Here is a 111507-nt window from a genome sequence, read left to right on the forward strand (position 1 = left end):
TAGCCCACGAGCACTAACAGTCCAAGCCACATTCATACCGCATGGGATCAAATCCGTGTCCGATACACGGGTCCAGGTGCTAACTGGAATGCACGTACACAAGGTTCGATCAAGTCGAATCCGACATTGGTATCACTATGGTTCGATTCCATAGGTCGGCATTACGGCGGCCACAGCGGTGAGGTTCCACCCGTACCCATCCCGAACACGGAAGTTAAGCTCACCAGCGTGGTGGCAAGTACTGGAGTGCGAGAGCCTCTGGAAACACCACTTCGCCGCCTCCACTCATACTTACATTCATCAGCCTCGACGAGCAGCAGCGCTCGTCGGGGCTGTTCGCATTTCGGACGCAGAGCAGCAGCACTGTCAGAGACAGCGAGGAACAGTCGCCGTCGAAGACGTGCGCCCACCATCGCGCACAGCGCGAAGGTGGCCGAGCAACCACCTTCGTCAGAGGTAATCGCTCGAATCAGCCGACCTGAGACCGCTAGGCTTAAGCGCAACTCCACACTACTCAGAGACGCGCCAAGGTGGCAGAGTCCGGCCTAACGCAGCGGCCTGCAGAGCCGCCCATCGCCGGTTCAAATCCGGCCCTTGGCTTCTCACAGTTTCCCGCCCCACTAGCCGTTGCTAACGCGGCGTCGACCGAATAGTCGGGTCCCTCACACCGTCGACAAGCGAAAGGTTAACTCGTTCGTTCTCGTACGCAAGAAAGACCTCGAATACAGTAGGTCTGTCTCACCAATGCGTACTCCAGACACACTCGACTACGCGTTCATCGTCGTACTCACCGTCCTCGTCTATGTTCATCTTCCGTGGCGACCTGCGATTCGTCGTGGTCTGCGCAGCGGCGCTTCGGCCGCCGTCTCGATTGGGAACTCGCTCTTTCCGCCCAGTCCCGAGAGTATCGTCGTTGCCGTCGCGGCAATCGGAGTCGTGCTGTTGGTCGTACTGTTCGAAGTTCTGCCTCGACGAAACGGTCCCTAATGTGAGTGACGAACCGACCTCTCAGATAGGGGTTGGTGTCATCCGAAAAGTAACCGTTATACGCCGGGTAGCCTTTGCCCCACGTATGCAACGACGCGCTGCGGCCATCTACGTCGCACTCTTCCTGGTCATCGGCGCGGGCGCGTACTCGCTCATTGCGACCGCCCAAAGTCCGACGATCGGGTTCGAAAACCCCGACTACGAACTCAGCCAGGGTCAGACCTTCCAAGTAGAGGGACAAACGTACAACGTCACGACCATCTCCGCAGAGATGGAGGGTGGTGGTGGCGGTGGCCACGGCGGCGGTGGCGGTGAGGAACTCGTCCGCTCCGGTGAAGTGTCGTGGGTGAACGACTCCGCGCGCTACACGGCGAACTGGGAGAACAACACCACGGTGACGACGGGTGAGGAGAACACGACGTACCGCGTCCTCGTCCAGCAGTCGTCGGGGAACCCGACCGACTTCGTCCTCCGCGAGGAGATAAACGAGACGCAGATCCTCCAAAACGACAGCGCGGCCGACAACGAGACGGTCACGCGAAACGGTGAACGCTACGTCGTCATTCAAGACGGCAACGGGAGCGCGACGCTCGTCCCTGTCGGGGAGTACTTCCCGGAACCGTCCTCTCAGCAGTACAGCGAGAACCAGACGTTCGACTACAACGGAAACCAGACGACGGTCGAAGCCGTCGAAAACGAGTCTGTCACGCTCGCGTGGACCGCTCCGCAGACCAACACGGCAGAACTGAGCAACGAGGGCAACGTCACGCTCGGTGACCAGACGTACCTCGCACACTTCCCGAACAACGAGACGGTCACGCTCTCGCAGGACTTCGAGAGCTACCGTTCGCAGTCACAGAATATCGAAGAGTATCACGAACACGTCAACGGCCTCTGGGGAATCGTCATCCTCTGTGGCTCCGTCGCAGCACTCCTCGTCGCGATGGCGTACCTCCCGTCGCGGTACTGATGCGATAGACGCCGGCCGTCTTTTTGACAGGTCCGTCTCCTTTCGGAGCGTTTGCTCTCGTCGTGGGCAGTTTGTCAGATAGTGTAGCTATCTCCGCCGGACGCTCAGAGGCAGGTGTTCTCCCCGCCGGCGTCGACAGTGCGAAAGTCGTCATCTCGACGAACGAGGCGAATCCGGACGACGGTTATCACCTCGTTGAACACTCGATACGTACAGCGAAACGAACCGCCGACTCTCGGGAACGGCACGTCTCACGTGCTCGTCGGCCGTTTTCGACGAGTTATGTAGTTGCTTCTGATCGCTCTCGCGTCGTCCCGCAGTTCACTGTGCGATTAATGAGCCGTTTTGCATACACTCTCTACGAGTAGAACTGTCTGTCTGTCCAGTTTATCTTCCTGTTCCGCAATACTAACAAAGTGTACTCTCCGCAATTAGCGACCCGTCGTTCTTCTCGTGCGTCGAACTGCACGGAAGCACGAACGCTCCGGAAGGAGTACCGTCGACGAACCGTCGCACGCTCGACGGTGTCTGACATCCTTCTACGCGCGCCGTGACCGGCTTGACTTTCCCCGGCCACGGCATCGTTCTCTCCGTCGCTCACCTCGACAGAGTTCGCTCTCACGATGCGAACTCACAGGCACACGCATAAGTAGAGCCACGCCTGTAGATACGGCCGTGTCCGACGAGTTCTCCCAGAATCCCGAGGACGAGACCGACGAGAACGTACCGACCATCTCTTGTTCACGCTGCGGGCGAGAGTGGGACCTCTCGTACGAACTCGACGACCTCCAAGTCGGGAACCAGTCGGCCGAACAGTTCGCTCTGGACCATATGCGTCACACCGGCCACTTCCCCGACAGCGTAACTCCGTGGGTCGCACGCTGCCGACAGTGCCCCGACGGTGACGAGTTTCTCACAGAGCGACCTGCACAGCGGTGGGCCGAGATACACGCTCGCCACACGAGACACACGGTTGCGCTCACTCACAATGACGAGCAGACCACCGTCGACCCGGAGTGAGCGTCTCACTTCGGCGTTTCTCTCTTCTCGTCCGACGCCGACCGTTTCTTATTCCCCTCGGACGATACCACTGACATGTCTCTCCTCGCAACAGTTCTCGCTTCTCTACAGACACTGGCCGTACGGTGGCCGGTTGGTCTCCAGTTCTCTTCGACGCACGGCCTCGTGATGTGGCGGCGATGACGACATCAGGACCCACCTCACGGTCCGACGCTGACGGCGTGACAGTTCACGTCGACGACGTCGACGAGTTACTCGGTTACGCCGCTCGGTCGACCCACCGAACCGACCTGGTGGTGACACCCGAGCAGTTGCACGCGCGGAACCTCAAGCGACGACTGTCGGCGACGAGTCGACCACGGAGTTCGTTGCAGTTCTGTGACCTGTCGAGCGTCGCCAGCGACGTTCTGACGGAGGCGGGCGACAGCGCGACCGCCCTCGACCGCATCGACCGAATTCGAACACTCGAAACGCTGCTCGACGAGCGACCCGACGAGTTCCGTCACTTCGAACCACTGTTCGGGACTCGCCTGTCGGCACACGTCTCGACTATCGAGAGTGCACGGGCGACAGTCGACGCCGTCACCGGGTACGACCCCGGACGACTCGACGCTCTGGACGAACTCATCGAGACGACGCCACCCGTCTCTCGGCGCGACGCACGAAGCCTCGTCGAGGGTGCCGTCGCCACCGAGCGCTTGCTCGCGTCGACGACGGATGCTGCCGTCTCGGGCGACGCCGTCTTGCGAGCGGCCACGACGAGTATCCGAGAGACGAGCGGCGTCGTGTTCGAAGCGGCGTACCCGGAGGCCGAACGTCTCCACCTCGCGGGCGTGAGTTCGGTCGCTGCGACCCTTCGTGACTTTCTGTTGGCCGTCGCCGAGGAGACAGCCGTCGACGTTCGTCTCTTCGCTCGCGCTGGGACCGGTCCGGGAATCGCCGGACGGCTACAGGAGAGAGCGGTGACCCCGTGGCACGACCGTGCCCTCCCATCTGTTTCGCTCGACGTGCCCGTCACCGAGATGGTGGCCACGACGCGCGAGCAAGAAGCACGACTCGCCGTGGCGCTCGTCACCCGACTCGCCGACAGCGGCATCTCGCTGAGTGACATCCTCGTCGTCGCACGCGACGTCGATGGCTACGAACGTGCGCTCTGTCGGGCGGCGAGACAGTACCGCCAACCTCTCTCGCTTTGGACGCAGCTTTCCGTGACGGAGACACGCCCATACACACTGGTCGAGTCGGTCTGCCGTCTGCTCGATGCTCGCGACGGACCGTTCCCACTGGAGACGCTGTGCCGACCGCTGTTTGCCGAGTGGGTCGACCCCGATGGAGAAACGCCGTCGGCGCTGCCACGGCGTGCACTCGACGATGCCCGCGACCGGTTGGGCCGACAGACCCGTTCGCTCTCCGAGTGGCGTACACGCGTCGCCGAGACGACGCTCCCCGAGCAGGTCGAACGGTGGCTCCGGTCGTTGCTCTCGTGGGCGGCCGCACAGCCACTCGCCCCGGAACCGACGGACGTTCGCGAGACGTTCACACCACTCCTCGACGCGTATCGCGAACTCGTCTTGCTGACTCACCGCGAACGCGACGACGAGTCGCTGGCGGAGACGACGGAGTCTGCGCGCGCACTCGTCCGTCTCGAACGCCTCGTCGACGACGTCGCAGCGAAGTACGAGGCGTGGCTCGACCGGGGTCAGACCGACCGGACGTGGGAGGCCGTCCAGTACCTGTTCGAGACGATTGCGACGGTCAAACCGGGGCGGCGTGAACACGCGAACGCCGGCGTCGTCGACGTCGTCGATGCGACCGACGCGTGGGCACGTACGGAACCCTACGTCGTCGTACTCGGACTGGTCGACGGAGTGTGGCCGCTCCCGCCCGAAGGGCTGTTCCCCGTCGAGGTTCGCGACACGCTGCTCGGTGGGTCGACAACGGCCGCCCGGCGTCTCGCGCCCCGTGAGGGCTGGACGGTCGCACGCGAGTTCGACCACTTCGCCGACGCCGTCTCGACTGCTACCGACCACCTCGTCTGTACTCGCCACGAACGGGCCGCAGACGGTTCGGACGCCTCCCGTTCGCCGTTCTTCGACGCCATCGACGTGACACGGGGCGCACCGACGCGAATCGGGCAGGCGGCGACGACTCGACTGTTGAGCCACGAGCGCACGCTCCCGGACCCGCTGGCTGGCCTCGTCGGGAGGGAGAGCCGATGACCGAAGACCAAGCGAGAGCCGAAAACGGAGATAGAGACGGAGATCGGACGAGCGGCGACGGGAGTTCGTCCGAGGCGTCCACGCCGTTCGTCCGGTTGGACGGTGCGCAGCGAGCGATTCGTGACGCCTTCTTCGCTCACGAGTCGGGGCTGTTCGCGTTGGAGTCCGACCCCGGAACGGGCAAGTCGACGACGAGCGAGCACGTCGCTGCGGAGTTTCTCGCTCGCGCCCACGCCGAGGGCGTCGACGCGCCCGAGGAGACGCTGGCGTTCGTCTCGTTCACTCGCGACGACGCCGCCGCCATCGGTCCGGGTATCGCCGACGCGCTGGAGGCCATCGCACGTGACCCGACGCGAGACGTGACGCTCTCCGTCGAGACCGCTCGCGAACTCGGCCGCCGCGTGCAGCGAGCGACAAACGTCGGAACGGTCGACAGCGTCGTAGGGAGCGTCTTCGCGACGCTCGCCACCGAGGTCGGATTCGAGGAGCCACCGGTCGTGAGCGACGGGGCTGGCCTTCGGTCGATTCGGGCGACCTGCCTGCACCGACTCCGCACCGAGGACCAGTACGCAGACTCGCTCGACCGACTCGACGAGGCGTACCCGGGTGGGGAGCACCGAGACGACGTCGGTGACCTGCTGCGGAACGCACAACTCGCCTGTCGCGAGCGTCGGTTGTCGGTCACGGCGTTCCGAACTCGACTCGAAGCCGTCGTCGACGAGACGTACCTCGGCGGGGCTCCAGACTCGTTTGCAGACGTGCGAGACGCCGTCGAGCAGTTCGTGAACGCCGACGTCGCCGAGACGTTCGCCGAGGGGCTCTCCGCCGAGAGGACGAGCGCGGAGGCCGTCGTCTCCGCAGACCGCACGCTCTACGAAGCGTGGACGACGGCCGTCGACGACCTCTGTACTGTCCTCGAACGCTACGTGGAACTGTACGACGAGACGACTCGACGCGAGGGTGTCGTCTCTCATCTCGACGTCTCCCACTGGGTCGCGGAGTTCTTCACGCGAGACGAGTACGCGGGTGTGTTCCGCGAGCGTCTCCGCGCACGCCACACCGACCGACTCTCGGCCGTCGTCGTCGACGAGGCACAGGACGTCTCGGCGGTCCAGCACGCCGCCCTCTCCGGACTCGTCGACGACGAGATGCGCGTCCTCCTCGTCGGCGACTACAAGCAGTGTATCTTCTTGTGGCGGAACGCCCTCCCCGGTCTCTTTCGAGACGCTATCGAGTCGGGTCGTTACTTCGGCATCGGCTGGGACGTCCACGTCGTCGAACACGAGAAGCGGACACGTCGCTGTCGTCCCGGCGTCGCCGCCGCCGTCGACACCGTCTTCGCGGGCGTGTTCACCGACCCCGCCCGTGGTGGTGACGACGCTACTGGCCGCTCGTACACGCCGCTCGAACCAACTCGTGAGGCGACGGCCGACCCGAACGTCCACGTCGCTGCGGTCACCACACCCGCTGAACCGGGGAGACCGACGTACGTCACGCCGGACTCCGGCGTCGGGGAGGCGACGGCACTTGCAAGATGCCTCGCGGACGGACTCGCCGACGGGTCGTTTGCGGACCCCGACGACAGTGAGGACGACCCCTCCGTGACCGTGCTGTTCTCGCGACGACGGAACGTCGACGCGTTCGCGAGCGCCTTCGAGCGCGAGGGACTCGTCGTCGGTGACGCGACGGACCTGTTGTTCGAGTACCCGCTCGTCGAACTCGTCACTGCGGTCTGTACGTGGCTCGCTGACCCCACCGACGACGCGCTTCGCACACTCGCTTCCGACCCCGTCTTCGAGGAGATGTCGCTCACGGGCCTCTTCGAACTCTGTTCGTGGTCGGTTCCGGCCGTCGCCGACGTCGACGCCGATGGCCGACCGGTCGTCGAGTTCGTCCACGCGCTCGACAGACTCCTCGAACGTCGCCCTCGGTTCGTCACGCAGTCTCCGGTCACTGTCGTCGAAACCGTCGTCGACGAACTCGGCCTGTGGCGCGACCCACTCGATTCGACCGACGACTCGACACGACGCGTTACCGCCCTCGACGCGCTCTTGTCCCACGTCGAGCAGTCGTCTCGTCCGGACGCCGACGACTCTTCGACCTCTTCACTCGTCGAACTCGCGGCGGAACTCTCACAGCGCCGTGAGGACCCGAGGAGCGGCGGCGCGCTCCCCGTCGTCGACGAGGGCGACTGCGACGTCGTCTGTCGAACGATTCACTCGATGAAGGGTGCCGAAGCCGACGTCGTCGCACTCGGCGACATCGGCGGTCACATCGCGACGTACGGCCCCCACACCGACACGCTGGCGACACTCGGAACACATCTCGCACTCGCCCCGCCGACCCGTGATGGCGCCGACGTTCCGGCAGTTCCAGGATTCGAACACGGGCTGTTCGCCGTCGACCGTGACCCGTGGGACTACGACGCCGGTCTCCGGTGGGCGACACAGCGGTGGGCAGACGACGAACGACTCGCCGGGTCGCCGCCACTCCGAAGACTCTCACACGCGAACCGTGCGGAACGATGGCGACTGCTCTACGTCGCGCTGACGCGCGCACGGAACCATCTGGTCCTCCCACTTCCGACGCACCGTGAGGACCCTGACCCCCGTGACCGGTGGGTCGACACGCTCCGCGAGGCACTCCAGTTCGACGAGACGAGAACCGACAGCTATCGCTGTCCGACACCGACAGGCGAGTCGTTCGCGGTTCGAGTGCATCACCGGGGCGGCCGACCGGTGGAGTCAGACGAGACGACTGCCGTTCCGACCCCGTTCGTCGCGACAAGGGGTGTTGCAGGGGCGGGTGTCGAATCGACGAGGACGACGGCCGCTTCCGCTCCGTCGTCTGAGCGGCGCGATAGACGGACGTGGACGCCGCGGTTCGTCAACCCCAGTACGCTCTACCCGCTCTTGACCGACCCCGACGAGCATCTCCTCGACTATCTTCAGCGACGTCCACTCCACACCGAACACGATGGCGTCGACGACGGCCTACCGCTCACCTTCGAGACGATGGGTCCCGAAGACGTCGGCGACGTCGGCCACGCGGTGCTCGCGACGGCGATTCGAGAGCGGGTGACGACCGAGACGCTCGAACAGTGTTCGGGACCACTCGCTCGAACCCTCCGATACGCGCTGGCAGACCGTGCCGGTCGCATCAGTGCCGACGAACGGAGCCGACTCCAACGCTTCGTCGCCGACACCATCTGTCCGCAGTTCGCGGCGAGTCCGCTCTGGGAGCGACTCCAAGACGCACAGGCAGTGTACGTCGAGGAACCGGTGGACACGCTCGTTCGGGTCGACGGTCTCGACCGTGAACTACAGGGCGTCGCCGACGTACTCTCCGTCGACGCGACAGGGACGTGGCACGTCGACGAGGTCAAACTCGTCCTCCAGTCGAGTTCCTCCGAGACACAGAAACGGTACCGTCTCCAAGCACAGGTCTACGCGTGGGCCGTCTCGAAACAAGTGGCTTCAGAAACAGTCGTGCCAACCATCACGCAACTCGGGGTCGAGACGCGAACCGAGACCGTCGAGTGGGACGAGAAGGCCGTGCTCGACCGGTTTGGAGAGTTGCCGTAGCAGAGCGAGAATCGTGTTCGGGTTCGTGTCGAACCGAGAAAACGAGTCCGACGAGCTTTCGTTCGGTGTCTGAATGAAGTCAACATTTCTGGGCCGTAGAGGCTTCTAACCGGTGAGCATAAACTGCTCACGCGATGGCTCCTCTAGCCATTTCGTTCGTCAACGTTGACTACGATTCGTACATTTCCAACCTAATGGATATATGTTCTAGCAGTCCGTAGTCTCGAGTATGACCGAAGACGAGCGCGATACCTCCGCTGGCCCGCCGATGACGCGTGGTGAACGAATTCGTGCGGCCGCACGGACACTCCGGACGCCTCGGACTGCCTCGTGGGTTGCGAAGGAGACCGAGGTCTCAGTCAAGACAGCACAGAAGTACCTCGACCAACTCGTCGAGGACAACGTGCTTCGGACGGTCGAACAGGGAGAGCAGACGCTCTACTGCGTCGACCAGCTCATGGCGACCTACCGTGAGGTCGCAACGCTTCAGCGAGAACACAGTCGACAGGACCTGACGAGCGGCCTCGAATCGATGCGTGCGAAGGTCAGCGACTGGAAGCAGTCGTACGACGTCGAGAGTCCCGGCGAACTCCGAGCCAGCATCGCCGACGTCGACGACGCCGACGAGAGTGAGACACGGCAAGACATCGCCAGCGAGTGGGAGCACCTTCTCGACCGCATCACTATCGTCCGCGCCGCACTCAACGAATACGACTGGGCGACCGAGCGGGACTCGATCTCTGTATAGATGGGCCTGTCAGGGACTATCGACAGTTCGGTCTACGCGGGGCTGAAAGATGTCCTCCAGCGACATCCCGCGGTCACGTCGGTCGGCTACGAACCGGACAGCATCGTCAAGAAGTTCGTCCGAGCACGGGTCGACCCGAACCGCATCGTCCCCGTGACTGGACCAGCGCCGCCGATGCTGGACGTTGAGTGGCGCTTCGACGGCGACGACCAGCAGTTCCGCATTCACTACGCCGACCCGAACACCGGATTCAACTGCGGGTGGCACTGCGACGACGACCACCCCGAACTCGGTTCAGTCCACTTCCAGTCCTACCACCCAGAGTCGGGTGAGACCACGCACGAGCAGGCGACGTTCGAGAAGTCACTTCCAACGGAGATTCTGTGGACCGCGCTCGACCGACTGTTCCGAGAGCGACTGCTAAGCCTCGCTGTCGAATAGCTGTCTCTCATCAAGGAAAACGACCCGTCGAGCGCAGCGGCGACCGCCTCGTTACGTGTTGGACTCAACCGGCACTGAACGCTGCTGAGGCCGTCAAATCGCCTGCTGTCGGCTCTATTCGCCCCGAGAAGTGAAGAAGCGAGCCCGACGGGTTTGGAACCACGCCCGAGAACCTGCGCTCCGCGCAGAACCTCGGTCTGCTTCAAATCCCGCGTCTGCTCGCTTTGCTCGTCACGTTGTTCCTCACAAAAGCGAGCCCGACGGGATTTGAACCCGCGGCATCTTGGTCCGGAACCAAGTACTCTGTCCACTGAGCTACGGGCCCTCACAGAGTACATGCCTCCTTCGGCGTTTAACCGTTGTGGAGTTACAGCTCGGATTCGTCGACGCCCCCGTCGGAGTCTGTCGGTTTCGACCCTGCGATGACCGCCGACTTCCACGTCCCTCGGGTGAACCACGCCGCGGCGGCGACGGCCCCGATAATCTGTCCGGCGGCCATCCCAATCCAGATACCCGTCTCGCCCAGTCCGCGGACGAACGCGAAGTAGTAGACGATGGGGACGCGACCGAGCCAGAGCGCCAAGAGCGAGAAGACGAGTGCCGTCTTCGTGTTGCCAGCGCCGCGGTACGCTCCGAGGACGACCTGAAGCACGCCGATGAAGCCGAACTCGACGGCGCGGATGCGGATGTAGGCTGCACCGAGCGCGACGGTGTCGGCGGCGGCGTCCGTCCCCGTGCTGATGAACACGGCGACGATGGGTTCGGCGAAGAGGTACGCGACGACGGCGACGACGAGCATCACCGAGGCACCGACTTTCGCCGCGAGCCACACCGCCCGTTCGGCCCGGTCGGGTTTGCCGGCACCGAGATTCTGCCCGACGATGGTGTTCGTCGCTCTCCCGAGACCGAGTGCTGGAAGGAAGACGAGCGACGTGAGTCGGTTGCCGAGCCCGTAGGCGGCGACGACCTCTGGCCGAAACGTGACGACCATCGCGGTGAGCGTGATGAAGCCGAGCGCCGTCGCCGACTGCTCGATGGCGGAGGGGACGCCGATACGGACGATGTCGCGGATGAAGGGTAGCTGTGGACGGAAATCGGGTAGCGAGACGTCGGGTCCGGCGCTCGTCCCGAAGAGGATGTAGAGACCGAGAATGGTCGCGATTCCGCGGGAGAAGACCGTCGCCAGCGCCGCCCCCTGGACGCCCAGCGCCGGAATCGACCCATAACCGAAGATGAGAAGCGGGTCGATGACGACGTTGACGAGAACGCTGACGAACATCACGGCCATCGGCGCGCGGGTGTTGCCGTAGCCACGCATCAGCGCCGAGAAGACGAAGAACCCGAACAGGAAGGGAAGCCCGAGGAAGAACACCTCCATGTAGTCGGCGGCGAGCGGAATCACCTGTCCGGCCGTCGCGGGCGAACTCGGCAGTATCGAGAGCAGCGCATCGGTGGCGAAGAAGCCGACGATACCGACGATGACAGCGATGAGCGTGATGAACGAGAGCGTTTGTCCGGCGACGGTTCCGGCACTCTCCTCGCTCTTCGCGCCGGTGTACTGGGCGACGAGCGTGCTTCCGGCGACGGTGAACCCGCCACCGACAGAGATAAAGAGGAAGATGAGCGGAAACGCGAGGCTGATGGCGGCGACGGCGTCCGTCGAGAGACGGCCCAGCCAGAGGGTGTCTGTCAGGTTGTAGGCGACTTGGAGAAGTTCGGTGGCGATGATGGGCCACGCTAGCGCCACCATCGGTCGCGTGAGGTCACCTTCGGTGAGCGAACTGGAGGCGGGTCGGGACACAGAGACGAACAGATGTCGTCTCCCGATTTGAACGCGTCGAACTCGGGCAGCGACACCGCTCGAGGAGTGAGAAAGCAGAGAGTCGGGTTCGGTTCGTCGGCCGTCGCGACCGGTCGCTTCCGGCGTATGCGGTAGTTACCGCGCTTACGGCGTTTACGGTGCTTCGCTCGTCTCGATGGAGAACGACGCCTTCGGGTAGGCGACGCAGGTCAGTACGTACCCTTCTCCGATTTCGTCGTCGGAGAACGTCTCCTGTTTGAAGTGCGTGACGTACTCGTCACCGGGGCCGTCCTGAATGTGGGCCGCACAGGAGACACACTGTCCCTGTCGGCAGGCGTAGGGGAGGTCCATCCCCTCGTCTTCGGCCTGGTCGAGAATCGTCTCGTTGCTGGCGAGTTCGATGGTCGTGCCCTCTTTGACGAACTCGACTTCGAAGTATTCGACTTCGTCCTCGGGCATGTCGGCCGGACTCTGCTCTTCCTCTTCGGCTCCCTCTTCGAGTTCGGCTCCCTCTTCGCCGCCGACTGCGCCCGCAGCGACACCGCTACCTCCGCCGATGGCGCGGCTCATCGGCTCGGGGAAGTCGGTCTCGGCGACGGTCGACGCACGCCGTTCGAGGACGTCCTGTGAGATGTCCTGCGTCGGCGTCCACCCCGTCCCCTTCGAGAAGTGCATGGCGACGACGATGAGCGTCAGCGTCGCGCCGAGGCCGATTCCCAGTAGATTTATCTCTGCCATAGCGAGGGGTTCGAAGTGCGGGTTTAACAGGGTTATGATTAGTCCGCCCGCTGTCGGACGGTGAGACGGCGAAAAACGTTGGCACGTGACCGAACGCGACTACTCCTCGCGGGCGACTTCGTGCCGACCGAACCCGTATCGGAGGCGGTTGGCGAGTCGCCGCGAGAACCGCCCAGACTCCGGTGCACGACTACCGAACCGCTCGGAGAGCGCCTGGTAGATGAGCGGCACCGGCACTTCCTGTTCGAGCGCCTCCTGCACCGTCCACGTTCCCGTCGACCCGCCGGCGACGTGGTCGGCGACGTCGCCGAGGTCGGTCCCCTCCTCTCTGAACGCCTCTTCGCAGAGTTCGAGGAGCCACGAGCGGATGACCGCGCCGTTGTTCCACGTGCGGGCGACGGCTTCGAGGTCGAGGTCGTATCGGCCCTCCGCGAGCAGTTCGAACCCTTCGCCGTAGGTCTGCATGAGCGCGTACTCGACGCCGTTGTGGACCATCTTCACGTAATGGCCGGACCCGGCCGGACCCATCCGGTCGTGGCCGTTCGGTCCCGTTGCGACGGCGTCGAAGACGGGCGTCATCTCGTCGTAAGCCCACTGCGGGCCGCCCACCATGAGCGAGAAGCCGAGTTCCGCACCGGCGGGACCGCCGGAGGTTCCGCAGTCGAGGTAGGCCGCGTCGACGGACTCTGCGCGGCGGGTCGATTCCTCGAAGTGCGAGTTGCCACCGTCGACGACCACGTCTTTCTCGCCCACGAGCGGGTTCAGTTCGTCCAGCGTGGCGTCGACGGCGTCGCCCGCGGGGACCATGAGCCAGATGCGCTTCCCGTCTCCCAACCGTTCGACGAGGTCCTCGACCGACTCTGCTGGTTCTGCGCCGGCGTCGGCGGCCGTCGCGACGGCCTCTGCCGAGAGGTCGAAGGCGACCACGTCGTGGCCGGCGTCGAGCACGCGATTCACTACGATTTGACCCATCCGTCCGAGACCGATGACGCCCAGTTGCATGCTGTGGGCTGTCGCGTCCGGGGAGGTAGTGATTGCGGTTCCCCCAGCGCTGGTGGTCCTCCTCTCGCTGGCACTAATCACTAGGACCGACTGGACCACTAGAACCGACTGGACCACCAGGACCGTCGGGATTTTCACCACCCCCGCCAACCGCCCGGTATGGACCAGCGAATCCACGACCACGCCGAGGTGCTCGTCGACTGGAGCGCCCGTATCGAACGCGGAGACGACGTCGTCGTCGCCGTCGCCGAAGACGCCCACGACCTCGCTGTCGCCGTCGCCGAGAAACTCGGCGAACGCGGCGCGAACGTCGTCACGACCTACATGTCGAGTGAAGTCTCGCGTGCGTATCTGCAGGCACACGATGGTGACTTCGACGCGGACCCGGCGCACGAACTCGCGCTCTACGAGAACGCCGACTCGGTGCTCTTCCTCGGCGGCGGCCGCAACACGGCGGCGACGGCGGACGTTCCCGGGAAAAAACAGCAAGCTGCTTCGAAGGCCACGACGGGCATCCGTGAGGCCCGCATGGAGACCGACTGGGTGTCGACAGTCCACCCGACGCGCTCGCTCGCTCAACAGGCCGGGATGGCCTACGAGGAGTATCAGGAGTTCGTCTACAACGCCGTCCTGCGCGACTGGGAAGAGCTGGCCGAGCAGATGGCCGAGATGAAAGACATCCTCGACGCGGGTAGCGAAGTCCGCATCGTCAAGGAGGACACCGACCTGACGATGAAGATCGACGACCGCGTCGCCGTCAACTCTGCGGCCTCTGTCGCCTACGACTCCCACAACCTCCCCTCCGGCGAGGTGTTCACTGCACCCTACGCCACCGAGGGAACCGTCTTCTTCGACGTGCCGATGACGCTCTCGGGCAAGCGCGTCCGGAACGTGCATCTGACCTTCGAAGACGGCGAAGTCGTCGACTTCTCGGCCGAGTCGGGCGAGGATGCACTGGCGGACATCCTCGACACCGACGAGGGCGCGCGCCGTCTCGGCGAACTCGGCATCGGGATGAACCGCGGCATCGACCGCTTCACCGACAGCATCCTCTTCGACGAGAAGATGGGCGACACGGTCCACCTCGCAGTCGGGCGCGCCTACGGGTCGAACTTCCCCGAGGGCCACGAGGACGAGGCCAACGAGTCGGCCGTCCACGTCGACATGATTACCGACATGAGCGACGAGTCGCGCATGGAAGTCGACGGCGACGTCGTCCAGCGAAACGGCACGTTCCGCTGGGAAGACGGTTTCGAGGGGTAGCCGACCCCGTTTTTCGTCCGATACGCTCGTTCCCAGACTGTCTGACTCTCGTCGTCTGCACGCTACGTGAGTCGTCCTCTCACACGATTCGGCCGAAAACGGCGTTTGAGACAGGACTACTTTCGACGTACTTTTTATCGCCGACCGTTTCATCCCGCCTATGGCAGATTTCAAAGTCGTCGTCGCCGACCCCGACTCCGGCAACACGTATCAGGTCGACGTAGATGGACAGGACGCAAACCGGTTCCTCGGTCGCTCGATTGGTGAGGAAGTCGACGGCGCGGCCGTCGGTCTCGACGAGTTCACGCTCGAACTCACCGGTGGCTCGGACAAGGCAGGTCGTCCGATGCGAAAGGACGTCGCTGGCCCGAACCTCAAGGAAGTGCTCCTCGAGGGCGGCGTCGGCTACGAGCCATCCCGCGACGGCGAGCGCAAGCGCATCACCGTCCGCGGCCGCGAAGTCTCCGAAGAGACCGTCCAGATTAACGTGAAGGCACTCGGTGACGGCGACGTCGCCACCGCTCTCGGCGAAGGCGACGCCGAGGACGAGGGCGAAGACGCCGACGAGTAAGCGACTCTTCTCTCTTTCAATGGCAGAACGCGTCCCCAGTGACCACTCGTCGGTCTCGACTGTCCGCGCCAAAATCGTCCGTAGCGGCGGCACCACTCGGCCCTGTCTCCGCCTCCCGAGCGACCTCTCGCTCTCAGGCGGTGACATCGTCCGCCTCTCGCTCGACGGCGAGACGTACCACGCGCCCGTCGTCGAAGACGCCGAGGGCCTGCTCGTCCGCGGCGCGTACGACAACAAACGACTCGCGCGCAACCCCGGCGAGAGCGAGAACCGCCTCGTCGAGTGGGCCCAGTCCAGCGGCCGCGGCCCCGGGTCCAGCGTCGAAGTCGACGAACTCGAACCCGGGTTCTTCTACGGCGTCCGTGTCCCCGGCAAGCGCGTCGTCTACGACGTGCCGACCAAACCGAACGACTCGCTGGCGTCGATTGCCGAGAAACTGGAAGACAACTAGTCGGCGTGGCCGATTTTTCGGTATGCTCGCGACGTGCCCAGTGACCACTGTGGCGCGTGGCTTCGCGGCGTGTATCGCCGCGAACCACGCACGCGAGGGATGACTGAGCGACCGACGGGAGCGAAGGAATCGGTTGGGGAGGGTGTGGCTGTCGGGCGGATTGGAAGGGAGGACTCGCTGGCGAAGGACGGCGACGTAAGCACCGCAGGTGGAGCCGAGAAGCACAACGAGCCGCCCGAGTTCAGCGAGTCGGGGCTTTCGAGATGATTCTCTCTTGCGTCAATCGAACCCACCGAAACGCAGTCTGTATGTCTGAATTTTGCCATTTTGCCTCGTGCTGAATATAGAGGGTGAGTTCAGCAAAGACTAGACCACTTTTTTATCTTAGGTAGACTACACATTATCTGATAGTTGAGATGGGAATACTCATACAAATCGCGGCTCTGGGAACGATTCTATTCGGGATAGTATACGTGATGATCCCCAGAAGAGCACACGAATTCGGATTTGAGTATCTACGGGATACTTCGTCTCCATCAAGTGGGAAGATTTGGCTCTATCGAATACTTGGTGTTGGACTCATAATGACCGGGTACTCACACTTATTCTAAGATAGCCGTAAGGTAGCCCATTTCACCACACAACGTCTGACCGACTTGCGCCCTCTATTCAGCACGCTCACAGAAACCTATCAGCATAGAAGCATCCACGCACATCCCGAAACACAGGACAGGCTCTTTTTACCCCTCGACCAACGAACCCCATCTATGAGCAAACTCGACGAGTTCCTTGCAGGCGAGCGCATCGACGACGTCGCGCTCTTCCTCACCCACGAGTATCTCGACGAAGAGGGCAAGATTGCCAACTACGGCCAAGAAGTAGAGAACGGCGTCGTCCTCGTCGTCCCCGGCGACGACGGCCGCGGGATGTTCGCCGCCGGAACCGGGATGGATGCGATGGACTTCGCACAGGGTGCGATGGGCAACCGCGGCGAAATCGATGCGGACCTCGGCGGCGGCGAGTGCCCCGAGGCCGCATCCGACGAGAACCACAACGTGAAGTTCGTCTTCACCTTCGCCGAAGAGCAGAACGAGGAGGTCGGCGGCCTCTACGAGGAGGGCGACGTCATCCACGCCTACGCGCAGTGCGAGTGCGGAACGTCCTACTCGGACCGCTGGGTCGTCGGCGAGAAGTAACTTCGACTCCTGACGTTCTGCATTCTCGACGCAAAATAGCGGAGTTCGGCGGTCGTTCGACCCGAAACGAAGGGGTTCGGAAGGCTATCGTTCGGTGTCGATGCCTTCGTCGTCAGTTTCCCCGTCGTCGGCGTCGTCGCCGTCGGGTTCCTCGTCGTCGACGACGTCGCCTTCGGTCTCTTCGACTTCTTCGGCCGCTTCAACCTCTTCGGCCACTCGCTCGAACGCCGCGAGGATGACGCGCTTCGCTGCAGAGCCCTGTGTCGACCAGTGGTGGGCGTAGTCGAGCATGTCGTCGTAGATGTCGGGTTTACAGCCAGCGGCCTTCGGGTGGCCGCCGCCGTTCACCTGGCCGGCCACCTCGTGGCAGTGTTCGAAGCCGTCGGTGCCGCGGATGCTCGCGCTCCCGGCGGGTTTGACGATGACCGCCGCGTCGGTTCCCTGCTCGCGGAGCGCCTCGGCGACTTCGTTCTGCGAACACCGGCCGTAGGTGACGCCGACCGTCCACGGGCCGACCTGCTTGATCTCGGCGCGACTGACGGCGAGGTCGATGAGTTGCTCTTTCTCGACGCGGCGCTCGGCGATGTACTCCTCGACGATGTCGGGCAAATCCGCCCCGTACGCGCCGACGATGGTGACGTACTCCTCGGAACTCGTCCAGTAGGCGTAGTCGGCCAAGTCGTCGCTGCGAGGGTCCTCGCGAAGCCACAGGTCGTGGTCGCGGGTGACGACGGCGAGGTCGGTGAACTTAGCATCGAAGTCGTAGTCCAGCGAGCGTAGGGCGACGTCGGTGGTACACTCCTCGTCGGAATCGCCGACGACGAGGTCCACGCCGGCCGCTCGGACCGCCGCGGCCACCTCGTCGCGCCACTGGTGGTGGTCGAACCAGCGAACCGACGAAGCGCGAGCGAGGAGGTCGTTCAGTTCCTCCTCGACGTACTTGTAGCGGTCCGGACAGAGGTCGCAGATGTAGACGTCGACGCCCTCGTCGGCGAACTCGGCGACACGGGCCATCTCGTCTTCGAGGTTGTGCGGCGACGCACCCACGAGTGCGACGGGCGACTCTTGTTCGAGTTCGTCTTCTTCGTCCTCGTCGTCGAGTGGCTCCTCGTCGGGTGTCGGACGCCCCTCGCTCGCCAGTCGCTCGGCGATGTCCTCCTCGAACGGTTCGACGTCGAGCGCGGCGTCGTACATCTCGCGGAGGAGGGCGACACAGCCCAGTCCGTCGGCGTCGGAGTCGGCGATGACGACGACTTCCGCGCCGTCGACGGCCTCCTGGACGCGTTCGTCGTCTCGGTCGTCGTCGAGCGAGTCGGGATAGAAGAATCCGGTCCCCGGAAGGAGCGACTTCCGTGAGAGGGAGAGGCTGCTGCTGTCGATGAGGTCGTCGTCCATACTGGCGAGTAGGTGGGTAGGGTGAAAACTCCCGTGCTCCGCCGGCCGCTCTTCGCGCCGCTTAGCGCTCTTCGTCGGCGAGTTGTCGGACGGTCAACACGGGCACCGGACAGGTGCGGACGACGCGTTCGGCGACGCTCCCGATGAGAAAGCGGTTCTCACCGTGTCGGCCACGAGTGCCCGTCGCGACCATGTCGGCGTCGACGTCGCGGGCGTAACTCGTCACTTCGGCGGCGGGACGCCCTTCGCGGACGGCCGTGTGGACCTCGCGGTCGGTCATCTCTCGGACGCTCTCCAGTGCTTCGTCGGCCTGTTCGGTGAGCGCCTCGCGCATCTCGTCGCGGAGGCGTTCGGGCGACGACTCTACCTCACCGGTGTCGACGACGGACAGGACGTGTACCTCGGCGTCGAACCGGTCGGCCACGTCGAGGGCGACGTCGACTGCCCGGCGGACGCTCTCGGAGCCATCCGTCGCGATGACGATGCGGTCGAACATACGCGGGGTTCGTCTCCCCGTCCCATAAAACTGCACTGCGTCTCTGACTCTCGCCGTCTCTCGACGTTCCGAACAGGTGAGTGTTTTTACCATCTCGGTCCACAGAGGGGGTATGGATGCACTCGACATCGGACTCGTGCTCGTCCCAGTCGACGGGAGCGAGGAGTCAGTAACTGCCGTCGAGTACGCGGCCGCCATCGCCGCCGAGTACGACGCGACGGTCCACACCGTCCACGTCCTCGGCGAAGACGTCGTTCGCGCCATCGAGACGGACGCCGTCGACGAAGAAGAGGTGGCTGCCGAGAGCGAGGCGTTCACCGAAACGGCGAGAGAGATTACGGACGCCCACGGCGTCGACCTCGCGACGTCGATGGCGTACGGGTTCTCGACACGGGTGAAGATGCGCCATCCCGGCAGCGTCGTCCTCGACACGGCCGAGGACCTCGACGCCGACTTCGTCGTCGTCCCCCGTGAACCGTTCTCCAGCGACCCCGGGAAGGTGCTAGAGAAAGCGGCCGAGTACGTACTCCTCTATGCGACCCAACCCGTGCTGTCGGTGTGAACGCGAGACTGGACGCAGAACGGCAAAGAGTAGAGCAGCGAAGAAAGAGAGCGACCGAGTGAACGCAGGTCAGGTCAGTCGAAGCGTCATCTCCAACTCGAAGCTCTCGGCGTCGCTCGTCTCGAAGCCGATCTTCTTGTAGAGCGACACCGCCGCACGGTTCCAGCGTTCGACGGTCAGCCACACCTTCTTGACGTCGTTGGCTCGACCGTATCCTAACAGACCCTCGATGAGTCTCGTTCCGATTCCGGCCTGTTGGTACGCTTGGAGGACGAAGATGGCGAGTTCGTAGGCTCCTTCGTCGGCGGGAACTAACGTCGCGTGGCCTGCGGCTTGGTCGCCGTCCCACGCGATGACGTTCAGACAGTCTCCCTTGAGGATGTTCTCTAACCAACTCCGGATGCGGTTCTCTCGCCCCGGTGGAATCCCCTGTGCGCGGTCTGCGGGGTCGAACTCCAGATACATCTCGACGAGCGCCTCCATCTCGTCTTCGTCGCCGTCGTACGGCCGTATCTCGATGGGCCGACCCTCGCGGTCCTCGAACTCGACCGGCGGTTCGTCGAACTCGCTCGCCGGTTCGTCGGGGTAGATTCGGTCGTTCATCGCACTAGTTTCACCGTCACGTGAGAGTTCAGGAGGACGAACTCGGCGATGCCACCGATGTTTATCTTTCCCATCGGACTGGTTTCGCCGCCGCCGAGAGCAATCTGGTCGAAGCCTTCCTCCTCGGCGATGTCGACGATACGGCTCCCCGGATCACCGTCGACGTGGCGGATGTCGGCGCCGAGGTCGGCCTCGTCGAGGACGGCGCGAACCTGTGACTCGATGTCGTCGGGTGAGACGTCGGTGTTCGGATTCTCCACGATGGCGACGGTGAGGTCGTCGCCGGCGGCGAGTGCGCGCTCGACGGTCTGTTCCAGCGCGCGGATGGAGTCCTCACTCCCACCGATACCCAGCAGTATCTTCATGGCCGAGGGGTCGGCGTCGTGATAGAAAACAGTTTCTCGTGTTCGAACGGAATCGAGACCGATTCGGCGCACGACAACCCTTTTGCACCCCGCCGGGCAAGGGCGGTTGATGACCGACGACCCCGCGCCGACGGCCGACTTCGACGACGAGACGGCTGGCACGGAGAGAGAGACGGAGTCGACAGAGTCGAACGAGCGACCGGAGCAGGTGACTAAGTCGGCCGAGTCGAGTGAATCCACTGATTCGACCGATTCGACTGGGTCGACCGATTCGACCGATTCGACCGACTCACTCGACCAAGACGTCGCCGACGAGGTCCCCGAAGACGTGCGCAAGTACGAGCGTTTCAAGAAGATGGACGGCGCGCAGTACGACCGCGTCAACTCGTTCCTGCGCGAGCGCACCTACATCACCGCCCGCGAGTGGGCTATCGCGCGTCTCTGTGCGGACTTCCGGACCGAGACGGGCGTCGAGATGACGAAGATCGGCAAGAACCTCCCGCGTCTCATCCCCTTCATGACCGACACCTACACGCCGCAGGCGGTCAATCAGGCCCGCTCGTCGTTCGAGGGAAAGGTCAAGCAGTCCGGCGCGACGTTCCTCTACGGCGCGATGTGCGGCTTCTTCACCGCAGAGGAACTGGACGAGATGATGTACGAGGTGACCGAAGTCGCGAAGTTCCTCTTGGAAGTCGAGGGCGTCGATCTCTCGGTCGAGGACGAACTGGAGGCCGAAGACCGTATCTCGCGGGTGATGCGCGAGGTGCGAAAAGAGAGCGCGCAGTTACGGAGCGAGGAAGTCGAGTGTCCCGAGTGTGGACACGTCCACGAACCTTGAACTGACGTCTCCTCGTCGCTCGGGCTGACCGCGTACTTCACGAACTCACGTGCGCGCGGCGAGTTATCAGATACTCTCGACGAACTTGCAGTTGTGACAGCGTCTCGCGTCCTCGTTCAGTTTCGAGTACCCGACTCGTCGAACGCCACCGATTGCTCGCGTCTTCTTCACCCAGGTGTGGCCACACGCCGGACACTCTACTCGTCGTTTCGTCGCCATATCCGACACGTGGCTCGGTGGAGACAAAGTAAACCGTAGCTTACGCCGCGTGTGCGGGGCGGTATGCTCACGTTGCCGTCGCTTCAGCGCGTCTCGGACACGTTTCGACTACTCCGGAAACAACAACTCGGGGTCGGTCTGCGTGAACGTCACGTGTTCGTCGTCCGACAGCGGACGGACGTGCACCTGCATCTGTCCCTCCTCCGTCGCTCGCTCGACCATCATCTGTGCGTCCTCGACACCGTAGTACAGCGGCGTCAGGACGACGCGGTTCGTCGCCGTCGACTTCGTGGCGAGAACGAGGAAGACGACGCCGCCCTCCTGTGCGCGAAAGACCTCGTACTCGTCGAACTCGCTTCCGTCGACCCACGAGGAGACGGCTTCGTACTCGTCGCCGGGGACGAGGACGGTGAGACCGAACTGTCCGTCTCTGCGCTCTTGGACCGACGGGAGCGCGTTCACGTCGCCGGGATGCAGTTCGAGCGTCTCCCAGCCCTCGTCGCGATACTCCGCCGCTGTGGCTTCCATGTCCTCGACGACACCCTCCCAGACGTCGAGTACCCCCGTGAGCGGATGGTTGTCCATGCCACACCGTCGACGAGGCGAACGGGAAAAACGTTCGCTTCCCGCTCGTGGGGCGGTTTCCCACACGTGCTTCTGGCGAACGTTGACGCGAGCGATAGATGTGAAAAGCTATTTGCGGGCCGCCGGGGGAATCCTGTGGTAATGGATGACTTACTCACTCTCTCGAATCTCCGGACGCAGTTCTCGACCGACCGTGGGCAGGTCAAAGCGGTCGACGGTGTGGACCTGACCATTCGCGAAGGCGAGACCGTCGGACTCGTCGGTGAGTCCGGGTCGGGTAAGAGCGTCACGGCGCTCTCGGCGATGGGCCTCGTCGACGAACCGGGCGACATCGTCGGCGGCGAGGTGACCCTCCGGGCACCCGACCTCGCCGAGTCGTTCCGCGACCAGTATCGCAACCCGAAGTTCGTCGACGGCGACGTCGTCGACCTCACTGCCGCCCCTGAGGAGGCACTCCGCTCCATCCGTGGCGACGCGATGAGTATGATCTTCCAGGACCCCATGACCTCGCTCAACCCGGCGCTCACGGTCGGCGAGCAGGTCGAAGAGTCGCTCCGTCTCCACCAGTACGGCAACCGAAAGAAGGACACCTGGCTCAACGGCGTCCGCGAACTCCTGCCGAAGATAGGCGGGAAAGACATCGACGAGGAGGTGCTTGACCGCACCGTCGACGTCCTCTCCGAGGTCGGCATCCCGGAGCCAACCTCCCGCGTCGACGAGTACCCCCACGAGTTCTCCGGCGGGATGCGGCAACGCGTGCTCATCGCCATCGCCCTCGCCTGTCGCCCCCGTCTGCTCGTCGCCGACGAACCGACGACGGCACTCGACGTGACGATTCAAGCACAGATTCTCGAACTCATCAACGAGTTGCAAGAGGAGTTGGGGATGTCCGTCCTGATGATCACCCACGACCTCGGCGTCGTCGCCGAGACCTGTGACCGCGTCGCCGTCATGTACGCGGGCGAAATCGTCGAAGAGGGACCGGTCGAAGAGATATTCCAGAACCCCTCGCATCCCTACACCTACACGCTCTTGGAGTCGATTCCGACGGAGGACAAAGAGCGCCTCACGCCCATCACGGGCAACGTCCCGGACCTCATCGACATGCCCGATGGCTGTCACTTCGCGCCGCGGTGTCCGTGGGCGACCGAGGAGTGTACCCAAGGCGAGATTCCGTTTCTCCAACACGGCCCCGACGACGTGGACCACCGTTCGAAGTGTATCCTCGAAGAGTTCGACACCGACGAGTACGGCGGCGACGAGGCGCTCTCGACGAGCGACAACGACATCGGCGCGCCGCTCCTCGAAGCGCAGGGCGTGAAGAAACACTTCTCGCGGGCCGACGGCCTGCTCGACGAGTGGCTCGGCCTCGACGGTGCGAGCGTGAAAGCCGTCGACGGCGTCGACTTCACCGTCTACGAAGGCGAGACGCTCGGTCTCGTCGGCGAGTCCGGATGTGGAAAGTCGACCACAGGTCGGACGCTGCTCAAACTGCTCGAACCCACCGAGGGCCGCGTCGTCTTCGCGGGCGAGGACCTGACCGACCTCGACGGGTCGGCGATGCGAGAGAAGCGCCGCGACCTCCAGATGATCTTCCAGGATCCGATGTCGAGTCTGGACCCCCGGATGACTGTCGGGCAGATTATCACTGAGCCGCTGAAGATTCACGACTTACCCGAGGCGGAACCGTCGGACGGGCAATCTCGTCGCCAGCAGCGCAAGGACCGCGTCGCCGAGTTGATGGAGGCCGTCGGTCTCGAACCGGGACAGGTCGACCGCTACCCCCACGAGATGTCCGGCGGGCAGCGCCAGCGTGTCGGCATCGCCCGTGCGCTCGCCGTCGACCCGGATTTCATCGTCGCCGACGAACCCGTCTCCGCACTCGACGTGAGCGTGCAGGCGCAGATTCTCAACCTCATGGAAGATTTACAGGACGAGTTCGGCCTCACCTACCTGTTCATCGCCCACGACCTCTCTGTCGTCCGGCACATCTGCGACCGCATCGCCGTAATGTACCTCGGCGAAATCGTCGAGACGGCCGACACCGACGACCTGTTCGACGACCCGAAACATCCCTACACGCAGGCGCTGCTCTCGGCGATTCCCGACCCCGACCCGACCGTCTCGCGGGACCGAATCATCCTCGAAGGCGACGTCCCGTCGCCCATCAACCCGCCATCGGGGTGTCACTTCCGGACGCGGTGTCCGCAGGTCATCCCGCCCGAAGACGTCGACATCGACCAAGAGACGTACCGCGAGGTGATGGACCTCCGCCAGCGCGTCGAGAGTCGAAATATCGACCTCGATGCCGCCGAAGGCGAGACTACGCAGGCGAGTGGGCACCAGGCGGCCGCCGACGGTGGCCGTCCCGCCGCCGCAGCGTTGCGAGCGCGGTTCTTCGACACCGGCCTGACGGGCGAGAACCGCGCCGTCGTCGACGAAGCGCTCGCCGCCCTCGTCGACGAGGACTGGGAAGCGGCCGAATCCCGCCTGCGCGACCGCTTCGAGAGCGTCTGTGAACGGAAGAATCCGGCGCTCGGAGAGAACCCGCACCCGGCGGCCTGTCATCTCTACGAGCAGGACTGACGATACTCTTACCTAGTATCTCCTTTACTTCCGGGTGCGTTTCTCTATACTCCTCGGTATGACTATCGATAGTTTTAGGAATGAAGTGTATGATGTGCTCGTATGCCACGCGATAGCTCTGTCAATCGTCGCAGTTTCCTGAAAGCGGCTGGCGGTGCGGCGGCCGCTGCAACGCTCGCAGGCTGTGCAGCCGACCCCGACGAAACGACCTCCGGCTCCGACGGCGGAGCTGGTGACGGCGGGTCCAACGCTACCGACGGCGGCGACGGTAGCGACGGCGGCAGTGGTGGAGACGTCCTCACGTACGCCCGCGGGAACGACTCGGGAACGCTCGACCCGCAGAACACGACCAGCGGGGAGGACGTGAAGGTCACGAACCAGCTGTACGACCAGCTCATCATGTTCAAGCCCGGCGAGACGTCGCTTCGCAAGGGGCTCGCGACCGACTGGTCGCTCGACGGTACGACGACGACGCTCACGCTCCGAGAGGGCGTCACGTTCCACAACGGCGAGGAGTTCACCGCCGCGGACGTCGTCGCGACGTACAACCGCTTCGTCAACCCCGACTACGAGCACTACCCGGGCGACGACTACACGTCGGCCTACGGCCCGTTCACGCTCGGTAACTGGATAGAGGAGGTCACCACCGACGGCGAGTACAAGGTGACGATGCAGATGACCCAGAAGTACGCGCCGTTCCTCCGCAACCTCGCGATGTTCGCGGCGTCCATCCTCTCGAAGAAGGCCATAGAGGAGAAGGGGACGGACCTCAAGAGCGAACCAGTCGGGACGGGACCGTTCCAGTTCGAGGGGTGGGACACCTCCAACCAGCGCATCCGTCTCTCGGCGAACGACGACTACTGGGGTGACGCGCCGCAGGTCGGCGAAGTCGTCTTCACGGCCGTCGCTCAGAACTCCACTCGCGCCCAGACGCTCGACTCCGGCGGTGCCGACATCATCGACGGTATCGGCGCGCAGGCGTCGAAAGTCGTCTCGAACTCCTCGAACGCCGAACTCGTCGAGAAGGCCGGCATCAACGTCGGCTACATGGCGTTCAACATGGCGAAAGTCGAAGAGTTCCAGGACAAGAAGGTCCGACAGGCAATCAGCTACGCCATCGACACGAAGGCCATCGTCGACACCATCTACAAGGGCATCGCCGAGCAGGCCAGTCAGCCAATCCCCTCGAACGTCATGGGGTACAACGACGACCTGAGTCCGTACGGGCAGGACCTCGACAAGGCACAGTCGCTGCTCGAAGAGGCCGGTTACGGTGACGGCTTCAGCTTCGAACTCGCGACGTTCAAGAACCCGCGGGCGTACAACCCGTCGCCGATTCAGGCGGCCCAGACGGTCAAGTCCAACCTGCAGGAGGTGGGCATCGAAGTCAGCATCAACCAGCAGTCGTTCAACCCGTTCCTCGACTACACGTCGGCGGGTAAGCACGACGCCTGTTTCCTCGGGTGGATGACCGACAACGCCGACCCGGACAACTTCTTCTACGCCCTGCTGCACCCCGGCATCTCCACCGACGACGTGCCGGACGGACAGGACTACGTCGGCTTCGACACCGAGGACTTCAACACGCTCAACGTCGCCGCGTGGGCTAACACCGACTACATGACGCTCGTCGAGGACGCCCAGACCACCTACGACGAGGCGACGCGCAAGGAGAAGTACAACCAGGCGGCACAGCTCGCACACGACGAGGCTCCGTGGGTCTTCATCGACCACGCGAAGGAACTTCGCGGTGTCGCGAACGGCGTCGAAGGGTTCACGCTCGCACCCATCAGCGGACCGTTCCTGAACCTCGTCAGCCTCAACTAACTCACTCCCACTTCCTTTATCATGGTCTCGAAGCGTTTTTTCCTGAAGCGACTTCTGCTCCTCGTGCCGGTGCTGTTCGGCGTGGCGACGCTCGTGTTCGCCATCCTGCACCTCAGTCCGGGCGACCCGGCGAAGGTCATCGCCGGGCAACGAGCCACCGCAGAGCAAGTCGCCGCCGTCCGGACAGAACTCGGGTTGAACGACCCCATCTGGGTCCAGTACGGTCGATATCTCTTCGATATCGTGACGCTGAACCTCGGTGACTCGTACATCGTCCGCAAGGGCGTTCCCGTGCTCACCATCCTTCGAGCGCGACTCCCCGTCACGCTCGAACTCGCGCTCTACGGACAGCTACTGGGCATTCTGTTCGGCATTCCACTGGGTGTACTGAGCGCGGTCAAGCAAGACACCATCACCGACCACCTGACGCGGGTGGGCGCACTGACGGGTATCAGCGTCCCCATCTACTGGAGCGGGCCGCTGCTCATCTTGCTGTTCGCACAGTTCCTCGGCCTGCTGCCCGCGAGCGGCCGTATCGCCTCCGCCTACGACGTCCCCGTCTACACGGGACTCATCACCCTCGACTCGCTCGTCTACGCGCTGTCGGGCGGCGGGTTCGGCGCGTTCCAATCCGCGATTTCGCACATGCTCCTGCCCGCGGCGGTCATCGGCGTCTACTCGATGGCGCTCATCTCCCGGATGATGCGCTCGTCGATGCTCGAAGTCGTCAGGCAAGACTACATGCGGACCGCCCGCGCGAAGGGCCAAGGCGCGAAGATAACGATTATGAAACACGGCTTTCGGAACGCGACGATCCCTGTCATCACCGTCATCGGCATCCAGTTCGGGACGCTCCTCGGTGGGGCCGTCCTGACGGAGACGGTGTTCGGTATCGGCGGTATCGGGACGCTGCTCGTCAACGCCATCGAGGTGGGTGACTACCCGCTCGTACAGGGGACCGTGTTGGTCTTCGCGTTCCTGTTCACGCTGGTCAACCTCGGCGTTGACCTGACCTACTCGTATCTCGACCCGAGGATCGAACAATGAGCACGGAAACAAAGACCAAACAGGCCGCCGACGAGCGGGGGTTCCTCGCTCGCTTACAGGCGTCGCCGTTCCTCTCTGACCTGCTGTCGAACCGCCTCGCCGTCGGGGGTATCGTCATCATCCTCGCGATGGTCGCTATCGCCATCTACGCCCGTTTCGGCGCACTCATCGGCATCGCGCCGGACCTCCAGACGCTGAAGACGACGCAACTTGGCACGAACCCGAGTCTCGCGCCGCCGAGTGCCGCCCATCCGTTCGGGACGGACATTCAGGCGCGTGACATCTTCGGACGCGTCCTCTACGGGGCGTGGCTGGCGATGAAGTTCGGCACCGTCACGGTGGCCATCTCGACGACGCTCGGCGTCGGCCTAGGCATCGTCGCGGCGTACTACAGCGACATCACGGACAACATCATCATGCGGACGATGGACGTTCTGCTCGCCTTCCCGTCGCTTCTCTTGGCGCTCGCCCTGGTCGCTATCTTCCCGGACGAACTCGGCTTGTGGCGTGCGGTGACGGCACTGACGCTCGTCTACACGCCGCGGTTCGCCCGCGTCGTCCGTGGCGCGGCGCTGAAAGTGCTCGAAGACGAGTACATCGACGCCACCGTCGCCCTCGGCGCGAAGGACCCGCGCGTGCTCGTCCGGCACGTCCTGCCGAACTGCCTCGCGCCCATCACGGTCCAGTCGACGCTCAACTTCGGGCTTGCCATCCTGGACCTCGCGGCGCTCTCGTTTCTCGGCTTCGGTGCCGAGGCAGGGACGCCCTCGTGGGGACTCATCCTCTCGAACGGGGTGAAACAAGGCCTCCTGACGGGCGAGTGGTGGTGGTCGTTCTTCCCCGGTCTCTTGCTCGCCATCACCGTCCTCGGGTTCAACCTGCTCGGTGACGGGATGCGCGACGCACTCGACCCACGGATGCGGGACGCCGTCGAGTAGATGTTCGAGTCTCGCCTGCGCCTCGTCGGGTCGGCACTCGCCGTCGGCCTCGTCGTCGGCGCGGGCGGTCTCGTCTTTGCGATTCTCGCACTCGGGAGCGTCCGCGACGCCAGTGAGACGATGTTCGTCCTCGGTGCACTCGCGTTCGGTTTCGGTCTCCTCGGCTGGTCGGGGTCGATTCTCGCCGCCAACAGTGTCGAGGCGATGCAGGAACATCTCGACGCGGCGTCGGGGTGGACCGAGCAGAACTCGCGGCGAGCGATGGCGAGGATTGGCAGTTTCGGCTTCGGTGTGATGGTCGGGTCGGCGGTGGCGACGGTTGCGCTCGGCGGAGTCTGAGTCACCCACATCTCTGCCAGCCGTCTTCTCTGTCGACGCCCCATTCTGTCGTGTTTTCATCAACTACTGGCGGCCGAGAGTCTCGTGATTATTCCCCTATATTTGGCGCAAAAAATCTACTTATGGCTCGCTCGCGTTTCTTTTCGCGCATGGGATTCCTCAGTCAGATGCGGAGCGACCGGTCTAATCAGATGAACGAACTGGAACAAGAGATGACGTCCATGGGCGAACCAGAGCGGACCACGTCCGACATCGCGGTGCTCGCGGCCGGCGCATCAGTCCTCCTCTCGTGGTACGAGTTCTACTACCGAGGGCGGAAGACCCAGGGGCTCTTCATCGGTCTCTGGCCTCCGACCATCCTCGCGTTCGCGAGTTACCTGAAACAGCGGTCGATGGAGCGCAGCATAAACAACTCGCTCGTCGGGATGTCGATGCGGGGACTGAAGAAGTTCCTCGAGTAGACTACCCCTCGCGACGCGGGCATACTTTTTCCGGTCAATTACCCGTCTGTGCCGCCCACAGCGAGGCGTACTTCCCACCGGAGTCGAGCAGCACCTCGTGGTTCCCGCGTTCGATGACCCGGCCGTCTTCGAGGACGAGAATCTCGTCGGCGTCGACGACAGTGGAGAGGCGGTGCGCGATGACGAACGTGGTTCGGCCCTCGCTCAGTCGGTCCAGCGAGCGCTGGATGGCGCGCTCCGTCTCGGTGTCGACGGCGCTCGTCGCCTCGTCGAGGACGAGAATCGGCGGGTCCTGCAGGAAGACGCGGGCGAGGGCGATGCGCTGGCGCTGTCCACCGGAGAGTTTGACGCCGCGTTCGCCGACGCGGGTGTCGTAGCCCTCGGGCATGCGCTCGATGAACTCGTCGGCCTCGGCGGCGCGGGCGGCCTCGCGGACGGCGTCGTCGCCCGCGTCGAACCGTCCATATCTTATGTTGTCGGCGATGGTGCCGTCGAAGAGGAAGGTGTCCTGTGAGACGTAACCGACGTTTCTCCGCAGACTGCCGAGCGTCAGTTCCCGAACGTCGTGGCCGTCGACGCGAATCGCCCCGTCCGTGACTTCGTACAGTCGTAAGAGGAGTTTCAGCGCCGTCGACTTGCCCGCGCCCGTCTCGCCGACGAGGGCGACTGTCTCACCGGGGGCGGCGTCGAACGACAGGTCGTGGATGACCGCCGTCCCGCCCGCCTGGTCGCCGCCGTCTGTCTGCGTTCGGTCGGCATAGGCGAAAGAGACGTCGTCGTAGGCCACGCGGCCGGTCGAAGTCGAGAGGTCGACGGCGTCGTCGCGTTCGGTGATGTGGACCGGAATGTCGGCCAAGCCGAAGACACGCTCGGCGGAGGCGCGGGCGCTCTGAATCTGGTCGACGATGTTCGAGACTTCGGCCAGCGGCGCGACGAACCGCTGGGTCATGAAGATGAACGTGACGAACGTCCCCGCCGTGAGGCTCCCGGAGAACCCGGGCGGTGCGCCGACGAGGAGCCAGTAACCGCCGACGAGGAACGTCGCCGCGAAGGAGAGGCCGGCGAGCAGTTCCATCCCGGGGCGATAGAGGTAGCTCAGTTTGAGCACCTCCATCGTGGTTCGAAACAGGTCGTGGGAGGCGTCCGAGACACGCTTCGCCTCGTACTGCTCGCTGTCGGTCGTCTTCGTCAGTTCGATACCGCCGATACCGTTCTCGACGCGGGTGTTGAACCGGGCGACGGCCGACTGTCGCTCCCGATACCGTGGTGCGATGACGCGCATGAACCACCACGTGAGCGCGACGATGGCGGGGACGGCGACGAGCGTGACGACGGCGAGTTGCCAGTTCAACGAGAAGAGGATGAACGAGATGCCGCCGACCATGACGACGAGGCGCAGCGAGTTCATCAGCGCGTTGTCGAGGAACGCTTCGAGGTTACTGGCGTCGTTGTTCAGAATCGCCATCACCTCGCCGGTCTGTTTGTCGTCGAAGAACGACATATCGAGCGCGAGCAGTTTCTCGAAACTGTCGGTGCGGACGGCGTGCATCACCTCGTGGGCGAACAGGTTGGCCGACACGCCGTATATCCAGGTGAAGACGGCCGTCGTGAGAAACGACCCGACGATGAGCGCGAGCGAGAACCAGAACTGTGCCTCGTCGCCAGCGGGAATCCACGCGTCAGGGACGAAGAGCAGTTGGTACGCCGTCTCCGACTCTCCGCGCGAGAAGACGGCGTCCAGCGCCGCCCCGAGGACGACCGGCGGCACGAGCGAGGCGGCTTGGGCGAGCAAGTTGGCGAGCAGACCGACCGTGAGCCACGTCCACCGTGGCGTTCCGTAGACCGAGAAGAGGCGGGCGAGCGGCCGTTCGACCTGGGCACGGTAGCGGTCGAAGGCGCTCTCCTCTGTGAGACTCATTGTCCGTCAGAGTCGGCACTGGCGTATCAACCCACCCAGTTGCGGCAGTCGCGTCCGCTACTCGCGGACGTTCTCTCCCGCCGCGTCGCCGAACTGTTCCGTCTGCCGCTCCGCTTGCTCCGTCTCTTCCCCGCTTCGTTCGTAGACGACCGAGCCACGGACGAGCGTCAACTCGGGGAACACCCCGCGCCGACCCTCGAACGGCGTCCAACCGCAGTTCGAGTGGAGGTCCTCGCCGCGAATCTCTCTACTCGCCTCGGGGTCGACGAGCACCAAGTCGGCGTCGTTCCCGACGTCGACGCGGCCCTTCTGCGGCAGGTCGAATATCTCGGCGACGTTCGCCGCGGTGACGTCGCGGACGCGTTCGTAGGAGAGCGTCCCCGCTCGGGCAGTCTCGAGCAGGAGCGGCAGCATCGTCTCCACGCCGGGGACGCCGCTCGGCGCGTCCCAGATGCTCGCGTCTTTCTCTTCGACCGTATGCGGTGCGTGGTCGGTAGCGACGATGTCGATGGTGCCGTCGAGGAGTCGTTCGAGCATGCCCGCGCGGCGTTCCTCGCTCCGCAGTGGCGGGTTCATCCGCCCCTTCGTCCCCAACTCGTCGTAGTCGTCACGGGAGAGAAAGAGGTGATGCGGCGTCACTTCGCAACTCGCGCCGGCGTCGTGGGCCAAGTCGGCACCTTCGGGCGTGGAGGTGTGAGCGATGTGAATCTGCGCGGTGGAGTCGCCGCCGACTTCGAGGGCGCGTTCGACGGCGGCGGCCTCTGCTTCGGGCGCACGGTACGCGCTCCACGCGTCGTAGTCGTCGCCAGCGCGCTCCTTCGCCGAGTCGTCGAACAGCGTCGCGTCCTCGGCGTGGACGGTCACGACCACGTCCTCCTCTGCCGCGCGTTCGACGGCGTCGGCGAACAGGTCGGCCTCGATACCCATGTTGCCCGTCGAGTCGGCGAGAAAGACCTCACCGAGTGCGAAGACCGGTTTCGAGAACAGCGAGTCGGGGTCCCACTCGGCGGTGACGCCGCCGTTGATACCCCAGTCGACGAGCGACTCTCGCGCGTAGTCGGCCTTCTCGTCGAACGCCTCGCCCGACACCGTCGGTGGCGACGTGTTCGGTTGGTCGACGACGGTGGTGACACCACCTGCGGCGGCGCTCTTCGAGCCACTCGCCCACGTCTCCTTGTGTTCGTAGCCCGGTTGCCGGAAGTGGACGTGCGCGTCGATTGCGCCGGGGAGGAGCAGTTTGTCGGTGGCGTCGACGACTCGCTCGTCGGCTTCGGGCGAGAGGTCGGTGTCTATCTCTGCGATTCGTTCGTCTTCGATTCGGACGTCCCGAGTCCGGTCGTCGGCGAGTGTCGCGTTCCGAAAGAGCATACTGACTGTGTTCGCTTACGGGTGCTAAAGGTCGTGGCTTCGGGTGAATAGTGTTCAGTTGAGGGGCCGGTCGGTCGATTCTGTCGCTGGTTCGACTGTTCGCGTTGTTGTTCGTTCTGGGGTGGTTTCGGCACGGGTTACTCACGACTTCCGAAACACACCGAGAGACAGCGGACCGCACCGCCCACGTCCTCCCCAACCGACTCGCTCGTTCGCACGCTCACTCGCTCATCCCTCGCAAGAGCTCGCTCTTGCTGCCCTTCACTCGCTCCGCTCGCGAAGACCTCGCACGCAACAGGCGATTCACGGAGGAATCGCCAGCGCGCTCCAATCGAACAAAAATCAGTCGTCGACGTGTTCGATGTTCATCTCACGCTCGCCGACGAACGCGTGTTCGACGGCGCGGGCGACGGTTTCGGGGTCGTCGGGGCCACCGGCGTCGGCGACAGTGCCCACAGATTCGGGGTCGAACGGGACATCGAGGGCAGCGTAGACCGGTTCGAGCACGTCGACGAGTTCGTCGCGCTCGGCGACGAGGACGCATCCGGAGACGAGCGCCGACCCGCGAGTCACCCGCTGGGCGATGCCCGAAATCTTCCCACCGCTCTGTACGGAGTGCGCGCCCGGACAGAACGAGTGGTCGGGTTCGCCGCGTCGGGCGACGACGCCGACGTCGCGGAGCGCCCGCAGAATCGTCTGTGTCGCTTCCTCGTACCGGCGGTCGAGTCCCTGCCGCATGTCGTCGACGGGGACGGCGGTAGCGAACGCGAGTGTCGTCTCGCCAGTGTAGGCGACCGCTCGACCACCGACGCTTCGCTCGATGGCGAGATAGCCTCGGTCTTCGGCGGCCGCCGTCGCCACGTCGTAGTCCTCGGCGTGACCGTCCCGGCGACCGAAGGCGACCTGCCGGTGGGGCGTCCAGACGCGAATCGCCGGAACGCCGCCGTCGGCCGTCTCGGCGAGCATCTCGGCCGTCATCTGTCGGTCGGCCGCTGGCCCCGATGCACGGCCGCGAATGACCCGCATAGTGGACATAGTGGAGTGAGGAACCCGACGTATCTAAACACTCGCGTCGCTTCGTCCACGCATGGCGGTCACGCTCTCGGAAGACGTTCTCCGACGCTACCGACGCTTCTCGCTGTACAACTCGCCGTACCCCGCCCACGACCACGGCTGTGCAATCGACCTCTACCCCGAGACGAACGACGGCCTCTCGCCAGTCGCCGGCGAAGTCGTCGCGACGAAGACGGTTCGCTGTCCCGACCAACCGTACGCCGTCGACCACGACCACCTCATCGTGATAGACTGTGACGAGTACGTCGCTCGCATCCTCCACGTCGACCCGACGGTCGAACCGGGCGATATCGTCACCGTCGGCGACTCACTCGGCGAGATGGTCCGCTCGGGGTTCTTCGGGCAGTGGGTCGACAACCACGTCCACCTCGGCTTTCGCGAGCAGGGGCAGAACTACCTCCGCGCTGGCGGGTCGCTCCCCGTCGACGTGGCCGTGGCCGTCGAACCGCTGGACTGGGACGGGTCGGGCGAAGTCGTCGCCGTCGGCGAGACGTACGCCGTCCTCGACGCGCCCACACACCCTGCACCCGGCGAGTGCTTCGCGGGCATCGCCGCCGACTCGGGGGCCGTCCTCGACGGCGGCCTCACCCACTACACGGGCGGCGGAATCCTGACACCGACACAGGGGCCGGTCTCTTTCCTCGGGACGCCGGTCGGCGTCGCGGACGGACGCGACGTGACGTGGAACGACGTCGAACTCCGCGCGAACGGACAGCGCATCGTCGGTCTCTCGCTTTTCGCCGCCCAAGACGCCGCGTTCGGCGCGAAACTCGTCGCCTTCGACCACGAGTTCACCGTCGGCGACGACGTCGAACTGACGGTACGGCCGACTGACGACCCGATTCGACTCGGATAGATTCGGCAAAGTCGACTCGACTCGACTCGGCTAGCCGTACTGCTCGCGGTGTCGCTCTTTCGCCCGTTGGTACGTCTCGTCGCCTTCGACTCTCTTCCACCAGACGTCGTACACTAACGCCGCCTCCCGCTTGTCGTGGTCGGCCCAGTGTTTGGGTTCGCGCTCTTCACCGTCCTCGTACTTCTGTCCACCCGGATACCGAGCGTACCGCATCGCTCGCGTGTACCCCATCTGGAGGTACTTCCGCGCCATGTCCATCCCGACGAACTCGCCGTTCTCGCGGTACTCGCGGAACTTCTCGTAGATGGCTTCCCCGCCTTCGTCGGCCGTTCTTCGGTCGGCGTAGCCCCACGACGGGAGCAGTTCGCTCTTGTACGGTTCGACTTTGAACACGCCCTCTTCGCCGCGGCCGACGCGGTACGCTTCGGGGTGTTCGCGGAAGTCCGTCTCGTACTCTGGTCCGTCCTCACCATTGTCGCTCTCGCCGCCCTCTCCGTTCTCATCGCTCACGAAAAATCACTGGTCGCTGTTCGTCCGTCGGTCACCTCGGTCTGTCGGCCGACCGTCGGTCAGATGTCGTCGACGATAGCGCCGAACTGGTCGACGGGGATAATCTCCATCGTCTGCGTGTCGAGGCCGTAGCGCTCGACGGAGAGCGCGATTTGGAGCGCCGACTCGTGGTCCTCGGCCTCGAACAGCACGAGGAAGTCGTGTTCGCCGAGCATCGCGTATGCGTCTCGCAGTTCGCCGCCGCACTCCTCTATGTCTTGACTGATGTCGCCCCACACCGATGCGAACTCTTGGACGTTCTGGACGTTGGTACCGGTGACGTCGACGAGCGCGCTGTACGTTCCCATGAAACACACTTCTCACATAGACCGACTATCGTTTCTGGCCGATTCGTCTAAAGAGTCTGTGTGACGCCGTGTCGACTGACCGACGAGTACAAACCGATGCTCCGTGCACTCTTCGATATGGCCGACGATTCCTCCGGAGACTCGGAGTTTCCCGCAGACGCCGCCCAGTGGGTCCAAGAGTACATCGAGGACCGCCACGACTTTCTGGCGTGGCTCAACACCTCCGTCGACGACATCGAGTACGGTCGCGTCGTGATGTCCGTCCCCTTCGACGAGAAACTGACGAACAAGCCCCCATCGGGTGACGTCGAACCGTCGACACCGCAGATGCACGGCGGTGTCGCCGCGACGCTCATCGACACGGCCGGCGGCGTCGCCCAGCGGACGACGTTCGACGACCCCTTCTCGGGCGGCGTGGCGACGGTCAACCTCAACGTGAACTATCTCCGGCGCGCGTCCGGTAATCTGACCGCGACGGCCGACGTCGTCCGCGCCGGTGGCTCTATCGGCGTCAGCACCATCACCGTCGAGAGTCCGACACCCGACGGCGACACCGAAGCCGTCGCCACGGGGCAGGCGGCCTACCGTCTCTTTCGGTAGCCAGTCGATTACTCGGTCGAGACGAACTCGACGCCTTCGCGCGTCGTCACCTCGCCGAACAACCACTCGGCGTGGTCGACGGCGTACGTCTCGTGTTCCTCTTCGATGTAGCCGAGTGCGTCCTCGACGATGACCGGCCTGAAGTCTCTGAGTCCGGCGCTCCCCGCCGTGTGCAGGACGCAGACGTTCGCGAGCGTCCCGCAGATGAGCAAGTCGTCGATGCCGTGGGCGTCGAGCCACCCTTCCAACTCCGTCTGGTGGAAGGCGTCGTAGGTGTGCTTGACGACGACGTGGTCCTCGTCGCGGACGTCGAGTCCGTCGACGAGTTCGGCCTCCCACGACCCTTCGACGACGTGCTCGCCCCAGCGGTCGAACTCGTCGTAGTAGTGGTTCCCCTCGAACTGTTCTGGCGGGTGAACGTCGCGGGTGTAGACGATGGCCGCGCCTGCCTCGCGGGCAGTGGCGACGAGGTCCGAGACGGGTTCTATCGCCGCTTCGCTTCCGGGGGCGTAGAGACTCCCGTCGGAGTGACAGAAGCCGTTCTGCATGTCGACGACGACGACGGCGGTTCGGGCGGGGTCGAAGTGCATACTCGCCGATTCGAGCGTGGAGGGCAAAACGGTTGGCTCGGGTCCCTACTCGTCGACCCAGCCAGACGGGTCCATGCGGTGACGACGTGCCTTTGGAACGGGCCGAACGACGCCGAAGAGGAAGCGGTTCACCGCCATGGCGACGGCGAGTCCGAGGAAGAACCATCCGTAGGGAAACGTTCGGAACTCGCCGGTCACGGCTAGCCCGACGAGTGCCGCCATCGCGAGAAGTCCCGCCCCGACCAGCGTCCAGAGGCCTGCACGACTCCTATCGGCGGCGGCGAACAGGGCGAACGTGACCAGGGCGACGGGGACGGCGACCCACCAGTCGTCGTTCGTCGCGAGTTGGCGACCGAGCCAGTACTGGAAGACGAAGGAAGCGGCGAGGAACGCGTCGAGGAGGACGACTTTCGTTCCGGTATCGAACTGCATGAGCCCATGCTGTCGGCTCAGTGAGATAAACGTGCCGAACGCTGCGACGACGACCGGCACGGCGTCATTTAGTCGATAGAGCGACAGTATATGTTTCTTCAGAATCACGACACGCAAGTAAGGTACTTGACCGACCCGCCCTACTCCCGAGTATGCGACGGTTCATCGCCCTCTGTCTCGTCTCGCTCGTCGTCTCTGCCGGGTTTGCGCCGATTGCGGCGGCCGACGGCCCTGCTGTTCAACAGAGCAGTGCGCCGTCGGACCCCGACAGCGACGTCGTCGGCTGGGAAGACGGCTACTGGTACAACGAGTCTATCGACGTCGACCAGTCCGACGGTCTCTCGGACGCGGAACTCGACGCCTACGTCGCCCGGTCGATGGCGCGTGTCGAACACCTCCGAGAGCGAGAGTTCAAACAGTCGGTTCCGGTCTCTATCATCACACGCGAAGCGTACCGCGAGCGGTCTGCGAACCAGTCGAAGACGAACGACTCCTTCGAGGCGTGGAACAACCAGGTGTGGGAGGGGCTGTTCATCACCGGCGAGACTGACAACGTCCAGTCGGAACTCGGGTCGACGCTCGGGTCGGCGGTCGCCGGCTTCTACTCGCCGAAGGACGACGAGATCAAGATCGTCTCCGATAATCCCGACGAGGCGGTCATCGACAACGCGACGCTCCACCACGAACTCGTCCACGCGCTGCAAGACCAGTATCACGACCTGTCGAGTAAGACCTACAGAGGAGAGACGCAGGACGGTGACCTCGCCGTCTCCGGCGTCGTCGAAGGTGAAGCCAACTACATCGAGTATCTCTACACCGAGAAGTGTAGCGGCGAGTGGGAGTGCGTCGAGACGCCGAAGACGGCCGGAAGTGGCGGGGGCAACAGCAATCTCAACCTCGGTATCTTCCTCGTCATCTACCAACCGTACTCCGACGGCCCGCCGTTCGTCCACAACTTGAAGCAAGCGGGCGGATGGGCCGCCGTCGAAGAGCGCTTCGCGAACCCGCCCGTCTCGACGGAACAGGTCATCCACACCACCGACGAGCAACCGGTACCCATCGACTACACCGACCGCGCTCGCAACGGCTGGTCACTCTTCGAGCAGGGCGAAAACGGCTCTGACACCGTCGGTGAGGCGTCGCTGTACGCGATGTTCTGGTACCAAGACAGGGAAGGGACCGACGGCTTCGACGGCTTCGAGTACCAGTCGGTCGGGCAGCAACAGGGCCAGTACGACCGGTACAACTACCAGTCACCGGCGACCGACGGGTGGGGTAACGACCGTCTGTTCCCGTACGCGAAGGGAAGCGGTGACGACGCCGAACACGGCTACGTCTGGGTGCTGGAGTGGGACTCGCCGGAAGACGCCAGGCAGTTCCGGACGACGTATCTCTCGATGCTGCAGGCACACGACGCCGAGTCCCAGGGTTCGAACGTCTTCGTCGTCGAGGACGGCGCGTTCGCGGACGCCTTCCGCGTCACGCGACAGGGAACGACGGTCACTATCGTCAACGCGCCGACGGTCGACGACCTCGGGGACGTCCGTCCCCGCTCCGCCCAAGAGCAACCGGAGACAGCGTCGCCCTCGCCGACGTCGTCGACCGATTCGCCCGGATTCGGCGTCCTCGTCGCACTGGGCGCACTCGCCGCCGCCGTCCTCACCGCCCTACGTACCGGCCGGCGGTGAGCGGAGGAGTAACCAACTCGGGCAGCACACATTTGCGTCTCGCACTCTAACGTCGAGGTAGACGTGCGACGCCTCCCAGTCTTCGCGGCCGTGATTCTCGTAACACTCTCTGGCTGTGCCGGGTCGATACCGTTCATCGACGACGGCCCGCCAGACACCATCGTCCCCGAGGGGGACGCTCACGCCGATATTCCGCCCGTTCCAGCGGACCTCTCGGACCCCGCCGAGGACCGACTCGGCTGGGAAGGCGGCTACTGGTACAACGAGTCTATCGACGTCGACCAATCTGACGGCCTCGACGACGAGGAACTCGCGGCCGTCACCAACCGGTCGATGGCCCGCGTCGAGTATATCCGTGGTCTGGAGTTCGAGCGGTCGGTCCCCGTCGACGTCGTCGCCCGCGACGAGTTCTCGCAGGCCCGCGGCAACCGAACGACGTCGGCGAACCGAACCCGCTTTGACAACGTGAAGTTCGAGGCGCTGTTCATGATAAACGAGTCGACGAACTCGATGGCCGTCCAGTCGCAGAACCGCGGTGCCTCCGTCGGCGGCTACTACGCGCCGGAGAGACAACGAATCGTCATCGTCAGCGAGAACGCCGACTCGCCGCGACTCTCGGAGGTGACGCTCTCACAGGAGTTGTTCCACGCGCTGCAGGACCAACAGTTCGACATCACGTCGTACAACCAGTCGACGCGCGAGGACCACAACGCCATCGACGGCATCGTCGAGGGCGACGGCAACCTCGTCGACTATCTCTACGAGCAGCGGTGTGAGTCGGAGTGGTCGTGTCTGACCGACGAGTCGTCGAGCGATAGTACGGGTGAGACCGGTGAGAACGCCAGTTCGCCCGAGAGCGGCCTCGCCGACATCGGCCCGTATCTCCTGAAGTACCAACCGTACTCTGACGGTCCGGCGTTCGTCTACGCGCAGTATCAAGAGGGCGGGTGGGACGCCGTGAACGCCGTCTACGAGAACCCGCCGGCGTCGACGTCGCAGGTCATCCACCCCGAGCAGTATCCCGACGACGCACCCGCAGAACCGACCGTGACTGACCGTACTACCGGGTCGTGGGAGCGAATCGCCGTCGACGGACGAGTGAACTACGCGGAAGTCGGCGAAGCGGGACTCGCGGTGATGCTCGCCGCACCGCTCTACGAGAAGCCCGGCGCGCGAATCGTCTCGCCGCGCGAGTGGCTCAACACGAACGAGAGCGGCGACCCACGGCAGTTCGACCCGCTGAGCTACGACACCTCCTACACCGACGGGTTCGAGGGTGACCGACTCGTTCCATACGCGAACGACGCGAACGAGACGGGCTACGTGTGGCAGATTCAGTTCGAGAACGAGTCGTCGGCGAACGAGTTCCGCGACGGCTACGAACAGTTACTCGACTACCGCAACGCCAGCGAAGTCGAGGACGCGAGCGGGCCGGGAACCGTCTACCGAATCCCGGATGACGACCCGAACGGGTTCGGCGACGCCTTCCGCGTCGTCCAGCGGGGAGACACTATCGTCGTCACGAACGCACCGACCGTCGACGCACTGTCGAAGGTCCACGCTGTCAGCGACTCCTGACCACGACTGCCGCCTCGCGCGCGGCGAACGACCTTTGTCGAACCGGCGCCGAGAGTGACCTGTGTCACGACTGCTCGCCGTCTTCGCGGTACTGACGTTGGTCCTCGCTGGCTGTGCAACCCCCGTCCCGCCGACGGCGGGCGACCCGAACTGGGAGTGGCCCGAGGACCCGCCGACGGACCGTCTCGGCTGGGAGAACGGCTACTGGTACAACGAGTCGCTGGATATCAGCCAGTCAGACGGCCTCGACGAGGCCGAACGCGAGGCGCTCGTCGCCCGGACGATGGCCCGCGTCGAACACATTCGACAACTGGAGTTCACGAAACAGGTTCCAGTGGAAGTCGTCAGTCGCGAGGAGTACCGAGCGAACCGCGAGAGTCGGTCGACACAGAGCGACCGGAGCGCCGAGTATCGCGCGTGGAACAACCAGGTGTGGGAGGCCCTCCTTCTCGTCGGCGAGGACCGAGAGGTGAGCGACGTTCTCGAAGAACTGTACGGCGGGTCGGTGTTGGGCTTCTACTCGCCGAGTCGTGACCGAATCGTCATCGTCAGCGACTCGGAGACGCCGCAGATAAACCGCGGCACACTGGCGCACGAACTCGTCCACGCGCTGCAGGACCAGCAGTTCGGTCTCGCCAGCGACGCCCGAACGCAGGACGCCCAACTCGCCCGAAGCGGCATCGTCGAGGGCGACGCCCGCTACGTCGAGTACCTGTACGAGGACCGCTGTGAGAGCGGTGCGTTCGACTGCATCCCCAAGCCCGAGCGGTCGGGCGGGAGCAGTAGCGACCGCTCCGCACCTGGTGTCTTCGTCACCATCTACACCCCCTACAGCGAGGGTCCGGCGTTGGTCGACTCGCTCTACCGCCGCGGCGGGTGGGACGCCGTGAACGACGTCTACACGAACCTCCCGGCGAGCACGGAGCAACTCATCCACCCCGAGAAGTATCCTGACGAGGCTCCCGTCGAGATGTCCGTCCCCGACCGTTCGTCGGGTGAGTGGTCGCGGTTCGACCGGGACCAGCAGTTCGACACCGTTGGCGAGGCGTCGCTGTACGCGATGTTCTGGCAGAACCACTACATCGAGCAGTCGGCGCTCCGGCGGAACACGGGGAACTACTCCGCGTACAACTACGCCCACCCGGCGACGACCGGATGGGCCGGCGATAGGGTCGTTCCGTATCGGAGCGACGACGGCGAGAACACCAAATACGGCTACGTCTGGGCTACCACGTGGGACTCCGAGGAAGACGCGAGGGAGTTCAAGTCTGCCTACGAGACGACCCTGAAACTCCACGTCGGTGGTCAGCGCGTCGAACAGGGCGTCTACCGCGTGCCCGACGACCGGTCGTTCGGCGACGCCTTCCGGGTGACTCGCAACGGAAAGCGCGTCACCATCGTCAACGCGCCGACGGTGGAAGATTTGGATTCGGTCCATCGGCGGCGTTGAAGAACGCGCTGGCGAACACTTTTGATTCACCCGCATATCGGCTGACACATGGTCTCCGAGCGGTACCACACAGTCCTCGGCGTCGTCTCCGGCGTCTCCCTCTTCGGACTCGGCATCTGGGGTCTCCAGCGAAGCACTCCGGTCTCACACGTTCTCTTCGCGTTCACGGCGGCGTTCTTGTCTCTCGGTGGTGCGAGTGCGACGGTTCGAGCGCGAATCCCTCGATACAAGCGAGTTTCGATGCTCCTCTTGGGAATCCTTGCGCTCCTCGCACTACTCGTCGGCCCGGAGAGCAACGCCCTCCCCGGTCTGCTCGTGGTCAGTCTCGGCTACGGGGTGGATACGCTTGTCGAGCGGGTCCACCACGGTGAGTGGCTTCCGACAGACGGCGAGCGACCGAACTGAAGACGGATTCTCTTCGACGCCGCCGACCGAACGGGTGTCTTTTTCAATTTCCCGAAAGAAGGTGAGCCAATGACCGTGTTCGACATCGTCGGCGAGGAGGCGATTTTGGCGGGCGACGCTACCGACGCCTACTTCGACCGCACGGAGACGACGCTTCGCCACGCGGGGAAGAATCCCCACGTCGTCGCCGAAGTCACCGCCGACCAGTTCCCCGACGGCGGGTTCGAACTGTTCGCCGGCCTGAAAGACGCCGCACACCTGCTCGAAGGCCACGACGTCGACGTCGACGCCATCCCGGAGGGCCGACTGTTCGACGGTGGCCCCGTGATGCGAATCGAGGGCGACTATCTCGAGTTCGCCCGACTCGAAACGTCGCTCTTGGGTTTTCTCTCGCACGCCTCGGGTATCGCCACGGCCGCACTCGAAACCCGGCAGGCGGCCCCCGACTCGCAGGTGCTGTCGTTCGGGGCGCGCCACGTCCATCCGTCGATGGCGGCGATGGTCGAACGGAGCGCCCTCGTCGCCGGAGTCGACGGTATCTCGCACGTCGCCGCGGGTGAGGTACTCGGCCGTGAAGCGAGCGGGACGATGCCGCACGCGTTGATGATTGCGTTCGGCCGCGGCAACCAAGAGCAGGCGTGGCAGGCGTTCGACGAAGCCGTCGACGAGGACGTGCCTCGCATCGCACTCTGTGACACTTACTCCGACGAGAAAGACGAAGTCGTCCGCGCCGTCGAGGCACTCGGTGACCGTCTCTCGGGCGTCCGACTCGACACGACGAGTTCACGCCGTGGCGACTTCCGGCACATCTGCCGAGAGGTCCGCTGGGAACTCGAAGCCCGCGGCGAGGACGACGTCGACATCTTCGTCAGTGGTGGTCTCGGGCCCGACGACTTGCGACACCTGCGCGACGTCGTCGACGGCTTCGGCGTCGGCGGCTACATCTCGAACGCGAACCCGGTCGACTTCGCGCTCGACATCGTCGAAATCGACGGCGAACCGGCGGCTAAACGCGGGAAGCTCTCGGGTGTCAAAGAGGTGTACCGGACGGCCGATGGCGGTCACCACGTCGGACTCCGTGGGCACGACGCTCCTGCCGACGCCGAGGCGCTACTGCAACCGCTCGTCCGTGACGGTGACATCGTCGACGACGACCTGTTCGACCTCGATGCGGCGACGGCACGGGCAGTCGACGACGCGGCGCTGACCGGGTTCAGTCGCGACGAGTGAGAAAGCTAGCTCTGGAGGTAGCGTGATTCGAGATGGGGAACGTGCAGTCGGCGAGACGTGCGTCGACGTTCGCTGAAGGAGAGTGGCGAGTTACCGAATCTGCAGCTCTTGGACGCTGCCGCCGTCGGGGCGCTCTTGGAAGACCTGCCCTTCGATGAGCGTCACCATGGTGTCTTCGTCCTGCCACGCGAGCGGCGAGAGCTTTGCCTTGCGGCAGACGCGACTGAGGTACTTCTCCTTGCTCCAGCCGTTCTCGACGGGAATCGTCGGGTAGAGCCACCCGTGGTTGCCGCCTTTGTCGACGGCGACACCGTGTTTGCCGAGTTCGAGGTCGGCGAGTGGGTCGTTGGTGAGGATGTGGTTCGAGACGATACAGACAGAGACGTTGAGGTTTTGGAGTTCAGGCGGTTCGATTTCGGAGCCACAGGAGTCGCCGGAGGCGGCCTTGATGGCCGCGTCGACGATTGCGTGGCCGAGTTGGTTCTTACCTTGGTAGGTGCCCGCACACCCACGCACGCGACCTCGACCCCGTGTCGAGGTCAGTCGGACGAACGCGCCGGTGCGGTTGTAGAACGCATCCCGCATACTGCCCGGTTGTTCACGTTGCCCATGAAGGACGTACGATTCGACCGATTCTCGCGCTAGTTCGACCGCCCGAGCCCCATCCTCGTAGGAGAGGCGTACGGTCTGCGCCTCGGACATACCCACACACAAGGCTCCGAGAGACTTGAACGCTTCCCTTCGCACAAGAAGAATCATGAGGAATATTATCCCGAAGTCACCCGACCGAACGCCTTATCTGAGGGGCCAAGCTACTCTCCGACGGCAGAGAGAGCCCGACTCCCGTGCCTCTCTGAGGCATGAGGAAAGTCCCCCCACCGTCCGAACAGGTGACCGGGCGCAAGCCCGGAGTCGGAGACGGCTGGCTCTGGAACAGAAACGAGACCACTCGACCCGACCGATGAGACGTGCGAACCCGACCGCGAGGAAGGGGAGTTAACCCGTCGAGGGCTACGAGATGCAACGCATCTCGACGACGACCGGGCGCTTCGCGCCCACGAGTTGACGGTCGAGAACGGATGGAACGGCGAATCCTCACCGGTGCAAGTCCGCGCCACGTGGCGGCCGGACGACACGATTCGTGTGTCGTTCGTCTGCCCACAGGTAGTTTGGACGACGGACGCGGACGCTCAGCCGAATGTCGGGAGGAACAGAAGGGGGCTTACTCCTCTCAGCCACACTCTCACTCGTGCAGTGGCGACGCTCGATTCGAGTCGGCGACCCACGTTATTAACAAACTACTCCTGAGTTAGTAATTTGTAATAACCACTGATGTACCACTGGCAGGGAGATTAATAGGACCGCGCGAACTACGTCAACACAATGAGCGACGAGACGCAGGATAGCTGTGGTGGGTCGTCGTGTGGGTGCGACCACGAGGAGAAAGCGCACTCATCCGACACCGACTCAACGACTGAATCGACTGACGGCACCGAGACGCTCCAGTTGTCGGTCCCCGAGATGGACTGTGCGTCGTGTGCCGGAAAGGTCGAGAACGCTCTCGCAGACCTCGACGGTCTCACCTCGGTCGAACCCCGACCGACGACGGGCACGCTCGTCGTCGCCTACGACCCCGACGTGACGGGTCTCGACGAAATTCGGAAGCGGGTCGAGAGTGCAGGTTACGGCGTCGACGACGCCGAATCCGAGTCGTTCAGCGTTCCCGACATGGACTGTGCGTCCTGTGCGGGGAAAGTCGAAAACGCGCTCTCCGGTCTCGACGGCATCCGCGAGTTCGAGACCCAACCGACGACGGGCCGCGTCCTCGTCACCTACGACCCCGCACGCACGACTCGCGGGTCGGTCGTCGCGACCATCGAAGGGGCCGGTTACGCCGTCGAAGACGACGAGGAGACCGACACCACCCAAAGCGTCTGGCGGAGTCCGCGCGCCCTGAAGACGTGGGCCGGTGCGGCGTTCCTACTCTTCGGTCTCGTCTTCGAGTATCTCCTCACTGGCCTCGACGTCACGCTTCTCTCTGTGCTCTCCCGCGACATCAGCGTCGCGTGGGTGCTCTATCTCGGCGCGGTGCTCGTGGCCGGACAGGCTATCGTCCGCAACGGCTACTACTCGGCGACGAACCGCAACCTCGACATCGACTTCCTGATGTCGGTCGGCATCGTCGGCGCACTCCTCGTCGACCTGCCGTTCGAGGCGGCGACCCTCGCCGTTCTCTTCAGCATCGCCAACCTGCTCGAACGCTACTCGATGGACCGCGCACGCAACTCGATGCGCGAGTTGATGGAACTGTCACCCGACACGGCGACGGTTCTGCGCGACGGCGAGGAGACGACCGTCGCCGTCGAGGACGTCTCGGTCGGCGAGACGGTCGTGGTCCGCCCCGGCGACAAGGTCCCGCTGGACGGCGTCGTCCGCGACGGGTCGAGTCCGCTCGACGAGTCGCCCATCACCGGCGAGAGCGTCCCGGCCGACAAAGCCGCGGGCGACGAGGTGTACGCGGGCAGCATCGTCGAAGGCGGCTACCTCGAAATCGAAGTGACGTCGACGTCCGACGACTCGACGCTCTCGCGCGTCATCGAGATGGTCGAGGAAGCGCAGTCCAACCGAACGGAGTCCGAGCAGTTCGTCGACCGGTTCGCCCGCTACTACACGCCGGTCATCGTCGCACTGGCTATCGCGACGGTGCTCGTCTCGCCGCCGCTGTTCGGCGTCTCGTGGACCGAAGCGTTCGTCCGGGGGCTGACGCTCCTCGTCATCGCCTGCCCGTGTGCGTTCGTCATCTCGACGCCCGTCTCCGTCGTCTCCGGTATCACGAGCGCCGCCCGCAACGGTGTGCTCATCAAGGGCGGCAACTACCTCGAAGCGATGGGCGACGTCGGTGCCGTCGCGTTCGACAAGACGGGGACGCTCACCACCGGCAACCTCGCCGTCACGGACGTCATCACGCTCAACGGCACGACCGAGTCCGACCTCATGGGCTGTGCCCGCGCCATCGAGCAGCGGAGTGAACACCCCATCGCGACGGCCATCATCGACCACGCCGAGTCACAGGGCGTTCCCGACCGGGAGATTACGGACTTCGAAGCCATCACTGGCAAAGGCGTGAAGGCCGACCTCGACGGTGAGACGCACTACGCTGGCAAACCCGGTCTCTTCGCGGACCTCGGATTCGAGTTAGAGCACGCACACGTGGTAAGCGACGGGGGACAGGTCGTCGCCGGGAGCGACGGCGACGCCGCCGACCCGCAAGACTGCGAACACGGCACCTACCTCGATTTGGTCAACGAGACGATTCCCCGACTCCAAGCCGAGGGGAAGTCGGTCGTCCTCGTCGGCACGGAAGACGAGTTGGAAGGTGTCGTCGCCATCGCCGACACGGTCCGTCCGGAGGCGAAGTGGGCCGTCTCGCGTCTGCGTGAACTCGGTGTCGAACACGTCGTGATGCTCACCGGCGACAACGAACGCACCGCACAGGCCATCGCCGGACAGGTCGGCATCGACGAGGTCCACGCGGACCTCTTACCCGAGCAGAAAGTCGACGTGGTCGAACGCCTGCGCGAGGAGTACGACGGCGGCGTGGCGATGGTCGGCGACGGCGTCAACGACGCGCCTGCACTGGCCACCGCCACGGTCGGTATCGCCATGGGTGCGGCCGGAACCGACACCGCGTTGGAGACGGCGGACGTCGCGCTCATGGCCGACGACCTCACGCGAATGCCGTATCTCTACGACCTCGCCTCGCGGGCCAACGGCGTCATCCGACAGAACATCTGGGCGTCGCTCGCGGTGAAAGCCGTCCTCGCAATCGGTGCACCGCTCGGCTACGTCTCTGTCATCGCGGCTATCGTCGTCGGCGACATGGGGATGAGCCTCGGTGTCACCGGCAACGCGCTACGTCTCGCCAACGTCTCGCCGGAGTCGGACGAAGCCGACCACGAGGAGGGTCGTCCACACGACCACGACCACAGCGACCACGCTGACCACGACCACGTCTGACGGCCGTTTCGATTCGACTGTACTCTTCCTCTCCCGTCTCAAGCGCCGCAACGCTCTTGAGTCCGTCCGACGGAGAACGACGCAATGCGGAATGTGCGGCCCGCGGCACTCACGCTCGCTCTCGTCTGTCTCGTCGTCGTCTCCGGGTGTCTCGGCGCGTCGTTCGACGATTTCCGACCCGACAGTGACAACCCCGCTGGTTCGACGACCGAGACGGTGTCGTCGACAGGAAGTACGTCCCCCGGACCGGTGAGCGGCACGTCCGAAAACGGTACAGCCCTGACGCCCGTCCCAGACACGCAGAACCCGTGGGGGGACGACCCAATCGTCGTCGGTATCGACGCCCCGAGTGACGACAGTCGGTTTGCCCGTATCGTCGAGGAGGCCACAGCCTACTGGGCCGCAAACGGCGAGCAGTACACCGGCTTCGACGTGCGATACCGCGTGGACGCAGACGCCGAGTCACCCGACTTGGTGGTCCACTTCGTCGACGAGGTGCCGAAGTGCGGCGACACGAACGACGCCGTCGGCTGTGCGCCGCTCGTCACGAAGTCGCGACAGATCGACCGCCCGGCGGCAGTCTACGTGAAGGACGGCCTCTCGGTGGCGTCGACGACGCTCGTGACGAAACACGAACTCGGGCACACGCTCGGTCTGCGTCACGACGACGCGCCGCACGAAGTCATGCGTGCCGAGTCGGTGCTTCACACGCAGCCACGACTGAACGCGACGGAACGTGACTTCCCGTGGCGTGACGCTGTGTTTACCGTCTACGTCGACGATGCGAACACGTCGGACCCGGACGCGACGCGCGAACAGGTCGACCACGCGCTGGACTACTACGAGTCCGGCGCCGACGGGAACGCCCGTGTTCCGGAGAACATCTCCTTCGAGTACGTCGACTCGCCCGAGGACGCCGACGTCGTCGTCCGATTCAGCGAGACGTCTCCCTGTGGCGAGGACGCGGGGTCGTGTTTCCAGACGCTCGGGCCGGACCCCGACGGCGACGGCGCAATCGAGACGTACACGAAACTCCGCATCACGCTCGTCGGTCTCGACACGCCCGCCATCGGCTGGCACGTCGGCAACTGGCTGGCCTACGGACTGGGGATGGAAGACCCGAACGAGCGACCCGAACCCTTCCGCGACGCGAGCTACCGTGACCGCCGAAGCGCGTGGTGGGAGTGACACGCCGACCAACCCTTTTGTCGGGGTGACGAGTAATAGCCAGTATGGTCCCCTCCCACGTCGAGTGGTCCGGCCGTCGACCGGACCGGCTCGCATCGGCCGTCAGGCACGTCGGTGCCGGTGTCTTCGTCGTCCTCGGCCTCTTCGTGACGTACGTTTTTGCCCGACTCGTCCTCGGCGGTGTCTCACAGTTCGTCCTCTTCTTCGTCGTCACGCTCCTCGTCGGTGGCCCGTTCTCGCTGCTCTACCTCTGGTACGCGCTGCGCTACGGTGAGAACGACGAGGGACGGATGCTCCGGAACTTCCTCGCCGGCCTCCGTCGTCGACTCCGGCTTCGGTGGCTCGTCGTCACGACGCCAGTCGCTGCGCTCGTCCTCTACGGCGCGGCGCTCGCTCCGTGGTTACTGTTCGTCTATCTCCCCCTCGGTATCGCGGTGTGGGTCGTCGTGAGAGTCGGACAGACGGGCGGGACGCTGGACACCGAGTCGGGCGTGCTCGTCCGCCGAGACGAAGAACGGGACGAACGCCGGGTCGAATACGACCTCGGCAGACTTCGGTCGTTTCGCTCTGTTCGACTCGGCCCGTACGTCGTCTGTCTGTTTCGGTACGGTCGAGACCGGTCACTCAACGATCCGTTCGGCGTGGTCGTTCCGGCGGACGCTTTCGAGACACTCCGGCCTGCACTGCGGGCGCTGACCGAGCGGAACGAGTCGGACGACGAGTCGACGGAGTCTCGGACAGTGACCCCTGAGCGGGTCGTCCTCGTCGGGTTCGCGCTCACCTTCTTCGGTGTCGCCGCGGTGTTGGCGACTTCCGACGTGCCACGAGCCATCGGGCTCTCGTGGTTCGTCGGCGCCTGGGGGCTGTTGTTCGTCTTCTTCGCGTGGACCGCGTAGCGCTCAAACGTCTCCACTTCGTGGGTCTTCACATGGACCCCGAAAAAATCGAAGCCGCCCTCGAATCGGCGTTCGGCGGCACTGCACCGGAGCGACGTGTCGTCGCCCGACAAGCCCGCGACTTGGCGGACTCGGGCAAGCACGACGCCGACCGAGGGCGTCCACTCACCGTCGAGGAAGTCGTCGAGAACCTCGCCGACGCACCCGACGGAGACTCGCTTCCCTCGCGCTGGAACTGGTGGCTCGGCGCGCTCGACGTCGCCTACGGCGGCTATCGGGAGTTCCAAGTCGAGCGCGTCCCGCGGGAGTGAGTCACTCGTCGTCCAGACGTGCGAGTACCTCGTCGGCCAGCGTCTCCGCGGCGGCGACGTGGTCGTCGGCCTCTTCGTCGCCCGTCTCGTCGACGTTCGAGAGGAGGTCACGGACGTGGCCTACACGCTCGGCGACGACGTCGTTCGGAAGGTCCGCGTCGGCGACGTCGCCCGCGACGGCGTCGGCTTCGGCGACCCAATGAGTCACCTCGGGTCGCATCGGCCGTGAGGCGGTCGCATCGAGTTGTGCGGCGAGTTCCGAGAGGAGCGTCTGCACGTCGCTGTCGACCATAGAGCGTGTCGGGCGGGCGTGCCCAAGAGTCCACTGGCGAGTCGAGCGTCGAAGGCAGTCGAGCGCGACTGCCGTCGACCGAAGTTACAACGAACTCTAGAGAGACTCTCGACAGAGTCTGTATCGATGTGAGTCCGAGTTTGAAAAATCCATATCCCTCGAGACGACCTCTCTGTACTCGTCGTGCTACACGACACGGTGGACGTTCCTCGCCGTCGGCGCAGTCGGAAAACTCGCTATCTCGCCGGGCGAGACGATGGACGGCTAATCGAGAAGCGAGATTCACACATGGCACCCCAAACACGACACACACTCACCGACCGCCTGCATCCCGTCAGCACCACCTTCGTGGCCCTCTTGGCCGGTCTTGCGGGCGTCGCTGGCTCCTTCGCTGTCGCCTCCTTTACGCCCTCGTTCGTCGCCGGCCCCATCGCGGGCTTCCTGGCCCGCCGACTCCCGGGACCGGTCATCACGTTCGCTATCGTCGTGCTCGGTGACTTCGGCGACCAACTCAACGTCTTGACCGCGCTGGCGCTCTCGGTCCTCCTCTTCGCCGTCGCCTCGTTCGTCGGCCTCGCCGCCGGCAGGCGATTCGACGCCCCGGTCTCCGGCCTCTTCGCGGCGGCAGCGACTGCAGTCGTCGCAGTTGCCGTCACCGGCGCGCTCTCCGCGTCGCTGGCAGCGGGTGTCGCCGCGGGCGTCGTCGTCGCCGTCGCGGACTTCGCCGCCACGCGAGACGTACTCTCCGCACTCGGCCCCAGTGTCGGGGGAACCTCGCCGGGTCGACGGCGCGTCCTCGCGGCGCTCGCGAGCGCACTCCCGTTCGTCGTCGGTGGCTACGCTCTCGGCGCACGCACTCGTCCGGACACCGCGACGACCGGCGCACCGCTCGACGTAGGGACGCCGTGGGCCGGGTCGGACGTGGACGCGCTGCTGGCGGAAGCCAGTGAGAAGTCGTTCGCCGTCGAGGGGTTGGAACCCCTCGTCAGCGACGCGTTCTACGAAGTCGACATCAACTCGACCGACCCGGAAGTCGACGCCAGCGAGTGGACGCTGACGGTCACCGGCGCAGTCGACGAGGAGGTCACGTACGGGTACGAGGACATCACGTCGATGGAACCGGAACACCGGTTCGTCTCGCTCCGCTGTGTGGGTGAGGCGCTCAACGGCAAGAAACTCGACAACGCGCTGTGGACAGGAGTTCGGATTATGGACCTCGTCGAACCCGCTGGCCTCCCCGAAGGCTGCTGCGTGATGTTCCGCGCCGCCGACGGCTTCTACGAAGAGTTCCCGCTGTCGGCCCTCCGCGACGGCTTTCTCGCCTACGGGATGAACGGCGAGGCGCTTCCGAGAGGCCACGGCTACCCTGCCCGGGCGCTCATCCCCGGCCACTGGGGCGAGATAAACGTCAAGTGGCTCACCGAGATAGAGATTCTCGAACGCCCGGAGGACGGCTACTGGGAGAAACGCGGCTGGCACGGCACCGGGCCGGTGAACACCGTCGCGAAACTTCACGTCGTCAACGACCTCGACGATGGCCGAAAGGAGGTCGCCGGACACGCCTACGCTGGCACTCGCGGTATCGAGCGTGTCGAGGTATCGACCGACGGGGGCGAGACGTGGGCCGAGGCGACGCTCTCGGAGACACTCCCCGGAACCGACGTCTGGCGGCAGTGGATGTATCAGTACGACCCACCGACGGGCGAACACGAGGTTGTCGTCCGCGCCACCGACGGCACCGGCCAACTCCAGTCGTCCGAAGAGGCGTCTCCCTTCCCGAACGGACCGTCCGGGTGGGTGTCGCGGACGGTACGGGGGCGATGAGCACCTATATACTGCTCCTCTCAGATAGTGGAGATGAACTCGGATGGAGAAGGCGCTCTGGTATCTGTTGGCCGGAATGCGCGGCGGTGAGAACCGCGCGCGAATCATCCGCGCCCTCTCGGAGCGTCCGCGAAACGCCAACCAACTCTCGGACGTCCTCGGCGTCGAGTACAACACCGTCCGATACCACCTCGATTTGCTCCTCGACCACGACATCGTCGAGAAGGGCGAGGAGTCCTACGGGACGATGTACTTTCTCACCGACCGCTTCGAGCAACACCGCGACCAGTTCGAAGAGATTCTGACGAAGATGGACTAACCCACCATGGCAATGAGTACGACCCTCACGATTGCGACCGCGCTGTCCGGCTTGAGCATCCTGCTTCTCTTCGTTCTCACGGGAGTGTGGGTCCGAAACTACCGGACGTTCGAGTCGACGCTGACACTCGGCCTCATCGCCTTCGGGGCGGCGATGCTCTTGGAGAACGCACTCGCCATCTACTTCTTCTTCAGTACGACGATGCTCTACTCGGGCGACCCGGTCGTCCAGACGGCTATCCTCGCGCTCCGGAGCCTCCAACTCCTCGCCATCGCCTTTCTCACCTACGTCACGGTGAAGTAGGCGACAGGTTTTGTCGTTGGCGCACCTTCTCTCTCTGTGCAATACCTGTCGAAAGAACTGAAGGGACTGCTCGCCGTCGGCGGCGGCGCACTCGCCCTCTGGGTCGGTTGGGGGCTGTACGTGAACCGAACGACCGAACGCGTCCCCTACGATACACTCGCTTCGTACGACGACGTCGAGATACGGCGCTACCCGCGGACTATCCTCGTCGAGACGACGGCCGAGAGCGGCGAAGCGGCGTTCCGCCGCCTCTTCGACTACATCACCGGCGCGAACGAGTCGAGCGAGGAGGTGTCGATGACCGCACCCGTCGCCAGCGACGGTGAGAACGTCTCGATGACTGCACCGGTCCGAACAGAGAGCGCAGAGAGTGAAGCGGTGTCGATGACTGCACCGGTCCGGACGACTGACGACGGCGGCGACGTGACCATGTCGTTCTTCCTCCCCGCCGACTACACGCCGGCGACGGCCCCGACACCGACGGACTCTCGTGTCAGACTCGTCGTACAGCCACCGCAGATTCTCGCCGTGAAGACGTTCTCGTGGTGGAGTTCCGAGACGCGCGTCGCCAAACAGCGCGCGGTTCTGCTCGACACACTGGCCGAGTACAGTCTCGAACGCCGCGGCGGCCCGTTCCTCCTGCAGTACAACGACCCCTACACGCCGCCGTTCATGCGACGAAACGAAATCGCGGTCGAAGTCGAGTGGGACGAGGACGACGCGTAGTCACTCACCAGTCTCACCAGTCTGTCTCATCGCTCTGTCTTCGCCAGTCGCCGCACGTCGTCGACGCCGACGGTACTAGCGAGACCGGCGAACGCGAGGACGACGAGGTAGAGGAGTACCCCACGAATCACCGGATAGAGCGACCCGCTGAGTCGAGCGTCGGGGGCACCGAAGACCAACGAACAGAGGAGAAAGCCGACGAAGGTAGCGATGCCGAACACCCACGCGCGGCGGACCGTCGGAGCGACTCCGGCCAATTCGAGCACGACGACGAGCGCCACCGTGACCGGGAGCGACCACATCGTCGTGGCGTTCCACGGTTCGTTGACGAGCAGGGGCGCGACGACGAGTGAGAGACCGACGCCAACCGCTTGGTTCAATCCGAACACGACGAGGAGCGAGCGTCCGAGCGTCTTCGCTTCCCGTTCGACTCCGTTCCACAGGCCGTCGTCGCTCATCGCTCGCCCTCCTGGAGCGCGACGATACGCTGACCGCTCCCGGCGTACAGCGTCCCGTCGGCCAGTGCGAGGGAGTCGGGACCCTCGCCCGGAACGCGGCGGCGGAACCGCTCCGTCCCGCCTTCCGCTTCCAATCCGACTACCGTGGGACCCGCGACGACGTACAGCGTGTCGCTCGTCACGACCGGACTCCTCGTGAGTTCCAGTCCCGACATCTCACGTTCCCACTGCGTCTCGCCGGTCCGACGGTCGAGCGCGAACACTCGCTCGGTTCCGGGCGAGACGACGTACACCGTCTCACTGTCGACACAGGTCTGCAAGCCGTCGTCTTCGGTGCCGAGGTCACGCTTCCACTGCGTCGACCCGTCGGCGAGCGAGAGCGCGTAGAGCGTCTGCGTCCCGTGGAAGACGGTCCCGTCCGAGACGGACGGAAGGTGCCAGTACGGGTCGTCGACGGCGAGGTTCCGCGTCCATCGTGTCCGGCCAGTCTGGGCGCGAACCGCGCCGAACGTCGCGTCCGAGTCACCCGCCGCTACGCCGACGACGACGCCGTCGCTGTACGCCTGTGGAACAATCGTCGGCGGCGAGTCCGTCCACCGGGTCAGTCCGGACTCGGTGTCGAGTGCGACGAGCGTCTCGTCGTCGAGACGCGAGGTGAAGTAGACCGTGTTGCCGGCGACGAGGACGTTCTGGAAACTCCGCGACGTCCGGTACTGCCAGCGTGACTCTCCCTCGCCGTCGACGGCGAACAGGCTGACACTGCCGCTGATGTAGACGCCCTCGTCGCCGACGACGGGGTGGCTCTGGACGAACTGCGCCTCACCGCCCAGAAGGCTTCTCGAGTCGAACTCGTACTGCCACGTCTCTGCTCCCGAGTCGGCGTCGAGCGCGTGGATAGTGTTGCGCGTCGCCGTGTAGACGGTCCCCGAGTCGACGACCACTGGTGTGTCGATGCCCGGGAAGAAGTCGTCCAACTCGTGGGTCCACACGACGCCGACAAACTCGGTCGGGCCGCGTTCGACGAACCCCGTTCGGCCGGGGTCACGGCCGGCCATCGGCCACGTCTCGTCGGCGATAGTGGTGTCGAGTCGTTGTGGACTGCGGAACCACGTCGAGTCGAGGAGACCGACACTGGCCGCTGCCGCCGCCCCGCCGAGCGCGAGGAGGCCGCGTCTGGAGATGGGGAGAAGGCGGGTCGAGGGCATCACGGAAGAGAGGCGACGACGTCGCCACTTATCAACGCTCCGTTACGAAGTGGTCGGGCGCTCCACTTCGGCGTCCACCAACTCGACGTTGGTGAAGGAGATGCGCGCACCACCGTCGGGTCCGTTGCTCATCGTGACGGTCCAACCGTGTGCGTTCGCAATCGATTCGACGATTGCAAGTCCGAGCCCCGTTCCCGATTTTGCCGTCGTGTATTCGTAGTCGAAGACCCGTTGGTGTTGGTCGAGTGGAATCCCCGGTCCGTCGTCCTCGACGTAGAACCCGTCGACGAGACGACCGAGTGTAATCGTCACCGCACCGTCGCCGCTTCCGACGGGAGGGTCTGACCCGCTCCGACTCTTCGCGGAGCCATGCTCCACGGCGTTGCGAACGAGGTTCTCGAAGACGTTTCGCAGGCGGGTCTCGTCGGCGTACAGGACGACGTCAGCGTCCAGTTCGAGTTCGTATCTGGCGCCGGCGGTCGTCGTCGTCTCCCACGCGTCTTCGAAGATGTCGACGATGCGGACTCGCACCAGTTCGTGGTCGTCTATCGCTCGTCCCTCCCGAGCGAGCGTCAGCAAATCACTGATTATCTGATCCATTCGGTCCAGTGCGCTCTGTGACCGTTCGAGATGCTGGAGGTCTCCACTCTCGATAGTGACGTCTATCCAGCCCTGTGCGACGTTCAGCGGGTTCCGGAGGTCGTGTGAGAGCGTACTCGCGAACCGTTCGAGTTGCATCGTCTGTTGTTCGAGATCGCGGATGTGCTGCTGACGCTCCGTCACGTTTCGGATGATTACTCCGTATCCCCGAATCGACGTATCGACGGTCAGTAGCGAGGCGTCGACGGTGTACTCGTCTAACCTCCCGTTCTCGTAGGTGGTGAACGAATCAGTGAACGAGTCGCCGTCGAGGAGATGCGGGAGAACCTCTACGAGCGGGGACCCCGTCGCACCCACCAGTTCGGGGAACGCTCGCTTCGCCGACTGGTTGTAGTCGAGGAGGTGGTAGTCGGGGTCGACCACGAGGACGATTTCGTCTAACTCCTCGAACACACGCTCGCGTGCCAGTGGGACCACGTCGAAGAGTTGGTGTCGAAAGACTGCCCACGCGACGAAACTCAGAGATACCGTCGACCCGACGATGAACGCACCGTTCAGAGGACCTGGAACCATTCCGAGACCCCACAGTACGAGGATGACGAGTGGCATCGTGAATCCGGCGAGCAACGTCGCTGTTCGGCGACTACTCCGTGACGGACCGAACAGGAGGTGGTAGCCCAACACGCCGATTCCGGCCAGATGGAAGAGCGTCATGCCAGTGGTAAGAACGAGAAACAGAAGCGTTGGCTCCCCCTCGACGTAGGGAAACGGGTCGGTGACGACCCGATAGCTACGCCACACTGCCCGATGCGTGGTGTTCGTCACCTCGAGCGTAGCCGTACCGACGAAGTAGCCGACGATGAGGCCAACCACCGGCCGAGAGAGTATCCGTGTCCGGTTCGCGTAGGCCAACGTGAAGGCGAACCACACGACGTTGATGGCGACGAGCGTCGTATTGTGTATTCCGTAGAAGACGAAGGCTAGCGACTGACTTGGTGCGAGCAGTTCGGCGACGACGACCAGGCCGACGATTGGATGCAGCAACAGCAGGACGGTGAACAGTCGGACGGCCTGTTCGTTCGCACTCCGCGTTCGTAACCAGACGGCGACGCCGACGTTCACTGCGCTCGATAGAAATAGAACTCCTATGTAGAATGTCTCTAAGCGCAGATAATCCATATGAAATATCACTATTTCCCGGTTACAATAAATATTGCTTCGGGATTTTGACGACTGATGGCCTATTCGGGTTCTCAGCGACACCCAACTGGGCCTCGGCGTTCACGAACCGATGGATGAAAACCGTCTGACCCACTACCGGGACGTAATGAAACTCCAGTTTCTCGGTGGGGCGCGCGAGGTTAACAAAAGCGCCATTCTCGTCGACGACTCCCTGCTCTTGGACTACGGGATGCTGACGGGCAACCCCCCGCAGTACCCCGTCGACTCACCGGACCCCGACGCCGTCGTCGTCTCTCACGGGCATCTCGACCACGTCGGCGCGGTGCCGACGCTCCTCTCGGGCGACCGACGACCACCCATCCACTGGACGCCGCCGACGCAGGAACTCGCGCTCACGCTCTCTCGTGACACCCTCAAACTCCACGGCGGAACCTACGACTGCCCGTTCACCGAGACACACGTCCAGCGGATGACACAGGTGTCGAACCCCCACGAATATGGAGAGACGTTCGAGGCGGCGGGCTACGAGGTGACGCTCTTCAACGCCGGCCACATCCCCGGCAGTGCGCACGTCCTCGTCGACGACGGCGACACCCGACTGCTCTACACCGCCGACTTCCACACCGACGACCAGCGGCTCGTCTCCGGGACGACCGACCGACCGGACGCCGACGTCGTCGTCTGCGAGAGCACGTACGCCGACGTGGACCACGAACCTCGCGAGGTAGTCGAGAACCGCTTCGTCGAGAGCCTCCAGACGACGATGTGGGAGGGCGGCACCGTCGTCGTCCCGGCGTTCGCCATCGGCCGGACACAGGAGATGTTGCTCGTGTGCGACGCCCACGACTTGGAGTGCTACGTCGACGGGATGGGCAAGGGCGTCACGACGATGCTCCGGAACTACCCGGCGTTCGTCCGCGACGCCGACGCACTCAGAAAGGCGAAGTCCCACGCTCGGTTCGTGACGGGGCGAAACGGCCAGCGAAGACGTATCGCCGAGCAGAACACCGTCATCGTCACGACGAGCGGGATGCTCTCGGGCGGGCCGGCGATGACCTACATCCCCGAGATTCGCCGCGACCCGACGAACAAAATCACGATGACCGGCTATCAGGTCGAGGGGACGCCCGGCCGCGAACTCCTCGAACGTGGCCGCGCCGACATCGACGGCCGTATCATGCCTATCGCCGCGCAGGCCGAATCCTACGACTTCTCGGCGCACGCCGACCACGACGGCCTCCGCGAGTTTCTCACCGCCTACGAGGGCAGCGAGATTCTCGTCAACCACGGCGACAACTGCGAGCACTTCGCCGCCGAATTACGCCACGACGACTACGACGCCAGCGCGCCCGAAGTGGGCGACGTCGTCGAAGTTTAACGCTTCAACCGCCGGTATCTCACCAGCCGTCGAACCCCGACGACGAGTGCGAGCACGCCGACGAACACGAGTCCGTCGGCGAGGAGACCGGTTCCGATATCGATGCCGAGAGACGCGAGCGACTCCGGCGTCGACCCGACGAAGACGAGTGCAGCGCCGACCGTAGCAACCGCGAGACCCCTCGCCAGCGACGGTTCGTCCGGGTTGCTTGCGGCTTCGAGGCGGCCGTACTCCTCCAGACTCACGTACACGACCTGCCCCACGTGGACACGCTTGCCACTGGCGTCGGCGACGCGAAGCAGCGTGACTCGGTCGTCTGCGACGCCGACCACGCGGTACGTCCCCGCGTCGACGGGTGTGCCCTCGCTGCGGACGTGGTCGTAGGGTCGGGGGGCGACTGACACGAACGGCCGTTCGTCGTGGGTCGGTAAATAGCTCTCTCGCTCTCTCGACGCACCCGCGACGACGCTACAACTTTACACCGTCTGGCCGACTGCTGAGCTATGTCTCTCCGTCTCCTCCACTACTCGGATATCGAGAACGCGTACGACGACGCCGCACGCATCGGCCGACTGGCGGGAGTCATCGAGTCTCGCCGCGACGACCGGACGCTCGTCGTCGGCACCGGCGACAACACCGCGCCGGGTGTGCTCGCACTCGAAACCGAGGGACGACACGCCCTGGAGTTCTTCGACGCTATTGCTCCTGACGCCGAGACGTTCGGCAACCACGACTTCGACTTCGGGCCGGCGAAGACGCGCGACATCGTCGCCGACTCGCCACAACCGTGGCTGAGTGCGAACGTCTACGAACCGGACGGTGAGCGACGATTCGCCGACGTCTCCGCCTCGCTCGTCGTCGAACGCGACGGAACCCGCGTCGGTTTGTTCGGTCTGACCGACCCGAAGACCCCGTCGATGTGTCCCGCCGCGGGCGACCTCGTCTTCGCCGACCCAATCGAGGCGGCCAGCGAGACAGTCGCCGACCTGCGTTCCCGCGGTGTCGACCACGTCGTCGTCCTCTCACATCTCGGCGACGGCGACGACGAGTTGGCTCGCGCCGTCGACGTCGACGCGATTCTCGGCGGGCACCTCCACAGCGAACGGTGTGACTTCGTCGACGGGACGCTACTCACTCGACCTGGCGCGAACGGCGGGGTGCTGTGGGAGGTCGAACTCGGCGAAGAAGCGGCGACTGCGACCCGTCACGACGTGACCGAGGCCCCTGTCGACGACTCTGTCGCCGACCGCCTCCGTGCTCGGATGGACGCGACCGGACTATCGGACGTGGTCGCCCACGTCTCGAACCCGGTGATGCGGAACCGAGAACACCGGTACGACGGCGAGTGCCGTATCGGCAACCTCGTCGCAGACGCGTACCGCTTCGTGACGGACGCCGACGTGGCGTTCACGAACACCGGAGGACTGCGTGACGGCCCGCCGCTTTCGGGCGACGTGACCGTCGCCGACCTCGTCGGTCTCTCGCCGTTCGCTGGCATCCTCCAGACGGCCGAAGTGAGCGGTGGGGACCTACGGGCGCTGGTCGAGTGCGCGGCGACACCGCCCGAGCGTCTCGCACACAAACGCTGGTTCGGCCACGTCTCGGGGCTGGAGGTGGTCTGGGACCGCGAGGCGATGGAACTCGTCGAGTTGACGCATCGAGGAGAGCCAGTCGACACAGAGGCGACGTACACGCTCGCTACGAACGGATTCGTCGTCGACACCGAACAGTTCCCCGCGCCGACGCCCGACGACGTCGTCGCCGACCACGGCGTCCAGTACGACGCTATCGTCGCGTACGCCCGCCAGTGCGGACTGGACGTGGAACTGGACGGCCGACTGCGCGACGTCTGAGTTCGAGCAAACGTCTCCGACCGAGACTGACCGAACGAGCACTTTTGCTCGACGCCGATAGAGAAGAGACGAGCTATGGGTTTCGAAGCGCTCCACCACGTCGTCCTCGTCGTCGAGAATCTCGCCGAGGCGGAGACGTTCTACTGCGAGTTGTTCAAGATGGACGTCCGGTTCCGAGAAGGCGAACGCGACGGCGACTACGGCAGAGTCCCCGACCATCCCGATTGGGAGACTGCCGTCGCCGACGGTGTCACACCCGCGATGTCGTTTCTCGGGAACGGCGCGCTCTCGTTGGCGCTCGCCGCGAGCGACGACCCGGTCGAGGGTGGCCGCGTGGACCACCTCGCGTTTCAGGTCAACGAGTCGTTCTTCGATTCGTTCTCCGACCGCGCCCGGTCACTCGGTTGTGCAGTCGACGAACGTGAGACGACGGCGTTCGTCACCGACCGCTACGGGATGGAGTGGGAGCTAAAGACGAGTTCACCGCCGCCGACCTGTCCGTTCGAGGAGATTTGACGGCGCGGCGCTGCGAGCGACTCAGTCGTCAGTCGTCGCTCTCGAACCGTCTCGCGTCGTATTCGGCCGTCGTGACGAACCGTTCGACTTCCGACTGCAGTTGGTGGCGCTGGAGAAGTCCGAACCCGGCGAGGATGACGCCGAAGCCGACGAGCGTCGTCGCGGCCAGTTGCTCGCCGAGGAGTCCCCACGCCGTCACCGCCGCCACCGCGGGCACGGCGTAGGCGACGAGGTTGGCGCGAACCGGCCCGGCGTCGGCGATGAGGAGGAAGTACGCGCCGTAGGCGACGGCCGTACCGGGGACACCGACGTAGATGATGGCGGCGAGCGTCTCGGCCGTCAACGGAACCGTCGCCGCCGACTCACCGAGAACGAGACTGGCGGCGTGAAGTCCGAGTGCGCCGACGAGCATCGACCACGCCGAGAGCGGGAGCGTCGCCAGTCGTGGGCGAGCACGCTGGAGCAGGACACTCCCGAACGAGACGCTGAGTGCGGCGACGAGCACGAGCGACTGGCCGATGGCACCCGTTCCCAACTGGTCGGGTGAAGGCTGGACGATGACGACGACGCCCACTAAGCCCAGAAGGATGCCGGCGGCGTCCCAGCGAGCGAGTCGCTCACCGAGGAGGAGGTAGGCGAACACCGGCGAGACGACGGGCATCATGCTGTACATGATGGCTGCCGCGCCGCTGGCGGTGTACTGCTGGCCGACGAACAGCAACGCGTTGTTGATGCCGACGATGAAGACGGCGCTGGCGGCGATGCCGAGAGCGTCTCCACGGGTCCGTGGGAGCCACGAGTCGAAGGTGACGGCGACGAACGCCAAGAGGAGGACGGCGGCGATGTCGAAGCGGAAGGCGGCGAAGAGGACCGGCGGGATAGTCGCCAATCCGGCTTTGATGGCGACGAACGAGGTGCCGAGACAGACCGACGCCGCACCGAAGAGAGTGAGTGTTCCGCGAGAACTCATCGCCGCACCCCCGGTTTCGGGACGCCTGCATTTGGGGTATTGCAGGCACCGAAACCGGGAGTCCTGGCGGCGATACGAGAACACACGTCGAGAGAGTGATAGCCCATGTGTTTGGTTCCTCAACTAATAATCGGGTCCACTACTACTTATTTTCACTGGGAGACGATTGACCGTGACAAAGAGTTACTCACCATCGTCAAAAACCAACATGGTTGTCACCGTGTATCGTGTGACGTGTGTCGTGTGTCGTGTAATCGTCTCGTACGAAGGAAGGGACAGAAGAAACGGCGTCGTCTCGGCTACTCGTCTGCTACTCGTCCGCTTGGGCGGCGTCGACTCTGTCGGCGTACTTCTCTAACTCGCCCGCGAGCGTCCGGGCTTGTTCGGCGGAGAGCGTCACTCGGTCGGCGTGGGCCGGAAGATACGCTAACTGGGTGTTGTCGAGTTCGAACTCGAGTTTCACGTGGTCGGGGTTCTTCCGTGGTGCGGTGACGTTGAGCACTGCGAACGCATCTTCTTCGAAGTCGTGGCCCGTCGCGGTGCCGTCGAGCATGTCGAACGTGGTGTAGGCGTTGATACGCAGGAGTCGGTCGGGCATGGGTAACTCTGGTACCTTCGTGTGCAAATGGTTGTCGTCACGCTCGTCACACGACGTTTCGTGTCACGGGAAAGATTTATCTTCTTTCACAGAATTTATTGTATCATGATGGGAAACCAAGTCTCTGTCCAGCCAGAACAGCGCTTGGTTCACCTGACGCGTCACGCTCGCGAGAGCGGCGAGTCGCTGAGTACTGCCGTCGCATCGGCCGTGGCGGCCGCCGACGACAATGACCCGGCGGAGACGTCGTGGACGCTCACCGAGTACGTCGACCCGGACGCACTCGACTCGCTCTTCGACCGCTACAGCGACGTGACAGATGGGGTGTGGCGCTTCGAGTTCGCCATCCACCGCTACTGTGTCGTCGTCGAGGGAAGCGGTATCATCAGCGTCTATCGACGACTGTGACTCACGACCCCTCGTCTCTCGACGCGACGACGGACGAGACCCCCAGTACCTCACACTGACGTGTCAGTCGAAACTGTCTTTTGTGTCTGACTGTTATCATTCAGTATGTCTTCTACTGTGAGCGCCGCGAGCGGTAGCGCCCTCCGCGAGCACGTCCACGACGTCGTCGACGACGACCTCAGGGCGGTGATAGCCTACTCGGGGTCTGGAAGTATCGAGTACGTCTATCTTCGCCCCGGACTCAACTACCAACTAGAACAAGAGAGCACCGAGGCCCGTGACGACATCCTCGAAGAACTCCTCGTCGAGTCGCTGGCGAAGTCGACCAGCGAGGACTCGTTCGACCTCGGGTCGCTCAACTGTGCGGTCCGGTTCTTCGACGACGCTACCGTCGTCCACTGCATCGTCAGCGAAGGAGCGGGTGTCGCGTTCAGCCTCGAACCCGGGACGCTTCTCGCAAACCAGTCGCTCCTCGACGACTGTCTAGAGATCGTCGGCATCGACGCTCCGGCGTCGGCCGAGTAGCGCAGAAGAAGTGCGAGGAAATGCGGGAAATGCGAGTGACTGACGGCGCTCAGTCGTCCGCCTGCAGCGAGTTACCTTCGCCGTCGGTCGGCGCGGGACTCGCGTCCATGGAGTCGTCGTCGGCGTATGGGTACCACGTCATCTTCGTGTTGTGCATCATCGGGTCCTCGTAGCTGGTCTCTTCGGGTTCGACGAGGTCGGCGAGCGCCTCCTCGTCCGTCCGCTCGACGAACTCGCGGAACGTCTCGTCGCCTTCTCTCTCGTCTTCGAAGTTCGCGAGCAGGTTCTCGATGGCTCCCGGCACCTCGTCGACGGGGATACGCTGCGCGACCCAGTCGGCGAAGTTCGGATTCTCGCCGAGACCGCCGCCGAGACCGATGTCGAGCGCCTCGACCGGTTCGCCGTCCTTGCGGGTCTTCATGCCGCGCAGGGAGACGTCCGCAATCTGCGGTTGGGCGCAGGAGGCCGTACAGCCCGAGAGGTGGATGTGGAAGTCTTCGACACCCTCGGGAAGTTCGACGTTCTCCTTCAGCCAGCGAGCGTAGCGCACCTGTCGGTTCTTCGTCTCCACGATAGAGAGCGAACAGAACTCGGTGCCCGTACAGGCGACCGAACCACGCATGAACGGATGCGGGTCCGGCGAGTAGTGTTCGAGCAGGTCTTCGCTCTTCAGCGCGTCGAGTTTCTCCTCGGGGACGTCGGTGATGATGACGTTCTGGCGCTGCGTGACACGAACTTCGCCGGAGCCGTACTCGTCGGCGACGCGGGCGAGTTCCTTCGTGTCGTCGACGCCCATTCGACCGACGAGCACGTCGAGACCGACGTAGTAGTTGCCGTCTGGCTGTTCGTGGATGCCGACGTGGTCGGAGTGACCGCCGTTGGCGTAGCCGGAGTTGTAGCTGTACTCCGAGCGCAGGTCTTCGCCCGCCGTCTCCAGTTCGTAGTCGACGTACTCCTCTTGCAGGACGTTGCGGAACTTCTCGGGACCCCACTCGTCCATCAGGAACTTGATGCGGGCGTTGTAGCGGTTCTCCCGGTCGCCGTTGTCGCGGAAGAGCGCGGAGATGGCACCCGACACCTCGGGGGCCTGTTCGGGCGTGACGAAGACGTCGATGTCGCGGGCGAGTCGTGGTTCGTTCCGCGAGAGACCGCCGCCGACGCGGATGTTGAACCCTTTGACTTCATCGCCGTCGATTTCCTTCGTTGCGGGTTCGAGTGCGAGGTCGTTGATGTCGCCCTGTCCACAGCCTTCGCGGCAGCCGGTGACGGAGACCTTCCACTTCCGGGGGAGATTCGAGTGGTCTTCGTTGCCCTTGTACTCCTCGTTGAGTTCCATCGCGACGGGCAGTGCGTCGACGTGTTCGTGTTTGTCCTTGCCGGCGACGGGACAGCCGACGATGTTACGCCACGAGTCACCACAGGCCTGCTGCGTCGACAGCCCGACCGATTCGAGTTTGTCGAAGATTTCCGGGATGTCTTCGAGTTTGATCCAGTGCAGTTGGATGGACTGACGGGTCGTCCAGTCGACGTAGCCATCGCCGAAGATTGGGTTGTCGGCGGGGCCACGAGCGTACTCGTCGGCGACTTCCGCGACGACTTCGGTCTGGCCCGGCGTCAGCACACCGTTCGGCGTCCCGATACGCATCATGAAGTAGCTCTCTTGGCCGTTGCGCTGGTGGTACAGTCCCCACCACTTGAAGCGCTCGAACCACTCGTCGTGTTCGTCTTCGGGAATCGAGTCCCACCCCTGCTCTGCAAATTCGAGGAGGTGGTCTCGAATCTCGTTGCCGTACACCTCCGACTTCCAGTTTTCGACGTCCGTAGGCATCTCTGGACAGCCCTTTCTTACGCACACGTAAGGTGGCGCGTATGCCGTCAACCCTTCCCGGTGCTCCCGCAAACAGGAGAATGTTGCTTATTCTTGGTGTTCTGTCACGCCAGTCGGTGCGAGGACGCTCTCGCGGTCGATGTCGCGGAACTCGCCGTCGACGATTCGCCCGACGGGAAGCCATTCGGTCGTCGACTTCTCGCCACAAGCGATACACTGTCCGTAGACACGCACCTCGACGGTTCGGCCGTCTACACCCACCTCGATGAAGTTCTCGACGACCATATCGGGGAGGGTACACGCACAGAACGTCGGGTCGACGAACCGCCAGAGTTCACTCACGCTGACCTCTCTGTGGTCGTTGACCGAAATCCAAGCACCGTCGTCGAGGATGCGAAGGGCGACAGCCATGCCCTCCCCTTCGTCGTCCACCCACCTGTAGCAGTCGGCAACTGCAAGCACTGCGGCGACTCCACGACGGGAAGGTCCGTGAAGGTATGGCACCTGTCGCGTGATTTCGGTGAAACAGCGTGTCAGAGATAGCGGCAAGATAGTCTCGAAAGCGGGAGCAGAGGTGAAGGTTACGCATAGAGGCGGCCTTATGACTCTTCTCGCCTAACGAGGTGATGATGAGTGAGCCCGCAACCGAACTCGACGCACCCGACGAACGCGACGACGCACACCTCCGCAATCTCGAAGATGGTTCCGGGTGTACAGAAATCTGGGAACACCTCTCGGAGCGCCGGGAGGAGAACGAGGAGTAGCGAGTCGCGACTTCGGCCTCGCCGCTGTCGAACCGGTTCTGCTGTCTGCGACCCTTACAACAGCGAGATGTTTTTGATAGCTACCACACAACGAGACACTACATGAGAGACCAGTCGCCCGGGGGAGGACTCCCTGCCGACCGTGAAGAACCGGTCGGTGCACCCGTCGTCCGGGCGGACCCGGCGATTACCGGCGAGCGCGCCGCCGAGGCCGTCGGATTCGACCCCGACGACCCCGAGAGCGTCGCCGACGCCGCCGAGACAGTCAGTGCCTTCGCACAGAACACCGTCGGTGCCGAGGACAACGTCTACATGCTCCGCGGTGCCGCGGCGTGTGCAGCACTGGTCCGAGGCGTCGGCTCGTACAAGGCGGCAGCGGAGCGAACAGATGGCGTCGCCTCCATCGCCTTCATCCGAAAGTGGGCGCGAGTCCACGACCTACCGCAGTCGATTCGCCGGCACGTCGCTCGCGGCCACATCGCGCCGACGGCGGCGAAACACATCGCTCGCGTCCCCGGCGAGGCGCGGTTCACACTCGCGTGGGCGACCATCGACAGCGACCTGACCGTCCGCGAGGTCCGCGCCATCGCCAGTGAGGTCAACGACGGAGCCGACCCGCTCGACGCGCTCCAAAGCTATGGCGTCACCTCCGGGCGACTCACGCTCGACGTTCCCCCGGAACTGTACAACGAACTTCGCCGGCGCTCGTCCGTCGAGAACCGAGCACCTGGCGACGTCGTCGCCGAGGCACTCACCGACTACTTCGAGGAGCCTTCGGAGAGATAACGCCGCGCCGTCGCAGCGATGGTGGTTCTCGCCTGTTCGACGTCCGGCCAGTGGACCGTCTCGTCGGGGAAGTGCGCCTGTTCTATCGTTCCCGGTCCGAAGACGACCGTCGGGATTCCCGCAGCGACGTAGTGTCGCGAGTCAGCCCCGTAGGTCGCACCCTGTGGCTCCGTCTCGTCGAGTCCTGTCTCACGCATTCCGTCCTGTAGCGCCGCCACGACCGGTTCGTCCGGGTCGGTCTCGGCCGGTTCGAACTGGATGGTGAACCGCTCGAACGTCGGTGGATGCTCGGAGAGCCACTCGCTGTCGGCGACGACCTCGGCCAGTCGGGCTTCGTACTGCGCTTCCACTTCGTCGACGGTCTCGCCGGGCGCGACGCCGATGCGAATCTCTGCAACTAACTCGGCGGGAACGGTAGAGGACCACGACCCAGCGTGGACGGTGCCGAAGCAGATTGGCCACGGAATCGGGAACTCGCCGTACAGCGGATGCGTCACCGACTCGCTTCGTTCGGCTTCCAACGCCTCGAAGGCGTGGCGCACCGTCTCGAAGTGCGGCAGGACGGACTCGCCGACCCACCGCGTCGCAGCGTGCGCCGACCGCCCCGTCAGGTGGAGTCGCTTCATCACCGTTCCCTCCGTCGCCGTCACCGCCCGCAGGTCGGTCGGTTCGGCGACGAGTGCGGCGTCGCGTTCGAAGGGATACGGGTTGTCGAGTGTGGCCGCGGCGGCACCGATGCCGCCCTCCTCTTCGCCCGCGACGCTCTCGACGACGACACGACCGTTCAGTCCGTCGCTCTCTTCGTCTGCTTCGCCCTCTCGCAACGCGAGCGCCGCGAACACACAGGCGGCCAGTCCGGACTTCATGTCGGCCGCACCGCGCGCTCGGAGGTCTTCTCCCTCCTCGCCGACCCACGTCGGTTCGAACGGGTCGCTGGTCCACAGGTTGCGTTCGACGGGGACTACGTCGACGTGGCCGTTCAGCACGAGCGTCGGTCCCGCGTCGGCGTCGCCGAATTCGAGGACGCCGGCGACGCTCGGGCGGTTCGCCACCTCGATGTCGCCGGGGTCGTCGGGAAAGGAGGGATGTTCGGCCAGACGCTCGGCGTCGGCGGTCCACTCGTACGTCTCGAAGCCCAACTCGTTGAGTCGTTCACGGACCCACGTCTGCGCGTCCGCCTCGTCGCCGTCGGTGGTGTCGAATCGGAGGAGTTCCTCGGTGAACGTCCGGATGTCGGTCATGGTCGATTCGACGTGGAAAGAGTGCGTAAGGGCTTCGGGATTCTCGGGCTAATCGTAAACGCTTAAACCGTAGTACGGGAATGTGTGAATGAGGGCCGGTAGCTCAGTTCGGCAGAGCGTCTGGCTTTTATCGTGACTACGCGAGCGGTTTTGCGCGTGGTTGCGGGAGACACCAGACGGTCGGGGGTTCAAGTCCCTCCCGGCCCGTATTTACTCCGCGAGCGACAGCGAGCGGTGTTACTCGAACGCGGGAGGACTGAACCCGACGAGTCGCGCACAGCGAACGAAGTGAGCGAGCACGTCTCGGCTCGGTTCAAGTCCCTCCCGGCCCGTTTCTACGGAAACCTACACGACGGCGAGCACCTCGTGTGCTCGTCACTCGCTCGTTGCTGTGTGCGGCGACGTGGGACTTGAATCAGGGAGCGAACGTCAGTGAGCGACCGTGGTTCAAGTCCCTCCCGGCCCGTACCAAATCCGCGAGCGACAGCGAGCGGTGTTGGACAAACGCGGGAGGGCTTGGAGTAGACCAGTCGCGCGCAGCGAAGCGAGCACGTCTGGGCGTAGTTCAAGTCCCTCCCGGCCCGCTTCGTTGGATGTGCGCGAAACAAGCGAGTACTCGCTACCTCAGAAACCGTGCGAATGCTGGCACCTCGAAAGCCCCGAGGCAGTGGACTCGGGCTACTCGCTGCGCCCTTCGCTCACTCCGTTCACGGGAACCTCGCGTGCGTGGTTCGCGACACGCAGGTCGCGAAGCCACGCGCCACGGCGGTTGGTCAGTGCTTTCGTAGCCGCTTGTTGCCATCTCGCTCCGCTTCCAGTTCCCCAATCCGTGCTTCCAGCGACTCGACTTGCTCGCTCAGCGTCGCCAACCGCCCGCCGACCCACGTGCCGACGGGGAAGGCGAGAACCGCCCCGACTGGACCGGCCATCGACCAACCAGCGAGTCCGAAGGCGACACCGAGACCGAGCACTTGCACGTCTGCACGATTCATGACGGATGGATATCGTGTTCGCTATTAACTCGTTCTGCGCTCGTGAGTTCGAAAACTCCAGAAAACCCGAGTCGGTGGCGTGCGCTGCCGACAGTCGTCAGTATGCGCGCCCACGCTTTCCAGCACCCTTCGCCGCCGGTGACCCGGCGTCGCGGGTGACGATTGCCTCCAGGGACTTCGCGGTGTCGACCCCGAACACCGTACAGGTCTCGCCGCCGTTGAACTCGCAGTCAGGCAGTTCGACGACGACGTCGTCGGTGCCGGCCCAGCAGACTTCGAGGTCGTAGGTGCCGGCGTCGACGGGTTCGTAGTTGCTCGTCTTCCGGAAGCCGACGTTCTCGAACAGCGTCCGGCCGTCGGTGGTTCGGACGTCCACCTTCTGGGCGTCCGGCGAACAGTGGACGAAGCGTGCGTGACACTTCCCCTGCGGAACGGTGCCGTTCTCGTCGGTCAAGACGAGCGGTTGGATATCGTCCGAAAACCCCGTCGCGAGGACGGTGTAGTCCTCTCCGCGTTTCACCGTCAGGGTCTCGTCGACGAGCGCCGCCGAACGCTCCTCGCCGTTCGGGGTGATTGCGACGTCGTACGTTCCCGGTTGTAGCGACGCGTACTCGCTGACGTTTCCGAACGTGACGTTGTCGAACGCTCGGTCGTCGTCGAGATAAACGTCTACTCCGGCCGTGTCCGGACAGCAGTGGCCGATTCGGATCTGTGTGGTCTCTGGCATTGTCTCTCTCCTCCGAGGAGACATCGCTCGCAGAGGGCTTTATGGTGGCTAGACTGTTCGGTGAAAGATGTCTTTCTGTCCTCACGAGGTCGTCGGCGTCACGAACCGTCTCTCGGAGTCGGCGCGCTACTCCACCAGATTCTCGCCCTGATAGCTTCCGTCGTAGGCGTCGTCGTGGTTGCCTTCTGCGAGAACGAGTTGGGCGATGCGGGCGTCGCGTTCGAGTTCGATGTCGTGGTGCACTTGGAGCAGTCCCTCGCCGCGACCCTCGTAGCCGGCGTCCCAGACGGCCGTGTTGAGCATACAGGAGTTCCGCATCAGCGACGACCGAGGGTAGATGAAGCCGACGTGGCCCTCGGGGATGCGAACTCGCTCGGCGTACTGGACGATGTATCCCCCGGCCGGGAGGTAGTACGAGTCCGCCCCGTCGTCGCCTCGTTCCTCACGCTCGATGGGTTGTCGCTCACCGATCTCTTTTCCGTCGACGCCGATGCGGCCGGGGTCCAGTTGCTCGAAGACGGTGTCGAGCGTGAGGTCGACGCCGTTCGGCTGAATCTGTGCCTTAGTGAGTGGACTGACGTGCTCGGCAACGAACGACCCGGATTTGAACATAGTCGACGCTTCCGTCGGTAGCGGAAAACGCTGCCGACTCGCCCGACGAATTCACAACTCACAACCGAGTTATTGTATGTCTCTCCGCGAAAATTGCCATACGGCGCTCGTTTCACATGGTAATTGAAACGGAAACACGCGGGATTTATATCCGCCGAGGAACGACCAACGGACGTTATGGGACAGACGCTCACAGAGAAAATCCTTGACGACCACCTCGTCGAAGGTGACCTCACGCCGGGTGAGGAAATCGGTATCGAGATCGACCAGGTCCTCGCGCAGGACACGACCGGGACGATGGTCTGGCTCCAGTTCGAGGCACTCGACCTCGACGAGGTCCAGACGGAACTCGCCGCACAGTACTGTGACCACCAGACGTACCAGTTCGACTTCAAGAACACGGACGACCACCGCTTCCTCCGCTCGGCGGCCGGCACGTACGGTGCGTACTTCTCCCGCCCGGGCAACGGTATCTGTCACAACGTCCACAAGGAGAACTTCGCCGCACCCGGCAAGACGCTGCTCGGGTCGGACTCCCACACGCCGACGCCCGGTGGCCTCGGCGAACTCGCAATCGGTGCGGGTGGTCTCGACATCGCCGTCGCCATGGGTGGCGGCGCGTACTACGTCGAGATGCCGGAAGTCGTCAACGTCAAACTCGAAGGCGAACTCCCCGAGTGGGCGACCGCGAAGGACATCGTCCTCGAGATGCTCCGTCGCCTCAGCGTGAAGGGCGGCGTCGGCAAAGTGTTCGAGTACACCGGTGAAGGTGCCGCCTCGCTCACCGTCCCCGAGCGCACCACCATCACCAACATGGGTACCGAACTCGGCGCCACGTCCTCCATCTTCGAGACCGACGAGCAGACCAAAGACTACCTCGAACGGCAGGGCCGCGGCGACGAATACGTCGAACTCACCGCCGACGAGGACGCCGAGTACGCCGACGAAGTCGTCATCGACCTCGCCGACCTCGAACCGCTCATCGCCAAGCCGTCGATGCCGGACAACATCGTCCCCGTCCGCGAAGTCGCCGGCGAGAAAGTCGAACAGGTCATCGTCGGTTCCTGTACCAACGGCGGCTACGAGGACGTCCTCCCGGCCGCGAAGATGGTCAAGGGCCGCGAAATCGCAAAGCACATCGAGATGATCGTCGCACCCGGTTCCAAACAGGCCGGCGAACTCCTCGCCCGTCAGGGCTGGACCGCCGAGATGATGGCCGCAGGCGTCAACGTCTCCGAAGCGACGTGTGGGCCGTGTATCGGTATCGGTCACGTCCCCGCCTCGGACTCCGTCTCGCTGCGTACCTTCAACCGCAACTTCGAGGGTCGCTCCGGTATCGAGGACGACTCCGTCTTCCTCTGCTCGCCGGAAGTCGCCGCCGCCGCCGCCCTCAAGGGCGAAATCGTCGACCCGCGTGACCTCGCCGACGAACTCGGTGACCTCGACGCACCCGGCATCGAGCTCCCCGACAAGTACGACGGCTCGAAGTCCGACATCATCACGCCCGACGAGGCAATCGACGACGAACTCATCAAGGGTCCGAACATCGGGAACGTCCCCCTGAAGGACGAACTCGCCGCCGACATCGAAGGCGAGACGCTCCTCCACATGGAGGACAACATCACGACCGACCACATCATCCCGGCCACGTCGGACATCCTGAAGTTCCGCTCGAACATCGAGCGCCTCTCGGAGTTCACGCTCTCGCGTGTCGACGACAGCTTCGCACAGCGCGCGAAAGACGCCGACGGTGGCGTCCTCGTCGCGGGCGAGAACTACGGCCAGGGTTCCTCGCGCGAACACGCCGCGATGTGTCCGATGTATCTCGGCATCGAGGCCGTCTTCGCACAGTCGTTCGCCCGCATCCACAAGGCGAACCTGTTCAACTTCGGTATCGTCCCCCTCACCATCGACGAGGAGACGTACGAGAAGATCGAGCAGGGCGACGACATCGCAATCGTCGACGACGTCGCCGAGGCTGTCAGATCCGGTGACGAGGAGTTCACCATCCGCGTCAACGACGACTGGGAAGCCACGGCGAACCTGAAGGCCTCCGAGCGCGAGCGCAAGATTCTCGCCGCCGGTGGCAAGCTCTCGTGGACGAAGCAGCAGTACGAAGAAGGCTCGGGCGGCGCTGCCCCTGCAGACGACTAAGCTTCACCACCCACCAACCGTCCCATTTTTTCGGTGTCTCGCTCCCAGCGTGAGCGTTCGCTCCCTCTCCCGTTCGTAGTTTGCGCTCTCGGGACTCTCTCAATCGTCTGCTGGCCGCCCGCGACGAAGCTGCGACAGATTGAGGTCTGTCGAAGCGGCGTGTCGACGGCGTCGGCCTCCGTCTCCGAGGAGCGGTCGTGACCCTCTGCAACGACGACACCGTCCGTCACCTTCCGGCGGCGATGTGCCAGCGAGAAATCGCCGTCTCGTACTCGTGGAGGACGTCGCGTACCCGAGCGCGGAGTTCGTCGTCGGCGATAGGGACGTCGAGTCGTACTCACGCAATTCTACGGGCCGGTGGAGAGTAGCGCCACCTCCCCTGGAGACTGGCCGGACGGCTTTTAGCGGTGAAGTGCCAACGTCGGGCCGTGACGACCCCTCCCGCGGGTAGCCAGCCACTCTCCCTCCGGCAGGTCGAGCGCGCGGACCTGCTGGACGTCTTTCGCATCGAGAAGCAGTGCTTCTCCCAACCGTGGCCCTACGCTGCTTTCGAGCAGTTTCTCGGCGAATCGGGGTTCATGCTCGCCGAACGCGACGATGTCGTCGTCGGCTACGTCGTCGCCGACGTCATTCCGAACTACGGCCGCGACATCGGCCACATCAAGGACCTCGCGGTCCGCCCCGAGTCTCGTGGACAGGGAGTCGGCCGTTCCCTCCTCGAACGGGCGCTCACCACGCTCTTCGTCGACAGCACGGCGCTCGTCAAACTCGAAGTGCGTGAGAGCAACGACCCGGCGCTCGACCTCTATCGCGACGTGGGGTTCGAACCGATGCGTCGCGTCCCTCGCTACTACGACGACGGCGAGGCGGCGCTCGTGATGGTGCTGGACCTCGACGGCTGGGCGACTGGCGACCCCGCCAGTCCGGACATCGACGACGAGTAGCGGAGAGTAGTGCCCTTTTGTCCATCGACGCCGAACGGGCGGTATGGGATACGCCTGTCCGGTCTGTGACGTGCCACAGCGCGACGGAAAGCATCTCGCGAACCATCTGGCGTTCACCGCCTTGCTCCGCCACGAGGACCACGAGACGTGGCTGGACGACCACGTCGACGACTGGAGCGAGATGAACGCCCCCGAACTCGCCGACCACGTCGTCGACCACGCCGACGAACACGACTTCGAGTCTGTCTTCGAGGACACGACCGACGACCACGACCACGCTCACGAACACGCCGGACACGGAGGCGGGGGAAGTCCGGCCATCCGACAGGAGGGAAACCTCGACGGCGAGGCCCAGCAGGTCCTCCGCGAAGCGCAGGAACTCACCCAACAGATGATGGAGGGCGACGGCGAGGACGCCGACGAGTCGACGCCGAGCGACGACGTTGCAGTCGACGACACCGACGACACCGACGACGCCGAGGAGTAGCCCGAACCGAGAGACGGAAAGGTGTAAGCGTCGGGCGAGCGATGCCACGAACATGGAGACCGAAGGCGTCTACGCACCCGAGACGGTCGACGAGGCGAGCGCCGCCTACGAGGACGCTGGCCCGGCCGCACAGGTCGTCGTCCGCGAGACGGTGAAGGCGATGGCGTTCGACCGCGAGGAGTACCGCGAACGCGTGACGAGCGACGTCGTCGAGACGGCTCGCGATGCGCTGTTCGCCTCGCTTCTGGAAGTCTCGGTCGGCACACGCGCCGAGTTCGACGAGTGGTGTGAAGAGCACTCCGAGTACGAGGTCCACGAGACGGGAAGCGAGAACGTCGACAGCGTCGTCTGGCACGCCGCACCGTTTTCGGAGACTGCAGTCGCGGCGACGTACCAGAACGAGCGCGACGCCGCCGTGGGAACGCTCCGCCGGCAGGCGTTCGGACGGATTTATCGGCCCGTGTTCGAGGAGTGAGGTATCCACCTGCGGTCTTTTCTCGGACGTCGAGTAGTCGGGCTATGGCTGCGCAGTAGTCTGCTGTCGGAGCCGTCTCGTTCACCGTGCTGTACCACCGCCACCGCACAGACCCAGTGTTACTCGCGGGTCGAAACCACCATACGACTCGCTTCCTTACCTCCTCTGTGCGCCGCGTAACCCGCAACTTCCTCGTCGGTGTCGGCCTCGTCGTCGTCGCTCTCCTCGCACTCGGGGCGCTCCCGAGTTACCTTGGAACCGGTGACCCGTACTACCTGACCGCCGAGACGACGAACGTGACGGACTCAGCGAACTCGACGGTCGAAGCTGTCGACGTCAGCAACGTCTCGGCACGGCGCTACCCCTACTTGCTCGGAGCACTCGAAGACGGACAGTCGGACGGCTACCAGAAGGGGCCGTTCGGTCTGAAGACGGCGTTCACACACTCACCGTTCGACGAGTACGACTCGCTCGTGGTGCAGAACCCCGACGCGAGGGTGGACGATGAAGATGCCGTCCTCGTGGAGTATAAGGGCCAGCGCTACCGTGTGAGAGTCGTCCAACCATGAGCAGACATCCCGACGGCCGCCGACACGAATCGCTCTCCGACCCCGAATGGCCCGTCATCGACTCAGAAGTCGAGTACGAGACGGAGTGGTTCACCGGCGGCTACGACCTCGTCGAACAACCCGACGGCGGTCAGAAGAAGTACTACTGGGCCGAACTCGCCACCGCCGTCGTCGTCGTCGCCGTCACCGACGGCCAGGTGCTCTTCGTCGAACAGTACCGACCGACCATCCGCGAGACGCAACTCGAACTCCCCGCCGGTATCGTCGAGGGCGGTGAGTCCTTCACCACCGCCGCCGCTCGCGAACTCGAAGAAGAGACCGGGTTCGAACCGACGAGCACCTCGCTGATTCAGGACTTCTGGTGCTCCACTGGCCTGCTTCGGCACCGTCGCGGGTTCGTCTTCGCGGAGGGTCTCGAACTCGGCGAGCGCCAACTCGACTCCAACGAGTTCCTCACGCCGAAGGCGATTCCCGTCGACGACGCACTCGACGTCGCCCGCGAGTCGCCGACCAACGACGCGACGGTCGAAGGCATCCTCCTCGCACGCGACGAGGGGTTGCTGTAGGCGGGACGTCGAGACAGACGAGTCACTTATCCTCCTCGGTCGTTTGGTCACACTATGGACGGCGAAATCTCCACTGCGGAGGTCGAAGCACTCCTCGACAGCGACACACCACCCCGCATCGTCGACATCCGACAACCGGTCTCGTTCTCCAGAGGACACATCCCCGGCAGCGAGAACATCCCGTTCAACGAACTGCCGAGCAAGGTCGCCTCGTTGGAGGGCGCAGACCGTATCGTCACCGTCTGCCCGCACGGACAGGCCAGCGTGCAGGCCGCCCGCCTCATCAAGTCCTACGAGGGGACGGGCGACGCCCGCGTCGAGAGCATGGCCGGCGGCCTCGACGCGTGGGAAGGTGACCTCGAAGCCGACGTGGAAGAAGCGACGGCCGACGAAGGTCCCGACGCCCCGTTCTGAGACGTTCGGCGCGCTCTTCTATCGTTGACTACTCGTCACGCTTAGCGAAACTCGTCGTACTTTTCGACGTCACGAGTTTACTACCTCTCGAAATCGACGTGCCGAACTCAGCGCGCATCTACAGCAAAGTGGCAATCAGATATGTAAATATTATTATAACGATTAAAGACATATCATGAATAACTATCGTTGAAGTGCGGGATATGAAGCCCCTAACTAGAAATATCCTCAATATACTTACTACGGCCCCAGCCAATGTAGGTAATAGTGGACGACTCCACATGAAAGGGTCGCTCAGTCTGGCCAGAGCGCCCACCATCGTGGTGGGTGGCCTGAAATATGGCTACGGTGGTTCAAATCCACCCCCTTTCGTTCATCTTTTCTGGGCTACTAAGACACATAGTCCCTAACTACGTTAGTGATACAGTCACCCTCTATATTCAGCAAGCCCATTCTGACGACGCGGATAGATAACCGAGACGACTGTCCCAACCCTTCTGCTCAACCCTACTTCTTTCGCATCTTCGCTGCCCGCACCCCACAAACGGCGAGCACACCCACGACGACCAGTGCACACAGCGCCACGAGCGGCCCGAACCCCGGCGTCGTCGTCGACGTCTGCTCGTCACTCGATTCGGTCGCCGTCCCCGCCGCTTTTGCGGGGACGACGTCGACGAGTACCGTCGTCGAACCCCCCGCCCCGAGTCGGTGTGTGCCCGTCGTCGTTGGCGTGACCGTCGCCGACACCGTCGTCTCCTCGCCAGCGTCGAGCACCACCTCCTCGCGGGCGACGACGTCGCCGTCGAGTGTGAACTCGACTGTCCGTACACCTGGTCGCGACTCGGCGTTTTCGACCGTCGCCGTCACGGCGATTGGGTCGCCCGCGGCCACGCGGACTGGTGTCGCCGAGAGACTCGTGACCGACAACTGCGCCGGAGAGCGGACGAAGACGGTGAACTCCTCCCCGTCGACACTGAGGACGTAGGTCCCCGGCGTCTCGAACGTCCGCGTGAGCGTCTCGATGGTCGACTCACCCGAGTCGAGCCGACCGGTGAACTGCTCGATGGTATCGTTTTCGTCCGTCCGGACGACCACGTCGTACTGCCCCGGCGCGCCGCCATCGTTCGTCACTCGGACAGGGAGTTCGAGCGTCTCGTTCGTCACGAGGACGATACCGCCCAGTTCGGTGTCGGTCGTAGTTCGGTACGGTCCGCTCACGCGTGTCGGTGTCGCCTCGCTGATACTGAATCGGCTATCGAAGTGCGCGGGAAACGACCCGAACGCCTCGACGTGTTCCGCACGCGTCCACGTCGACGGTGCGTCCGTCGTCGTCGCGTACGCCTCGCCGTCGGTCGCGACCGACCCGTTGCCTGCGTCGGCGACGAACGTCCAGAACGCTTCGGCGGTGAGCGTCCCCTCGTGGTCGTTCATCTCGGTGAACACCGTCTCGAACGAGGCGTCGCCGTCCGAGGCGGCCCTGATACGGTAGTCGAGCGACCCGACGACGAGTCCGCCCTTGTGGTAGTGGCCCTGTCGCCCCCACGTCGACGGGTTCGAGAGCACCGTCTCCGCGTAGGGAGGTCTGGACCCGACGGCGAGCCACGACGCGAACTCGTCGTAGCCGATGTGGCCCTGTTGGAGCGTGAGCAGCGCGGCGTAGTACGTTGCGCTCCCTTCGGTCACCCAGCGCACCTCTCTCGTCGGCTGGTAGGACTGTCGACTGTGAACGTACTCGTGAAGCCAGACGTTGTTCGGTGTCGCCAGCGGTTCGCTCGCTTGCACCCAGATATCCGATTCGCCGGTGTGGAGCCCGCGAACACCCCACTCGACGCCGTCCGTTGGGGCGGCGATGACGAGCACTCGGTCGTCACGAGCGCCGACGCGAAGCCGTTCGGACGCGTCGGCGTAACTGTCGAGAATCGCCGACGGTTCGACCGCCAACTCGGCGGCGTCGGGGACGACGAGTCGGAACTGCTGGCCGTTCGATTTCCGTCGGTGGTCGGTGTACTCGCCGAGGAAGACGAGTTGCTCGCCGACGACACCGTCGCCGTCGACGGCCGTCGACTGCGTGAGTTCGACCTCGCTTCCGTGCCACGTCCAGCGCGTCCCGGTCGAGGGACGGCGAAAGAGCGCCCACGGCCCGGTGTCGGCAAAGAGCGTGGTTCCGTCGCTGGCGAGTGGGAGTCGGCCGGCCGTCGTCTCGTTTACCGCGAGACGATAGGTGAGCGACGGTTCGTCGGTACTCTCCGTCCACGTGTAGCGGTCTCCCGTCGAGGGGTCGAACCCGTCTGTCGAGACGACCGTCGCGTTCGACGGAACCCGTGTCTCGACGTCGACGACGCGACTCGGTACGTCGTAGTCGAGCGTCACGAGAACCTCTCCAGGTCGTGTGGGCGTGAGGTGGAACGTCGTCGTCTGGGCGAGACTGTCGGTCGCTGCCGCGGCGTCTGTCGACACCAGCGCGTTCCGACCGTCGTCTCCTGCGTCTCCGGCGTCGACTGTGGTCGACGCACTCGCCGCTGTGCTCGTCGCCGACGGTGTACTGCCGGCGACCGGTACGACGGCACCTGTCAGTACCGAGAGCGTGAGCAGGAGGGCGACGACGGCACGAACCATGTACGTAGTCGACGTTAGCCCGGTCGGCTAATGACCGTTTTCCTCGGAGAGAGCGCCGCCGCTCGGGAGTCGTGGTACGTCTCAAAAAACACTAAACTCGACGTGCCGATGCTACAGAACGGTCAGGCGACGTTGAAGCCCTTGTCGCGGAGGAAGTCCTCCACGCGGCCAGTGTGGTTCCCTTGGAGTTCGATAGAGCCGTCCTCGACCGTCCCCCCACAGGCGAATTTCGATTTCAGGTCCGAAGAGAGACTGTCCATATCGACGTCTTTCGGGTCGAACCCTTCGATAATCGTTACCTCTTTTCCGTAGCGGCGCTCGTCGATGCGGATGCTGATCTCCTGGGACTCTTTTGCGACGTCTTCGCAGACGCAGAGTTCCTGGGGCAGCCCACACGTCGAGCAGACTTCCGACATTACAATTCCACTCTACACGATGGGGATATTAAACAGTATCGGGACCTCGCACGGCCCTGGAAAACCGGTTTACGGGGACTATTCGGCTTCAGTTGCGGATTCTGCCGATGACCGGAATCTCCTCTCGAACGAGGGTGTCGACGAGCGCGATTGCACGGTCCGCTTCGTCCCGACTCACGCCCGGGCCGTAGTGGGCACGCTCGTAGAGTTCGCCGACCTCCGTCGCTCGCTCGTCGAGACCGACCTTCGAGAGTGCCGTCAGGTAGCTTCGGGGCGTCTCCCGTGGACGACGTGGCCGATACCGCCGTTCGAGAAGGTACTCTAATCGACCGAACGCTCGTTCCGTGTCGGCCGTCGGGTCCTGTCGCGCCCCTTGGTAGTACATCCACACGAAGCGTGTCGCCCGCGACGTCATCCCGGTTCGGCGTGCACCCGCGGCGAGACCGACCATCAGCGCCAGTCCGACACCGAGCGTCTCACGCGACGGCAACGAGGGCAGGCCGCCGCTCGTGTCGTCGCTCGTCGTCACGCTGAGTTCGCCCGTCTCTCCCGGCCCGTTCGCTCCAAGGGCCTCTTGGCTGAGAATGCGGTTCGGGTCGACCGACGAGCGGTTCGACGTCGACTGGTTCGTCGTGTTGTCGGTCGGCGTCTCCGGTTCGGGCGTCTCCGTCTCCGTCGTGTTCGGCTCCGTCGTCGACGACTCGGGGTTCGTCTCCTCGGTGTCGACGCCCGCTTCTTCGCTCTGACGGGCCTCCTGCAGACGGGCCCCTTCGGCGGTCTGTCGTGGGCCGGAGGGTGTCGGGTCGAAGTCGACCCACCCGACGTCCGGGAAGTAGACCTGCACCCACGCGTGAGAGTCTAACCCGCGAACGACGTACTTGTCGTCTGCGACCTGCTGACCGGTCGTGTACCCGCTGACGAACCGCGCCGGGACGCCCTGCGAGCGCAGCATCACGACCATCGTCGTGGCGTAGTAGGTACAGTAGCCGGCGTCCATCTCGAAGAGGAACGTGTCGGCAATCTCGCCGTCCGGTTCCTGCACCGTCAGCGAGTACTCCTTGTTGGCTTCGAGATACTGCTCGATGGCGCGTGCTTTGTCGTGGGCGTTCGTCTCGTTGCCAGCGACTTCCGCGGCCTTCTCGCGGACGCGGTCGGAGGTGGTCTCGGGCAGTTGGAGATAGTTCTCCGAGACGCGCGTCGGGTAGTCCGTCCCCGAGCGACGAAGCTGTTCGCGGGTGTACTGCGGCATCTCCGAACGGACGCGGTAGCTCTCGTTCACCCCGACCGACTCCGTAGAGACGATGTTCCCTTGGTGGGTGACGCGAAGCGTCGACTCGTCGAGACCCGTCACTCTGACCGGTTTCCACGCCGCCGGGAGGTTCGATATCGACGTCTTCGCCTTCACGTTCTGGACGACGGTCCGAGAACTCCCCGGCGGGCCGTCGAGTCGCCCCGAGAACGTCTCGTCTTCGCCCGTTCGTACCCAGTCTCCCCCGGTGTAGCGGTCGAACGACCTGACCTGCCAGTACTCCGGCGAGTCGCTTCTGACCTCGAAACGGACCTTCGGCGACAGGCGGATACTCCCGAGGATGGTCACGCGGTCGCTCGACGAGACGAGACTGGACTCGACAGTCGGCGCACCGCGGTTCTCGAGCAACGGTTGGGCCGCCCCACCCGGCACTATCGAGAGCGTCGCCGAGAAGACGACCATCGCCGCCAACACGACGGCGAGGGTGTCGAGTTGCGCGGTCCACGCGCCTCGGGTCGAGAGCGTGTCGAGTCCGATTGCGGCCGCCGCGCCGACGACGCCGAGCAGCGTCGTCGCCGCGCCCGCGTCGCCGGTCAGTACGAAGAACCCGAGTGCGCCGCCACCGACGACAACGGACCAGACGTACTCGCGGCGAACGGCGAGATACCACGAGAGGAACACCGGGCCGGGAGCGATAGCGAGCGCCCACGCTCCGGCTTTCGTCAGACGGAGCACCGAGAGCCCTGTCAGGAGCGCGATGGTGTCGGAGACGACACGGCCGACGGTGAACAGCGCTCGGTTGCTCTCGGGGACCGAGAAGAAGTACGCGGCCAACCCGCCGACGAGGATGAGTGCGCTGAGGACGAGCGCACTCCGGATGCGGAGGAACCGGCCGAGTAGCGTCGCCAGTGCCAGCGTCGCCCCGACGACGAGGAGTAGTGTCGTGCTCCCGCGGACGACGTTGGTGACGTGATAGAGTACGCTCAGATACGAGAGCGTCAAGATAGCCACGCCGAGGAGCGCCGGATGACGCAAGTCGAACTGCGTCGACCGACTGGATTCGCGAGTCTCGGATGTCGTCACGCGACCACACCTCCCGTCGACCACCCGTCGACCAGTCGCGACTCGCGGCCGCGTAGGTCCTCGAACGGAACGCGACGGTCGCCGATACGGAGTTCCACGCCGGCGTCACGCGCGTCGACGACGACGTCTGCTTCATCCGTCGGCACCGGTCCGTCGGTGACCCGTGCGCAGTGTTCGAGGAGTTGCATTCGGCCGACTCGGTCGGTGTCGGCGTCGACACGACCGTTCGGCAGCAACAGCGTTACCGGGATGTCCGCGTCGTGGAGCGCGAGTGCCACACTCGCGGTTGCCTCTGCCAACTGGTCTGCACCGGCCGCATCGCCTCCGCCAGCCACCGTCACGCTCGTCACGTCGTGGTCGGCGGCGAACTCTTGGACGATGAGGTCGTCACGCTTGGCGCTGGACTTCCAGTGGACGTCGCGGAGGGCATCGCCGCGAACGTACTCGCGGAGGCTGTCGAACTCGGCGCGCTCGTCGGTCCGGTCCGTCTCACGGAGGGCGACCAAGTCTTGCTGCGCCCATCCGTCGAGGCCGTAGACTCGTGGATACACCAGAATCGAATCCTGCCCCGAGCAGTGGAGGTCGGTCTCGAACAGGCCGAAGATGTCGCGAGCGACGACGTGGGTCGGGCCGAGTCGCCGTTCACCTCGGTGGTCGTACGTTACCTCGTAGCGAATCGAATCGTCGCCGACAGTCGCTGTGACCGCGTCCGTCCCACTCGTGAGTCCGTCGTCGATGTCGTCGGTGACGGTGCCGACGAACGGTCGTTTCACGTCGGGAAAGCGGAGCGCTACCTCGTGGGTCTTGCCGACGAAGTCGTCCCGGGGAACGGTTCGTTCGACGGTCGGCGGCGAGAGGCTTCGGACCTGCAGTGCGCCCGCTACGAGCGCGATGATGCCGGGGAGGACGACGGCGTCCAACGCCCGCGCACCGAACAGCCCTGCGAGGACGAATCCGGCGACACAGACGCCGACGAGCGCCATCCCGCGGCGGGTGAGCCTCATTCGACCGCGACGGCGTCGAGGGCGTCCTCGACGACCGCCCCTCCGGTCTGCGCCCCCGACTGCGTGACGATACGGTGGCTGAGGACGGTCGGTGCCTCCGTCTGGACGTCGTCGGGAACGACGTAGTCACGGTCGCTGAGCACTGCTCGCGCCTGTGCGGCGCGGAGGAGTGCGATGCTCCCACGCGGACTGACACCCAACTGGGCGTGGTTTCGGGTGTAGGCCGCGAGTCGGCTGACGTAGTTCCGAACCGGTTCGGCGACGTCGACGCCCGCGACGGTGGCGCGTGCCTGTCGGAGTTCTTCGACCGTCGCCACCGGTTCCAGCGACTCGATGGGATGTCGTCCGGCGACGCGGCCGAGGAGGTCGGTCTCGGCGGCTTCGTCGGGGTAGCCGAGTCTGAGTTTCTTCATGAACCGGTCGATTTCGGCGACCGGTAGGTCGTACGTTCGCCCCTGTTCGACGTCGTTCTGCGTGGCGACGACGGTGAAGGGGTCCGGCAGGTCGCGCGTCACGCCGTCGACGGTCACCTGCTGTTCTTCCATCGCTTCCAGTAAGGAGGACTGAGTCTTCGGCGGCGCGCGGTTTATCTCGTCGCCGAGGACGAGATTGGCGAAGACGGGACCGGGTTGGAACTCGAACTCGCGAGTCTGCTGGTTGAACACGTTCACGCCGGTCACGTCGGAGGGGAGGAGGTCGGGCGTGAACTGAACACGCTTGAAACTCCCGTCGACGGACTTCGCGATAGAGCGGGCGAGCATCGTCTTGCCGACGCCCGGCACGTCCTCTAAGAGGAGGTGTCCACGTGCGAGCATGGCGATGAGGATGTGTTCGATGGCGTCGTGGTGGCCGACGATGACCCGTTCGACGTTCTCGGTGATGCGCTCGCTCAACGCGGCGGCGTCGGATACGGGAAGTGCGGTACGGTCACTGACTTCGGCCTCGGTCGTCTCTGCGTCAGTCATTTGTATAGATAGGGGACCTGCCGAGCGCTGACTCGACAGTAGATTCGTCTCTCGTGCCGGACAGTCGTCTGACTGCGTGGTCCGTGCACACGATACACAGATTATCTTACTAATGGAAACCACCTAACTCTGCCGGGGGTTCGCACGCTCCACGCACGTGTCTGACACTGTGAGATTCGTTCTCGGCCGACTGTGCAGCTACGTCTAACGAAACGCGTGGGCGCCGTCGCCGTCGGCGAAGTACACCCACCCGCCGATTTCGACCCACATCCCGGGCGCTTAAGCCCGTTCGTCGCCCCCTTCCAGACATGACTTCGGTGACCGGCCCACCCGAGCAGATGGTCGCCGTCCGCGAGGACCTCACGCCGATGATGTCGCAGTATCTCGACCTCTGCGAGCAGTACGAAGAGTCGCTCGTGCTCTTCCAAGTCGGCGACTTCTACGAGGCGTTCTGCGACGCGGCGGAGGCCGTCGCGCGCATCTGCGAGATTACGCTCACTAAGCGCGAGGACTCGACAGGCACCTACGCGATGTCGGGCATCCCCATCGACAACGCCGCCTCCTACGTCGAACGCCTGCTGGATTCGGGTTACCGCGTCGCCATCGCCGACCAAGTGGAGGACGCCGAGGAGGCGTCGGGACTGGTCGACCGGGCGGTGACGCAGATAATCACACCGGGCACCATCGTCGACGACGAACTGCTCTCGGCGGGAACGACGAACTACGTGGCTTCGGTAGCCCGCGACGGTGACACGTTCTCGTTGGCTGCGGTGGACGTCTCCACCGGCGAGTGTCTCGTCACGAGCGCCAAACTGGATAGAGTCGTCGAAGAACTGGAACGCGTCGCCCCCGCGGAACTGCTCTTCGCCCCCGACGTCGACGCGAGCGAGTTCGACCTCGACACCGTCGCGGGCGACGCGATGGTGACCGACTTCGACGCCGACGCTTTCGGCCACGACGCGGCCCGCGAGACGCTCTCGGGGTACGTCCCCTCACCCGAAGCCGTCGTCGCCAACGACGCCGAACTCTCTGCCTGCGGCGGTCTCTTGGCTTATGCCGAGTACACGCAGGGCGGCGACCGACTCGACTACGTCTCGCGGGTCACGCGCTACGACCCGCGGGAGTCGCTTCGTCTCGATGCCACTGCCCTCAGAAGCCTCGAACTGTTCGAGACGCGCGGCGCGAGTTCGGGTCACGCGCTCGTCGACGTGCTCGACGAGACTTCCTGTGCGCTCGGCCGTCGGGAGTTGACAGGATGGCTCAGACGACCGCTCGTCGACCGCGAGCGTATCGAAGCCCGACACGACGCCGTCGCCGAGTTCGCCGAGCACGCCCTCGTCCGCGAGGCGGTTCGCGACCTGCTGACCGACGTCTACGACGTGGAGCGACTCATCGCTCGCGTCTCCCGTGGCCGGGCGAACGCCCGTGACCTGCGTTCACTGAAGACGACGCTCGACGTCGTGCCCGAGGTCAAATCCGAACTCGCCGACGCGGAGTGTGCGAAGCTCCGAGACCTCCACGGCGCGCTGGACGAACTGGCCGACGTGCGTGACCTCATCGACCGGGCCATCGCCACCGACCCGCCCATCGAGATTACGGAGGGTGGTGTCGTCCGCGAGGGGTTCGACGACGAACTGGACGACTTGCGGGCGACGGAGCGAGCAGGTCGCGAGTGGGTCGCGGACCTCGAAGCGAGCGAGAAGGAGCGGACGGGCATCGACTCGCTCGACGTGGGGCACAATCAGGTCCACGGTTACTACATCGAGGTGACGAACCCCAACCTCGACAGGGTGCCCGACGACTACCAGCGCCGACAGACGCTGAAGAACTCCGAGCGGTTCTACACACCGGAACTGAAACAGCGAGAGGACGAAATCTTCGGGGCGGCCGAACGCGCCGACAAACTGGAGTACGAACTGTTCACCGAGGTTCGGAGCACCATCGCCGCCGAGTCCGAACGAGTGCAGGCGCTCGCGGCGGCACTCGCCGAGTTGGACGTCCTCGCCACACTCGCGGCCGTCGCCGTCGACAACGACTACGTCCGGCCGACGTTCCACGAGGCGGGTGAACGGGGCATCGACATCGACGGCGGCCGCCATCCGGTCGTCGAGCGGACCCAACCGAACTTCGTCCCGAACGACACGCGACTCGGCGGCGACGAGGGGAGTATCGCCATCATCACCGGTCCGAACATGTCGGGCAAGTCGACCTACATGCGACAGGTCGCGCTGGTCGTCGTGCTCGCCCAGATGGGGAGTTTCGTCCCCGCCGACTCTGCTCACCTCCCTCTCGTCGACCGAGTGTTCACCCGCGTGGGTGCCAGCGACGACATCGCGGGCGGCCAGTCGACGTTCATGCGCGAGATGGCCGAACTGACCGACATCCTCCACGGTGCGACCGAAGACTCGCTCGTCCTCTTGGACGAGGTGGGGCGCGGTACGTCGACTGCCGACGGCCAGGCCATCGCCCGTGCGACGACCGAGTTCGTCGACGACGACGTCGGCGCGTACACGCTCTTTGCGACCCACTATCACGAACTCACGGCCGTCGCCGACGAACGCGACGGCGTGTTCAACCTGCACTTCACGGCGACGAGAACGGGCGACGACGTGACGTTTCTCCACCGCGTCGAGCGGGGGGCGTCCTCCTCGTCCTACGGTGTCGAAGTCGCCCGGATGGCGGGCGTTCCAGAGCGAGTCGTCACCCGGTCGCAGGAACTGGTCGACGCCGACGGCGCTGACGTCTCCGACTCGCCGTCCGCTGGCGAGTACCGCTCGAACGGACGTCGCGAACCGACGCAGACCACGCTGACGAACGGCGCTGGTGCAGTCGAAACCGAGACGGGCGAGTCGACGAGTTCGACGGACTCGACGACCGAACGCGACGACGCACTCGCGGCCGTCGCCAGCGAACTCGACGCCGTCGATATCGCCCAGACGACGCCGTTGGAGGCACTCACCCGACTGAACGACCTGAAGCGACTTCTCGAAGAGGACGATGCCCGTTAGACGCCTTCCCCCCGAGACGGTCGAACGCATCGCCGCGGGCGAGGTGGTCACCCGTCCAGCGAGCGTCGTGAAGGAACTCGTCGAGAACAGCCTCGACGCCGGCGCGACGAGCGTTACCGTCGACGTCGACGGCGACGGAACGGCGCGTCTCCGAGTTGCCGACGACGGTCACGGGATGAGCGAAGCGGACGCCGAACTCGCCGTCGACCACCACACGACGAGCAAACTCGCTGAGCACGACGGTATCGAACACGTCTCGACGCTCGGCTTCCGGGGCGAAGCCCTGCCGAGTATCGCCGCCGTCGCGACACTCGACGTGACGACGAACGACGGCGGGCCGCGAGGGACGCGTGTTCTCGTCGAGGGCGGCGAGACGACGGTGTCGCCCGCGGGTCGGGCGACGGGGACGACGGTCGAAGTCCGAAAGCTGTTCCACAACCGCCCCGCCCGCCACAAGTCGCTTTCGAACACCGAGTTCGCCCGTATCAGCGACGTCGTCTCGCGATACGCCCTACTTCGCCCGGACGTCCGCTTCAAACTCCGCCACGACGGCCGCGACGTGTTCTCGACGCCCGGGTCGGGCAACTACACCGACGCCGTCCTCGGCGTCTACGACCGGACCGTCGCCGGACAGAGCACGACGTTCGACCACGAGACGAGCGTCGCCATCGACGGGGTGGACCACTCGCTCCGCCTCGAAGGAGTGCTCGTCTACCCCTCGGTCACGCGCTCGCGGCGCGACCACGTCCACGTCGCGGTCAACGGCCGTACCGTCGGCAACGCGGGCCTGAAACGCGCCATCGTCTCGGGCTACGGGACGCTCCTCCCGAGCGGTCGCGAACCCATCGCCGTCGCCTCGGTGTCGTTACCACCCGAACTCGTCGACGCCAACGTCCACCCCTCGAAAGACGAGGTGGCGTTCGTCGACGGCGACGTCGTCGAATCTGCGGTCGAAGACGCGGTTCACGAGGCGCTGACGACGGCCGACTTACGACAGAGTGGCGAGGTGACGATGGACCTCGAGACGACGCTCGAACGCAGGGAGGAAGGCTCGTCGTTCGACGACGTGACCGTCATCGGCCAGTTCCGTGAACTCTATCTGCTCTGTGAGGCCGACGACGACCTGCTCGTGGTCGACCAGCACGCCGCCCACGAGCGCATCAACTACGAGCGCCTGCGGGCCGCACTCGCCGGGTCGGCCGTCGAGTCCGCGCTCGTCGACCCGCCGGAGACTGTCTCCCTCTCGCCAGCAGAGGCGGCCGTCGCCGACGACGAACGGGAGACGCTCACGCGACTCGGCTTCGAGTTCTCGCGTTTCGGCGGCGGGACGTATCGTCTCACGGGCCTGCCTGCGCCGCTCGGCCGCGTCGCCGACGTCTCTACCTTCCACGACGCTGTCGACGCACTCCGCGCGGGTGACGACCCGGACGACGCCCGCGACGAGTTGCTGAAGGACCTCGCGTGTCACCCGTCGCTGAAGGCGGGTGACGTGTTGGACCGTGAGATGGCCGCCGACCTGCTCGGCCGCCTCGGCGAGTGCGAGCAACCCTTCGCGTGCCCGCACGGACGGCCGACGGTGCTCTCCATCGAGGAGCAGACGTTCGCGACGGGGTTCGGCCGCGGCGGAACCCGTCTCGACTAGTTTCGCGCCGGACAACTGCTAAGTTCTGTGGCGAGTATCTTCTCCTCATGGGTCTCACCGACCGGACCTCCGACCTGTTGAACACCCGCGTGAACGCCCTCCTCGACCGTCTCGAAGACGAAGGGGAGAGCGCCGACTACGCCGTCGAACGCCTCCGCGACGAACTCAAACGCGTCAAAGAGGCCATCCTCGACCTCGTGACCGAGAAGAAACGACTGGAGCAGCGTCGCGACCGACTGCAGGAGACGGTCGAAGAGCGAAACGAGCAGGCACGGGAAGCCGTCGCCGCCGGCCGCGAGGACCTCGCTCGCGAGGTGCTCAGGAAGAAACAGCGCGACTTGAACGACTTGGAGAACCTCGACGAACAGATCACCGAACTCGCCGACGCCCAAGAGGAACTCATCGAACGGAGCGAGGAGTTAGAGCGTCGCGTCGACCACTACCGCGCCGAACGCGCCCGAACGGCGGCCCGCGAGACGGCCGCTCGCGCCGACCTCGCGGCCAGGGGTGGCGTCGGCAGTGACGCCGGGCGATACGCCGGGGACGCCGCAGACGACATCGACGAACGCGAGGCCCGCGCCGCCGCACTCGAAGAACTGGAGGAGCGCGGCGTCTTCGACGACGAAGACGAGGACCTCGACGCCGAACTCGCGAAGATGCGAACGGACGACGAAGTCGAAGACGAACTCTCGACGATTCGCAAAGAGATGGGCAAAGAGGAGCGGAAGACTGCGGTCACGCGGCGTGACGAGAACGAAGACGACGTCGACGACTCGGAGTAGCTACCACTCCTTGCAGTCGGCACAGACGAACTGCCCGTCGTCGTGCCAGCGCTTCTGGACGGCCTCGTCACAGCCATCGCAGGCCGCGCCGTCGGGGTCGAAGCGGTAGGTAGGTGTCGCCGGTGCGACGGCGTCCGTCTCGACAGCGTCGTCAGTGTCGCTATCGTCGCCAGTGCCGGGTGCGTCTGGTTCGGCAGTGGCGACGTCGTCGGTCTCGTCTTCGTCTTCGTCGACGTCGACGCCACTTCCGGCGAAGTCGTCCAGCGACCGGTCTCTGCTCATGGTTCGACCTGTCGGTGAACCGGTTTAGCGGTGACGACTGTCACCTCGAGCGTCTCGGGACTCGTGTCGCTCTGCTATCTGCCGACTTAGTGACACCCAACAAGCACCTAACATGGTGAAACAGTGCTCAACGCAACGCAACAGTCGTATACGCTTCTACTGGTGGCGATACTTCACTCGAGACGAATGATGCAAGAGCTGACTGGATTTCAACGTGACATCCTCTACGTGATTGCTGGACTCGACGAACCCTACGGACTCGGGATAAAGCAGCGACTCGAAGAGTACTACGAACGCGACGTCAACAACGGCCGACTCTACCCGAACCTCGACACCCTCGTCGAGATGGGTCTCGTCGATAAGGGGACTCTCGACCGACGAACGAACTCCTATACACTCTCTGACAGTGGCTATCGCACACTGCAGCGCCGACACGAGTGGGAGGCCGAACAGGTCTCAATGCGTGCGAAGCACTCGGCGTGAGAGCCGAGAGCTAATCGCCCGTCGAATCGACCGTGCGAGTGGTGTCGGCGACTGTCCCGAGACGGGCCCACGCGACGAGAGCGACGACGAGTAACCCGACGATGGGAACGAGGAGCAGTCGCATCGCCACGGCGATGCCGGAACGCTCGATGACGAACCCCATCAGCGTCGGCACACCGGCGATACCGCACGACGAGACGACCAAGGCGAGGGCGTTTATCGGCGCACTGTGTGTCGGCGCACTCTCCGTCGCGTACGCCAACAGGGTCGGGTACAACCCCGAGAGACCGACGCCGATACAGAACACGCCGACCAGCACGCCGAGTCCAGCCGCGAAGACGAACGTGTAGACGGCCCCCACGAGACAGAGACTCCCCAGTCCGAACACGAGTGGGAGGTAGCCGAACCGCTCCGAGAGCGATCCGGCGGCGAACCGCCCGGGGATGTAGGCGACCAGGAGGATGCTCAACGAGACAGTCACGAGCGACGCGGGCACTCGGCCGTCGGCGTACGTCGTGAGCCACGTGAACAGTCCACCCTCGACACCGGTCGAGAACAGGATGCCGGCCGCCATCACCATCACGGCGGGGTTCTGTACGATTCGGCGCACCCCTGCGAGCGTCAGTGGGTCGTCACCGCTCTCGACGGAGGGACTCGGCAGGAACCAGATGAGTGCGACGAGCGGAAGAAACGACGCAGCGAGCGCGTAGTAAGCCAGTCGCCAGTTTTCCATCCAGAGTGCCACAGTCACGACGAGCGGTCCGAGCGTCGCCCCGACGGCCCACATCATGTCGTAGTAGCCGAACAGTTGCCCGCGTCGCCGTGGGTACAGATGGCTCAACAGCGGCCTGTCACTGCCACGTCCGATGCCGGCGAACGCGCCGCGGACGAGCAAGACGACGAGAAAGGCACCGAACGACGGAACCAGTCCCATGAGGAGCACACTGCCACCGGTACCGGCGACGCCGACCAAGAGGAGTTTACGTGTCTCCAACCGTCCAGCGACTGCACCGACGGCAGCGACGAACACCAGAAAGCCGACCGTCCCCGCGGGCGACACCAACCCGAGTTGCCACTGGGCCGTCCCGAACGTCGTTCGTAGGACAGGGATAATCGCCCCCTGCATCTGCAACGTGGCTCCCTCTAGCGCGACGAACGCGAAGACTGCCAGCGTCCACCATCGACGGCCATCGAACTCGCGTGTCGTCTCTTCGTCGGTGGCCGTCTCCATACGTCGCTCTCGCCGCACCGACGGAAAAATATTTTGTAGATAGTTGTATAATTCTCTCTCATGACCGACCGCTCGCTCCGTGACAACCTCCTCGCGTTCGGCCTCTCCGAGAAGGAGACCGACGCGTACCTCGCAATCTTGCGGGCTGGAGACGCGACGACCGGCGAGATTTCGGAGGTCGCCGGCGTCTCTCAGGGGTACGTCTACGAGATTGCAGGCGAACTCGCCGCACACGGACTCATCACCGTCGACGAGACGACGTCGCCGACGCTCCTCCGTGCCCGTCCACCCGAGGAGGCACTCGGCGACTTCGCCGAGCGACTGGACCAACTCGGCGAGGATATCGACCGTCTCTACCGTCGCTCGGAACCGACCGAGCCATCCGTCGAAATCGTCCACTCGCGGACGACGGTCCGCAAGCGAATCGTCCGTGCAATCGACCGGGCGCGTCACGACGTGGTGCTGACGGTTCCGGCGAGCGAGTTCACACACCTGCAGGAGCCACTCTCCGAGGCGCGTCGACGCGGCGTGACGGTGTATCTGCAACTCGTCGCGCCCGTCGGAGCGGTTTCGCCAGATGTCGACTGGGGACGGTTCGGCACCGTCGTCAAGACGTGGGACGCGACGCCGCCGGTGACAGTCGTCGCCGACGAGCAGACGGGCGTGATGGGCTCACACGGGATACTCGCCGGACGCCACGGCGCTGCCTACGCGCTGTCGTTCGCCCAACAGGACATCGCCGGCGCTTTCTTCGGCAACGCCATCAGCAACTTCTGGCCGATGGGTGAGGTTCGGTACGTGAGCGACCCCGACCCGTTGCCAGCGACGTACGACCACCTCCGGACCGCGACCATCAACGCTGCACTCCACCGCGCGGCGGGTCGGTCGCTGCTGGCCGACGTCACCGTCCGAGCGGTCGGCGAGACGGAGACGACGACGTACGAGCGCGTTCCGGTGGTCGGCGTTCGACAGCATCTCGTCGGCGACCCGACGAACGAGTTCCCCATCGAGAACAGTCTCGTGTTCGAGACGCCCGACGGCCGTATCGCGACGGGCGGTGAAGACGGCAGCGTCCTCCCGTTCTACGAGGGGTACGCCGCCGTCTCGGTCACGTTGTACGATGCGGCGGACGGGCAGAACTGAACCGGCGGAGAGTCGGTCCAAGCGTCGACGAGGGTGGCTTGCGAGGCGGAGTCGAAGGGCCGTGGCTACTCACCCGAACTCACGACGGAGCGCACCGCGGTCGAGTTTCCCGGTCGCAGTCCGGGGAAACTCGTCGACGAACACGACGCGGTCCGGGACCTCGTGGCTCTCTAACTGGCGCTCACAGACCCGTTTGATCTCTGCCGCCGACACCGTCTCGCCGTCGCGGCACGTGACGATCGTCGTCACCGTCGTCCCGCGGACGTCGTCCGTCGAGTCGACGATGGCGACCTGCTGGACGGCCGCTAGCTCGTAGATCGCGTCTTCGATCTCGTGAGGGTAGACGTCACCGCATCCCGTGGTGAACATATCCTCGAGGCGGTCGACGATGTACAGAAACCCGTCGTCGTCCATCCAGCCGACGTCGCCCGACCTGAGCCAACGGACGCCGTCACGTTCGACGAACGCACTCTCGGTGAGTTGCTGTCGGTTGTACCCCGGCGTGACCGTGTCGCCGCGCCAGAGGACTTCGCCGCGTTCGCCACGCTCGACGGGCGTGTGGGTTCGGTGGTCCTCTATTCGAACGGTGACTGCGTTCGCCACCGGGCGGCCGACGCTGCCGGGTTTCCGGCCCGCGTCGTCCGGGCGATTCATCGTCGCGAGCGGCGTCGTCTCCGTCATCCCGTATCCCTCGACCAACGTACAGCCGAGTGCGGACTCGACTTCGGCGATTCGCCGCTCCGGCATCGGAGAGCCGCCGACGCCGACGGTTCGGAGGCTGGTGAGGTCGTACGCCTCGACGTGTTCGTGTTCGAGGAGTTCGACGACCATCGTCGGGATGAGGAAGGTGTAGGTCACGTCGTGACGCTCGATAGTGGCCAGCGCAGCCTCGACGTCCCACTCGGTGAGCAGGTGATTCTCGGCCTCCAACGCGAGAAACGGTGTCGTCGTGATGTTGAGGCCGGTGACGTGAAAACACTGACACACCGTGAGTGCGACGTCGTCGCGAGACCACCGATTACAGTCGATGTAGCCCCGTGCGTTCGCATCGAGGTTGCCGTGTGTGTGGTAGACGCCTTTCGGGGCACCCGTCGTCCCCGAGGTGTAGAGCAACTCGGCCAGTTCTTCGGACCGTCGCGGTTCGACGTCCGTGTCGCCCCCTTCCGTGCCGAGTAGGGCGGCGTACTCACACGTCTCGCCGTCGATGGCCGTCGGAACGGAAGCGTCGTGACGGCTCGTGACCACCGCGACCGCGTCGCTGTCGGTGAGGACGTACTCGGTCTGTTCGTCCGTAAAACGCCGGTTGAGCGGGACTGCTACCGCGCCCCGCTTGAGCACCCCGAGATAGGTACAGACGAACGCCACGCTGTTCGCCATGCTTATCGCGACGTGGTCGCCGACGGCGACACCTCGGTGAACGAGCGCGTCGGCGATGCGGTCCGACGACTGGGCTAACTCCCCGAAGGTCAGCGACTCACGACTGTCGCCGACCGCGAGGGAGTCGGGTGCGTTTCGCGCTGCGGTGTCGACGTGGGTAGCGAAGTTCATGATGTGAGAGAATACCGTGGCTTCTCGTACCAACCCCTTGGAGAATGATAAATCATGGTCTCGACACGAGCGAGCGCCCAATTCGATACCGACGCCCGCCCCGTTCTCTCGAATTTTGTTCGGTATTACCGGAAAGCTCTCGACGACCCGTCTCCGCCGGTCACTCCTCGGCGAAGATGATGTTCGCCTGAATCTCGTCGGCGGCGTCGACGACGAGTTCGCCGACCGAGGAGTCGTGGCCGTCCAACTCGAATCCGCCGCTCGCGCCGTAGACGGCGATGGCTCCGTGGACCGTCTCGCCGGTGACGACCGCCGCAGCGACTCCACGCATCCCCGCCACGACCTCACCGTCGTCGACCGCGTAGCCAGTCTCGCGAATCTGTTCGAGGGTCGCTCGCAGTGCGTCCTCGTCGGTGATGGTGTTCGGTGTCCAGCGAGGTAACCCGTGTTCCGTGAGCACGCGTTCGACCGTCTCGTCGGACTCGTGCGCGAGAATCGCCTTCCCCGGGGCGTTCGTGTGGAGGTGCGGGCGTCGCGGGTACGAGGTCGCACCCCCTACTTGGGCGCCTCGTGGCCGCGGAGCGAAGAGACTCGCGCACGTCCCGTGTTCCTCGGTGACCAGTTGGACGTGTTTCGTGTCACCGACGGCGTCGGCCAGAGCGAGCGTATCGTCGCGTCCGTGGACGAAGAGTTCGTGGCTATCGCGTGCGGACTCGCCGACGTGCAGGAAGCGGGTGCTCAGGCGGTAGCTCCTGTCTTCGTTGACCACGTAGCCGACTCGCTCGAGCGTCCGGAGGTGGTCGTGGGCCGTACTCTTGGGAATATCGAGGGACGCTGCGACTGTCGTGACTCCTGCCGTCCCGTGTTCGAGAAGCACCTCGACGATGTCGGCGGACCGTTTGACGGCCGAGACCGGATACGTCGTCATCGTCTGTGTTCTCCACCGAATCCTCTTAGATTGTCCGGCCATACCGGAAAGTCTTCCTCGAAATTTCTAGTCAGCAGAGTGTAGGTTAAATAAAATATACAAATCATATTTATGGTAGTTAGGGAATAATACGCCGTTATTCGACCCAATCGTATCACAAATATGTGAGGAAACGAAGCGGAGATAAACGCAAGACGAAAGCCGATTTAGGTGTCGGTTGGTTCGTCCAAATGCGGCGATTCGTCGACGTGCCAGTATTCTTTACAAAAATCTTATCAAACTATGCTCTTACGTTTGGTATTGCAATAGGTGTCACAAACTATCATGCACGAACATACCGACTCGTCGCCGACGCGACGCGGGGTCATGAAGGGCATCGGCGGTCTCGCCGCGTTGTCGATGTCAGGTGCGACCTTCTCGCAAGCGGCCGCCGCCGTCGACAACCCGCTCGCGAGCGACCCCCACACCGCGGACACGTATCGAGCAATCGTGGATGCGATCATCCCACGAACCCCGCAACTCGAAGCCGAACTCGGGGCCGAACACGTCCCTGGCGGGCTAGACGTCGAACTGGAGAAGTTCCTCATCTGGGACTTCAACCACTTCCAGGAGATTCGCGCCGAGATGGTGACCGAACCGGGGTTACTCGGGGGCGTCCCCGACGGACTGATGCCGGTGAGCATGTTCGAGACCGGACTAGACGTGACCGGTTCGGGGTCGGTTCTCGACGCGCTACTCGACCTCGCCGACATCTCGCTGCTCGACCTCGTCTCCAGTCTTGACGTCACGGGCGAAGAACTCGAAGAACATCTCACGCTCGGCCCGGTCGAGCGGCATCAGGTCTCGTTCGCCGACGACGTCGAGTCGGCGTCCGGGCCTGCCGACTTCGACCTCGTCGTCGAGACCGCTACCGAGACGACACACCGAGTCCTCCAGAACTACCCGTACGCGCCGGCGTTTACGCTCGTCTTCGACGTCGTCGCCGCGGAGTTCATCGCCCTCGGGAAGAACGAGGACGCGATATCCCGCGACCGAACCGAGTTCCCGGGCGGCGGTACCTTCACGCAACTGTCACGCGAAGACCGCCTGCGCTGTCTCTGGTCTATCGTCGACGGCGGCGTCGTGGACCGCTTGGACGACCTCCTCTCGCCGCTCGTTCCGGACGTCGGCATCCTCAAGTACGTGGTGATGGCGGTCAACGGACTCCACGGCTTCGGCTACTACACGGAGTGGTCCGGCCTCGGCGAGACGAAGACTAACACGCCGAACGAGCGGACGCTGGCGACGCCGCCGGGCGAGGTTCAGAGCCGTGAACAGTCCGGCTACCCCGGACCGCAACCCGGTTACGCCGCGAACTGGCGACACGCCGTCGAGGGCGGGTTCGACGACCCGGACGTCGACCAACTCGACCTCTCGGGTGACCTGACCGGCGACGACGTCCTCGACGGTATCGGAGGTGACACCTGATGGAGAACCCCGACGTCGTCATCGTCGGTGCCGGAGCGGACGGCCCGGCCGCCGCCTGGAAACTCGCTCGGGACCACGGCCTCGACGTGCTCCTCTTGGAGGGCGGTGCGTGGCACGGGAACAAACAGTGGCCGAAACCGCACGCCGACTCGGGCGGGACGGTCAGTACCGACCCGGACGACCTCGACGGGAAACTGCTCGACGAGCAGTTCACCCACCGCGAGGCCGACGCGAACGACCCGACCTACGGCTATCTGCGGGTCGGCCCCGCAGACCACTCGCGTGCTCCGTGGTTCCGAAACCTACACCAGAACGCCTTCATCTGGCAGATATCCGCGGTCGGTGGCACCTCGCTCCACTACTTCGCCAACCATCCGCGCGCCTACCCGACGGCCATCAACGACCAGCCACACTGGCCGATAGACTACGAGGAACTGGTGCCGTACTACCAACTCAACGAGGAGATTACGAGCACCCAGCAGGCCCCGATGACCGGGAAGGAAGAGGTTTTCATCGAGGGCGCGACGAACGCGGGCTACGACCTCATCACGTCGAAGAACGTCACCGAGACCGGGTGGCGGCCGCAGGCCAACGCGGTCGAAGTGCCGGGCCGAGAGACGTCGACCGGCGAACCCCTCGACGCGGACTACGAGGGTTCGTTCAGCTACGACGACGGCTTCCGCGGGGACACACTCGTGGGCGACCACTTCCAAGGGTCCTCGACGCCCGTCGACGCGCCGGTTCGCGACAAGGCTCGCAAGTCGAGCAACGTCGGCTACGTCCCGCGCGCACTCGACACCAACGAGGACGACACGGCGGGGAGCGTCGCACTCCGTCCGAACGCCTACGTCACCAACGTCGAGACCAACGAGACGTTCGGAGCGAGCGAAGCGACGGGCGTCACGTTCCGCGACTCGTGGTCCGGGCAGTCGCAGACGGTCGAGGCCGACGTGACCGTCCTCGCGGGTGGGTGTATCGAGACGCCTCGACTGTGGCTCAACTCCGGACTCCCGGACGACGGCTGGGTCGGAAAGGGGCTGACGACCCACTGGTTCGACTGGGTCGTCGGCGTCTACGACGACGAGACGGTCGCCGACATCAACCCCGAGACGGAGCATATGGACCCGTACATCGGGCAGAACTCCGCGGTCCGGTTCGACAAACCCGGCATCGGTGGGATGGAGGACATCGGGATGTCGCCCGGACTGGTCTCCTACGCCGACTACCTGTTCAGTCAGGCGGGCTACAGCTTCGACACCGAAGTCGACCCGGAGGAGCCGTGGGACACGCGCGGCTACGTCGTCGGCGAGGAACTCAAACGCCGGATGTCGGACTACCGACAGACGAAGGCGCTGTTGATACTCACCGACGACCTGCCGCGACAGGACAACGGCGTCTCGCTCGACAACACCTTCAGCGACGAGCACGGGCCCGTCCCGAAGGTCAAGTGGGAACCACACCCCGACGACGACGCCAAGCGCGACGAACTCTCGCGCATCGCTGCGCGCATCCACAAGTCGGCCGGCGCCGCACACGTCCACCGCTGTGACTGGCCACCGCTCTTGCTCCACATGCAGTCGTCGATGCGGATGGGACAAGTGCTCGACGAGAACGCCGAGGCGTACAACGTCGACCGCCTGTTCGTCGCGGACCACTCGGCGCTCGCCAACGGGCTGGGGGGACCGAACCCGACCAACACCGGGCAAGCACTGGCGCTCCGAACCGCCGACAAAATCGCCGAGTTGTACTTCTGAGCGCACCGCTTCCGGACTACCGTCTCCGGGGTCATCTCTTCGAGAAGGGAACGACCGACGACGCGACACAACCGAGACGCGACGAGGCACCCCATCACCGAGTCCGGCGAGGCGGCGCGTGAACCACGAACACACAAGTACCCCTACTGCAAAGAGACGGGCATGGTCACGGTCACGGAATTCATCGTCCAACTCCTGACGAGCGTCGCCGAACTCATCCAGATATTCCTGTTCGACGTCGTCATCGCCGGCGGCGACCCGCTCCAAATCGTCGCCTTCGTGTCGGGGAGTATCTTCATCGGCGTCGCGTCTCTCTACTTCACGTACCTGCTTCTCGGGGCAGTCGCTGAACTGTTCGGCGGCTTGTTCAGCTTCGAGACCGGTCAGCCGCCGCAGCAAGAGTAATCGCCTCGTCGAGGTCGGGTCCGAGCGGCGACCCGACCACGAGACTGTCCGCGTGTTCTCGCACCGCTTCCATTCGCTCACTCACTTCCTCGACAGTGCCAGCCATGCAGAACGCGTCGACCATCGCGGGTGTCACGAGACCGAAGGCCTCAGAGAACTCTCCGGCGCTGATCTTCTCGCCTATCTCGCCCGCTCGCTCCTCGTCGATGCCGTGGCGGGAGAGGACGGGCGGGGCCGCTCCCGCGGCGATGAACGCGACGGGCGGCCGGGCCGCCTCGCGTGCGGCCTCGCCGTCTTCGGCGACGCTCACTGACGCATATGCGGCGAGGTCGAACTCGCCTAACTCGTCGAGTCTGTCTTCTTTCCCCTGTTCGACCTGCTCGCGTGCCCACGCCAAGTCGTCGGGGTGTGACCCGTTGAACAGCAGTCCATCGGCGTGCTTGCCCGCCATCCGACACATGTGCGGGCCCTCGCCGCCGACGTAGACCGGAATCTCGCTCGGTGGCTCGTAGTTCAGTCCGGCCTCGCGGGCGGTGAACGTCCCGTCGGCGTCGACGCGTTCGCCCGCCCAGAGCTTCTGGGCCGTCTTGAACGCCTCCAAGACGGGCCGAAGACCGCGCTGGTCTTCGAGGCCGAGGTTGCGGAGCGTCGAGGGGTCGCCCGGACCGATGCCGAAGACGGCCCGTCCGTCGCTCGTCTCGTCGAGGGTGGCGACTTTCGAGGCGAGCGTCACTGGGTGGGTCTCGTAGGGGTTGGCGACGCCGGGACCGAGACGAATCTCGTCTGTCGCGGCGGCGATGCTCGTCAGGACGGCGAAGGGGTCGCGGTTGTTGTAGTGGCAACTCGTAAAGAGCGTGTCGTAGCCCGCTTCCTCGGCCTGTTCACCCAAGTCGGTCAGCCGCGAGACCGAGTGTTCGGGCGTGAGTTCGATACCGAACATTATCCGTCGAACTCCCACTGGCGCAGTGCTTGGCGGACGAAGTCACCCTCGACGTCGCGGAAGTGGTTATCGCTTCCGTCGTGGTCGCCGAACTCGAAGTCGCGGACGACGACGACGGGTGTGCCGCCCGCGCCTTCGCCGGCGACGAGGTTCGCGGCGGCGGCGAGTTCGTCGACGACGTTCTGGACCGTGACACCGAGTTCGCGGCCGTCGCGGTCAGGTTCGCCCCGCCAGTCGCGACTCGCGGGCATCCCGGCCCAGCCGATGGCGACGCCGCGTTGCCCGTGGCGGAACGGTCGTCCGCAGGTGTCGGTGACGACGACGCTCTCGACGGGGAGTTCGTCGTGGATGCGTTCGGCGCTCTCGGTCGGTCGCGTCGGAAGCAGAAGGAGGTCCGACCCGGGGACGTTCGAGCGGTCGATACCGGCGTTGACGCCGACGTGGCCGAACCGCGTCTCGGTGAGCAGGAACGGGGCTTCCATGATGACCTCGGTGCTCTCCTCGAGGACGGCCTGTGCGAACCGCGGGTCTTTCTCCTCGCCGCTGATGTCGCCGAGGCGCGCAGCGATTTCCTTCGCTCGGGGACCGGCGGGGAAGTCTGCCAGATTCGCGTGTCGACCCTCCGCTTTCGAGACGATGGTGGAGGCGACGCAGACCACGTCCTCGGCGCGAAGGTCGACCCGTTCGCGGACGAGTGCCGCGATGTCGTCTCCCGGCTGAATCTCCGGGAGGTCGGGGACGGCGAGCAGTTCCATACCGACGCTGTGCGTCGTGTACCCAAAAGGCCGCCGAAGGTGGCGAAGCGAACCGGTGTCGGAGACGCCTCTCACCTACTCGCGGTGCAGACGAACCTCCATCTCGCCGTCGTCGACGCGGACGGTCAGCATCGTCTCGTCGTCGTCCGGGTTGGCACCCGTCGCGCTCCCCGGATTCAGGAGTCGGACGCCGTCGACGACGTCGTCCATCGGGTCGTGGGTGTGTCCCGAGATGCCGACGGCGTCGGGGCCGCCCTCTTCGCGGACGATGCCGGCGACGCGTTCGGCGTAGCCTGCTCTGGGTCCTGTCCCGTGAGTGACGACGAAAGTGACGCCCTCGACGGTGAGCGTCGCGACTTCGGGGAGGTCGACGCGAACCCCGTCGACGTTCCCCCGAACACCCGTGAACTGTTCACTCCCGCCCGCGAGCGACTCGACCAGTTCGAGCGTCTCCGGAGCGTCGAAGTCACCGGCGTGGACGGTGTGGTCTGCAGCCTCGACCTTCTCACGTATCCACTCGGGTATCGACGAGGCGCGGCCGGGAACGTGCGTGTCGCTGACGAGTGCGAGTTCCGTGGGCATACCGCTACTCCACAGAACACCACAAAAGTCGTTGTGCCCAGTTGCCAAGAGTAGCTATGACACACGTCGTCACCGTCTTTCTCCGCTCGGACGGTCGAATCCTCCTCCTCCGCCGGAGCGACGCCGTCGGGACCTATCAGGGGTGCTGGGGTGGCGTCTCGGGCTACGTCGAAGGTGACCCGACCGACGCGCTGGTCGACGCCCGTCGCGAACTCGGCGAGGAAGTCGGCGTCCGCGACGCCACGCTCGTCCGCGCGGGCGACCCAGTCGACGTCGTCGACGGCGACCACGAGTGGACCGTCCACCCCTTCCTCTTCGACTGGAACGGTGAGAGCGAACTCGCGTTCAACGACGAGGTGGCGACGGCCGAGTGGGTCCACCCGCCCGCGATTCTCGCTCGAGAGGTAGTTCCCGCGCTCTGGGACGCTTACGACGCCGTCGCGCCGACCGTCGAAGACGTTCGCGACGACGAGACCCACGGGTCGGCGTATATCTCGATTCGAGCGCTCGACGTGCTCCGCGATGCGGCGGCCGTCGCCGACGACTGGGAGAGCGTCGCCGCCGTCGCCCGCGAACTCCGAGACGCTCGGCCGAGCATGGCCGCGCTGGCGAACCGAGTGAACCGCGTGATGAGCGAAGCGGAGCGGACGCCCGACGCGGTGTGCGAACGAGCGCAGGCCGCCGTCGACGACGCGGTTCGAGCCGATTCGGCGGCGGCCGCGAACGCTGTCGACCTGCTCTCGGGAACCGTTCTCACGCTCTCGCGCTCGGGAACCGTCACCGACGCACTCCTGCGTGCTGACCTCGAACACGTCATCGTCGCCGAGTCGCGGCCCGCCCGCGAGGGCGTCGGTGTCGCCGAACGTCTCACAGCGGCTGGAATCGACGCGACACTCGTCGCCGACGCGGCGATTGGCTACACACTGGCCGAGCGGGAGGTAGACGCCGCCGTCGTCGGCGCGGACACTGTTCTCGCGGACGCGACGGTGGTGAACAAGGTCGGAACCCGACTGCTCGCGCTGGCGGCGACGCGAGAGGACGTACCGGTCTACGTCGTCGCCGCCGGCGACAAGATTTCGCCGACCGACGAGTTCCACACCGAGTTCGGTGACCGTGTCGATATCTACGACGGTGAGCACGACGTCGACGTCCTCAACCCGACGTTCGACCGGACACCCGGTGACCTCGTGAGCGGGTTCGTCACCGAACAGGGCATGCTCTCCGCCGACGAGGTGGCCGGAGTGGCCGGCGAGCATCGTCGACTCGCCGGGTGGGACGAAGACGCGTCGGCGTGACGGAGATAGCAACCGTCAAAACCCGCCCCGAACTACCCACCTCTAGGGCGGCCGTGACGACAGTTACCCCCACCGAGCCCCTTGTGACGATGGATTCTCCAGAGCCGCCCTCTCGACACTCGTGAGCGGCACGCTTCCTCGTCGGTAGCCGCCTCGGTACCCTTCGTCACGCCGAAGCCACAATCTCCTTGACGACGCTCCGCGCAGCAACGCACGTGACGCTCCATCGACTCCTCATTCACGACTCCGTCGGCATCGCGTTTCCGCCGGAGCTCTTGGTCGACGAACTCTCGGATCTCGACGTGCCCGTCGAAACCGCTGACGACGACACCAACTTCAGCCAGGGCGACGGCGTCGTCACCTTCGGTCCCGCAGAGGGCTTTCTCGCGGCCGACTGGGTCCACTGCATCCGCGCGGGCTACGACGAGTTCGACGTCGACGCCTACGAGTTGGCCGGGACGACTCTGACTAACAGCAGCGGCGTTCACGGCACCTCGGTCGGCGAGATGGTCGCCGGCTACATGCTCTCGTTCGCCCGTCGCCTCCACGTCTTTCGCGACGCGCAAGCAGACCACGAGTGGCACGATTTACCCTACGAAGAGCCGTTCACGCTGGATGGTGAGCGACTCTGCGTCGTCGGTCTCGGAACACTCGGTCGGGGTATCGCAGAGCGTGCCGATGCACTCGGGATGGACGTCGTCGGCGTCCGCCAGTCCGAAGAACCAGTGCCGGAGGTCCGTGAAGTCTATCAGAGCGAGGACCTCCACGAGGCTATCGCCGACGCGCGCTTCGTCGCGCTGGCGACGCCGCTTACACCGGAAACGGAGGGGTTGTTCGACACGCCCGAGTTCGAGGTGATGCGCGAGGACGCATACCTCGTCAACGTAGCACGTGGGCCTATCGTCGACCAGTCTACGCTCGTCGACGCTCTCGAAACGGGGGCCGTTTCGGGTGCAGCGCTCGACGTCTTCGAAGAGGAGCCACTGCCCGAAGAGTCGCCGCTGTGGGGCCGCGAGGAGGTCATCGTGACCCCGCACGCTGCCGCACAGACGCGCGGCTACCACCGCGACATCGCGACACTCGTCCGGACGAACGTCGAACAGGTTCGAAACGGCGGAGAACTGGTCAATCGAATCGTCTGATACGACCGGCCCGTGACAGCCGGTTCCACACGAAATCGCCTGCGTCGGCAAACGAACGGCCTTTTACGCTCCGGCGTTGAACTGGTGAACATGATTTTCGAGAATCTTCCGACCACCCCCCGGTCGGAGGAACTCATCGACAAGGCGTTCTCGCGGGCGGCGCGGGCCGGTCGGGCCAAGAGCGGCCTCGAAGCCCAAGAGTCGATGCTCATCACGGCGGCGAACATCCTCTCGGACAACCTCGAAAACGTCGTCACGGCGTGGCCCGACTTCGGGACCGTCGACCCGTTCTACTACGAACTGGCCGACGCCATCGTCGACGTCGACGAGGTCCGGAAGAGCCTCTCCGAAGTGATGTGGGCGAGTCGTCAGATTCCGGAGCTTCGAAGCGAGTATCAGTCGAAACTCCGCAACGCGAACCTCGACACGGGACGAAAGCACCGTAAACAGGCGTTCGCCCGGATGGCCGACATCATCGAGGAGATTTCAGACGACCTGCTCCGCATCGGCGAGGCACGTGACGCGCTGAAGAACCTGCCCGACATCCGCCCGGACGAACCGGCTATCGTCGTCGCCGGCTACCCGAACGTCGGCAAGTCGTCGTTCGTCAACGCCGTCACCCGCGCCAGCAACGAGATTGCGGAGTACCCCTTCACGACGAAGGGCGTCCAAATCGGGCACTTCGAGCGCGACCGGATTCGCTACCAGATTATCGACACGCCCGGACTGCTCGACCGGCCCGAAGAAGACCGAAACGACATCGAGCGACAGGCTGTCAGCGCCATCGAGCATCTGGCCGACACGGTGCTGTTCTTCCTCGACCCGAGCGGCGACTGTGGCTACCCGCTCGAAGCGCAACTCGAACTCCGCGACGCCGTCGAGGCACGCTTCGCCGAGCGCGACATCCCCGTGCTCACCATCTGTAACAAGTCGGACCGCTCTCGCGACGTCGACGCCGACGCCTACATGAGCGTCATCCAGGGCGAGAACGTCGACGGCGTACTCGACTTAGCAGTCGAAGCGGTCGGCTTCGAACCGGACATCCCGCCGTCGCGGCAGGAGTAGGTCACTCGCGGACTGTTTCTCCCATCGACTGGCTGACTTCAACGAGGCAGACGACGGACACGCACATCGTCAGTAGCTACGCGACGTCGTACGGGACGGGTTCGTTTACGAGTAGCTCTGTTGAAGTCCTCAAAATTTGACAGATGTGGCGTGCTGAATATAGAGGGTGTATGCAGCAACTCAAAACGAGTGAGTCTATTCGATGTGCTTCCGTGCGAACTCTATTTTATATTCAATTCTCTTAGGGAACGATGTTTGACACAGCTCCGTACTGTCCATCACTCCATACATTTTCACGAACTCTTCGTACGCGAAATAGAATTCCATAAAGTCCGGTTCATCTTTCCATCGTTCTTCGTGCCATGTGAGGTCTTGATAGTAGCCTTGAGCGGTCTGATACTTCTGAACCGCCTCTGAATCTCCAAGATACAGTAGTCCGTCCCCTTCCCACTCGTGTGTAAGACCGACGAGCACACCTTTTTGTGTATTTTCTCGAACCTCTTCGAGATGCCACCGTGCGTATTTGAACAGATGTTGAGCTCGGGCAGTATTTCCAACATGCGCATCACAGCTCATAGCTTGCAGCAATTCACCTACCGCCCATCTCATTCGACCATCCACAGCGAAGTTGTTATCGACTAATTTTGACAGGGCGTACTTCGCATATTCTGACGCTGCCTCCTCGTAGTCTCCTGCTTTTTTTGCTTCATCGGCCTTAGAATAACTCATTCTGAATCACTATCGTCTGGATATTGTGGAGACATATCCTCTGGTTGAGCATAGTTCTTGACGTGGTGTAGCACCATACCGAAGTGACCGACTCGCGCGCTCTATTCAGCACGACCACAGAGACCTACCTCGTCCCTGTCAGAAGTGCCGTGCAAGATATAGGGTGTGTCTATCCTTCCCGAATGTCTATACGTTCCTCCAACTACCATTCGACGATGGCTCCCTCCACCACGCGACGCCACCTCATCGCCACTATCCCCTTCGTTACTCTCGGAGCAGGGTGCATGGGTTCTCTCCCGTTTCGTGATGAACCAGCGTCGCCACGTGTTGGCCTCGGGAAGATCAGCGTGTTCAACAGCCGGGAGGCACCGACTACTGCCGACATCACCGTTCTCAGAGACGGTCGCTCTGTGTACGAACAATCGCACACGCTCGAAGGTCGCGAAGGAAATCGCGTTGATATGGTCGAAGTTGTTGAATCGTGGATGGGACAGAATGTCACCTACGAGGTTGCAGTAACTGCTCGCAATCCCCGAGTAGAGGCCACCTTCTCAACGTCGGACGCGGAACAACTCGTCGAGGACTGGGGCGACGACGAGTGCTTCCAGGTGCATTTCGATATCACCAGCGAGGAGATTCCGACTGCGTTCGGTGGTCTGAATACCTGTCAACTGTCATCCCCTGATTCGACGGGGTCGGGCGATAGACCGACTCTGCGTAGGTAATTGAGGAGTCACTGTTCGGTAGACTCGTGCCCTCTATCCAGCACACCCCCAACGAACTATCAGCGACTGAGTGTTCAGACAGAACCTGACGAGTCTGAACCCGCGAACAGCATCACGAGCAGTGCGAAGGGGAGGATATCCGTTCGCATGCACGACGTCCGGCCATCGAGCGGACGACCAAAAACGGCCCGATGGGTGGGATATCGGGCTGGCAGTGGTCTCGCGACCCGGAATCCTCGTGCCTGAGCGTCTCGGTCCGAGAGGGTCGGTCATCGACCGTGGGTAGAGAGTCGGAGAGAGGTGAGTTAGCGAGCGTCAGCGGATTCCTACTTACTCGATGTCGTAGGTGATGGTGACCGTCGCGGAGACCTCGACGGGACCGGGTTGGAGCACCGTCGACGCGCCGTCGGCGGACTCCTCGAAGGCGTACCGGGGTTGCGGGTACGGGTTGTAGTCGGCACCGGTCGAGATGGTGCGGACGCCTGCGATGCTCACACCGGCCGCGCCAGCGACGGTGTCGGCGTCGGCGCGGGCGGCGTCGACGGCGTTCTCGAGGGCTTCGGCGCGGACGTCGGCGCGCGTCTCGTCGGTCAGGGTGTACTGGACACCGTCGACGACGATGCCGTTCTCGCCGTCACCGGAGACAGCGCCGACGGCGGCGTCGATAGCGTCACCGGCCTGTTCGGGCGTGACCTCTATCTGGTAGCCGTGGGCGGCGCGGTAGCCGAGGAGTTCTCGGCCGCCGTCACGGGAGTAGTCGTACTCCGGTGAGATGCGGAAGAACGTCGTCGTGACGGCTTCCTCGGTGTCGACGCCGGCGTCGGTCAACGCGTCGAACATCGCTTGGGAGTCCTCGGCGACGGCCGAGCGAGCGGCCTCGGCGTCGCTATCGAGCGCCGAGATAGTGACGGAGACGAGCGCGAGGTCAGCGTCGGCGGAGGCGGTTCCCGTCCCCGAGACGGAGATGTTCGGCGGCGTCTCTCCGTCCGCTGGTGCGGCGGCGGAGCCACCGTCTGTCTGAAGGGGAGCAACACAGCCAGCGAGGAGTAACATCGCGGCGAATACGACGGGAAGTAACGGTCGCATAGCTTCTATAAGGTGATATGAGATATTCAACCCGCGCTAAGCGCAAAGACTGGTTTCACATATCAGACCGACGCGCTCAGGCGTCGTGGCGGAACGCATACAGTCGGGTCGTCGTGCCCGTGGGGTCGGCCGTCGAGCGGTCGGGTGTCACAGACCCCTCCGGGTCCGGTGGTGTCTTCGTGGTGAACAAGACGGTTCCGTCCGACGAGACTGTGCCGCCTCCCGTTTTGGCGCGACGTTCGAGTTGCCAACGTTGTTCACCTGTCTCGGTGTCGAGCGCAGTGACGGTCACGCGGCCGTCGACGGCGTAGCAGACCAGAAACGCCCCGTCGACGACGACGGGAACGGTCCGACTCGGGCCGACATCGTCGTACAGTTGAGTTCCCCACACGCGCTCACCCGAGTCGAGCGAGAAGGCGGCCGCGTTGCCGTCGTTGTCGGCAACGTATAGTCGTTCGCCGTCGACGGCGGGACGAACGCCGCCGTCGGTGAACGTCTCTCTCGCCCAGCGGCGACTGCCGTCGAGCGTCACCGCGTCGACGACGTCTCTGCCCGAGCGAAACACCGCGCCGTCGGCGACGCTGACCGGTCCGCCGGCGACGGGTCCGTCGTCGGGCGTGTATCGCCACTGGACGCTTCCGTCGGCGGTATCGAGTGCCGTCAATCCTTCGGCGTAGGCCGTTCCGTCGACGACGGTCGGCGGCCAGTACATGTACGGCTTCGACCCGTGCCGCCAGCGCTCGGTTCCGTCCCGATTCAGACAGACGAGTCCACCCAGCGCGTCGCCGACGAACAGACCGTCGTCGGTGGCGGCGACGGGACCGAGGACCCAGTGGGACTCGGTCTCGCTTCGGCCGCGACTGTCCGTGTACTCTCTATCTTCGAACCGCGTCACCCAGTAGCGTTCGCGACTCGCGGCGTCGACGGCGAGGGCGACCCGGCCGGCGACGAGAAACAGCGTCCCGCGGTGGTACGTCGGGCGGGACTCCACTCCCTCGAACGAGCGTCCGAGTGGCTCGCTCCAGCGGCGTTCGCCGGTGTCGAGTGCGAACGCTTCGAGCGTCGCCTCGGCGACGCCGTCGCTCGGAGCTCCCCGAGTGTGATACACCGTGTTGCCGACGACGATGGGAACCGTCGTCGGTCCGGCGAGTGACTGTGTCCACGCGAGCGACGGGGCCGCCGCCGTCGTCGTCGGGTCGGCGGCCGTTCGAGCGCGGTTCCGGCCGACGGTCGGCCACGACCCCTCGGGGGCAGGGTCACCCAGCGGTGGTTTCCGCCGGGTCGGCGTCGTCGTCTCCGCATCCTCGCCGTCGTTCGACGGCGAGAGTCCCGAACAACCGGCGAAGGCGGTGCTCCCTGCGAGTGCGAGGAACCTGCGGCGATCGGCGGCCAATCTCTCCATCGTTCATCAGAATAGTCGACGGAACAAAAGGGGTTTCTGTCTCACTCGGCGGCGATGTACCGAATGTCTACCTCGATGTGGTGGTCCGACCTGAGTCCGAACGGTGGTTCGTAGAGTCGGTTGATCTCCTGTTCGAACGTTCCTTCGAGCGACGGCGGTGTCGTCGACGGTGGATAGCCGATGGTGAGCGTCACTCGTTGTGGCTGTCGAATCGGGAAGTCGCCGTAGACGACGCTCATCGAGAGGAGTTCGACGTTGTTCTCTGCGGCGATATCTTCGACCGCAGTGCTCGTTTCGTCCTCGAACTGTGAGCTCTGGAGCGTGACGAACGTGATGCCACCGAGGAATCCCGACAGGAGCAAGAGGATGACGCCGAGGACGGCGATGCGTCGGCCGGTCGACTCGGTGGCTTCGTCCTGTTGGAACCAGTGGAATGGACGGTAGCCCTGATAGCTCAAGACGGCCAGTGCGGCGAGATTGACCGAGAGGAAGTTCACGAGGACGAGCACCGCTGCGCCGATTACTGTACTGGGTTCGCCCCACGCGAGTCCGATGCCGACGACGGCTGTCGGCGGGACGAGCGCGGCGGCAATCATCACGCCCACGAGCGCCGCCGAGACACCCGACGAGAGGCTGAGTGCACCGGCGACGCCCGCACCCAGCGCCACGGCCAACGAGAGAACGTCCGGCGCGAGTCGCTCGCGGACTTCGCCGATGGCGAACACCTCGCCTGCGTTCAGCGGTATCGCACCGCTGAACTTGAGTAGACTGGCGAAGATGGCTGCGGCGACGACGGCGAGGACGCCGCCGATGACTTGCAGACGGACGCCACGCACGAACAGGTCTTTCTCGTCGAGCACCGACCCGACGCTCGTCGCCATCGCGGGACCGATGAGCGGCGCGATGACCATCGACCCGACGACGACGGCCGGAGAGTCCAAGAGGAGACCGGCGGTGGCGACGATGGCACTGACGGCGGTCATGATCATGAACGTCGACCGCTCGGGGGCGAGGTCCTCTGCCCGAGCGACGAGTTCTTCACGGGCGATACGGTCCCCGTTCCCCTCCTCGGTCTCTTCGTACCGCTCGACGAGGCGGTCGAACTTCTCGGAGATAACCGTCTCGGCGTCGATGACGACGGTGTAGGCGTCACGTTCGATACCGGCTTCTCGAAGCTGTTCCAGCACTGGTTCGACCGCACTGACCGGGAGCGGAAAGCTCACGACAGCGGTGTACTCGCGACCACTGACCTCTTCGGTGAGCGCGTAGTCGATACCCTCGTCGTCGAGGACGCGAAGAACCGTCTCGCGTTTGCCAGCCGGAATCATCACTTCAACGAGTCGCACACTGCCTCCTCTCCCGGTGGGGGGAAAATACCTCTGGGTAAAATCGGACTACGGAGCGAACCGCCGGAGGACGGGTATCTCGTCGAGTCGCTCGTCGTCTAAGACCTCCCAGTCGATACCCGTTGGTCGCGGGAAGGGCGAGTCAGTTCGGACGAGTCGGTCCGGTGTGACCACGAGGTCCATCGGCACGTCGTGTGCGTCCGGTTCTGGCGCGTCTGCTCCCACAATCTGCAGTTCGTGGACCGACGTCGCTACCGTCGTCGTCGCGTCGACTGCGCCGAGTTCCGAGAGAACGGCGTATTCGAGGTCGCTGTACCCCTCTCCCTTGCCGACGCGCGCACCCTGTCCCGTAACGGCGACACTGCCGGAGACGACGAGGTCGACGTGCGGCACGGCGTCGGGACCGACTGGTTCGGCGTAGCCGTCCATCTTCGACACCGTCGCCGCCGAATCGAGGTCCGACTCGTCGATGGCCGCGGGGTCGAGTTTCATGAACGGTTGCTCGTCGCGGAGACGCGGTTGGGCCATGTAGACGACTTTTCCTTCGTGAAGAGCGCGCCGACGGACGGGCAGTTGTGGCGCGTCGGGATTCGCTTTGACGACGTCGGCGGCTTGCCACTCGTCGGTGGCGGCGAGTCGGTCGGCGGCGTCTCTCGCCCCCGCGAAGTTCGGAATGCGCCCGTGTGGCGGGAACGGGAATCGGGCTTCTCCCGAGTCCGCCAACTCGTCCCAGATGCGCTCGCGGAGCGTCTGTTTGTCCATGCCGGGAGGACGTATCCCGGGTGGAAAAGCGATACGAGGCGAGACAGACGGTGCGCGACGCTCTCGCCAGCGTTAACCACCTCGGTCGATTACGAGGCGTATGTTCGAAAATCGCCCCAACCGAGACGCAGAAGTCGTCTTCGTCGGGCGCTCTAACGTCGGCAAGTCGACGTTGATGCGTGAGTTGACCGGCCACAACAAGTTCAACACGGGGAAGAAGCCCGGCGTGACTCGGAAACCGAATCACTTCGATTGGAACTCCGAGAGCTTCATGTTCACCGACTTGCCGGGGTTCGGTTTCATGTCTGGTGTCGAAGAGGACCACCGTGAGGTCATCAAGACGGACATCGTCCGCTACATCGAAGAGAACGCCGAGGAGATTCTGGTGGGTGTGCTCGTCGTCGACGGCAAGAGCGTCATCGACATCATCGACCGCCACTCCGGCGAGGGTGAGATTCCGCACGACGTAGAGATGTTCTACTTCCTCGAGGAGTTGGGCATTCCGACCGTCGTCGCCGTCAACAAGATGGACAAAGTCGACGACAAGGACGAGCGACTGAACGACCTGTGTGACCGGCTTGGACTCTACCCGCCGTGGGAGCAGTGGCAAGACGACACCATCGCACCCATCGTCGCGAAGCGCGGACAGATAGAGCCGTTGAAAGAGACGCTTCGACACCACTTCCACGAGGCGAAACGTGACGACTTACTGAAGTTCGTGAAGTGAGCGGTCGACCGACACTCACTCGTCGTCGACTTCTCGCTCGTCGACTGCCTGCTCGCTTTCGACTTCTCGTTCTTCGTTCGCCGCCGAGATACCGTCGACGCGTGTTCGCTTGAGCCGGAATATTTCGACGTCCCAACTCGGATTTCCGTCTGTATTCTCACACGGCCACCCACCCGAGACAGTGATTCCACCCATGTGTGCCCGCAATAGGAGGCGATTAAGCTGTTCGCGAAATACCGCCTCGTCTCGAATCGGTGAGCGGTCGTCAGGTGTCATAGTAGGTCTCTTGCGTCGGTGCAGAATCGTCAGGAGGTTTGGAAGGGCTTGTCCGGTTTCGGTCTCACGGGGTGACAGCGTGTCGTCGGGGATGTGTGTATAGACAACTAGTAACGTTCCGCAAGATAATGTATCTTGTCGTTCTGTTGTGATACTCTCTTTATCGGCACGGATAGCACTCGTCGGTAGTCGTGGTCGTCGGTAACAGTCCCCTACCGCCGTCGCACGACTTAATCGTCTGCGCGTCTTTCCTTCTCACATGACGAATTGGCGTGCGGTCGCGGGTGGGTTCGTAGTCCTCCTCCTCACCGGATTGATTGGCCTCCAGCTCCCCCTCCTCGGACAGATCGGTGCCGGACTCATCGGCGGGTTCGCTGCGGGCTACCTCGCCGGCGGTGGCTTCGGAAACGGGGCGTGGCACGGTCTGCTCGCGGGGTCTATCACGGGTGTCGTGTTGACGCTGTTCCTGGCGCTCCTCGGCGGGTTGTTAGGTCTCGGTGCCGGTCCTCTCGGCGGATTCCTCGGCGGAGCGGGCGTCCTCCTCGTCGGCGTCTTCGTGACGCTGCTGTTCGCCATCGACAGCGCCATCGCCGGCGCGTTCGGTGGCTGGCTGAAGGGCTAAGTACGGTTACTCGCCGCGGTCGAGATACTCCTGTTGGACGGCGACGACGTCCGTCGAATCGGCGCACTCCGAGTAGCGTCTGAGCGGTTCTTCGTTCAGTTCGAGGAAGGTGTGTCCCCACGTGAACTTCGAGAGAATGTTCTCCGCCTCCTCCCACTCGCCGAAGATGGCGAGTGCGGCGGCCATCGCTTCGACCGTCGTGAGTTTCATCGGCCGACCGAAGTTGACGGGGTTGGCGGCGACGAGATACGGGAGCGCCCGGTGTTCCCCCGGGAGCGAAAAGCGTGCTTCGCCCGCAGACTCCCACGAGCAGTCGAGTGCGACGAGCGTCTCCGTCTGTCCGGTGGTGGCGGCCACCCTGTCCGCTGGCGACAGTGCCTGTTCGGCGTGCGGGTTCAACACGACACCGTACGGCGTCGCGCGATGTGACTTGTGCAGTTCGGCGAGGTCGAACTTCGCGAGGCGGCGCGCGGTGCACTTGTCGGGGTCGTCGTCGCCCTCGTACCGGATGTGCAGGTCCACAGGAGTTCGGAGGTCGGCGTCGAACAAAAACGACCCGTTTGGTCGTGGGTGAGAACCAAGAGGGCTGACTACGTGGCTAGTCTCATGAGTCACCTCAAA

113 protein-coding genes, 4 tRNA genes, 1 rRNA gene and 1 other RNA gene (1 of these 119 only partly in view) are annotated in these 111507 nt (G+C 64.3%); 69 read left to right on the top strand and 50 right to left on the bottom strand.

All coding sequences use genetic code 11. From position 1 onward, the window contains the following. The first annotated feature begins 162 nt into the window (after positions 1 to 162). From rrf to BM083_RS00045, 9 genes are all read left to right on the top strand, one after another. Positions 163 to 284: ribosomal RNA gene (rrf, locus tag BM083_RS00005) — 5S ribosomal RNA — on the top strand. Between the two features lie 240 nt (positions 285 to 524). Continuing rightward, positions 525 to 600 (top strand) — tRNA-Cys (locus BM083_RS00010). A gap of 144 nt (positions 601 to 744) precedes the next feature. Continuing rightward, positions 745 to 987, top strand: a complete 243-nt coding sequence (locus tag BM083_RS00015) for a hypothetical protein (protein WP_089864143.1) — start codon at positions 745 to 747, stop codon at positions 985 to 987. An 85-nt stretch (positions 988 to 1072) separates the two neighbouring features. Beyond that, the gene (locus tag BM083_RS00020; protein ID WP_089864145.1) at positions 1073 to 1957 is read left to right on the top strand and encodes a hypothetical protein; all 885 of its coding nucleotides are present in this window, start codon (positions 1073 to 1075) and stop codon (positions 1955 to 1957) included. A gap of 675 nt (positions 1958 to 2632) precedes the next feature. Then, positions 2633 to 2977, top strand: coding sequence for a DUF8062 family protein (locus BM083_RS00025; protein ID WP_089864148.1), 345 nt, complete (start codon positions 2633 to 2635; stop codon positions 2975 to 2977). Between the two features lie 179 nt (positions 2978 to 3156). Next, entirely contained in the window at positions 3157 to 5196 is a 2040-nt protein-coding gene (locus BM083_RS00030) for a PD-(D/E)XK nuclease family protein (protein ID WP_089864151.1), read from the top strand. Beyond that, positions 5193 to 8780: a UvrD-helicase domain-containing protein gene (locus BM083_RS00035; RefSeq protein WP_089864155.1), complete on the top strand. Its 3588-nt coding sequence runs from the start codon at positions 5193 to 5195 to the stop codon at positions 8778 to 8780. The genes BM083_RS00030 and BM083_RS00035 overlap by 4 nt, the downstream gene beginning before the upstream one ends. Before the next feature lie 229 nt (positions 8781 to 9009). Further along, positions 9010 to 9528, top strand: a complete 519-nt coding sequence (locus BM083_RS00040; protein ID WP_177197496.1) for a DUF7342 family protein — start codon at positions 9010 to 9012, stop codon at positions 9526 to 9528. Then, entirely contained in the window at positions 9529 to 9969 is a 441-nt protein-coding gene (locus BM083_RS00045; RefSeq protein WP_089864157.1) for a hypothetical protein, read from the top strand. Positions 9970 to 10221: 252 nt separating this feature from the next. Here BM083_RS00045 and BM083_RS00050 read toward each other — a convergent pair. The 4 genes from BM083_RS00050 to gnd all read right to left on the bottom strand — a co-directional run bounded on the left by BM083_RS00050 (position 10222) and on the right by gnd (position 13510). Then, positions 10222 to 10294, bottom strand: a tRNA-Arg gene (locus tag BM083_RS00050). A gap of 42 nt (positions 10295 to 10336) precedes the next feature. Then, positions 10337 to 11719: an MATE family efflux transporter gene (locus BM083_RS00055; RefSeq protein ID WP_089868217.1), complete on the bottom strand. Its 1383-nt coding sequence runs from the start codon at positions 11717 to 11719 to the stop codon at positions 10337 to 10339. A 204-nt stretch (positions 11720 to 11923) separates the two neighbouring features. Next, positions 11924 to 12508 carry a 2Fe-2S iron-sulfur cluster-binding protein gene (locus BM083_RS00060; RefSeq protein ID WP_089864160.1) on the bottom strand — a complete coding sequence of 195 codons (585 nt, stop codon included), beginning with the start codon at positions 12506 to 12508 and terminating at the stop codon, positions 11924 to 11926. A gap of 99 nt (positions 12509 to 12607) precedes the next feature. After that, positions 12608 to 13510 carry a phosphogluconate dehydrogenase (NAD(+)-dependent, decarboxylating) gene (gene gnd / locus BM083_RS00065; RefSeq protein WP_089864163.1) on the bottom strand — a complete coding sequence of 301 codons (903 nt, stop codon included), beginning with the start codon at positions 13508 to 13510 and terminating at the stop codon, positions 12608 to 12610. A gap of 159 nt (positions 13511 to 13669) precedes the next feature. On the opposite strand from gnd, the gene BM083_RS00070 reads away from it, so the two are divergent. The 5 genes from BM083_RS00070 to BM083_RS00085 all read left to right on the top strand — a co-directional run bounded on the left by BM083_RS00070 (position 13670) and on the right by BM083_RS00085 (position 16991). Continuing rightward, the gene (locus tag BM083_RS00070) at positions 13670 to 14773 is read left to right on the top strand and encodes an aminopeptidase (RefSeq protein WP_089864166.1); all 1104 of its coding nucleotides are present in this window, start codon (positions 13670 to 13672) and stop codon (positions 14771 to 14773) included. Between the two features lie 160 nt (positions 14774 to 14933). Continuing rightward, complete coding sequence (locus BM083_RS00075) at positions 14934 to 15344, top strand: 30S ribosomal protein S6e (protein WP_089864169.1); 411 nt, start codon at positions 14934 to 14936, stop codon at positions 15342 to 15344. Positions 15345 to 15363: 19 nt separating this feature from the next. Further along, complete coding sequence (locus BM083_RS00080; RefSeq protein ID WP_089864172.1) at positions 15364 to 15795, top strand: DUF7112 family protein; 432 nt, start codon at positions 15364 to 15366, stop codon at positions 15793 to 15795. 99 nt (positions 15796 to 15894) lie between these two features. Continuing rightward, a complete protein-coding gene (locus BM083_RS23025; RefSeq protein WP_177197497.1) occupies positions 15895 to 16062 on the top strand; it encodes a hypothetical protein in 168 nt (55 codons plus the stop codon). A 500-nt stretch (positions 16063 to 16562) separates the two neighbouring features. After that, complete coding sequence (locus BM083_RS00085; RefSeq protein WP_089864176.1) at positions 16563 to 16991, top strand: DUF5807 family protein; 429 nt, start codon at positions 16563 to 16565, stop codon at positions 16989 to 16991. 84 nt (positions 16992 to 17075) lie between these two features. Here BM083_RS00085 and BM083_RS00090 read toward each other — a convergent pair whose 3' ends face one another. Continuing rightward, entirely contained in the window at positions 17076 to 18386 is a 1311-nt protein-coding gene (locus tag BM083_RS00090; protein WP_089864179.1) for a DHH family phosphoesterase, read from the bottom strand. Positions 18387 to 18447: 61 nt separating this feature from the next. Continuing rightward, positions 18448 to 18882, bottom strand: a complete 435-nt coding sequence (locus tag BM083_RS00095) for a universal stress protein (RefSeq protein WP_009733212.1) — start codon at positions 18880 to 18882, stop codon at positions 18448 to 18450. Positions 18883 to 18994: 112 nt separating this feature from the next. Between BM083_RS00095 and BM083_RS00100 the strand changes: the two genes are divergently transcribed. Then, complete coding sequence (locus BM083_RS00100) at positions 18995 to 19444, top strand: universal stress protein (protein ID WP_009733211.1); 450 nt, start codon at positions 18995 to 18997, stop codon at positions 19442 to 19444. 69 nt (positions 19445 to 19513) lie between these two features. Here BM083_RS00100 and BM083_RS00105 read toward each other — a convergent pair whose 3' ends face one another. Both BM083_RS00105 and BM083_RS00110 read right to left on the bottom strand, forming a co-directional pair. Continuing rightward, positions 19514 to 20047, bottom strand: coding sequence for a GNAT family N-acetyltransferase (locus BM083_RS00105; RefSeq protein ID WP_089864182.1), 534 nt, complete (start codon positions 20045 to 20047; stop codon positions 19514 to 19516). Beyond that, the gene (locus BM083_RS00110; RefSeq protein WP_049894279.1) at positions 20044 to 20412 is read right to left on the bottom strand and encodes a universal stress protein; all 369 of its coding nucleotides are present in this window, start codon (positions 20410 to 20412) and stop codon (positions 20044 to 20046) included. Before BM083_RS00110 ends, BM083_RS00105 begins: the two co-directional genes overlap by 4 nt. A 109-nt stretch (positions 20413 to 20521) precedes the next feature. Here BM083_RS00110 and BM083_RS00115 point away from each other — a divergent pair, with 109 nt between their 5' ends. Further along, complete coding sequence (locus BM083_RS00115) at positions 20522 to 21250, top strand: DUF5806 family protein (protein WP_089864185.1); 729 nt, start codon at positions 20522 to 20524, stop codon at positions 21248 to 21250. Positions 21251 to 21577: 327 nt separating this feature from the next. On the opposite strand, the gene BM083_RS00120 is transcribed toward BM083_RS00115, so the two are convergent. Next, the gene (locus BM083_RS00120) at positions 21578 to 22054 is read right to left on the bottom strand and encodes a DUF7529 family protein (protein WP_089864189.1); all 477 of its coding nucleotides are present in this window, start codon (positions 22052 to 22054) and stop codon (positions 21578 to 21580) included. Between the two features lie 141 nt (positions 22055 to 22195). Between BM083_RS00120 and BM083_RS00125 the strand changes: the two genes are divergently transcribed. From BM083_RS00125 to BM083_RS00150, 6 genes are all read left to right on the top strand, one after another. Beyond that, positions 22196 to 24640, top strand: coding sequence for an ABC transporter ATP-binding protein (locus tag BM083_RS00125; RefSeq protein WP_089864193.1), 2445 nt, complete (start codon positions 22196 to 22198; stop codon positions 24638 to 24640). A 102-nt stretch (positions 24641 to 24742) separates the two neighbouring features. Continuing rightward, a complete protein-coding gene (locus BM083_RS00130) occupies positions 24743 to 26467 on the top strand; it encodes an ABC transporter substrate-binding protein (protein WP_089864196.1) in 1725 nt (574 codons plus the stop codon). Positions 26468 to 26488: 21 nt separating this feature from the next. Then, entirely contained in the window at positions 26489 to 27514 is a 1026-nt protein-coding gene (locus tag BM083_RS00135; protein ID WP_089864199.1) for an ABC transporter permease, read from the top strand. Beyond that, positions 27511 to 28452, top strand: coding sequence for an ABC transporter permease (locus tag BM083_RS00140; RefSeq protein ID WP_089864201.1), 942 nt, complete (start codon positions 27511 to 27513; stop codon positions 28450 to 28452). The genes BM083_RS00135 and BM083_RS00140 overlap by 4 nt, the downstream gene beginning before the upstream one ends. Beyond that, positions 28453 to 28791 (top strand): DUF7268 family protein, encoded by a 339-nt coding sequence (locus BM083_RS00145; RefSeq protein WP_089864204.1) that lies wholly within the window; start codon positions 28453 to 28455, stop codon positions 28789 to 28791. A gap of 149 nt (positions 28792 to 28940) precedes the next feature. Then, the gene (locus tag BM083_RS00150) at positions 28941 to 29252 is read left to right on the top strand and encodes a hypothetical protein (protein WP_218148911.1); all 312 of its coding nucleotides are present in this window, start codon (positions 28941 to 28943) and stop codon (positions 29250 to 29252) included. A gap of 34 nt (positions 29253 to 29286) precedes the next feature. Here BM083_RS00150 and BM083_RS00155 read toward each other — a convergent pair whose 3' ends face one another. The 3 genes from BM083_RS00155 to BM083_RS00165 all read right to left on the bottom strand — a co-directional run bounded on the left by BM083_RS00155 (position 29287) and on the right by BM083_RS00165 (position 33564). After that, positions 29287 to 31170, bottom strand: coding sequence for an ABC transporter ATP-binding protein (locus tag BM083_RS00155; RefSeq protein WP_089864206.1), 1884 nt, complete (start codon positions 31168 to 31170; stop codon positions 29287 to 29289). Positions 31171 to 31227: 57 nt separating this feature from the next. Then, the gene (locus BM083_RS00160) at positions 31228 to 32538 is read right to left on the bottom strand and encodes a dihydroorotase (RefSeq protein WP_089864209.1); all 1311 of its coding nucleotides are present in this window, start codon (positions 32536 to 32538) and stop codon (positions 31228 to 31230) included. 342 nt (positions 32539 to 32880) lie between these two features. After that, positions 32881 to 33564: a lipoate--protein ligase family protein gene (locus tag BM083_RS00165; protein WP_089868223.1), complete on the bottom strand. Its 684-nt coding sequence runs from the start codon at positions 33562 to 33564 to the stop codon at positions 32881 to 32883. Between the two features lie 61 nt (positions 33565 to 33625). Here BM083_RS00165 and BM083_RS00170 point away from each other — a divergent pair, with 61 nt between their 5' ends. Then, entirely contained in the window at positions 33626 to 34468 is an 843-nt protein-coding gene (locus BM083_RS00170; protein ID WP_089864212.1) for a DUF8155 domain-containing protein, read from the top strand. Between the two features lie 30 nt (positions 34469 to 34498). On the opposite strand, the gene BM083_RS00175 is transcribed toward BM083_RS00170, so the two are convergent. Beyond that, a complete protein-coding gene (locus tag BM083_RS00175; protein WP_089864215.1) occupies positions 34499 to 34978 on the bottom strand; it encodes a DUF4385 domain-containing protein in 480 nt (159 codons plus the stop codon). Positions 34979 to 35037: 59 nt separating this feature from the next. Continuing rightward, positions 35038 to 35325, bottom strand: a complete 288-nt coding sequence (locus BM083_RS00180; protein WP_089864218.1) for a GYD domain-containing protein — start codon at positions 35323 to 35325, stop codon at positions 35038 to 35040. Positions 35326 to 35442: 117 nt separating this feature from the next. Between BM083_RS00180 and BM083_RS00185 the strand changes: the two genes are divergently transcribed. Beyond that, a complete protein-coding gene (locus BM083_RS00185; protein WP_089868226.1) occupies positions 35443 to 35925 on the top strand; it encodes a PaaI family thioesterase in 483 nt (160 codons plus the stop codon). 8 nt (positions 35926 to 35933) lie between these two features. Here the strand turns inward: BM083_RS00185 and BM083_RS00190 are convergent, their stop codons facing one another. After that, on the bottom strand, positions 35934 to 36515 hold the full coding sequence (locus BM083_RS00190) for a cysteine hydrolase family protein (protein WP_089864221.1): 582 nt from the start codon (positions 36513 to 36515) through the stop codon (positions 35934 to 35936). Between the two features lie 45 nt (positions 36516 to 36560). Further along, positions 36561 to 36947 carry a hypothetical protein gene (locus tag BM083_RS00195; protein ID WP_143085644.1) on the bottom strand — a complete coding sequence of 129 codons (387 nt, stop codon included), beginning with the start codon at positions 36945 to 36947 and terminating at the stop codon, positions 36561 to 36563. Positions 36948 to 37099: 152 nt separating this feature from the next. Here BM083_RS00195 and BM083_RS00200 point away from each other — a divergent pair, with 152 nt between their 5' ends. The 5 genes from BM083_RS00200 to BM083_RS00220 all read left to right on the top strand — a co-directional run bounded on the left by BM083_RS00200 (position 37100) and on the right by BM083_RS00220 (position 43298). Then, a complete protein-coding gene (locus BM083_RS00200) occupies positions 37100 to 38635 on the top strand; it encodes an Hvo_1808 family surface protein (RefSeq protein WP_089864227.1) in 1536 nt (511 codons plus the stop codon). Positions 38636 to 38698: 63 nt separating this feature from the next. Beyond that, a complete protein-coding gene (locus BM083_RS00205; protein ID WP_089864230.1) occupies positions 38699 to 40213 on the top strand; it encodes an Hvo_1808 family surface protein in 1515 nt (504 codons plus the stop codon). Between the two features lie 61 nt (positions 40214 to 40274). Next, positions 40275 to 41663 carry an Hvo_1808 family surface protein gene (locus tag BM083_RS00210; RefSeq protein ID WP_089864233.1) on the top strand — a complete coding sequence of 463 codons (1389 nt, stop codon included), beginning with the start codon at positions 40275 to 40277 and terminating at the stop codon, positions 41661 to 41663. Between the two features lie 48 nt (positions 41664 to 41711). Continuing rightward, complete coding sequence (locus BM083_RS00215; protein WP_089864236.1) at positions 41712 to 42068, top strand: hypothetical protein; 357 nt, start codon at positions 41712 to 41714, stop codon at positions 42066 to 42068. Between the two features lie 69 nt (positions 42069 to 42137). Beyond that, a complete protein-coding gene (locus BM083_RS00220) occupies positions 42138 to 43298 on the top strand; it encodes a nicotinate phosphoribosyltransferase (protein WP_089864239.1) in 1161 nt (386 codons plus the stop codon). A gap of 90 nt (positions 43299 to 43388) precedes the next feature. Here BM083_RS00220 and BM083_RS00225 read toward each other — a convergent pair whose 3' ends face one another. Then, positions 43389 to 44000, bottom strand: coding sequence for a TIGR00296 family protein (locus tag BM083_RS00225; RefSeq protein WP_089864242.1), 612 nt, complete (start codon positions 43998 to 44000; stop codon positions 43389 to 43391). 122 nt (positions 44001 to 44122) lie between these two features. On the opposite strand from BM083_RS00225, the gene rnpB reads away from it, so the two are divergent. The 5 genes from rnpB to BM083_RS00250 all read left to right on the top strand — a co-directional run bounded on the left by rnpB (position 44123) and on the right by BM083_RS00250 (position 49710). Further along, positions 44123 to 44535: RNase P RNA component (gene rnpB / locus BM083_RS00230), an RNA gene on the top strand. A 146-nt stretch (positions 44536 to 44681) separates the two neighbouring features. After that, positions 44682 to 47315, top strand: coding sequence for a heavy metal translocating P-type ATPase (locus BM083_RS00235; protein WP_089864245.1), 2634 nt, complete (start codon positions 44682 to 44684; stop codon positions 47313 to 47315). Between the two features lie 84 nt (positions 47316 to 47399). Beyond that, complete coding sequence (locus BM083_RS00240; RefSeq protein ID WP_089864248.1) at positions 47400 to 48503, top strand: zinc metalloprotease; 1104 nt, start codon at positions 47400 to 47402, stop codon at positions 48501 to 48503. A 44-nt stretch (positions 48504 to 48547) separates the two neighbouring features. Further along, positions 48548 to 49399, top strand: coding sequence for a hypothetical protein (locus tag BM083_RS00245; RefSeq protein ID WP_089864251.1), 852 nt, complete (start codon positions 48548 to 48550; stop codon positions 49397 to 49399). 32 nt (positions 49400 to 49431) lie between these two features. Further along, complete coding sequence (locus BM083_RS00250) at positions 49432 to 49710, top strand: WNWW family protein (RefSeq protein WP_089868228.1); 279 nt, start codon at positions 49432 to 49434, stop codon at positions 49708 to 49710. Between the two features lies 1 nt (position 49711). Here BM083_RS00250 and BM083_RS00255 read toward each other — a convergent pair whose 3' ends face one another. Further along, a complete protein-coding gene (locus BM083_RS00255) occupies positions 49712 to 50002 on the bottom strand; it encodes a DUF8152 family protein (protein ID WP_089864254.1) in 291 nt (96 codons plus the stop codon). Between the two features lie 288 nt (positions 50003 to 50290). Here BM083_RS00255 and BM083_RS00260 point away from each other — a divergent pair, with 288 nt between their 5' ends. From BM083_RS00260 to BM083_RS00275, 4 genes are read left to right on the top strand one after another with little or no spacing between them, the layout of a single operon-like run. Further along, a complete protein-coding gene (locus BM083_RS00260; RefSeq protein ID WP_089864257.1) occupies positions 50291 to 51826 on the top strand; it encodes a molybdopterin-dependent oxidoreductase in 1536 nt (511 codons plus the stop codon). Between the two features lie 43 nt (positions 51827 to 51869). Further along, positions 51870 to 52145: an ArsR/SmtB family transcription factor gene (locus BM083_RS00265; RefSeq protein ID WP_009733177.1), complete on the top strand. Its 276-nt coding sequence runs from the start codon at positions 51870 to 51872 to the stop codon at positions 52143 to 52145. 6 nt (positions 52146 to 52151) lie between these two features. Continuing rightward, the gene (locus tag BM083_RS00270; protein WP_009733176.1) at positions 52152 to 52448 is read left to right on the top strand and encodes a DUF8036 family membrane protein; all 297 of its coding nucleotides are present in this window, start codon (positions 52152 to 52154) and stop codon (positions 52446 to 52448) included. A 45-nt stretch (positions 52449 to 52493) separates the two neighbouring features. Beyond that, entirely contained in the window at positions 52494 to 53174 is a 681-nt protein-coding gene (locus tag BM083_RS00275) for an SOUL family heme-binding protein (protein WP_218148938.1), read from the top strand. A 26-nt stretch (positions 53175 to 53200) separates the two neighbouring features. Here BM083_RS00275 and BM083_RS00280 read toward each other — a convergent pair whose 3' ends face one another. Genes BM083_RS00280 through BM083_RS00290 form a run of 3 tightly spaced genes read right to left on the bottom strand, consistent with a single transcriptional unit; the run spans position 53201 to position 56616 of the window. Next, the gene (locus BM083_RS00280; protein WP_089864260.1) at positions 53201 to 53632 is read right to left on the bottom strand and encodes a hypothetical protein; all 432 of its coding nucleotides are present in this window, start codon (positions 53630 to 53632) and stop codon (positions 53201 to 53203) included. After that, positions 53629 to 54837, bottom strand: coding sequence for an outer membrane protein assembly factor BamB family protein (locus BM083_RS00285; RefSeq protein ID WP_089864262.1), 1209 nt, complete (start codon positions 54835 to 54837; stop codon positions 53629 to 53631). The genes BM083_RS00280 and BM083_RS00285 overlap by 4 nt, the downstream gene beginning before the upstream one ends. A gap of 42 nt (positions 54838 to 54879) precedes the next feature. Continuing rightward, on the bottom strand, positions 54880 to 56616 hold the full coding sequence (locus BM083_RS00290; RefSeq protein WP_089864265.1) for a sensor histidine kinase: 1737 nt from the start codon (positions 56614 to 56616) through the stop codon (positions 54880 to 54882). Positions 56617 to 56764: 148 nt separating this feature from the next. Here BM083_RS00290 and BM083_RS00295 point away from each other — a divergent pair, with 148 nt between their 5' ends. Next, the gene (locus BM083_RS00295; protein WP_089864267.1) at positions 56765 to 57997 is read left to right on the top strand and encodes an MBL fold metallo-hydrolase; all 1233 of its coding nucleotides are present in this window, start codon (positions 56765 to 56767) and stop codon (positions 57995 to 57997) included. Here the strand turns inward: BM083_RS00295 and BM083_RS00300 are convergent. Beyond that, positions 57994 to 58401: a hypothetical protein gene (locus BM083_RS00300; protein ID WP_089864270.1), complete on the bottom strand. Its 408-nt coding sequence runs from the start codon at positions 58399 to 58401 to the stop codon at positions 57994 to 57996. The genes BM083_RS00295 and BM083_RS00300 overlap by 4 nt on opposite strands. 99 nt (positions 58402 to 58500) lie before the next feature. Between BM083_RS00300 and BM083_RS00305 the strand changes: the two genes are divergently transcribed. Further along, entirely contained in the window at positions 58501 to 59850 is a 1350-nt protein-coding gene (locus tag BM083_RS00305) for a bifunctional metallophosphatase/5'-nucleotidase (RefSeq protein ID WP_089864272.1), read from the top strand. A 75-nt stretch (positions 59851 to 59925) separates the two neighbouring features. Beyond that, positions 59926 to 60366: a VOC family protein gene (locus BM083_RS00310; RefSeq protein WP_089864275.1), complete on the top strand. Its 441-nt coding sequence runs from the start codon at positions 59926 to 59928 to the stop codon at positions 60364 to 60366. A gap of 28 nt (positions 60367 to 60394) precedes the next feature. On the opposite strand, the gene BM083_RS00315 is transcribed toward BM083_RS00310, so the two are convergent. After that, positions 60395 to 61336 carry a DMT family transporter gene (locus BM083_RS00315; RefSeq protein ID WP_089864278.1) on the bottom strand — a complete coding sequence of 314 codons (942 nt, stop codon included), beginning with the start codon at positions 61334 to 61336 and terminating at the stop codon, positions 60395 to 60397. Between the two features lie 310 nt (positions 61337 to 61646). Then, positions 61647 to 61934, bottom strand: a complete 288-nt coding sequence (locus BM083_RS00320; RefSeq protein WP_089864281.1) for a DUF6360 family protein — start codon at positions 61932 to 61934, stop codon at positions 61647 to 61649. A 105-nt stretch (positions 61935 to 62039) separates the two neighbouring features. Here BM083_RS00320 and BM083_RS00325 point away from each other — a divergent pair, with 105 nt between their 5' ends. Both BM083_RS00325 and BM083_RS00330 read left to right on the top strand, forming a co-directional pair. Further along, positions 62040 to 62342: a HalOD1 output domain-containing protein gene (locus BM083_RS00325; RefSeq protein WP_089864283.1), complete on the top strand. Its 303-nt coding sequence runs from the start codon at positions 62040 to 62042 to the stop codon at positions 62340 to 62342. A gap of 105 nt (positions 62343 to 62447) precedes the next feature. Continuing rightward, positions 62448 to 62867, top strand: a complete 420-nt coding sequence (locus BM083_RS00330) for a DUF7522 family protein (protein WP_143085645.1) — start codon at positions 62448 to 62450, stop codon at positions 62865 to 62867. A gap of 49 nt (positions 62868 to 62916) precedes the next feature. Here BM083_RS00330 and BM083_RS00335 read toward each other — a convergent pair whose 3' ends face one another. Both BM083_RS00335 and BM083_RS00340 read right to left on the bottom strand, forming a co-directional pair. Next, entirely contained in the window at positions 62917 to 64695 is a 1779-nt protein-coding gene (locus BM083_RS00335) for a nitrite/sulfite reductase (RefSeq protein ID WP_089864289.1), read from the bottom strand. A gap of 87 nt (positions 64696 to 64782) precedes the next feature. Then, complete coding sequence (locus BM083_RS00340; RefSeq protein ID WP_089868234.1) at positions 64783 to 65106, bottom strand: DUF8134 family protein; 324 nt, start codon at positions 65104 to 65106, stop codon at positions 64783 to 64785. A 218-nt stretch (positions 65107 to 65324) separates the two neighbouring features. Here BM083_RS00340 and BM083_RS23895 point away from each other — a divergent pair, with 218 nt between their 5' ends. Together BM083_RS23895 and BM083_RS00345 are read left to right on the top strand one after the other, a co-directional pair. Continuing rightward, on the top strand, positions 65325 to 65459 hold the full coding sequence (locus tag BM083_RS23895; RefSeq protein ID WP_009733161.1) for a hypothetical protein: 135 nt from the start codon (positions 65325 to 65327) through the stop codon (positions 65457 to 65459). Between the two features lie 102 nt (positions 65460 to 65561). Then, on the top strand, positions 65562 to 66245 hold the full coding sequence (locus tag BM083_RS00345; protein ID WP_089864292.1) for a DUF7119 family protein: 684 nt from the start codon (positions 65562 to 65564) through the stop codon (positions 66243 to 66245). On the opposite strand, the gene BM083_RS00350 is transcribed toward BM083_RS00345, so the two are convergent. After that, entirely contained in the window at positions 66218 to 67486 is a 1269-nt protein-coding gene (locus BM083_RS00350; protein WP_089864295.1) for a M20/M25/M40 family metallo-hydrolase, read from the bottom strand. The genes BM083_RS00345 and BM083_RS00350 overlap by 28 nt on opposite strands. 92 nt (positions 67487 to 67578) lie before the next feature. Here BM083_RS00350 and BM083_RS00355 point away from each other — a divergent pair. Continuing rightward, positions 67579 to 67693 (top strand) — tRNA-Lys (locus BM083_RS00355). Between the two features lie 566 nt (positions 67694 to 68259). Here BM083_RS00355 and BM083_RS00360 read toward each other — a convergent pair. From BM083_RS00360 to BM083_RS00370, 3 genes are all read right to left on the bottom strand, one after another. Then, a complete protein-coding gene (locus BM083_RS00360; protein ID WP_089864298.1) occupies positions 68260 to 68478 on the bottom strand; it encodes a hypothetical protein in 219 nt (72 codons plus the stop codon). Positions 68479 to 68575: 97 nt separating this feature from the next. Continuing rightward, on the bottom strand, positions 68576 to 69205 hold the full coding sequence (locus BM083_RS00365) for a DUF4397 domain-containing protein (RefSeq protein WP_177197499.1): 630 nt from the start codon (positions 69203 to 69205) through the stop codon (positions 68576 to 68578). A 126-nt stretch (positions 69206 to 69331) separates the two neighbouring features. Next, the gene (locus BM083_RS00370; RefSeq protein WP_281244168.1) at positions 69332 to 69868 is read right to left on the bottom strand and encodes a deoxyuridine 5'-triphosphate nucleotidohydrolase; all 537 of its coding nucleotides are present in this window, start codon (positions 69866 to 69868) and stop codon (positions 69332 to 69334) included. 126 nt (positions 69869 to 69994) lie between these two features. On the opposite strand from BM083_RS00370, the gene BM083_RS00375 reads away from it, so the two are divergent. Next, on the top strand, positions 69995 to 71971 hold the full coding sequence (locus tag BM083_RS00375) for an aconitate hydratase (protein WP_089864306.1): 1977 nt from the start codon (positions 69995 to 69997) through the stop codon (positions 71969 to 71971). 226 nt (positions 71972 to 72197) lie between these two features. Here the strand turns inward: BM083_RS00375 and BM083_RS24085 are convergent, their stop codons facing one another. Next, the gene (locus tag BM083_RS24085; protein ID WP_394327587.1) at positions 72198 to 72290 is read right to left on the bottom strand and encodes a hypothetical protein; all 93 of its coding nucleotides are present in this window, start codon (positions 72288 to 72290) and stop codon (positions 72198 to 72200) included. 109 nt (positions 72291 to 72399) lie between these two features. On the opposite strand from BM083_RS24085, the gene rimI reads away from it, so the two are divergent. The 7 genes from rimI (at position 72400) to BM083_RS00415 (ending at position 75798) form a co-directional block, all read left to right on the top strand. Further along, positions 72400 to 72915, top strand: coding sequence for a ribosomal protein S18-alanine N-acetyltransferase (rimI, locus tag BM083_RS00385; protein WP_049894248.1), 516 nt, complete (start codon positions 72400 to 72402; stop codon positions 72913 to 72915). 43 nt (positions 72916 to 72958) lie between these two features. Continuing rightward, a complete protein-coding gene (locus BM083_RS23030; RefSeq protein WP_089864313.1) occupies positions 72959 to 73402 on the top strand; it encodes a DUF5810 domain-containing protein in 444 nt (147 codons plus the stop codon). A gap of 52 nt (positions 73403 to 73454) precedes the next feature. Continuing rightward, positions 73455 to 73877, top strand: a complete 423-nt coding sequence (locus BM083_RS00395; protein ID WP_089864317.1) for a DUF5809 family protein — start codon at positions 73455 to 73457, stop codon at positions 73875 to 73877. Positions 73878 to 74044: 167 nt separating this feature from the next. Then, positions 74045 to 74446, top strand: coding sequence for a hypothetical protein (locus BM083_RS00400; RefSeq protein ID WP_089864320.1), 402 nt, complete (start codon positions 74045 to 74047; stop codon positions 74444 to 74446). Further along, positions 74443 to 75012: an NUDIX hydrolase gene (locus BM083_RS00405; RefSeq protein WP_089864323.1), complete on the top strand. Its 570-nt coding sequence runs from the start codon at positions 74443 to 74445 to the stop codon at positions 75010 to 75012. Before BM083_RS00400 ends, BM083_RS00405 begins: the two co-directional genes overlap by 4 nt. A 54-nt stretch (positions 75013 to 75066) precedes the next feature. Further along, positions 75067 to 75426 carry a rhodanese-like domain-containing protein gene (locus BM083_RS00410; RefSeq protein WP_009733143.1) on the top strand — a complete coding sequence of 120 codons (360 nt, stop codon included), beginning with the start codon at positions 75067 to 75069 and terminating at the stop codon, positions 75424 to 75426. A gap of 283 nt (positions 75427 to 75709) precedes the next feature. Then, a tRNA-Arg gene (locus BM083_RS00415) sits at positions 75710 to 75798 on the top strand. Between the two features lie 135 nt (positions 75799 to 75933). Here BM083_RS00415 and BM083_RS00420 read toward each other — a convergent pair. The 5 genes from BM083_RS00420 to BM083_RS00440 form a co-directional block, all read right to left on the bottom strand. Then, the gene (locus BM083_RS00420; protein WP_089864325.1) at positions 75934 to 78042 is read right to left on the bottom strand and encodes a CARDB domain-containing protein; all 2109 of its coding nucleotides are present in this window, start codon (positions 78040 to 78042) and stop codon (positions 75934 to 75936) included. Positions 78043 to 78164: 122 nt separating this feature from the next. After that, positions 78165 to 78458 (bottom strand): stress response translation initiation inhibitor YciH, encoded by a 294-nt coding sequence (gene yciH / locus BM083_RS00425; protein WP_009733138.1) that lies wholly within the window; start codon positions 78456 to 78458, stop codon positions 78165 to 78167. Between the two features lie 88 nt (positions 78459 to 78546). Beyond that, positions 78547 to 80790, bottom strand: coding sequence for a transglutaminase TgpA family protein (locus BM083_RS00430; protein ID WP_089868237.1), 2244 nt, complete (start codon positions 80788 to 80790; stop codon positions 78547 to 78549). Beyond that, the gene (locus BM083_RS00435; RefSeq protein ID WP_089864328.1) at positions 80787 to 81794 is read right to left on the bottom strand and encodes a DUF58 domain-containing protein; all 1008 of its coding nucleotides are present in this window, start codon (positions 81792 to 81794) and stop codon (positions 80787 to 80789) included. Before BM083_RS00435 ends, BM083_RS00430 begins: the two co-directional genes overlap by 4 nt. Then, positions 81791 to 82759, bottom strand: a complete 969-nt coding sequence (locus BM083_RS00440; protein ID WP_089864331.1) for an AAA family ATPase — start codon at positions 82757 to 82759, stop codon at positions 81791 to 81793. Before BM083_RS00440 ends, BM083_RS00435 begins: the two co-directional genes overlap by 4 nt. A gap of 308 nt (positions 82760 to 83067) precedes the next feature. Between BM083_RS00440 and mutS the strand changes: the two genes are divergently transcribed. The 3 genes from mutS to BM083_RS00455 are packed head-to-tail and all read left to right on the top strand — an operon-like array spanning position 83068 to position 88191. Next, positions 83068 to 85767: a DNA mismatch repair protein MutS gene (mutS, locus tag BM083_RS00445; RefSeq protein ID WP_089864334.1), complete on the top strand. Its 2700-nt coding sequence runs from the start codon at positions 83068 to 83070 to the stop codon at positions 85765 to 85767. Next, a complete protein-coding gene (gene mutL, locus BM083_RS00450) occupies positions 85757 to 87409 on the top strand; it encodes a DNA mismatch repair endonuclease MutL (protein WP_089864336.1) in 1653 nt (550 codons plus the stop codon). Before mutS ends, mutL begins: the two co-directional genes overlap by 11 nt. 47 nt (positions 87410 to 87456) lie before the next feature. Beyond that, a complete protein-coding gene (locus BM083_RS00455; RefSeq protein WP_089864340.1) occupies positions 87457 to 88191 on the top strand; it encodes a PspA/IM30 family protein in 735 nt (244 codons plus the stop codon). On the opposite strand, the gene BM083_RS00460 is transcribed toward BM083_RS00455, so the two are convergent. Beyond that, positions 88192 to 88473 (bottom strand): DUF7573 domain-containing protein, encoded by a 282-nt coding sequence (locus tag BM083_RS00460; protein ID WP_089864343.1) that lies wholly within the window; start codon positions 88471 to 88473, stop codon positions 88192 to 88194. Between the two features lie 189 nt (positions 88474 to 88662). Between BM083_RS00460 and BM083_RS00465 the strand changes: the two genes are divergently transcribed. Then, entirely contained in the window at positions 88663 to 88956 is a 294-nt protein-coding gene (locus tag BM083_RS00465; protein WP_049894242.1) for a PadR family transcriptional regulator, read from the top strand. Positions 88957 to 88966: 10 nt separating this feature from the next. On the opposite strand, the gene BM083_RS00470 is transcribed toward BM083_RS00465, so the two are convergent. Next, positions 88967 to 90187: an MFS transporter gene (locus BM083_RS00470; RefSeq protein ID WP_089864345.1), complete on the bottom strand. Its 1221-nt coding sequence runs from the start codon at positions 90185 to 90187 to the stop codon at positions 88967 to 88969. A 60-nt stretch (positions 90188 to 90247) separates the two neighbouring features. Between BM083_RS00470 and BM083_RS00475 the strand changes: the two genes are divergently transcribed. Continuing rightward, positions 90248 to 91330 carry a TrmB family transcriptional regulator gene (locus BM083_RS00475; RefSeq protein ID WP_089864348.1) on the top strand — a complete coding sequence of 361 codons (1083 nt, stop codon included), beginning with the start codon at positions 90248 to 90250 and terminating at the stop codon, positions 91328 to 91330. Positions 91331 to 91399: 69 nt separating this feature from the next. Here BM083_RS00475 and BM083_RS00480 read toward each other — a convergent pair whose 3' ends face one another. Together BM083_RS00480 and BM083_RS00485 are read right to left on the bottom strand one after the other, a co-directional pair. Further along, positions 91400 to 92878: a class I adenylate-forming enzyme family protein gene (locus BM083_RS00480; protein ID WP_089864351.1), complete on the bottom strand. Its 1479-nt coding sequence runs from the start codon at positions 92876 to 92878 to the stop codon at positions 91400 to 91402. Between the two features lie 160 nt (positions 92879 to 93038). Further along, positions 93039 to 93806, bottom strand: a complete 768-nt coding sequence (locus BM083_RS00485) for an IclR family transcriptional regulator (RefSeq protein ID WP_089864354.1) — start codon at positions 93804 to 93806, stop codon at positions 93039 to 93041. A 324-nt stretch (positions 93807 to 94130) separates the two neighbouring features. Between BM083_RS00485 and BM083_RS00490 the strand changes: the two genes are divergently transcribed. The 3 genes from BM083_RS00490 to BM083_RS00500 all read left to right on the top strand — a co-directional run bounded on the left by BM083_RS00490 (position 94131) and on the right by BM083_RS00500 (position 97432). After that, a complete protein-coding gene (locus BM083_RS00490) occupies positions 94131 to 95273 on the top strand; it encodes a hypothetical protein (RefSeq protein WP_089864357.1) in 1143 nt (380 codons plus the stop codon). Then, positions 95273 to 97027 carry a GMC oxidoreductase gene (locus tag BM083_RS00495; RefSeq protein ID WP_009733124.1) on the top strand — a complete coding sequence of 585 codons (1755 nt, stop codon included), beginning with the start codon at positions 95273 to 95275 and terminating at the stop codon, positions 97025 to 97027. The genes BM083_RS00490 and BM083_RS00495 overlap by 1 nt, the downstream gene beginning before the upstream one ends. Before the next feature lie 162 nt (positions 97028 to 97189). Then, positions 97190 to 97432, top strand: a complete 243-nt coding sequence (locus tag BM083_RS00500; protein ID WP_089864360.1) for a DUF8024 family protein — start codon at positions 97190 to 97192, stop codon at positions 97430 to 97432. Here BM083_RS00500 and BM083_RS00505 read toward each other — a convergent pair. The 3 genes from BM083_RS00505 to BM083_RS00515 form a co-directional block, all read right to left on the bottom strand. Then, positions 97395 to 98372, bottom strand: coding sequence for a 5,10-methylenetetrahydromethanopterin reductase (locus BM083_RS00505; protein WP_089864363.1), 978 nt, complete (start codon positions 98370 to 98372; stop codon positions 97395 to 97397). The genes BM083_RS00500 and BM083_RS00505 overlap by 38 nt on opposite strands. After that, positions 98372 to 99127, bottom strand: a complete 756-nt coding sequence (locus BM083_RS00510) for a coenzyme F420-0:L-glutamate ligase (RefSeq protein WP_089864366.1) — start codon at positions 99125 to 99127, stop codon at positions 98372 to 98374. Before BM083_RS00510 ends, BM083_RS00505 begins: the two co-directional genes overlap by 1 nt. A 75-nt stretch (positions 99128 to 99202) precedes the next feature. After that, complete coding sequence (locus tag BM083_RS00515) at positions 99203 to 99709, bottom strand: metallophosphoesterase family protein (protein ID WP_089864369.1); 507 nt, start codon at positions 99707 to 99709, stop codon at positions 99203 to 99205. A 56-nt stretch (positions 99710 to 99765) separates the two neighbouring features. Between BM083_RS00515 and BM083_RS00520 the strand changes: the two genes are divergently transcribed. From BM083_RS00520 to BM083_RS00530, 3 genes are all read left to right on the top strand, one after another. Continuing rightward, the gene (locus BM083_RS00520; protein ID WP_089864372.1) at positions 99766 to 101004 is read left to right on the top strand and encodes an eIF2B alpha/beta/delta subunit family protein; all 1239 of its coding nucleotides are present in this window, start codon (positions 99766 to 99768) and stop codon (positions 101002 to 101004) included. Between the two features lie 215 nt (positions 101005 to 101219). Then, positions 101220 to 102146, top strand: a complete 927-nt coding sequence (ddh, locus tag BM083_RS00525) for a D-2-hydroxyacid dehydrogenase (protein WP_089868241.1) — start codon at positions 101220 to 101222, stop codon at positions 102144 to 102146. Positions 102147 to 102236: 90 nt separating this feature from the next. Beyond that, positions 102237 to 103211: an NOG1 family protein gene (locus BM083_RS00530; RefSeq protein WP_089864375.1), complete on the top strand. Its 975-nt coding sequence runs from the start codon at positions 102237 to 102239 to the stop codon at positions 103209 to 103211. 195 nt (positions 103212 to 103406) lie between these two features. On the opposite strand, the gene BM083_RS00535 is transcribed toward BM083_RS00530, so the two are convergent. Beyond that, positions 103407 to 103940 carry a hypothetical protein gene (locus BM083_RS00535; RefSeq protein WP_089864378.1) on the bottom strand — a complete coding sequence of 178 codons (534 nt, stop codon included), beginning with the start codon at positions 103938 to 103940 and terminating at the stop codon, positions 103407 to 103409. Positions 103941 to 104155: 215 nt separating this feature from the next. Here BM083_RS00535 and BM083_RS23630 point away from each other — a divergent pair, with 215 nt between their 5' ends. Next, on the top strand, positions 104156 to 104665 hold the full coding sequence (locus tag BM083_RS23630; protein WP_245756805.1) for a hypothetical protein: 510 nt from the start codon (positions 104156 to 104158) through the stop codon (positions 104663 to 104665). A 330-nt stretch (positions 104666 to 104995) separates the two neighbouring features. Here the strand turns inward: BM083_RS23630 and BM083_RS00545 are convergent, their stop codons facing one another. From BM083_RS00545 to BM083_RS00560, 4 genes are all read right to left on the bottom strand, one after another. After that, a complete protein-coding gene (locus BM083_RS00545) occupies positions 104996 to 105718 on the bottom strand; it encodes an SIMPL domain-containing protein (RefSeq protein WP_245756806.1) in 723 nt (240 codons plus the stop codon). Between the two features lie 109 nt (positions 105719 to 105827). Then, on the bottom strand, positions 105828 to 107153 hold the full coding sequence (locus tag BM083_RS00550) for a PQQ-binding-like beta-propeller repeat protein (RefSeq protein WP_089864381.1): 1326 nt from the start codon (positions 107151 to 107153) through the stop codon (positions 105828 to 105830). 41 nt (positions 107154 to 107194) lie between these two features. After that, positions 107195 to 108499, bottom strand: a complete 1305-nt coding sequence (locus BM083_RS00555) for a TIGR00341 family protein (RefSeq protein WP_089864384.1) — start codon at positions 108497 to 108499, stop codon at positions 107195 to 107197. A gap of 48 nt (positions 108500 to 108547) precedes the next feature. Then, the gene (locus BM083_RS00560; protein WP_089864388.1) at positions 108548 to 109261 is read right to left on the bottom strand and encodes a 5-formyltetrahydrofolate cyclo-ligase; all 714 of its coding nucleotides are present in this window, start codon (positions 109259 to 109261) and stop codon (positions 108548 to 108550) included. Positions 109262 to 109361: 100 nt separating this feature from the next. Here BM083_RS00560 and engB point away from each other — a divergent pair, with 100 nt between their 5' ends. Further along, on the top strand, positions 109362 to 109988 hold the full coding sequence (gene engB, locus BM083_RS00565; RefSeq protein WP_089864391.1) for a GTP-binding protein EngB: 627 nt from the start codon (positions 109362 to 109364) through the stop codon (positions 109986 to 109988). A gap of 15 nt (positions 109989 to 110003) precedes the next feature. Here engB and BM083_RS00570 read toward each other — a convergent pair whose 3' ends face one another. Continuing rightward, on the bottom strand, positions 110004 to 110183 hold the full coding sequence (locus BM083_RS00570; protein WP_089864394.1) for a hypothetical protein: 180 nt from the start codon (positions 110181 to 110183) through the stop codon (positions 110004 to 110006). Between the two features lie 340 nt (positions 110184 to 110523). On the opposite strand from BM083_RS00570, the gene BM083_RS00575 reads away from it, so the two are divergent. Then, positions 110524 to 110886 (top strand): DUF5518 domain-containing protein, encoded by a 363-nt coding sequence (locus BM083_RS00575; protein ID WP_089864397.1) that lies wholly within the window; start codon positions 110524 to 110526, stop codon positions 110884 to 110886. A 6-nt stretch (positions 110887 to 110892) separates the two neighbouring features. Here the strand turns inward: BM083_RS00575 and BM083_RS00580 are convergent, their stop codons facing one another. Further along, positions 110893 to 111408, bottom strand: coding sequence for a DUF367 family protein (locus BM083_RS00580; protein ID WP_009733106.1), 516 nt, complete (start codon positions 111406 to 111408; stop codon positions 110893 to 110895). An 84-nt stretch (positions 111409 to 111492) separates the two neighbouring features. Between BM083_RS00580 and BM083_RS00585 the strand changes: the two genes are divergently transcribed. Beyond that, positions 111493 to 111507: the 5' end (the start) of a nuclear transport factor 2 family protein gene (locus tag BM083_RS00585; RefSeq protein WP_089864400.1), read on the top strand. It continues 324 nt past the right edge of the window; the window shows 15 of its 339 coding nt (coding positions 1-15); the start codon lies at positions 111493 to 111495; its stop codon lies off the right edge, out of view.

This window comes from Halogranum rubrum, from assembly GCF_900114455.1.
GTDB classification, from domain to species: Archaea; Halobacteriota; Halobacteria; order Halobacteriales; family Haloferacaceae; genus Halogranum; species Halogranum rubrum.

What these genes read in the sequence shown, in the direction of transcription:
- BM083_RS00220 (WP_089864239.1), top strand. Translation starts at nt 42,138, where the DNA reads ATGACCGTGTTCGACATCGTCGGCGAGGAGGCGATTTTGGCGGGCGAC.
- BM083_RS00410 (WP_009733143.1), top strand. Translation starts at nt 75,067, where the DNA reads ATGGACGGCGAAATCTCCACTGCGGAGGTCGAAGCACTCCTCGACAGC.
- BM083_RS00295 (WP_089864267.1), top strand. Translation starts at nt 56,765, where the DNA reads ATGAAACTCCAGTTTCTCGGTGGGGCGCGCGAGGTTAACAAAAGCGCC.
- BM083_RS00365 (WP_177197499.1), bottom strand. Translation starts at nt 69,205, where the DNA reads ATGCCAGAGACCACACAGATCCGAATCGGCCACTGCTGTCCGGACACG.
- mutS (WP_089864334.1), top strand. Translation starts at nt 83,068, where the DNA reads ATGACTTCGGTGACCGGCCCACCCGAGCAGATGGTCGCCGTCCGCGAG.
- BM083_RS00405 (WP_089864323.1), top strand. Translation starts at nt 74,443, where the DNA reads ATGAGCAGACATCCCGACGGCCGCCGACACGAATCGCTCTCCGACCCC.
- BM083_RS00105 (WP_089864182.1), bottom strand. Translation starts at nt 20,047, where the DNA reads ATGAACGACCGAATCTACCCCGACGAACCGGCGAGCGAGTTCGACGAA.
- BM083_RS00435 (WP_089864328.1), bottom strand. Translation starts at nt 81,794, where the DNA reads ATGAGGCTCACCCGCCGCGGGATGGCGCTCGTCGGCGTCTGTGTCGCC.
- BM083_RS00075 (WP_089864169.1), top strand. Translation starts at nt 14,934, where the DNA reads ATGGCAGATTTCAAAGTCGTCGTCGCCGACCCCGACTCCGGCAACACG.
- BM083_RS00035 (WP_089864155.1), top strand. Translation starts at nt 5,193, where the DNA reads ATGACCGAAGACCAAGCGAGAGCCGAAAACGGAGATAGAGACGGAGAT.
- BM083_RS00340 (WP_089868234.1), bottom strand. Translation starts at nt 65,106, where the DNA reads ATGGCTGTCGCCCTTCGCATCCTCGACGACGGTGCTTGGATTTCGGTC.
- BM083_RS00375 (WP_089864306.1), top strand. Translation starts at nt 69,995, where the DNA reads ATGGGACAGACGCTCACAGAGAAAATCCTTGACGACCACCTCGTCGAA.
- BM083_RS00080 (WP_089864172.1), top strand. Translation starts at nt 15,364, where the DNA reads ATGGCAGAACGCGTCCCCAGTGACCACTCGTCGGTCTCGACTGTCCGC.
- BM083_RS00495 (WP_009733124.1), top strand. Translation starts at nt 95,273, where the DNA reads ATGGAGAACCCCGACGTCGTCATCGTCGGTGCCGGAGCGGACGGCCCG.
- yciH (WP_009733138.1), bottom strand. Translation starts at nt 78,458, where the DNA reads ATGTCGGAAGTCTGCTCGACGTGTGGGCTGCCCCAGGAACTCTGCGTC.
- BM083_RS00505 (WP_089864363.1), bottom strand. Translation starts at nt 98,372, where the DNA reads ATGTTCGGTATCGAACTCACGCCCGAACACTCGGTCTCGCGGCTGACC.
- BM083_RS00325 (WP_089864283.1), top strand. Translation starts at nt 62,040, where the DNA reads ATGATGGGAAACCAAGTCTCTGTCCAGCCAGAACAGCGCTTGGTTCAC.
- BM083_RS00515 (WP_089864369.1), bottom strand. Translation starts at nt 99,709, where the DNA reads ATGCCCACGGAACTCGCACTCGTCAGCGACACGCACGTTCCCGGCCGC.
- BM083_RS00020 (WP_089864145.1), top strand. Translation starts at nt 1,073, where the DNA reads ATGCAACGACGCGCTGCGGCCATCTACGTCGCACTCTTCCTGGTCATC.
- BM083_RS00455 (WP_089864340.1), top strand. Translation starts at nt 87,457, where the DNA reads ATGGGTCTCACCGACCGGACCTCCGACCTGTTGAACACCCGCGTGAAC.
- BM083_RS00015 (WP_089864143.1), top strand. Translation starts at nt 745, where the DNA reads ATGCGTACTCCAGACACACTCGACTACGCGTTCATCGTCGTACTCACC.
- BM083_RS23630 (WP_245756805.1), top strand. Translation starts at nt 104,156, where the DNA reads ATGGCTCCCTCCACCACGCGACGCCACCTCATCGCCACTATCCCCTTC.
- BM083_RS00345 (WP_089864292.1), top strand. Translation starts at nt 65,562, where the DNA reads ATGAGAGACCAGTCGCCCGGGGGAGGACTCCCTGCCGACCGTGAAGAA.
- BM083_RS00115 (WP_089864185.1), top strand. Translation starts at nt 20,522, where the DNA reads ATGACCGACGACCCCGCGCCGACGGCCGACTTCGACGACGAGACGGCT.
- BM083_RS00090 (WP_089864179.1), bottom strand. Translation starts at nt 18,386, where the DNA reads ATGGACGACGACCTCATCGACAGCAGCAGCCTCTCCCTCTCACGGAAG.
- BM083_RS00155 (WP_089864206.1), bottom strand. Translation starts at nt 31,170, where the DNA reads ATGAGTCTCACAGAGGAGAGCGCCTTCGACCGCTACCGTGCCCAGGTC.
- BM083_RS00250 (WP_089868228.1), top strand. Translation starts at nt 49,432, where the DNA reads ATGGACCCCGAAAAAATCGAAGCCGCCCTCGAATCGGCGTTCGGCGGC.
- BM083_RS00520 (WP_089864372.1), top strand. Translation starts at nt 99,766, where the DNA reads ATGACACACGTCGTCACCGTCTTTCTCCGCTCGGACGGTCGAATCCTC.
- BM083_RS00475 (WP_089864348.1), top strand. Translation starts at nt 90,248, where the DNA reads ATGACCGACCGCTCGCTCCGTGACAACCTCCTCGCGTTCGGCCTCTCC.
- BM083_RS00485 (WP_089864354.1), bottom strand. Translation starts at nt 93,806, where the DNA reads ATGACGACGTATCCGGTCTCGGCCGTCAAACGGTCCGCCGACATCGTC.
- BM083_RS00085 (WP_089864176.1), top strand. Translation starts at nt 16,563, where the DNA reads ATGAGCAAACTCGACGAGTTCCTTGCAGGCGAGCGCATCGACGACGTC.
- BM083_RS00470 (WP_089864345.1), bottom strand. Translation starts at nt 90,187, where the DNA reads ATGGAGACGGCCACCGACGAAGAGACGACACGCGAGTTCGATGGCCGT.
- BM083_RS23895 (WP_009733161.1), top strand. Translation starts at nt 65,325, where the DNA reads ATGAGTGAGCCCGCAACCGAACTCGACGCACCCGACGAACGCGACGAC.
- BM083_RS00570 (WP_089864394.1), bottom strand. Translation starts at nt 110,183, where the DNA reads ATGGGTGGAATCACTGTCTCGGGTGGGTGGCCGTGTGAGAATACAGAC.
- gnd (WP_089864163.1), bottom strand. Translation starts at nt 13,510, where the DNA reads ATGCAACTGGGCGTCATCGGTCTCGGACGGATGGGTCAAATCGTAGTG.
- BM083_RS00255 (WP_089864254.1), bottom strand. Translation starts at nt 50,002, where the DNA reads ATGGTCGACAGCGACGTGCAGACGCTCCTCTCGGAACTCGCCGCACAA.
- BM083_RS00260 (WP_089864257.1), top strand. Translation starts at nt 50,291, where the DNA reads ATGGCACCCCAAACACGACACACACTCACCGACCGCCTGCATCCCGTC.
- BM083_RS00055 (WP_089868217.1), bottom strand. Translation starts at nt 11,719, where the DNA reads ATGGTGGCGCTAGCGTGGCCCATCATCGCCACCGAACTTCTCCAAGTC.
- BM083_RS00070 (WP_089864166.1), top strand. Translation starts at nt 13,670, where the DNA reads ATGGACCAGCGAATCCACGACCACGCCGAGGTGCTCGTCGACTGGAGC.
- BM083_RS00550 (WP_089864381.1), bottom strand. Translation starts at nt 107,153, where the DNA reads ATGGAGAGATTGGCCGCCGATCGCCGCAGGTTCCTCGCACTCGCAGGG.
- BM083_RS00510 (WP_089864366.1), bottom strand. Translation starts at nt 99,127, where the DNA reads ATGGAACTGCTCGCCGTCCCCGACCTCCCGGAGATTCAGCCGGGAGAC.
- BM083_RS00165 (WP_089868223.1), bottom strand. Translation starts at nt 33,564, where the DNA reads ATGCGGGTCATTCGCGGCCGTGCATCGGGGCCAGCGGCCGACCGACAG.
- BM083_RS00235 (WP_089864245.1), top strand. Translation starts at nt 44,682, where the DNA reads ATGAGCGACGAGACGCAGGATAGCTGTGGTGGGTCGTCGTGTGGGTGC.
- BM083_RS00490 (WP_089864357.1), top strand. Translation starts at nt 94,131, where the DNA reads ATGCACGAACATACCGACTCGTCGCCGACGCGACGCGGGGTCATGAAG.
- BM083_RS00460 (WP_089864343.1), bottom strand. Translation starts at nt 88,473, where the DNA reads ATGAGCAGAGACCGGTCGCTGGACGACTTCGCCGGAAGTGGCGTCGAC.
- BM083_RS00045 (WP_089864157.1), top strand. Translation starts at nt 9,529, where the DNA reads ATGGGCCTGTCAGGGACTATCGACAGTTCGGTCTACGCGGGGCTGAAA.
- BM083_RS00530 (WP_089864375.1), top strand. Translation starts at nt 102,237, where the DNA reads ATGATTTTCGAGAATCTTCCGACCACCCCCCGGTCGGAGGAACTCATC.
- BM083_RS00195 (WP_143085644.1), bottom strand. Translation starts at nt 36,947, where the DNA reads ATGCAGTTCGATACCGGAACGAAAGTCGTCCTCCTCGACGCGTTCCTC.
- BM083_RS00150 (WP_218148911.1), top strand. Translation starts at nt 28,941, where the DNA reads ATGGGATTCCTCAGTCAGATGCGGAGCGACCGGTCTAATCAGATGAAC.
- BM083_RS23025 (WP_177197497.1), top strand. Translation starts at nt 15,895, where the DNA reads ATGACTGAGCGACCGACGGGAGCGAAGGAATCGGTTGGGGAGGGTGTG.
- BM083_RS00225 (WP_089864242.1), bottom strand. Translation starts at nt 44,000, where the DNA reads ATGTCCGAGGCGCAGACCGTACGCCTCTCCTACGAGGATGGGGCTCGG.
- BM083_RS00160 (WP_089864209.1), bottom strand. Translation starts at nt 32,538, where the DNA reads ATGCTCTTTCGGAACGCGACACTCGCCGACGACCGGACTCGGGACGTC.
- BM083_RS00215 (WP_089864236.1), top strand. Translation starts at nt 41,712, where the DNA reads ATGGTCTCCGAGCGGTACCACACAGTCCTCGGCGTCGTCTCCGGCGTC.
- BM083_RS00335 (WP_089864289.1), bottom strand. Translation starts at nt 64,695, where the DNA reads ATGCCTACGGACGTCGAAAACTGGAAGTCGGAGGTGTACGGCAACGAG.
- BM083_RS00140 (WP_089864201.1), top strand. Translation starts at nt 27,511, where the DNA reads ATGAGCACGGAAACAAAGACCAAACAGGCCGCCGACGAGCGGGGGTTC.
- engB (WP_089864391.1), top strand. Translation starts at nt 109,362, where the DNA reads ATGTTCGAAAATCGCCCCAACCGAGACGCAGAAGTCGTCTTCGTCGGG.
- BM083_RS00245 (WP_089864251.1), top strand. Translation starts at nt 48,548, where the DNA reads ATGGTCCCCTCCCACGTCGAGTGGTCCGGCCGTCGACCGGACCGGCTC.
- BM083_RS00190 (WP_089864221.1), bottom strand. Translation starts at nt 36,515, where the DNA reads ATGCACTTCGACCCCGCCCGAACCGCCGTCGTCGTCGTCGACATGCAG.
- BM083_RS00440 (WP_089864331.1), bottom strand. Translation starts at nt 82,759, where the DNA reads ATGACTGACGCAGAGACGACCGAGGCCGAAGTCAGTGACCGTACCGCA.
- BM083_RS00320 (WP_089864281.1), bottom strand. Translation starts at nt 61,934, where the DNA reads ATGCCCGACCGACTCCTGCGTATCAACGCCTACACCACGTTCGACATG.
- BM083_RS00095 (WP_009733212.1), bottom strand. Translation starts at nt 18,882, where the DNA reads ATGTTCGACCGCATCGTCATCGCGACGGATGGCTCCGAGAGCGTCCGC.
- BM083_RS00120 (WP_089864189.1), bottom strand. Translation starts at nt 22,054, where the DNA reads ATGGACAACCATCCGCTCACGGGGGTACTCGACGTCTGGGAGGGTGTC.
- BM083_RS00200 (WP_089864227.1), top strand. Translation starts at nt 37,100, where the DNA reads ATGCGACGGTTCATCGCCCTCTGTCTCGTCTCGCTCGTCGTCTCTGCC.
- BM083_RS00480 (WP_089864351.1), bottom strand. Translation starts at nt 92,878, where the DNA reads ATGAACTTCGCTACCCACGTCGACACCGCAGCGCGAAACGCACCCGAC.
- BM083_RS00305 (WP_089864272.1), top strand. Translation starts at nt 58,501, where the DNA reads ATGTCTCTCCGTCTCCTCCACTACTCGGATATCGAGAACGCGTACGAC.
- BM083_RS00060 (WP_089864160.1), bottom strand. Translation starts at nt 12,508, where the DNA reads ATGGCAGAGATAAATCTACTGGGAATCGGCCTCGGCGCGACGCTGACG.
- BM083_RS00560 (WP_089864388.1), bottom strand. Translation starts at nt 109,261, where the DNA reads ATGGACAAACAGACGCTCCGCGAGCGCATCTGGGACGAGTTGGCGGAC.
- BM083_RS00360 (WP_089864298.1), bottom strand. Translation starts at nt 68,478, where the DNA reads ATGAATCGTGCAGACGTGCAAGTGCTCGGTCTCGGTGTCGCCTTCGGA.
- BM083_RS00535 (WP_089864378.1), bottom strand. Translation starts at nt 103,940, where the DNA reads ATGAGTTATTCTAAGGCCGATGAAGCAAAAAAAGCAGGAGACTACGAG.
- BM083_RS00265 (WP_009733177.1), top strand. Translation starts at nt 51,870, where the DNA reads ATGGAGAAGGCGCTCTGGTATCTGTTGGCCGGAATGCGCGGCGGTGAG.
- BM083_RS00240 (WP_089864248.1), top strand. Translation starts at nt 47,400, where the DNA reads ATGCGGAATGTGCGGCCCGCGGCACTCACGCTCGCTCTCGTCTGTCTC.
- BM083_RS00465 (WP_049894242.1), top strand. Translation starts at nt 88,663, where the DNA reads ATGCAAGAGCTGACTGGATTTCAACGTGACATCCTCTACGTGATTGCT.
- BM083_RS00185 (WP_089868226.1), top strand. Translation starts at nt 35,443, where the DNA reads ATGGCCGACGATTCCTCCGGAGACTCGGAGTTTCCCGCAGACGCCGCC.
- BM083_RS00280 (WP_089864260.1), bottom strand. Translation starts at nt 53,632, where the DNA reads ATGAGCGACGACGGCCTGTGGAACGGAGTCGAACGGGAAGCGAAGACG.
- BM083_RS00395 (WP_089864317.1), top strand. Translation starts at nt 73,455, where the DNA reads ATGGAGACCGAAGGCGTCTACGCACCCGAGACGGTCGACGAGGCGAGC.
- BM083_RS00350 (WP_089864295.1), bottom strand. Translation starts at nt 67,486, where the DNA reads ATGACCGACATCCGGACGTTCACCGAGGAACTCCTCCGATTCGACACC.
- BM083_RS00130 (WP_089864196.1), top strand. Translation starts at nt 24,743, where the DNA reads ATGCCACGCGATAGCTCTGTCAATCGTCGCAGTTTCCTGAAAGCGGCT.
- BM083_RS00170 (WP_089864212.1), top strand. Translation starts at nt 33,626, where the DNA reads ATGGCGGTCACGCTCTCGGAAGACGTTCTCCGACGCTACCGACGCTTC.
- BM083_RS00290 (WP_089864265.1), bottom strand. Translation starts at nt 56,616, where the DNA reads ATGGATTATCTGCGCTTAGAGACATTCTACATAGGAGTTCTATTTCTA.
- BM083_RS00145 (WP_089864204.1), top strand. Translation starts at nt 28,453, where the DNA reads ATGTTCGAGTCTCGCCTGCGCCTCGTCGGGTCGGCACTCGCCGTCGGC.
- BM083_RS00500 (WP_089864360.1), top strand. Translation starts at nt 97,190, where the DNA reads ATGGTCACGGTCACGGAATTCATCGTCCAACTCCTGACGAGCGTCGCC.
- mutL (WP_089864336.1), top strand. Translation starts at nt 85,757, where the DNA reads ATGCCCGTTAGACGCCTTCCCCCCGAGACGGTCGAACGCATCGCCGCG.
- BM083_RS00040 (WP_177197496.1), top strand. Translation starts at nt 9,010, where the DNA reads ATGACCGAAGACGAGCGCGATACCTCCGCTGGCCCGCCGATGACGCGT.
- BM083_RS00270 (WP_009733176.1), top strand. Translation starts at nt 52,152, where the DNA reads ATGGCAATGAGTACGACCCTCACGATTGCGACCGCGCTGTCCGGCTTG.
- BM083_RS00030 (WP_089864151.1), top strand. Translation starts at nt 3,157, where the DNA reads ATGACGACATCAGGACCCACCTCACGGTCCGACGCTGACGGCGTGACA.
- BM083_RS00135 (WP_089864199.1), top strand. Translation starts at nt 26,489, where the DNA reads ATGGTCTCGAAGCGTTTTTTCCTGAAGCGACTTCTGCTCCTCGTGCCG.
- BM083_RS00315 (WP_089864278.1), bottom strand. Translation starts at nt 61,336, where the DNA reads ATGAGTTCTCGCGGAACACTCACTCTCTTCGGTGCGGCGTCGGTCTGT.
- BM083_RS00310 (WP_089864275.1), top strand. Translation starts at nt 59,926, where the DNA reads ATGGGTTTCGAAGCGCTCCACCACGTCGTCCTCGTCGTCGAGAATCTC.
- BM083_RS00545 (WP_245756806.1), bottom strand. Translation starts at nt 105,718, where the DNA reads ATGTTACTCCTCGCTGGCTGTGTTGCTCCCCTTCAGACAGACGGTGGC.
- BM083_RS00575 (WP_089864397.1), top strand. Translation starts at nt 110,524, where the DNA reads ATGACGAATTGGCGTGCGGTCGCGGGTGGGTTCGTAGTCCTCCTCCTC.
- BM083_RS00125 (WP_089864193.1), top strand. Translation starts at nt 22,196, where the DNA reads ATGGATGACTTACTCACTCTCTCGAATCTCCGGACGCAGTTCTCGACC.
- BM083_RS23030 (WP_089864313.1), top strand. Translation starts at nt 72,959, where the DNA reads ATGGGATACGCCTGTCCGGTCTGTGACGTGCCACAGCGCGACGGAAAG.
- BM083_RS00180 (WP_089864218.1), bottom strand. Translation starts at nt 35,325, where the DNA reads ATGGGAACGTACAGCGCGCTCGTCGACGTCACCGGTACCAACGTCCAG.
- BM083_RS00110 (WP_049894279.1), bottom strand. Translation starts at nt 20,412, where the DNA reads ATGAAGATACTGCTGGGTATCGGTGGGAGTGAGGACTCCATCCGCGCG.
- BM083_RS00420 (WP_089864325.1), bottom strand. Translation starts at nt 78,042, where the DNA reads ATGGTTCGTGCCGTCGTCGCCCTCCTGCTCACGCTCTCGGTACTGACA.
- BM083_RS00330 (WP_143085645.1), top strand. Translation starts at nt 62,448, where the DNA reads ATGTCTTCTACTGTGAGCGCCGCGAGCGGTAGCGCCCTCCGCGAGCAC.
- BM083_RS00285 (WP_089864262.1), bottom strand. Translation starts at nt 54,837, where the DNA reads ATGCCCTCGACCCGCCTTCTCCCCATCTCCAGACGCGGCCTCCTCGCG.
- BM083_RS00100 (WP_009733211.1), top strand. Translation starts at nt 18,995, where the DNA reads ATGGATGCACTCGACATCGGACTCGTGCTCGTCCCAGTCGACGGGAGC.